Here is a 115,343-nt window from a genome sequence, read left to right as displayed (position 1 = left end):
TTATTTATAAATAGTTACCGTTAACGGTATAAGGTTTGTGCTTTAAACTGGCCATTTTCTTGCGAAACACATGACGAATGAAAATTAGAGAAATAGACAATCTGTTAGGATTTATAAAAATCAAAAGACAGCAATTCGCTGTCCTTTTTGGAGGATTAATATGTCATTTGAGCAATGTCAAAGTATTAATTTGCTAATGGCTGAATTTGATAGAACTTGGTTTTTTGCTGGTGGATGGGCAATTGACCTTTTTGTTGGTCAAGAAACAAGGGAACATCAAGATTTAGAGTTTGCTGTTTTTAGAAAGGATCAAATTTCTTTAAAGGATTATCTCGACGGATGGGAGTTCAAAAAGGTTGTTAAAGGTGAGTTTCATTCCTGGGAAAATGAGTTTTTAGAATTACCGATTCACGAAATACACGCTTCAAATGTTTTGAATGAAGACAACATAGAGATTCTTCTTAATGAAACGAAAGACAATGATTGGACATTCCGTAGGGATTTAAGAATTTCCTGTCCAATCAATTCCGTATGGAGTATCACAAAAACAGGCATTCCATACTTGAAACCGGAAATTGTACTTTTATATAAAGCGAAAAACACAAGAGAAAAAGATCATCAAGACTTTGTTACCGTAAAGGATTATCTCGAATATGATCAAAAAAATTGGCTTCGAGATGCATTAGAAATACATGAACCAGAACATAACTGGCTTCAATTTTTGATCTGAGTATTTGTTGTCCTTTAGGGGGTATTCATGCATAAGGGAAGCACAAGAATAGGGCAAAGATTAAGGAATGCAAAGTTAAGCTAAATTGGAGGGGTATTTGTGGGGGGAAGTATTTTAAATTACGAAGACTTATTGGAAATGTTAGATGATGAACTTCGAGAACCTAAACAATTTTGGGAGGACTTTTATGCAGACAGAACAAAAAATATTCCATTCTTCAAAGTAAAAGGTCCTGATGAGAATTTAGTTGAATATTTTAGTAAGGGGCTTTCGCCTAAACGGGTTCTGGAACTAGGGGCTGGACCTGGGAGAAATTCTATTTATATGGCTAAGCAAGGGAGTAATGTGAGTGCATTAGATCTTTCAAACAAAGCGCTTGAGTGGGCGAAGGAAAGAGCGGATGAAGAAGGAGTCAATCTTGATTTTCATTGCGTTTCCTTATTTGATTTTGAATTTGAGCCGAATTCATACGATTTTATTTACGATTGTGGAATGTTCCATCATTTAGCGCCGCATCGTCGTTTAACTTATTTAGAGATAATAAAAATAGCGCTTAAAAAAGGCGGGTATTTTGGAATTGTTTGCTTCGATACAGATGGCGCTCTAGATACCCCTGATTGGGATGTCTACAAAGATAAAAGTTTAAAAGGCGGTATAGGTTATTCTGAAGAAAGATTAAAGGAGATATTCAATAAAGACTTCGATATTTTGAATTTCAGAAAGATGAAAAAGTCTGCACAATCAGACGATTTATTCGGTGAAGAGTTTTTATGGACAAGTTTAATGCAAATTAAAAGTTAAGGTTCTTATACAAGTAAGGGGGGCTTTAACCGTATAAGATTTGTGCTTCAATCGGGCCAAATTGTGAAAGATTAGCTTATACACGAGACACAAAAATATAGATACTAGGAGCTGTTTTTGTGAATATTTTAAGTAAGACTGTAAAATTAGAAAAATATAATCCGGATTTTTTAAAAGCATTAAAGGAATTCGAGCTACCTACTGAAAAGGCACAATATACTGCTCTTCCAACTGTGATACTTGAGAAGTTAACTGATAATCAGTACCCAGTTGTAATCTTAAGTAATGACGATCCGGTCGGATTTTTCTTGTTACAATCAACTGATAGGGTAAAGGAGTTTACGGATAATCCATGGGCATTATTGTTAACTGCACTATCAATAGATAATTCTAAACAGGGAAAAGGATTTGCTATAGAGGCAATGAAGTTAATAAAACAATTTGTTAATCTAGAACTCCCTGAATACGATGAAATTATATTAGCTGTTAATCATAAAAATATACCAGCGCAAAATTTATATAAAAGGGTTGGATTCAGTGACACGGGGAAAAGAAAAATAGGCAAGATAGGAGAACAGTTTATTTTCAATACATATATTTAATGCAGTTGAACGCGTTTAAATATACTGCAATCGAGGAGCAGTTTTCTATAGGCGCTTTTAATTTGTATAGTTTCCTTGAGGGAATAGTAGAAAGGGTGTAAACAATGACTATTTTACTGAAAGCGTCTAATTGTTTGCTGTTATCTACTGATCAAAAGAAATCGGAGAGTCTCTGGAGGAACGACCCTTGTTATAAATTCTTGTTTTCGCTAAAAGGTTCTATGAATTATCAAAGCAGAAGAAACGATCTTTCATTAACGGAAAATGAGTTTTTGGTATTCAATCCGAACGATGAACATCGACAGCTCGATATAGACGATCACAAATTTTTGATCGAAATGGATTCGACATTCCTCAACGAAGCAACTGCAGCCATATCGATTATTCGAGAAGATTTATTTTTTGCTCAAACAATCCAAAAAAATCCACTCGTTTCGCAATGGGTTCAGTTTGTTCAGCAGTACATGCTATTGGAAGGACCAGAAAGAAATCGATCATCTGAAGTATTTTTAGAACATAGCTTTGCTCAACTCAGTCTATTACTGGTCAAGACAATCATTGGAAATCATAGTTCTGATTTAATAACCGAACCGTTTCGCTCAACGCAGCCTGCATTTTTTCATGTAATGGAGGCGTTGAAAAATGATTATCAACATGCTTGGAGTTTAGAGGAAATGGCAGCGCTCTTGGATATCAGTAAATTTCAGTTTGCTCATCTTTTTAAAGAGAAGATCGGCGTTTCTCCTTATTCTTGGCTTCAGCTCTATCGATTAGTCAGAAGCCAAGATTTACTTTTACATACTGGACGGACGATTACCGATATCGCCATTAGTTGTGGCTTTTCTTCTCTTGGCGTTTATAATCAATTATTTAAACGCCTGTACGGATTTCCTCCGAGTTTTTTCCGACAACGATATTCGAATTAAATAAAAGACGGCGCAAACGACTATCATGCTACCGCAGAACACAAAGATCGCCCCAATCTTGATGAAAGTAGCTAAGGCACCAAACAGTAACAAGGAGAGAACGTTCGATCCATATAGAATGACTGCATTAAAACTAAATGCTCGGCCCAACTTTTGGGTTGGAACCAACGTTTGTATCAAATAAACACGCGTCAGACTGCTAATCGGCAGTCCGACTGCCGCAATCAAAACGCCAAGAAAGTAGAGAGGTAGACTTGTGGCGAAACCCAATACAAAAATCCCGAGTCCCCATACGATTGAGCCCGATAAGTAAATAATAAATGTTAACCTTCTCCAAAAGAACGGAATCATCACATTGACGAGAATGACACCTGCTCCGTACCATCCCAATAAAAGACTATAGAATTCTTCGCCTTGGCTCGGATAATTTTGTAGAAGAATCAAAAGCAAACCGACCTGCCACACCCAGGTGTTGAAAAAGACCATCAAAAATGTTGCTGTAAATACGTTTTTAATCGTACCTTCTCCTCTGATCCACTGAAAGAAAGACACAATTGATTGAAAGACTCCTTGATTGCTCTCGTCGGCTGCATTCTCCTCGTTGATCGGCTCAATCCAATGAATTCTTAAGATGAAAAACGCACTTAAAATGTACGAAAGTGCATCAATCGAATAAAAATGGATGGTGTTTCCGGAGCTCAATAGAACGAAGCTGAAAACAGGAGTGAGTACCTGGACGCCTCTTGTGACGGTGTCTAGCAAGCTATTGACTGTTGTGCGTTCATCTACTGGTGTAACGAGAGGCAAAACAGCCCGATACGTTGGATTATAGAAACAACCCAGACTCTGAATGATGAAACTCACGACCAATAAATGCCAGAAAGCTAAATTCTCCAGTTGGTAGAGGACGACCAGGAAGAGAATGATTGGAACACGAATAAGATCAATCCTTACCAATAACCTTTTTTTATTGATACGGTCCGCAACAGCACCACCAATTAGCCCAAAAAGTAGATAGGGAACGGCTTGTGAAATGGCAATCACTGTGGTAAGACTCGCCGATTGCGTCAGTTCATAGGAGATAAACAGAAAGGCCAGCCCTGCAAGGACATTCCCTAACTGCGAAACGCCAGCGCCAGCCAAATAATAGAGAACACTTCTATTTTTCAATAAATTTCGATACATCGTAATCACCTCATGTATAGGTTACGCTGCATTTATTTGCTCATCTATATGAATCTTGCTGTTTTTCATACCAATATTCAGGGAAATTATTCACTACATGGTTATACTATTTATAATCTTTTAGGTAATAATTAACATATTTTTTGTTATGTTAACTAATGGTGTATATCGGATGAATAGGAAGGTTCGGCCAAATAATCTTGTGGGTTTAACTGTCGTTGTGCCAATATCGCAAACGGGCCAGATTAAAAAGTAAAAGAGAGAAGTGAGTACTTATGGTTGAAAGTAAAATTGAATACTATGAGAATGAGTCACAGCAATTTAAACCTATACAACATTTTATTTCACGTATAAAGGAAATGGAGAATGAATCGAAGTATGGAGCGGAGGTTGCTTCAAAGTGGACTGAAATTGTCAACCTGACCCTTAAAGATGAAATGTATCCAGTAGTCCATCCCATTGGTCAGGAGACATTCTCCTTATATGCGGAATTTCCGACAGGAGTGTTTGAGTACGCTTTAGATATAGATGGTGCCACTTCACTTATAAAAGAAAAGTGTATCAAGCCGATAACTTTTGAACCTTCAATAATTATAGCTTCTGTTGAAGACGTTAATATAAATACAGATACAGGTAACATAAAAACTAATCATAAGAATCCTGTAATGGTACTTCAGAGTAAATTTCTGACGGACGATAAGCCTTATTGTATCAATGGGAACCACAGAATATTTGAAGCTTATCGAAATAATGAAGAACAAATTGAAGTGTTTGTATTCAAAGACCTTGAATTCACTCCATTTGTTTACGATGTTTTGAGTAAAGCAATCTATTTCTTAGAAATGGATTACAACAATGTAATTAAAAATGTGAGGAATTTCCCAAAAGATAATCATACCGCGTATGCATATTTTTTATGATATATGGTGTTAGCTTGCGCCAGAATAGGGGCGTTAACCGAACAAGGTTGTTCAAGAATAGGGCCAAAGAACAGAAGAGGTGAAGTGATTTTGTTAAGAAGATATTTAAGTATTATTTCATTGTTATTATTTTCTTTGTTTATTATTTTTGGTTTTATTACACCAATTGAAGTGAACGGAACCTCGGAAATTGGAGACATTGTAGTCACGTCGTTAATAATTATCTCATTTCTAACTGCACTTTTTAAGCCAAAAAGGGAAGTTAAAAGTTTTAGCTTTAATTGTTACATGAATTCCTGTACTTTTCCTACTGGGCTTGGTTTTACTTCCGATATTCAATTTTTTTATTATCGAAAAAATCGGAGCAACATTGAATAACTCAAAGTTTTTAAAATTACTACAATCGGGGTACTTAACGGAATAAACTATGTCAAAATTGAATTAACTTAAAAGCGAAAAAAGGAGGGTTTATAATATGGGGTTATCATTAGAAATTGCTCGTATTGTACTGCCTATTGCAATCGTAGGGGGGATTGCGATATTTGTAATTCTAAGAATGAAAGATAAGTATAAAAAAGGAACTCTGGGTAAGAAAAAAACAAAAAGTTCTCAAATTTTGTTGGATAGTTTAATACCATTTGGAATGATGAGTGGTATGGCTGTTTCCATACTTCTTAGCTTATTTACTCCCTTTTCCTTTCTATCTGCAATTGCTTGGGGACCTGGAATAGGTATGTTCTTTGGATATTTTGCTTATGAAATTTATAGCAATAACGAAGAAAGTTATTCATAATAACAGCCTTCTAGAATCGGGAGCAATTATTGAAGATCCAGTATGCCTGAATCAGGCTGGAGAAATTAATAAAAAATGACTGAGGTGAAAGGTATGGTGTTTAATAGAGTTTCTCTACGTATGATATGGCCTATCCTGTTTTTACTTGTACTGGCTTCCAACTTTGCTTTATATCGCACTTCAATAGGAATCAGCATATTGCCGGCTAATACTCATCCTGTGGTTCTGGGTTCTCTTATCGACCTAACTATTGTGGCTCCCATACTATTTTTAGCTTGGCAACAAAAATTAAGTTGGAAGTATCTTCTTACATTGATGGCTGGAGGATTAATTGTTGCTCGCTTTATGATCCCAATGCAATATTTAACTCCATTTAAGACACTTACACTAATTGGCTTTGTAGTGGAAGCTGCGTTCGTTTTGCTTGAGATATTATTGTTGTTAACTCTCTTTAAATATTTGCCTGAAATCATCCGAAGTGTTAAGAAGAGTCCTTTACCACATTTATTTTCTTTCTCAAATGCAGTAGACCAAAGAGTAAGAAAACATCCGATTATACAAGCTTTCTGTTCAGAAATGCTGATGTTTTATTATGCTTTTTGCCTTTGGAAAAAAGAGCCTGCACATAAAGGACATACGTTTACGCTTCATCGGAAATCTAGTCTGATTGCATTTCATGTGATGATGATTCATGCAATTGTAGTCGAAACTTTGGGAGTGCATTGGTGGCTACATGATAAGTCGTTGATCTTATCATTGCTATTGTTAGTTGTGAATTTCTATTCAATTGTTTTATTTTTAGGCGATATCCAGGCTATGCGATTTAACCCTCTGCAAATTGATAATGATTGCATGTATGTTTCATTGGGATTAATGAAACGAATGGAAATAAGGTGGAAGGATATTGACGAGATCATAGAAGACCGTTCCACATTAGAAAAAAAGCTCACTAAAAACACCATAGACTTTGTAGCCCGCGATTTTGAGAAAGCTTATCCTGACGTCATAATAAAATTAAAACTTCCGCAAGAAGCTACTTTGCTTATGGGACTGAAGAAAAATTATGAGCAAGTTGCTATTCGAGTAGATGAACCAGAAAAGTTTAAAGAACTACTGAAATCTAAACTTTAATTACAAAATAATCACGTGCTTGTACACAACACAATTCAAAATCTGTAAAGCTTGTTTGTTCAATCAAAGGGGAGGCAATACACGAATAAGATCGATGTTTCTATCAATTTATCCAACTGATAGATGCTTACCAATTTGGTGCTGTTAAAAAGTTGATATTGTTAAACAAGAAGAGGAGACGAGAAGCTTTGCTCAATCATATTTGTGAAACTTGTGGTGCCTTATTAAAGCACAGGTAAAGTCCTGAACAATGTACAATTTGTACGGAAGAAAAACAATATGTCAGTCCAAACGGACAACCTTAAAAAAATCATTAATAATGGCCACTATCAAAATACTAATGTTCCAGAAGAAAAAGGGCTATATTGCTTAGATGCAATTCCAAGTTTTAGAATTGGTCAAACTGCGTATATTATACAAAACAAGGAATTTAATTTATTGAAGGATTGAATAACGATTAATCATGATATCTCCTTATTTGTTATCCAATTTTAATGGCCCCTTGATGTATTTTAAACAGTCCCATTTTGGTTATCAAAATACTTCTTAGGATCAATTTCATCAATTTTTGGTAGTTTACGTAACTGAGGTATGAGTACCCAAGCTAATGATACAAACAACATACCAAGACTCCCTATCGCAAACGCTAAATGACTATTGGTTACGGTACCAATATAGCCTCCAAATAATGAGCCTAGTGGCATTGCGGAAAACGAAATACTAGAAATAAGAGAGAATGTTCTAGCTAAATATTGTTGAGGCATAATTCGTTGTCCAGCAGCAGCCATTGTTACTTCAGCTGCACCTAGAGGGATTAATGCAATCCCGAATATAATGATTGATAATATATTTGATGGGACAAAAACCGAGGAAAGCCAAAATAATGAACTAATAAAGAATGATGTTATTACCATTTTGCCGAAGTTAAATCTTTTTAAATACGGAGATAATAGGACTCCACACAAGTAACCCGCGGAATATGTGCCCATAAAAATTCCGTAAAGCTCAACCCCTCCCCTAGAACTTGAATATGCGGGAAGAACAGCTAGGGCTATTCCGAATGAAAAATTTGCAGCTACTGAGCCGTAAAAAAATTTAGATATTATCGATCCGCGAACAAATTTGTATCCATCAAATAAGTCATTGAAATATCTTTTAGTGTGACTCGTTAAAGTTTTACTTCCGGAGTTCACTTTGAGTTCCGTGGGTTCTGAGTAACTAAAAAGCAAAAAGATAAATATAGTGATTAAAAACAAAAATGCATCAAAAAAGTATATATTAATTGCGCCAACAATTGTAATTAGCACGCCCCCGATACTATTTGCTAAAATATTGACTCCCGAATTAGCAAAACTGAAAAGTGAATTGGCACCAACTAAATCATCAGTTTCCACTATTCTGGGTAATGCAGCGGATTGGGCAGGGAATATAAATTGATTTATACAAGTTAATATTGGCATTATTATTAGTAATAACGTTACATTTAAAACTCCAATGTAATGTAAAAGTGGGATACTTAGAACAAAAATGAATTGAATTAATTGTGTTGCTACCAATAATCTTTTTAAAGAAACCCTGTCTACAATAGGTCCAATTAAAAATTGCAACATATGAGGAGCCATAGTTAAGAATCCCGCCAATCCAGTATAAAAAGTTGACCCTCCTAGTTCATATACCAACCATATTGCGGCAATAGCATATAAACTATCACCGAAATTAGCAATGGTTCTTCCCCAAAAAAGCGTTGCGAAATTACGGTTTTTAAATAACTTAATCATTCACTCAACCTCTTCTCAATTTAAGGCTATATTATTTGTGCTGCAGATTAAAAAAATAAACCGAGTTAAAAAAATAAACCGTTTACATAAAAAAATATTATCCCCAAAAACCATTAGTTATTTCAAATCCAAAGCTACCTAAATAATACATTCTCGTGTTTGAATTCAACTTATTTTCTTGTTCCATTAAAATAAGCTCATCAAACAGTTCATTTATTTTATTAGATATTTTTTCAAATTGATCCTTAGTTAGGTTAACCTCCGCTTGAATCATAGATGTGCTATATTTATCATCTTCAAAAAATGCTGTACTAGGTGCGTTAAATACTCGTTCTTTGACCCGATCTATGGTTTTTATTAGCGCCATTCTATTAGCTTGACTTATTTCATCCGCATAGGGGAACAATTCTGTACCTGGAAGGAAAGATAATGCGACAGCTCTATAAAACTTTTGCACAGTGCCACCTTTTACTTCTTCACGTATAAGTTGTATAAAATTCACCTTTTCTAGGGCCTTTAAGTGATAATGAACCTTCGAACGTGGAATTTCCAAAATTTCAGATAGTTGTTGCCCAGTATATTCCTTCTCAATAAGTAAGATTAATAGCTGGACCCTTAACGGATCGCTTATTGTCTTCAGTTGTTCTCTTGTATGTATAATTTGTATGTTTTCCACTCAATCGCTCCTCTTTTCTTGTTTGAAATGATTAATTTCTTCTCCTTTTTATGATTTAAAGATTGAAAGTTCTCGATTCAAGGTTGTTGAATTATTTGGATAATGTGACGAAATTTTACTATGATTTATTTTCTCGCTATTAAAAATAATTTGCAACTAAATCACATTAAAGCTGGCTTAGCGTACAAAATTTCCGAGATGTTGGTGGTAACATTAAGGCAAGATTTTGGTTTGCTGAGTCCTTCAAATTACAGAAGGGGTTGTTCTTCATCGTAAAAGAGTGAAATTTGATCGGATCTATAATGTATTTCATCTTATTGTTAAAGAAGATGCAAATATGTTTGTTAAGGGATCAGCAAAAAGATATATAGAAGCATTAAGTAGAACATTGTATAATACATGTTTCACAACTTCCTCAAATGGGGGGAACGGGATATAAGTTGTGCAAGAATAGGGCCAAAGAATTGAAATAGATCACAGCGTGTGATCTATAAAACGTTCAGCAACATGAGGAGTATGTATATGGATACTGGAATTTTGTATTATAAAATTTTCGAAAGAGAAGTACTGGCTTCTGATTATATTGGGTGGGCTTTTTATATGTTGCATAATGGAAAATCTACACCCTCTCTGAATGTACTTGTGTCTCTAATAAAACCTCTGAATATTTTTGAAGTAGAAGAATATTTCAACAGGGCTATAAATGAGCTAAACATTGTTAAACCTTCTTACGAAGAAAGTGCGAGAAAATATGTCCGATATTTATTAAGAGAAATTATTGATAATCCTAGTAAAGCAATTGATAATGCATATTATATTTATAAAATTGCTCGTGAACATTTCCTCGATGAAGAACAAGATATATGGTATGAAATAAGTGAAATGATAGATGACCTTTTGTACGGAGATAATATAAAAAACATTACCCGAAATTCCTTGACAAAAGTTATTGTACTTGAATCCGAGCATCAATTGAAAAACAAATTCCTTTAAGCAGAAGGGGCTTAGTTGAAGATCATCGAGTTGCTAATGCAGCTTTTTTTCTTATTGAGCTAACGGGCAGGTTAGTTCAATAAGAGAGAATGTAAACAGTAGAAACTATACTATCTAGATTCTCTAAAATGAAACCATTTTAATGAAATTACGTAAATATAATTTTAAGTCGATATCGGGAAGTGAAAAATGTTTTATACTATGCTAATAATAGGAGCTTTGTCAGTTCTACTGTCAGTACTTATATTTGGTTTTATGTATGTTGAAAAGGACTTTACATTAGCAAATATAGTCAAGACCATTGGAGCCCTTCTATTTGGTGTTTTCCTTTTAGTAATTACTCTACCAAGTCTAAAATTCATACTATTAAAGGAATATGATGTTGTTAGCGGGGAATGCACCATCGAAATAACTTCCTCAGGGCGTTTTAAAGAATCGACCTTCGAAATGCTTGATTCGGGTGATAAATTTACATTTAACCATATTCCTGCACTTGATGCTTATGGAGAGTCAATCCCGTATTATTGTGAGGTGACAGTTACAAAAGACCATCTTTTTGAAATTGATTATAAAATTTATGATGTCAATTCGAGAGAGCTTATATTAACAAGTGAATAGCCTATGTTTACAGTTGATTATAATAAAATATTGAAGTTTGAATTAACTACATGAATAGAAAAAATCGTTGGCTACTTTGTTAAGTTACTAACTGGGTTAGACTCAGAAAACGAACAAAACTTCTTATTTCACTGAGGGGGCGTTGCTTTATAAGTAAGTATGTATATATCGCAATCGGGGATATTTCATGCATAGGGACTACACAACAATAGCGCCAGGTAGTTGAAGAATAATTAAATGATTTCAGGGGAAAATACTCATTAATTAAATCCATATTAAAGGAGTATTTTATGAGGAAAATCCTGAAAATATTATCTTTCGTTCTTCTTAGTATCTATATCACAACCCATGAAATGGTTACGGGCCCCCCGAATGAGGACTTATATAAAGGTGATTTGTTAACAACTTCAGGAAATCTTAATTCCCAAAGTGGGCAACCTGACTATAAAATTATATATGATACATTGCTTACAACACTTTACCCATCCATAGATAAAGAAATTATTAATTATTATGGCTATCCCAAACAATTTGAAGATGAAAAAATACTGAGTATTACAAGAAATCATGAGGGAAGTTTTGATTTTAATGTAAAAGTCCAAGTCACAACATTTGAACATGCACATGACCCTCCTTATGGAAAGGTAACAATGACTTTCAATGTAGACCCATTTGGTGTTAAAACAATTAACTTTCAACATAAGGGAGATAAATTAGAAAAAGATATAGATGAATTTTATAAAGCAACACTTTCAGATATAAAACAGTCTTTTAATTTGAATCTGGAGTCTTACACTGCTTACACATACAATCAATTGCAATACCAAACAGAAATAAACAATGAATTTAATTCCCTTTTTACTATTGTAGATGAGATAGTGACCAACATATTGGCTCCTGAGAGAAAGATACCCAACAAAAATGTCATTGACCCTGTTACTTTTCTGAAAGACAACACAGGTTATATACTCTTCAAAAAGTCCGATGGTACAAATGTAATTTATAAAGTACAAAAGAAAGCTGGAAATTGGATAGTAACAGATAAAAATAGTAAACAAGGAAAGAAAATGGATTATAAATTACCATGGTATATATGGGGAAATAATAAGCCTGATGATTAATTCAGTAGGCTTTCTTAAATATATAAAGTGTGTGTAATAAGTTAGTCTGTTGTTGTATTTAATGCTGGAACTCAAATTGAATTTTTAGTGAAATCGAAAGTTACATGCCCCAATTCGTATTCAACTAACAAGGGCAAATGAGGACTCTAATTTTTCCCCAAGGAGAATATAGACATCGTTGCCTTTGATAGTAATGACGTTTATTCAACTAGTACGGAGCATAACTCGAGGTCATACATACTAAAAGTCGTATTAAAAGTTTCGATCCCCAATTCCATCTCGAAATTGGGCTTATGAAAAAATATGATATAAATGTAGAGTTACCATCAGAACACTATATTTAACTTTCGTATGAAAAATAATCAAGCACATACTCCTAGTTAACTTGTTCTTGTGAAATATTGACAGACAATAGGTTGCATGCTAAATTCATCGTATTTAACTAATGAGGGGGTAAGTGATTAATGTCAGTTAATAAAGTAGAAGAATTTTGGCATAGGTACGCTCGTGAAAATATGTTAAGCATGAGCGCTCCGGAAGCGTGGATGTTTGGAGATGGTTCCAAAGAAATGGGAGATGAATTGGGGAGTTTAGTTGTTAGTGGCATGAAAACTGGAACATGTGCCGCGCATTGTATTTACGAACTTGAAGGCGAAGAAATTCCTAAAGAAGGTCAGTACGATATTGTTTTGGATGGAGACAATAATCCATTAGCAATTATAAAGTATACCAAGATTGATTTTGTGAAAATGAATGAAGTAACAAGAGATTTTGCAAGGTCTGAGGGTGAAGGGGATTTAAGCTATGATTATTGGTATCGTGAGCATGTTAAGTTTTTCACCTGGGAGTTAAGTCAGCATGGACTTACTTTCACTCCAGAGTTATTACTAGTTTGTCAAACGTTTAAAGTCGTGGAAGTTAACAAAGATAGAGTATGAAAATTCATTCTCATATTATCCTCTTCACAACTTTATCGCTCTAAGATTGTTGTAATAAAAGCGTTAAAACGACAGATATTCCATGCGTGATTCTGTTACTAAATTTGCATTTTGACACGGTGAAATGAACGGGTTACACGTTAAAAACATCTTGTTTACAACCACTACCTAAAAGGGAATACACATACTAGTACCTGAAGGAGGTGGCGTTATGAATCATCCAGCATCCCTAGAAGAATTTGTGAAACAGGCGTCTCAAATGCAAGGCGATTTGAAGATGTTGTATGTGAACCAATCTGACTACACACCTGAAGAGGCAATTGTTTCGGATGAAGACACTGCTGGTGGAGTTAACATGCAAATGATCCGCTTACTTGCTTCATCAAATACGAATGCAATTTATTGGGAAGACCCTTTTTACGACAGTGGTGAATTGGAACAGCTCAATATTCAACTCGATTCACTGGAGTCATTTACCCGGGAAGTCATCACCTTGCAAGAGATGGAAAAAACTAAATCCAACTTTGGAATGAAACAAGACTCCATCCAAGATGAAAATGAACCTTCGTAACATGTCTTTTCGCACTCGCAGCATCAGTCGTTTTCGTTTATAATGGATAATTAGATGATTAATAAGAACAGGTTCAGCCATTTACGAATGGCTGACCTTTTTTTACGGACCGAAAGAAGTGAAGGCCATGAACCGACATACCTTTGAAGAGACGGTAAAATGTGAATTGACCATGACAACGAGTGCTCGTAATGGGATTGAAAAAATCACCAACGACGAACATTCTTTTTTTGCTTTGCAAAAATCATTCTATGTACATATTGAAAAAAGACCGGAAAATCAGCAAGGGAGCCAAGCATTTTCCTTTTTCTTTGACCCTGAGGAGAATGTGAAACTGAAAGAATTACTGGATGGTCGTGTTCCAGTGCTTGAATGCATCGTTAAAAACGATGGGTTTCTTGCGACAGGCTTTCATGTGCGTGGCAAAAGGGAACCTGTAGCGACGAATCGACGACTGCGAGCAACAATGAAATTCAAGTTAGGAAAGAGCTCTGGGATTTCGTTGCCCATCGATTTTGCAACACTATTACGTGAGCTTCCGATTGCAGAAGAACGTTCTGAATATGTGAAAAAACGAATTGGTGGTTGGGAAGGTTACTTGCGAATCATGGAAAAGAACGCGGATGTTGAAGATATTCACGCTCGTGTAAAATCAGTTACATTGAGTGAAGATTTCCGACAAGCGTCTATCCGAATCGATGGTCTGCCGGGTAAAGCCTGGAGAACCATTTCTGGATTTTCTGCAAAGTTTGCAGGTGTGGCTTATGACTTGGGGAATGTCGTCAATGCGGATAGAAAAACAAATCGCATTGACGTAGAACTGAAGAATAGCGCGATACAAAGTGCGCGTAAAACCGGTTTTCAAGGAAAAGATTTCGAGTCAATCGTTTTCAGTAACTTTGCAGAACTAAGCCAAGTAAGAAGGCTAAGAAGAGGATTCAAAGATTTGCAAGACGGACTAGCCGCAAATGCAAACCTGGAAAAAATCTTATTTGAAGAACGTCCTGTTGTAAAAATAACGAATCGCAGGGAGCCCCTTGAGTTCGAAACCTCTCTGAATGAGTTCCAACAGGAAGCAGTCAACGGAGCGATGAATGCAAGTGACTTATATGTTATCCAAGGACCTCCTGGAACAGGAAAGACTACAGTCATTTCGGAAATTTGTAATCAGGCGGTAAAAGCAGGTTTGCGCACCCTCGTTGCCTCTCAAGCGAATCTGGCTGTAGATAATGCATTAGGAAGGCTACTCAACAACCAAGACATCCGGATTTTGAGGTACGGTAGGACGGAAAGTATTGAAGAAGAAGGCCGCAAATTCATTGAAGAAAATGTAGCAGAGCATTGGCGGACTCAAACTTTAGCAACGATGGAGTCCCAACTTGAACAACACAGTCAGCTTGAATCGACTCTGCGTTTAGAGGAAGAAACATTAAATCAGAAAAACAAAACGCTGATTGAGCGAAGAGTTGAGTTACTAGAGCAACAGCAGCAATGGAATGACAACAAAGAAAAACTACGGATACTCCAACAGGAAATAAAAGAAATACAGCTTAAAAAACAGGAAGTACAACTTGCAACCGAAAAAAATGAAGCAGCAAAGAAATCATCTGAGGGCAAGTTAGAAGAAGCAAAGCATGAAATTATTCGATTAGAGAAGTTAACGACTGGGGTATCTAAAGGAAACCCTACGCTGAGTGAACTTGAAAGTGAACGTAAACAACTAAAAGAGCGAATCGATTTACTCAAAACGAGTCAATCGTTAACTGAAATGGTTGCTCAAGTAAATGAGTTGCAGACGTCAATTGACGATACAATAGCACGGATTGCATCTTATCAAAAAGCGCTCACTAAAATGACGGCAGTAGGAAAGCTGAACGATTTGAAAGATATTTTGGACGAAGTTGAGTTTGTTCCACCTCCACAACTCGATCACAAAATGACTGAACTGATTCGTCAAATTGATCGAATTCAAGAAGTGGGAGGGGAAGAGAGTTTTACAGCATGGTCTGATACGGTTGCCCGAGTTGATAAAGCAATTACTACCGTAACAAAAATCCTGGAAGAGCATCAATTTCATAATCGTATACGCGTTCCAAAAGGATTCCGGAATCGCCATTCTCTGCAGTCAATCCAAGAAACAGTTAGTCGTGTTGGACGTTATTTAGTTCAGCCGAATGTGAAAAAGATTTTAAGCACAACATCCTTTTCAGTAGAATCCTATGATTGTCTGGAAAACTTAACAAAAGCCGTGGGGTTACTGCATGATCGCAAGAATTTCATTTCTGCGTTTCTTTTAGAAGCACAATCCACGACTTCGTTATTTGAAGACATTAAAAAGAAAGTAACAGAAGTCTTCAATGAGAACCTTTCAACATTTACGGCTAAACATAAACAACTGCAAGGTCGTTATGACCAGTTAAACGGGCAACTGTCAGAGGTTCAGTATCTGAGTGATGAAACTTCGTCGCCTGAAGCGATAGCTACGGTTCTTAATGAGGTTGAAATTTCACATGAAGCTATATCCAAAACTATAAAAGACACTCTCGAAGCAGAGGAATCCCAGAAAGTAATTAAGCAAGACCTAGAAAAAGCCCGTGAACAAAGAGAAACAATTCAAGTTGCCCTCCAATCATTCTCAAACCTAGAAATTGAACAAAATGAGCAACTGAATGGACTAAACGGTACAATTATTGAGAGGCAGACGCAGGAAGGGAAACTTACACAATCATTATTAAATGACCCGGCTCCACTTTTGACAAAGAATGCACAAGCCGAAAAAGAATTGGAACTGCAATTAGAGCTGGTTAACAAGCAATTAGCGAACGTTCCAGCCATCCAATCTGTCCAAAAAACATGGCATCAGATGCTGACAGAAGCAAGCCCTTATGATTTGGACGAAATTAGAAAATTATATGTCAAACACGCAAATGTGATCGGCACTACATGTGTCGCTTCCGCTCGTAAAGAATTTGTAGAAGAATATCCGGTATTCGATTTAGTCATTATCGACGAAGTTTCAAAAGCAACCCCACCTGAATTGTTACTCCCGATGCTAAAAGGGAAAAAAATCGTGCTCGTAGGTGATCATCATCAGCTCCCACCACTAGTTGGACAAGAAACGATGGAAGAGTTCTTAGAAGAAATGCCTGATGATGAACAGAAAAAAGATATGGAGCGTCTTTTGAAAGAATCTCTATTTGAACGGTTGTTCAGAACGTTGCCGAAGCAAAATAAGACGATGTTAGGTATTCAATACAGAATGCACGAACGCATCATGAAGTCGATCACGCCGTTCTACAATGAAAACGGCTATGAGCTCCTTTGTGGCCTCCCTGATTCTGATGCGGCACGAGCACATCATCTTAAAACAGATATAATTGGACCAGAAGATCATCTACTTTGGATTGATCAACCTAATACTCCTGATTTCTATGAAGCGAAGCCAAAAGGTGGGACAAGCCGCTACAATGAAAGTGAACTATCAGCCATTCGTGAAATGATAAAAGACTTGGATCAGGCTACGGCAACAGCGATTGAAGAAGGCAAAATCCCAATAAATACGAAGAAACAAGTGGGCGTAATCAGCTTCTACGGGGAGCAAGTTAAACGTATCAATCAGCTTATTCAAGAGGAACTACAGACAGAGCATTTAACGTTCCGAACGGGTTCTGTGGACAAATTCCAAGGGATGGAAATGGACATCATAATTGTTAGTTTTGTTCGGAATCATGGGGAGGCGAGCGGTGAGATTGGATTTGCGAAGGACTACAGACGTCTCAATGTCGCACTCTCTCGGGCAAAAGAACTGCTGATGATCGTTGGGAGTTCTGATATGTTCATCAACAAACCTAAATCCAAAATGACTCGTGATATGTACCAACATCTATACGACGAAATTAGTAGGCAAGGTGGCATCCGATCCCTTACCGAATCCGTTAGCTAACGACAGGAGGTGGGGCCCAAAGTGGAAGAATTGAAAAAACGACTGCAAAAAGAATTGCAACAATCATTGGATTGCAAAGTTTTAGCGGGCCAATCCTGGGCATTCACAGCACACAAAGTGCTTGTTTCTTACACTACCGTAACGAAAACTAAAATGGATGTTTTGATGAAAATGATGTTGATGTCTGTGCAACAACTTAGCATAGAACGTCCAGACGAACTTGCTCATTTATTAGGTGTTGAATTATTATTTGTTGAAGACCTTCTTTCGATTATGAAAGGTGCAGGACTTTTAGTGAACAAAGGTGTCTGGTCAATTACAGAACTAGGGGTATCTCAATTAACAACTGGTATGCTACTTCATGAAACGGAAACAGAAGAGTCGGTACTGGTAGTGAGCCCCCTTCATAACGAATTCCTAGATGTCGAGAAATCGCTAACACTTCAAGAAGATCTGCACCCCTTCCGATATGAAGAGGATCCAAGTAGATGGGCTACAGATGATATTTCTACTGACTCATTGCAATTGGAGCTTTCTGCATTAGTAGAGCTCGATAATACTTCTGAACGACAGCGAGTCGTGGAACAAGTCCTGAAAGTTGAAAAAATCGAACAGATTCAAATTCCTTGTTTCGAGTTCCACATTTACAATACAAATCAGGATGCCTTATATGCGAGAATTTGGAATACGTTCACTGAGCAGTGGGATGAAACGTTGGAACAACTTGTGCATACCAATGAGCGCTCAAGTTGGCGTGAACGGTACTTAACTAAAGAGGAGGAAAACATACATGAAACGTAATGCAGCGTATTGGACAAAACAGTTAAAATTAGAAACCCATCCGGAAGGTGGCAGCTTTGCTGGCGCTTTTGCAGCTGGAAGCACGATAGAAACACCTGCAGGAACAAGGCCACTCTATACAAGCATTTACTTCATGTTGGCGGACGGGGAAATCTCTCATTTTCATCAGCTCCAGTCAGACGAACTTTGGTATTATCACGATGGAAATGCTTTAACCGTCCATATGATTTCAACTGATGGAGAATATTCTTCAGTGAAACTAGGATTGGACTTAGAAAAAGGAGAACAACCGCAAATTCTCGTTCCTGCGGGGGCAATATTTGGTTCATCTATGATTGAAAGTGGAGACTATGCGCTCGTGGGATGTATGGTATCACCTGGATTTGATTTTGAGGATTTCAAATTGTTCACTGAAGAAGAGTTGGTAGAACAGTTCCCTCAACATACAGAGATTATTAAAAAGATGACACCTTAAAAAAGACGTTCAGCCGTATGTGGCTGAACGTCTTTTTATAAGTACTTACTCACTATCTGTATTGACATCGGTATTTTTATTTGTCGATGTCGAATTATCAGAATCAGAAGACAGAAAATCCTTAAGAGCCTGTGAGTTCTCTTCGAAGTCAATCATTAATACCTGACCGACACCCGGGATCCGTTGCTTTTCGTCGAATGATCCGTCAATTGGCAAACGCATGGATTCTATGCCGGATTCTTTGTTGCTCAACAACCCTTTTCCAATTGAAATCATAGTTTTCTTATCTAAGTTCGTATGCACGTAGCTGTCGGCCATACCAAGTAACTTAGGAAGACTTAGTATACTGTGTAGACTTGAAGCTTCGGTTTTCAACTTAGCAAGGGCTTCTTGCTGTCGCTCTACACGTCCAAAATCACTTTTGCTATCATGCCGGAATCGTACATATCCTAACAATTCATCCCCATTAAGGCGTTGAACGCCAGGTTCTAATGTCATGTTAATGCCATGAGACATTTTATATGGGATATCGACTTCAATTCCATCGGGTGCAATAACATCGACCATCTTAGGGAATCCATCGAAATTGACTTCGGCGAAATAATGGATGTCTATCCCTAAATTCTCTTTGATCGTTTGACGAACAAGCTCTGGGCCCCCCAATGAGTAAGCTGCATTCATTTTATGTTTACCGTGTCCCGGGATATCGACGTAAATATCACGCATGATGGAGACTGTTTTCAGTTCCTTTGTTTTCTGATTATAGTGTCCAATCATTAGTGAATCAGAACGTCCTTCATCATCATTTGGACGCGCATCTGATCCTAATAGTAAAATATTGATCTCCCCATATTGTGGTTCAGGAGCGTTAAATATATCTTCTTCATCTTTATCGGGTTTTTCGCCTGCAAGGGATTGTCCAGCTTTAAACTGATCAAACAAAAAATAGGACACACCACCGATAAGGAGAAATAAAAGGAGTAGGATCACCCAAATTTTTTTCTTTTTTTTACGAGTTCTGCGTTCAGAACGGTTCATAGTGCCACCACCTGTAGTTGGTTCCGCAAGTATGCGGTTTGTTGCTTGATAAGTAGGACGCATCTCTACAAGAAATGTTTTCTCAAATCATTTATTAGTCTCTAACTAATGAAGCATACGACTTAATTCAATTTTTTGCAATAGTTAACTACCTGTCGAAAGTATGGATTGTGATTGCATAGAGAGGGTATGCTAGTTATAATAACATTTGAATAGATGGTTGACTCACCTTTACATTAAAGGTGTGACGGATTGTCCTTGTCTTCTCCGTCGGACAGGACTTTTTTTATTTCTCTAATTCACATTAAAAAATTATGGATGTATATGAAAGGAGATGTATGATGTTTTTTATTGAAGCTAAACGAATTGTTACCGTTATTTTAGGCGCGTTATTATTGGCGGTATCGTTGAACTTATTTCTCATTAACGCAAACGTTTATGCAAGTGGCTTTGCAGGGATTGCCCAACTCCTCTCAAGTGTTCTTTCGGACTTTGCAGGACTGACTGTGTCTACTGGGGTGCTCCTCTTAGCATTGAACGTTCCGGTTTTCATATTGGGATGGTTTAAAGTGGGGAAAGGCTTTACCATTTACAGTATCGTTTCTGTAATTTTTACAACGATTTTTATGGGGATTCTCCCGGTAATGTCATTATCAGATGATATTATCCTAAATGCTGTATTCGGTGGAGTTATTGGCGGAGTTGGCGTTGGGATTTCGCTGAAACTAGGGGCTTCTACAGGTGGAATGGATATCGTTGCGATGGTGTTGTCCCGTTTACAAGATAAGCCAATTGGAACCTATTTCTTATTATTGAATGGGATTATCATTGTAGCAGCAGGATTTTTATATGAACCAGAAAACGCGTTATATACTATGGTTGCGCTTTACGTTTCGACTGCAGTTATTGACGCTATCCACACACGTCACGAGAAAGTGACTGCCATGATTGTAACTCGAAAAGCTGACGAGCTCCAGGAGGCTATTCATAATCAGATGGTACGAGGTATTACAATCTTGCCTGCTAAAGGTGGATATACAAAAGAAGAAAAGAATATGATGTATTTGGTCATAACACGATATGAACTGTACGATTTGGAAAAAATAATTAGTGAAGTCGATCCGAATGCTTTTGCAAATATTGTTCAGACTGTAGGCATTTTTGGTTTCTTCCGTCGCGAAGGGCAATCGATCACATAATGTTGGAACACCCTGCCATGAAACACAGCAGGGTGTTTTTTACTTTTTCTTTTCTTGCTCAGACTTTCTATAAAGTTCTTTTAGTGCTTCACGTTTTTCACCATATGAAGAATAATCAGCAGAAAATTCTTCACGTTCAGGCAATTTAGGGGGGATTGACTTCTTTTCACCATCTATATTGCGCTTCGCCAATTGTAAACCTCCCTCCTTTTTTAAAAAGTATTTGTAGTAATGACTGCTTTTAGTCACCGCTTGTAGACGGGTGCCATACTTATAGAGTGAAAGGGGAGGATGGGGTGGTAACCGTTACTTCAGTACAGATTGAGGGTCATAGTTTTACAGCAGTCTCCGTTTCGCTTCCGAAAACAACATTGCTGACAGTTTCAAACGAGAACGGGTATATTATGTGTGGCGCACTTGACGTTGGATTGTTGAACCGCTTGTTATCAGATCGTCGTATTATAGCGGGGCGTGCAACAGGTGTAAAAACAATTGACGAGTTACTTGCCGCACCGCTGGAATCGGTTACTCTTGAAGCCGAAGAATGGGGTATAACGGCAGGAATGACAGGAGAGCAAGCATTGTTGAAGATGTTATGACGTTCAAACAGAAAGCAAAACAAGAATCTCAGGGTTTTATTGAGATTCTTGTTTTGTTTTTGACACATATCTTTAATAAGTTCGTTTTGAATCATGGATTATTGTTGCGATTCCCTATCTGATGTTTTATGATGAAAATGAGAAACAATCTCAATGACTACATAATCGCCATGCGGTCAACTGCGAAAGGTTTTTGCGCATGGGAAAGGTGAGTGCTATGAAAAAAATCATTTTCGCTGCAATTGTTTGCGGCGTTGCTTTTGCAGCTCTTGCAGCAAGTAATTTCTCCGGAGTTTTCACCGACGGTCTGATCGCGGGGCTTCTGGTAATTACGATTTTAGCAGGCTCATCGGCCATCATCGCAGTCAAAGCACGCAGAAAGCAAGCATGGCATTGAACAAATGATCTGAATGTAGCCGGCAGGTGATTTCTGCCGGCTTTGCTCTTTTTTAATGCAACTTTTCATTCAATCAGATAGGGGACAGCATATGAATATTCATGTAACTTACGGAGATGTTACCGAGTTAAAGGCAATTAAAGAAAGTTTAACAGAAGAGCAACTTGTTTTGATGGAACTTGGAAACGAAGCTGTACTTATCCAAGAAAACGAAGGTTCTGCAGGATTCGCTGAAGCAGATTCTTATACGGTACTCGACGCTTCAGGTGAAATTATCAAAGGAAACTATGCAGTTTTCAATAACATTCCTGTTACTTCAGAAGGTAGAGAACTTTTTGAACAACGATTTATGGGGCGCGCTCGTCAGATAGAAGATACTGAAGGGTTTTCTGCAATTCGAGTACTTCGTCCATTAGAGAGCGATACGTACGTCATTTTGACAAAGTGGCAAGACGAGGCGTCATTCAAAGCGTGGCAAAATTCTCAAGCATACGCGAATGCACACAAAAAGCGTGGGACAGACGAGGGTATCGATAAAAAACCAAATATTTTCTCTCGCCCATCGTTTGTGACAACATATCAAAAAGTAGACTGATTGAGCATTCAGAACCGGTTTCCCATTTAGTAATGGGAGATCGGCTTTTTTATTTTGCTTGGTATAAATGTTTAAAAACGATATGCAAGTGATAGAGAACATTATAGGGTAAACTAAGGAGGGGTTAAATTGAAGAGGAAAGTCACAATTTTGCCATCATTGGCACTTATGATTGGCCTGGCAGCATGTGGAGCTGAAAACGATTCAGAACAGGCGATATCAGGACAAGATGTTGAAAAGAATAATGAAATTACTGAACCTGGAAATGACACGCAATCGGAACCGTTTACAGTTCTAGTGGATTTAAAAGATGCGGATGGTCAAACAACTGGAACTGCGGAATTGGAAGAGACAGACGATGGTGTCAATGTGCATGTAAAGGCGGAAGGACTTCCTGAAGGAAAACATGGACTCCATTTCCATGAGACCAGTGTTTGTGAAGCACCTGACTTTGAATCTGCAGGTGGCCATTATAATCCGGAAGAAACGAATCATGGACTTGAAATGGAAGGAGGACCACATGCAGGTGATCTGCCGAATTTGGAAGTAGGGGTAGATGGGATTGTAGATGATGAATTCACTGCTAAAAATGTGACATTGGAAACTAGTGAACCTAATTCTTTGTTTAAAGATTCTGGTACAGCACTTGTGATTCACTCTGGGGAAGATGACGGTGAAACTCAACCATCCGGAGACTCAGGAGAACGAATTGCATGCGGCGTTATTAAGTGACGAAAAAATGGACAACCTTGAAATCAGGTTGTCCATTTTTAAAAGTTACATGAGAGAGGCGATAATTCCCCGCTCATCATCCAATAGGAATTTAATGCCCGCAGCGTAAGGATCTTGGTGAAGTTGCTCTTCAATCCATAACCTAAGTGCTTGGGTCATGTCGAATGTATTCATGTTGACGGTCATCCCGTTTACAGAAGCTTCTGCATAAAAACCTTCGTCATCATCATAGAACAGTTCAACTTCTACTTGCTCTGGTGTAACGGATTTGTTTTTTGCCTGATGAAGGCAAATAGCATTAATGATGTCTTGTTCCTCAATCATCAGTTCTGCCACCGATGCATGTCATCTTTATCTTGTTTCTTTTTCTTGAAATACAGATAAGCCATCCGGATAACGCCGATAATTGCGATGATCGCAAAGACATTAACGAGTAAGCCTAAAATCGAACCAAGAATACCCATGTTAGCAAACAGACTACCGAATAGGAGCCCTGCTAATCCACCCATCATAAGGCCTTTCATCATCCCACCGGATTTTGGCTTAGCTGTTTGTGAACCATTGTTTTTAGTGAAGGAAGTATTGTCCTTCTTATCGACTGCTGGTTTGTTGAAATTGTTTTGGTTAGGTGAAAATCCTTTTTTGCCTGATTTGTAGCCTTTCGCTTCTGCCGATGGTGAATGATCGTTAAACACAATTGTTCCAATCGGTGAAAGAATGAGCGTGAGTGCTAAAAATGCTGCCGCAATTTTTTTCATGAACTAGTAAAACCTCCGATGAAGTATTGGATTGATTTCAATCCTCTTCATCATTGTACAATAGAATGTTTCAAAGTTGAAATAGTTCACTCTTTACAATTGAGGCACGAACGTTTTACAGTCTGTTTCACTGCTGGACTTTGCGTGGTTGCCTTTCTTGCTGACGACATAAATTTCATCGGCTTCACACTTGTTTCCCTCAGACCAAAACTTGCAATTATTCACTTCACATCGAATCCGCTGTCCCATTCCAAGCACCTCCTTTTTTTGTATAGGATGTGCAAGACATACGTCACTATACAAAGTAAATAAATATTAATTAAATGCCAAACTAAAAACTTGAAGTATATGAAAAAGAGGCGTATAGTGACTTGATGGTAATCTGATTAGGAGATTATGAAATGCGGATTTGTAAAAATTTTACGTAGTATTCAGCACATAGTTTACCTAGCTTCAGAACAAAATACATTAAACTAAAAAAGGGGATTTGCACATGACTACGCCGCTCAATCCTGAAGAAGCAGCAAACGTTGCTACAGAAGGCACACAGCTACCTTCCGATCAAAAACAAGATATTCTAGACCAGTTGCTTAAACCAGAAGTTCAAGAATCTTTGACAACTCTTGTTGAAAAACTTCCACAACTAACGGAACTTGTTGACTTAATGACAAAATCCTATGATGTTGCCAAAGCAGTTGCAACAGACGAAGTATTGGTTAACGACACAACTGAATTCATGAAAGAAATCGTAGGACCTGTAAAAGATTCTGCGAAAAATATGGCAGCGACTGTAATCGAAGCAAAAGATCTTGCTGCAAAAAATACTGAAACAATCGGCTTGTTTGGTCTTATGAAGATGATTAAAGACCCTGAAGCACAACGCATTTTCCGTTTCTTGAGTGCTTACCTAGAAATTTCTGGACAACGCAACCATACAAAATAATATCGACTAATTAGTTAGTAGAAGGGGACTAGACAATGACCAAACACATCGTTATTTTAGGAGCAGGTTATGGCGGTCTTTTGACAGCGCTAAATGCTCGTAACTTCCTGTCAGAAAGTGATGCAACAATCACACTTGTCAACCAAACACCAACTCACCAAATTATTACAGAGCTTCACCGTTTAGCTGGAGGAACAACTAGCGAAGGTGCGGTTGCACTTCCTCTTGAGAAACTACTTGCTGGTAAAGGAGTAGAATTGAAAATCGCGACAGTTGAGAACTTTGACGTGAATACGAAAAAAGTAAACTTGGCTGGCGGAGAGACACTTACTTATGATGCACTAGTTGTTGCACTTGGTAGTAAAACAGCGTACTTCGGAATTCCAGGACTTGAAGAAAATAGTATGGTTCTTAAATCCGCGAGTGAAGCAAATAAAATCTTTAAACACATCGTGGACCGCATTAAAGCGTATGCAACTTCTCATGACGAAGCAGATGCAACAATCATGATTGGCGGCGGCGGTTTGACAGGCGTTGAGCTTGTTGGTGAAATCGTAGACAACATGCCTAAAATTGCACGTGAGCACGGTGTAAACCCTGCTGATTTAAAGATTATGCTTGTTGAAGCGGGTCCGAAAATCCTTCCAGTACTACCTGATCACTTGATCGAGCGTGCTACGGAAAGTCTTGCAAAACGTGGCGTTGAGTTCTTAATTGGACTTCCTGTTACAAACGTTGAAGGTAACGAAATTTCATTGAAAGACGGCCGTGTCATTAAAGCGAATACATTCGTTTGGACAGGTGGCGTTACTGGTAATCCACTCGTTGGAGAATCTGGTATTGAAGTCGACCGTGGTCGTGCAACTGTAAACGAATTCCTTCAATCTAAATCTCATCCTGATGTATTTGTTGTTGGTGACAGTGCTGTTGCTTTCCCTGCAGAAGAGGGAGCACGTCCATACGCACCAACTGCACAAAACGCTTGGCAGATGGGCGAACTTGTTGGATACAACGTGTACGCAATGCTTACAGGCAAGTCTATGGAAGTGTTCAACCCAGTAAATTCTGGAACACTTGCTAGCCTTGGCCGTAAAGATGCAGTTGCATCAATCGGTGGAAACAATACATCCCTTAAGGGAATGCCAGCTTCATTGATGAAAGAAGCAAGTAACATCCGCTACTTGACTCACATCAAAGGACTATTCGGTCTCGCTTACTAAGAAATACTAGAGGACAGTCACAGAACTTCAGTTCATACTGAGTTCTATGACTGTCCTTTTTATTATTTAAGGAACGATTATGTGTGGAGTTGTATATTATATTCTTACTACGTTTGTTTGCTAATAGTCAGAACGATTCGTCATTTGACAGAAGAAAACTAGATTCGCTATAGTTAGCAGTGACGGCAATTTAGTCCGTGCAAAAAGGAGAGTAGTAGGCACGTAAAATATTGGAAAACAATTAAAGCGCCAGCGCCGAGGAAATCGCACAGATTCTCGGCAGACGAGGTGGAGGTTCATCGAACATTCGGCGGATGCCTCCTGATCGCAGATACCCGATCACATGCAGTTCCTAAAACACAGGGGTAACTCAGTGACACAAAAGGGATGTAGCAGGTATCATATAAATTTAATGGCCAGTCCGGGCAGAACTGCCTGAACGACCTATACAGTTATGACTCCGGACTGCCTGATGCGGAGGAACAATTATGTGCGGAATTGTAGGCTATAACGGAAAGAACCAAGCGGCAGAGATTTTATTGAAAGGGCTGGAGAAGCTCGAATACAGAGGATACGACTCTGCTGGGATTGCATTCCAAACTTCTAAAGGTGTGCAAATGTTCAAGGAAAAAGGACGTATTGCAGATTTAAGAGACGCAGTAATGGAAGAAATCGATGCACACGTCGGGATCGGTCATACGCGCTGGGCGACACATGGTGTACCAGATCAGAAAAACTCACATCCACATAAAAGTGCATCTGGACGTTTTACACTTGTCCATAATGGCGTCATTGAAAACTATGAAAAACTGACTCGTGAATACTTGCAAGATGTTCAGTTAGTTTCTGATACGGATACGGAAGTCATTGTCCAGCTGATTGAACACTTTGCAAACTCTGGAATGACAACAGACGAAGCATTTCGTAAATCATTGTCATTGTTACATGGCTCGTATGCAATTGCGATGTTAGATGAACAAGATCCGGATACGATCTTTGTTGCGAAAAATCGCAGTCCATTACTAGTTGGAGTATGCGAAGAGTGCAATGTAGTCGCATCTGACGCCATGGCAATGCTTCAAGTGACCGATCAGTTCATTGAGTTACATGACGGTGAAGTTGTTTTGCTTGGAAAAGATGGCATTGTGATTGAAACCCTTGATGGCGATAAAATCGAGCGGGCTCCTTATACAGCTGAACTTGATATGAGTGATATTGAAAAAGGGACATATCCTCATTATATGTTAAAGGAAATCGATGAGCAGCCAGGTGTGATGCGTAAAATCATCGATGCCTACAGCACGGAAGAGGGCTCTTTGGATATTGATCCGTATATCAAGCAAGCATTTCAACATGCAGACCGTCTTTATATTATTGCAGCAGGAACAAGCTACCATGCGGGCTTAATAGGAAAAGAATACTTTGAAAAACTAGCTGGTTTACCAGTCGAAGTCCACATTTCTAGTGAGTTCGGCTATAATATGCCACTTCTTTCTAAAAAGCCATTGTTCTTGTTTATTACACAATCTGGTGAGACGGCAGATAGTCGACAAGTGCTGGTAAAAGTGAAAGCACTAGGATATCCATCAATCACAATGACCAATGTGCCGGGCTCTACGCTATCGCGTGAAGCGGACCATACGTTATTATTGCACGCAGGACCAGAAATCGCTGTTGCATCAACTAAAGCGTATACTGCTCAACTCGCAGTGCTTGCGATCACTGTTTATTCATTAGGCGGAGGTTCGCGGAAGCTAGACTTGAAAAAAGAGTTAGCAATTGCAGCTAATGCGATTCAAACGTTGACGGATGCTAAAGAAGAGATGGAAAAGATCTCTCTAGAGCTATTAATCGAAAAACGTAACGCCTTTTTCATCGGACGTAACCTCGACTATTACGTGAGCTTAGAAGGTGCACTAAAGCTGAAAGAAATCTCCTACATCCAAGCAGAAGGGTTTGCAGGTGGAGAACTGAAGCACGGAACAATTGCATTGATTGAAGATGGGACTCCGGTTATCGCACTTGCGACTCAAGCAACTGTCAGCCCTAATTTACGAGGTAATGTAAAAGAAGTCACAGCCCGTGGCGCACACGCCTGCATCATTTCGATGGAAGGGGATAGTGAACCAGGAGATCGACTTGTATTGCCTCACGTCCATGAGCTATTATCGCCACTTGTTACAGTTATTCCGCTTCAGTTGCTTAGCTATTATGCATCGTTGCAGAGAGGCTGTGACGTGGATAAACCACGGAACTTGGCGAAGAGTGTTACAGTGGAATAAGAAAATTTAAATAATATAAAGTGGTGTACCTGATAAATTAAGTTCTTCCTTAGCCAAACAAACTATTCCATAAAACGAGTGAAAATCGGAGGATTCCCTCTTATTTTCCTCGTTTTTTTGTGTCCAAAAGCGGAGAAAAAGCAGGAAAAAACCCTTCATTCGGAATCCCTTTACCCTGATTTTCAGTGGCAACTTATTTTCCTGAAAAGACAGGATTCTATCAAAAAATAGGGGGAAAAAGAAGTGATTTAAGGAAGAATCAATTTGCCTACAGAAATTAGGAAAACGGAAGAAAGGCAGGAAGGACAAGAGTTTGTGAGAAGAGGGTATTTACCGTTTATGTTTTGCGACTACAACCTCATTCTAATTTTAGCACGAGGTTATGTTTGCTTGAACTTTTAGAATTAAACAACTTTATTGTGAAGAGATAATTACTGTTTCGTAATAATAAGGTTTTAATAATATGAGCTGATACACCAGATGAATAGTGTAGGCACTTGTCAATTGCGATACAATAAAAGTAAGGACTGATTTTATGGTTGAATGAGGTGTGTATTTTGACAAAAGTAAGTATAAAGCACATTGATGCATTTAGTTCCATACCAGAGAAAGGAAATCCTGCGGGTGTCGTATTGAATGGTGAGGATTATACAGAAAAACAAATGCTCGCTATTGCTGAAGCAGTTGGATTTAATGAAACAGCTTTTGTTGTTCCTTCGCATGTTGCTGATTTTCGAATTCGTTATTTTACACCTGGACATGAAATGAACTTATGTGGCCATGCGACAATGGGAACAGTTTATGCATTAAGAATGAATGGATTATTAGAAAAATCGGCTTTTACGATTGAAACAAATTCAGGTGTACTGCCGATACAGATTCGTGAAGAAAATAATCAATTACTGATAACTATGCAACATGCGAAACCACAGTTTCAATCATTTGGTGGTTCAAAGTCTGATTTAGCAGCTTCCATTGGATTACGTGAAGAAGACTTACATTCTGAATATCCTATCGTTTATGGAAGTACAGGCATTTGGACCTTAATTATCCCAATTAAAGAGTTATCAAGCTTTTCAAAAATGACACCAAACACCGAAGAATTTCCTAAGGTTTTATTAGAGATGCCAAAAGCTTCTGTACACCCTATTTGCTTTGAAGTGCGCGATTATGAAAACGATATGCACGCTCGTCATTTTTCATCACCTACTTCGGGAACTATTGAAGATGCAATTACAGGAACAGCTTCAGGAGTGATGGGAGCTTATTATAAAAAGTATGTAAAAAAAGATATTAGTTTACCTGCAACACTTATTGTTGAACAAGGACATGAAAAAAATAAAGATGGACGAGTATATGTACATGTAAAAGTAGAAAAAGAGCAACTAGACATCTCTATTTCAGGTACGGCTGTTTTTGTAAAGAATATTGAGATTGAAATTGAATAATCCTGCATATGGGGGCGTTCTTTAAAGATTTGCATCCGAATTAAAGTTATAGAATGTCTACCGATATTATTGTCGATATTTCACTATAAAGTTACGTATTAATAAATCGTCTTCGAGGGAATCATTTCTCCTGAAGACGATTGTTTTATTTTAAAGCATTTTAAAATTCAAGTAATAAAGAAAATAATACGTAAATCTCTTTAGAATCTATATAAAGTACTCAAAGTGTTTCATTTCTAAAGCGTTTTACAAATATTTGAATTTGAAATAGAATATAAAATGTAAAACATATTGTGTATTTACGACGCGTTAGGTTGGAGGTTTAGTGAAAACTTGATTAGTGAAGAAGTACAAATGTTTTTTAAAGGACCGGAAAATGAAAAAAATAAGCAATTATGCTTTTGTTCCTAAATCAAAATGAAGTTGCTGTAAATCAAGTAGCTGAATTAATAGGTATTGGACAATCACCAGCTTCTGAACAGCTATCCCAGCCTTCAACAGCAGAAAAGAGATCTCAACCAATCGATCGGTAGTACAAGTAATTGGTATACTCATAGCGAAACGAATCAGGATATATGGGTCGGATCGGCAACCTTTATTATTGTTATGCCGTACATTCTATTGGTGTTTATATAAATTTAATATTTTGTTCATGTAGGTTTTATATATTGTTTATATGGATTTTATATTCCCTGTTTACTATAAGGGTAGACGAAAATTAAAGGAGATGTAAAATCTATGTTTACTAAGCAAAATTTATTTATGTTCATTTTGAGTGGTGCCCTTATTCTTACGGGGTGCAGTGCAAATGATGGTGCTAGTGAAGACGCAGGGCAGGAAACAACAACTCAGGAAGAAACTAGTCAAGGCGAAAATGTATCGAGTGGTGAAGAGCTGTCTAAAGGCGTAGAACTATCCAATATCCTTACTTCTATAAATTGGCAAGGAACCAAAGTATACGATGAAGAAGGAAATGATCTAACGGAAGAAAACGGTAATTTTATTGGATTGGCAAAATACGATCAGGAAACGAATCGCTATGAATTTTTCGATAAAGAAACAGGTGAAACACGCGGGGATGAAGGTGTTTTTTTCATCACGAATGATGGGGAGAAACGGATTTTAATTTCCGAAAGCATGGGGTATCAAGCAGTCGTGGATATTACGGAGATCACTAATGAAATCTTTACCTACAAAAGAATGGGGGTAGATAAAGAGGGGAACGAACTCGAAGTGTATGTTGAACACGTTCCATTTAATGATTCTGACCTCGAATTTACAAATGCTGGTCCGGAGTTAACTAGTGAAACAGGAGAAATTGTTAAAGATATTCCAGGTGTTCGTATTTTAGCGGATACTTTGTGGAATGGTACTATAGTGTTGGATAAAGACGGCAATGATGTGACAGAGTACAATAGTAATTTCATTAGTATTGCTAAATTTGATGCGGATACAAGCAAATATGAATTTTTCGATGTAACGAGTGGGGAAAGTCGTGGAGATTTTGGCTACTTTGACGTCATCAACGATAATAAAATTCGTACACATGTCTCGATCGGTGAAAATAAATATGGTGCTGCTCTTGAAATCACGGAGTTAAACGATGAGCGCTTTACGTATAAACGAATGGGTAAAGATGCTGATGGGAATGACATTGAAATCTATGTGGAGCATGAGCCTTATAAAGGTGAATTTGATCCATCCTTTGGATTTTAATTAAACATAAGCTGTCCAAATAATATAGCTAAGGAGGGGAGGAGGCAGTATGAATATGCGTACACAGTTTTTAGTCGCATTTCTCGGAAGTCTATTTGTTATTATTTGCTCGATGGTCGCTATATTTTGGATGCTGTTGTTTGCAATAAATGGACAAGCCTCCTCACCTGTTCAGCTGTATAAATCCGTAACGCAGCAAAAACAAATTACATATGACGAACAAGAAGCATTGGTTACCTTTCGTAAGATCGCTAAGGAAAATCCGGATGATTTATTGAAGCCTTCCATTCAACATAGTATTGATAACTATGAAATGAAAGGTTTGAATATCGTTATACGGAAACAAGGCGATATCCTCTATCATTCTCCTGACCTTGTTGTAAAATCTTTACTCGTTCACGTCCCGAAATTTGATACTGATAATATTTACACGCAAGGCACGATTGAAAACAAAGGAAGTTTTTTCGCTATCTAAAATTCGACTTTCGTTTTTCTGATAATGATAAAGGCAGTGTGATGATCTTAAAGCAAGAAAATAGCTTTTCGGAATTTTTGCAAAGGTGGGGGATCATTATCATCACCTTAATTCTTGGCGTTGCTATTTTTCTTGTTATTATGTTTAACCGATCGCTTAATAAAGCAGTTATTCTCCCTTTACGTGAACTCAATAAAAAAGTACAACTATTGAAAGAAAGTAAATTGGAAGGGAAAATTGAAATTTCAACTAGCAAAGGGGAAGTAAATGAGCTTGCACAAGAATTTGAGAAGTTGCGTGAGGCGTTAAACAGAGTTAGTAAAGAAAATAGAAAATATGAGGAAAATAGAAAAGAATTACTTTCTAATATCTCACATGACTTAAAAACACCGATCACTTCTATTATTGGATATGTAGAAGGATTAAAAGATGGTGTAGCAGGTACAAAAGCAAAACAAGATAAATACTTGAATATTGTTTATAATAAGGCGAAAAGCATGAACTTTTTAATCGATGACTTATTTGAGTTTTCTAAACTAGATCTGCAAAAATTACCTTTTCATTTTGAGTATATAGATCTTAAAAAATTTCTCGTCCATTTTGTTGAAGAATATCAATTAGACCTTGAGCAGAAAGACATCCAACTCAATTTACAAGATGTTCAGTTAAACAAAGCGTTTGTACGAATCGATGTACAGCAAATTCGTCGAGTGCTTGATAATATGATCCAAAATAGCGTTAAGCATATGAATAAGGAAGAAAAGCGGATAACAATTAATGCCAAACAAGATGCCGATAAAGCGATCATTACTGTGCGAGATAATGGTGCAGGAATGGCTGAAGAAAATGTAGAGATGATTTTTGATCGATTTTATCGTGTGGAAAGTGCAAGAAATAGTGATAAAGGCGGTAGTGGTTTAGGTTTGGCGATTGCTAGGCAAATTATTATAGAGCATGGTGGAATCATAAAAGCGTATAGCCAATTAGGTGCAGGAACAATCATTACATTTACGCTGCCTTTAAAGGAGAATGGAAAGAATGAAGGAAATTCTATTAGTGGAGGATGATCAGGATATAGCGGAATTGCAAAGGGATTATCTTGAGCTAAATGAGATGAATGTCCATATCGTTTCCGATGGAGTAGTCGGTTTAGAAGAAGGGCTCACCGAGAAATATGACTTAATCATACTGGACATCATGATTCCAAATATGACGGGATTTGAAATTTGTAAAAGATTGCGTGAGAAAGTGGATACACCTATTTTAATGGTGTCCGCTAAAAAGGAAGATATCGATAAAATCCGAGCGCTTGGATTTGGTGCGGATGATTATATTACGAAACCCTTTAGTCCGAATGAGTTGGTCGCTCGGGTGAAATCTCATATAAATCGTTTTGAGCGTTTAACAAAGGGATCACAGTCATCGTCGGATGAAATCTTAGAAATTAACGATATTCGTTTGAATACAAAATCACATAAAGTATTTTCCTTTGACCAAGAAGTTAATTTGACGACGAAGGAATTTGAGGTATTGAAGTTTCTCATGAAACATCCAAATCACGTGTTCAGTAAAGAAGATTTATTTGAACGCGTTTGGGGCTTGGATTCGTATGGTGATACATCAACCGTCGTTGTGCATATTAAGCGACTGCGAGAAAAGATAGAATTCGATCCGAAAAATCCAGTGGTCTTAGAAACGATTTGGGGTTCGGGATATCGATTGAATAATACTTGAAATTTGTCAAGGAGTATTAAAACTAGGTAAAGTAATATACTTAGTGTATGACTTAATAAGGTCAAAGTAGGTCGATAACTTGTCAGTCAAGTACGCTCTACACGATTGGTCTCCTTTGTGGAATTGTTTTTATCGCTGACTTTATTTATTCATGGTCTGTTACCATATTCCCTTCTAAGAAGATGAATAAGTAATAGGATAAAACAAATTAAGAAACCCAGTTATTCTTCTTGTATGAAGATAGCTGGGTTTTTAAAGTTGGAGGCACGAGTAATCCTCTACTAGTTTTTATACATCTTGAAACAGCTTAATAAAATTTTGAGCAGCCTTGGATAAGCTATGATCTTTGAGCCATATGAGCCCAACCGATCCAGACAACTCAGTTTTGCTTGCTATCCGATGAGCATTTATCGGATGTCCTCGAAATCGTTGTAGTAAAGTTTCTGGAACGATAGATGCAGCAAAGTTGGCTGCTACTAGGTCCATCAAAAGACTAATATCAGAACATCCCCCAATAATAGTTGGGTGTAATTTGAAACGAGAAAACGCTTCTTGAATTAAGTAATGCACACCTAATCCCTCTGTACTTGGAAAAAGGAGAGGAAACTGCTGAATCTCAGCAAGTGATACGTCTTCATCAAATGCTGGAGCTTCCTTAGATGTAATGAAATAAAATGGCTCATTACATAGATGAAGCACGGAAAAGTCGTCCAAAGGGAGCGGCAAGCGGATAATTGCTAATTCCACAATTCGATCCCTGACTAATTGACAAAGATGGGTAGATTCATTTTGTTGAATTTCATACGTAATCTTTGGAAATTGTGTATGAAACTCTTTAAGAATTTCCGGCATTCCGTTAACGGAAAAGGTGTTGACACCAATCGTGAGCCGTCCATTTACACCTTTACCAACTTCCGTTACTTCTGTTTTCGTATCTTCCATCAATTGAGTGATTGCTAAAGCGTTTTTGTAAAGTGCATTTCCTGCCTCTGTCACTTCTAAAAATTTTCCACTTCGCTCGATTAATTTTGAACCGAGCTCCATCTCCATTGCTTTCAATTGTTGGCTTAATGGGGGTTGGGACATATGAAGTTTTTTAGCAGCAGCAGAAATCTTCCTTTCTTCTACAATTGCAATGAAATAGCGCAGTTGTCTAATATCCATCATTAACATCCTCTCGATTAGGTATATGCAAAACATTAACAAAACGAATTTTATTAATATTTTTCATATAAACATCCTCATGATAACATGTTTATAAAGGAGGTGCAGGTTATATTGAGGCTAAAAGGGATTTTTATAAGTTCTCTTGTAGTTATGCTTACTGCATGTAGCACGGCTCCAAACTCCGAGGAAAGTTCACCTATACAAGAAAAAGAGGAGGGAACTGCTATAGAACAACAGTTAATTTCTGCAGTAGCAGAAGGAGACACAAAAACCGTTTTAGAATTATTAGAAGGCGGAGCAGATATTAATGCGACGAATAATCAAGGAGATACCGCTTTAATGGCTGCGACGAAGAAAAACAATGTTGATACAGTTAAAGTACTTATCGAGCAAGGAGCAGACATAAATATTCAAAATAACAATAAGGATAATGTGCTTTTATATGCTGGAGCAGAAGGTTTGCTGGAAATTGTGAAACTTGCTGTTCAAGCCGGGGCAGATACAACAATTACAAATCGTTTTGGTGGAACTGCGCTCATACCGGCTTCAGATCGAGGACATGTGGATATTGTGGAGGAGCTTTTAACTAACTCTGACACGGACGTGAATCACCTTAATGACTTGCATTGGACGGCACTATTGGAAGCAGTCATTTTAGGAGATGGCAGTGGGGATTATCAACAAATCGTACAATTATTAGTTGACCATGGCGCTGATGTCAATATTAGTGATCGAGATGGAGTTACCCCATTGGAACACGCGGAAAAACGGGGATTTAGAGAAATTGAACGTATTTTGAAAGAAGCCGGTGCGTAATTGTCATATTTGAGCATGAAAAGGGGTGAATAAAATGACAAAACATGAATGGATGCAACAAGCGATCAAACTGGCAAGTGAAAATGAACGTAAACACCATGGACCACCATTTGGAGCAATCGTTGTAAAAGACGGAAAAATGATTGGACGCGGTGTCAATGATGTATTAGCAACGAACGATCCGATTACCCATGCAGAAATTCAATCTGTTCGTGAAGCTTGCAAAACATTGAACACAACGAATCTTGAAGGTTGTGAGATCTATACCAGTACAGAGCCTTGTCCGATGTGTTTGAGTGCCATTTATTATACGGGAATAAACACCGTATATTTTTCTGATCCTAGTAATTCTAGCCAAGACTATGTATACAATCAGCTTTCTTTATCACATGAGGAACGGGATATTCAAATGATTCAACTAAAAGAATAATGGATAGATAATTTTTTAACCTAGGTTAGATAAAAATAATAATGAGGTGAATTGAAATGGATTTTGTAAAACGAACAATTGATTTGGCACGTGAAAATGTAGAAGCGGGCGGACGTCCGTTTGCAACGGTGATCGTACGTGACGGGGAAGTTATTGCTGAAAGTCCAAATTTAGTAGCACAAACGAATGATCCAACTGCCCATGCTGAAATAGTCGCTATTAGGGAAGCGTGTAAAAAGTTGCAAACCGAAAATTTAACCGATTGTGATATTTATATTCTCACAACACCGTGTCCCATGTGTTTAGGTGCGCTTTATTATTGCAGTCCTAGAAAAGTCATTTATATTACAACCCGTGAAGAGTATGCTCCTTATTATAAAGATGATCGTAAGTACTTCGAGTTGGAAACGTTTTATGATGAATATAGCAAACCAATTGAAGAACGTCGATTGCCAATGGTCCAACAGCCGGATGGAGATAGTATTGAGGTGTATCAACGCTGGAGTGAATTAAATTCTAAGGAAAAGCTTAATAATTGATGGAAAGGATCGGATGATATGAGTTCTACTTATTGGTTAACAAATACACGCTTGGAGACAAACTACCAAATCGATGATGGCATGGTCACAGCTACTAATACGGAATATTTTCATCTCTTAATTAAGGATGGGAAAATTGGGGAAATAATATCTGCCACTGAGAAAATAAACGATGATGTGCCAAAAAAAGATGCAAAACAACTACTAGCACTTCCATCTTTTATTGAAAAGCATTGTCATTTGGACAAAACGTTGCTTGGTGATCGATGGCGTTCTGTTAGGCCCGTACGTAATATCTTTGAACGTCTTGACATTGAAAAAGAGGTTCTTCCTTCTTTGGAGACGTCTACACAGGAACGTGCGGAAATGTTACTTGGTATATATGTAGACTCCGGTATTACTCATGTGCGTACACATGTGGATATTTATCCTGAAGTTGGATTAAAGAATTTAGAGGATGTTCAAAAAGCGCTGCATACGTATGAAGGGAAATTAACGCATGAAATTGTTGCTTTTCCTCAACACGGCTTATTACGTACAGATTCAAGGGAATTGGTGAGAAAAGCACTGCAAAATGGCGCGAGCTTTGTGGGTGGTGTTGATCCAGCTACTGTCGATGGAGATATAGAGGCATCGTTAAAAGCGATGGTTGATTTAGCTGTAGAAGAAAATGCTGGAATCGACTTACATTTGCATGATCCGGATCAGTTGGGGATTTTCACAATGAAGAGACTAGCCCAGTTAACAAAAGCAGCTGGCTTGCAAGGAAAAGTAGCAATTAGTCATGCTTTTGGGCTTGGAGATATTCCATTATCCGAAGCGAAAGAGATGGCTGAATTACTTGCTGATGCGGGCATTACGATTATTTCTAGTGTGCCAATTGATCGTAAATTCCCACCGATGGGCTTTTTACGCGAAAGCGGTGTGTCTGTTGCGGTTGGATGTGATAATATTTTTGACGTTTGGTCACCATTTGGTAATGGGGATATTTTAGAACGCGTTGGACGTTTGGCTGAAATTTCTGGTTGGGTGGATGAACGTTCATTGGCACAAGCACTACACTATATTACTGGTGGTAAAACGCCTCTTAATTATGAAGGTGATCAAGTTTGGCCGAAAGTTGGCAATGACGCTAATATTGTTTTAGTCGAAGCTTCTTGTTCAGCAGAAGCTGTTGCACGAAGAGCTAAACGAGTAGCTACAATATTCAAAGGGGAAATAGTTTCAAGCTCCCTCAAATCATATTAAAAGTGAGTAAATTACACGTTTATTCTTCATACAAAATGGGACTAGGGTGCTCACAGAATGCTTGCTACGTTGTTGCGATAGTCATTCTGTGAGCTTCTTTATTGCTATGTGAAGGGGTAACCAGTAGTGTTCAAAGCTTAAAGGAGTTGTAGATGGCACATAATGTTTGACAAACAAAGTCGAGTGAAAGTAGTGCCATTAATGACGGCATTACTAATTTGTGGATTTATGGGCATGTTTAGTGAAACGGCCCTTAATATTGCTTTACATAATTTAATGAAAGAATTTGATGTTTCTCCAGCTACTGTGCAGTGGCTGACGACTAGTTATTTGCTTGTATTAGGTATTCTTATTCCTATTTCAGGTTTGCTAATTAGACGTTTTAAAACGAAAAAAATATTTGTTACCGCTTTATTGTTTTCCATTACTGGTTTAGTGCTTGCAGCCAATTCTTCCAACTTTACGGTGCTGATACTTGGTCGAATCATCCAAGCATGTGGAACAGGATTAGTCACACCAATTTTATTCAACACCATTTTGGTTATTTTTCCACCACACAGGCGTGGGGTCGCGATGGGTACCGTTAGTTTAGTTATGATGTTTGCGCCAGCAACCGGTCCAGCGATTGCCGGATTCATAATGGAATATCTGAGTTGGCATTGGGTGTTTTGGATACCGATTCCTTTTTTATTGTTTTCCTTATGCTTAGGTCTTGTGTACTTAATTGACCTATCTATTGAAAAGAAACCAGCCATTGATTATATCTCTATTGTTTTATCCACATTAGGATTTAGTGGGCTTGTTATGGGATTCAGCCTAGCTGGAGATGAACAAATCGGATGGTACGGTTTACCGGTTATGCTCTCTCTTTTAATCGGAGGAATTTCCTTACTATTGTTTGGACGGCGTCAATTAAAGCTCGAAGAGCCCATTCTTAACGTTCGTGTTTTCAAACATCCGATGTTTATAATTGGGATAGTATTAACAATTTTGAGTAATTTCATCATTTTCTCAAGTAATTTACTATTGCCGATGTATATTCAAGGCGGTTTAGGTTTGTCGTCCTCTGAAGCAGGCTTGTTGTTGCTGCCTGGAGGGATTCTTAATGGGATCTTGGCGCTCGTTACAGGACATTTATTTGATAAATTTGGACCGAGATGGGTAGTCATTCCGGGCTTTGTATTAGATCTCATTTCGGTAGTCGTTTTTTCACAAATATCTACTGCTACCGAAGGATTCACGATTATTATCTTCTATACTTTGTTAATGGTAGGAATGTCTATGATTACGACGCCTTCACAAACGAACGGATTAAATCAGTTAGAACGAAGTAATTATCCTGATGGAACGGCAATCGTGAATACGACCATTCAAACTTCAGGTGCCATTGGCACAGCAATCGCCGTCGGCATACTGAATAAAAGCCAAAACGCTTTTTTAGCTCACGTTCATAACCCGCATGATGCTGCTGTTAAAGCAGAGGGTTTGATCTATGGAGTTCAACATGCATACATCTTTGCTGTCATCATCGCTGTGATTGGTCTGATTTGTTCTCTATTTATTAAACGAGTGTTCGTCAGTTAAGTGACGCTAAAGTGTAAAAGCTTTTGCGTGAGTCCTATTTAAAAGAAAACTATAAAAGGGAGAGATTGTTTTGGCATTGTTATTAAAGAATGTGCGTTTGGAAACAGGGTATTTGTATGATCAATCGTTCGTCACGGCTACAGAGACGAAATTAGTTGATATCTTGATTGAAAATGGCAAGTTTGTTGAAATAGCACCAACGATCGAAGCAAGCGATGCAGCAGTAGTAGATGCTAAAGAGCAACTACTCGTTCCATCGTTCAAAGAAATGCATACACATATCGATAAAACATACTTCGGCGGAGAATGGAAAGCGCCAACTCCAGCTACAGAAGGGATTTTTAGCCGTTTAAAAGAAGAAGCCACTATATTGCCTAAACAATTGAATGTAGCTGAAGAGAGAGCCCACGCTATTGTGCGGCACTATATTAAACACGGACATACCCATATACGTACGCATGTGAATGTTGACCCGCAAATTGAGACGAAGCATATGGAAATAGCGAAGCGTGTATTAGAAAGTTATGAGGATCAAATTACGTATGAAATCGTTGCTTTCCCACAACATGGTTTATTACGTAACGGTCCAGAATTTATAACAATCCTTGAAAAAGCATTACAGATGGGAGCCACTCATATCGGTGGGGTAGATCCTGCTTTAATAGATCGCAATAGCCGAGAAGTGTTAAACATAACTTTTGAATTAGCCAAACAATATAATGTAGCCATTGACCTCCATTTACATGAACAAAACACATTAGGGGAATTTGAAATCCAACAAATTCTGAATGAAATCGAACGAAGATCTTTTACGAAGGAAGTCACACTCAGTCATGCATTCGCATTAGCAGACTTGCCCCAACAAGCATTAGACAAGCTTATAGATCGAGTAGCTGCAAATAATGTTGGAGTGACAACCACGGTTCCAATCGGTGCAGGTCCGATTACAATCCCAGTGAAGTATATGTATGATCGGGGCGTAAAAGTTTCTTTTGGACATGATAGCCTGATTGATCATTGGTCACCTTTTGGAAGCGGGGATACAATTCAAAAGTTAAATCAATTTATCCAACGCTTTGGCTACATCGATGAATGGCATATTGGGCAGTCTTTGAAGTATGCAACAGGCGGATTAACACCATTAAGTGAGGAAGGTGAGCAACAGTGGCCAAAAGTTGGGGATACGGCCAATGCACTACTCGTGGATGCAATTAGCTCCGCACATCTGATTGCTAGACAATGCCCGATTTCGACAGTGATTTCAAAAGGGAATGTCATTCATGAAGAAGAGGTAGACCTGAAGGGGGAATTCCGATGAGTACATGGCTACGAAACGTTCGACTTGAAATTGGTGAAACTACGTATGAAGATGGCAGCATTCAAACCGTAACCGATTTGTTTCATATTCAAGTTGCGAAAGAAGGAATTCAGACGATACTCCTAGCAACTGAAAATATCCCGGTTGAAGATGCCATTGATATGGAAGGGAAATTAGCACTTCCTGCATTCAAAGAAATGCATAATCATTTGGATAAAACGTATCTGTCATTAGGATGGAGAGCTTGTCGCCCCGTAAAGAATTTATCCGAACGATTGGCTCTTGAAGCTGTAGAGTTAGAGGAACTTGCTGAAACAGCGGAACAAAGAGCATCTGCCATGATTGAAATGCATTTAAGTAATGGTGTGAATCATATTCGAACACATGTGAATATTGACCCCTTCATTAAATTGAAAAATTTAGAAGGCGTTAAAAAAGCACTGAAAGCTTATGAAGACTATTTAACATATGAAATTGTCGCGTTTCCTCAACACGGCTTGCTAGCTCATGAAGAAGTTCCTGATTTATTAAGACAAGCATTGGCATCTGGAGCAACCATCTTAGGGGGACTTGACCCGGCTGGTATTGATAAAGACATCGAAAAATCATTGCAGCTTACGATGGATATCGCGAAAGAGTATGACGTAGATGTCGACATGCATTTGCATGATAGAGGACAAGTAGGCTTCTATACAATGGATAAATGGCTGGACATGGTGAAAGAACAAGACTATATGAGATCTACTGCTTTTAGTCATGCATTCGGTTTAAGTAAATTGACGCCTCCTATGCAAAAGCGATTTTCCAAAAAAATGAGAGAACATAACGTGGAAATTATGTCTACCATCCCGATTTCTATAAACTCTCAGCTCATTCCAATTGATATAATGAGAGCGGAAGGCGTTAAAGTTGCTTTGGGCTGTGACGGTTTTTATGATTCTTGGAGCCCTTATGTTCCTGGAGATGTGTTGGAAAAAGTGCATAATTTCTGCGACTATACTGGGAAATCGGACGAACGATCGCTTCGCGAAAGTTTAAGTTTAATTACCCAAGGTGTAATTCCTTTAAATGGTGAAGGTGTACAAGTGTGGCCAATGGTTGGGGATGAGGCGAGCTTTGTATTTGTAGATGCAAGCTGCAGTGCAGAAGCAGTTGCAAGACTACCGAAAGACAGGCAGTTAATGCAAAAAGGGATGTTATACAAATAAAATATTAGAAAACAATGGAATAAATGTTACAAGCTATACAAGGAGAACAAAAAGTTTTCCGAAACGAATTGAATCAATGTATCCGGAGCGATGAATGAACGTTTGGTGAAACGTGTTAGCCAAAATGGTGAATACACTACAATTGCATTAAATAAAGAAACCAACTGTGTCAATATCAGGAAGGCTTCTTTGTGTATTATTTCCAAAATAAATAGTTCGAACAAAAAACTCTAGATCACTTATCTAGAGTTTTTTTGTTCGAACGGGTGTTATGTCTACTATTGTGTATGTAACATCCAAAGTAGATGTATTATAGCGTATTTATAAAACTCACGAATCTAACAGAGTGAAAATATGCTAGAATTTGACACCTTTTAAACGATGTTGTCACTTCAGGAGTTATTTTGCATCGTTATCTTGCACTATAAGTAAATATAAAAAAAGCCCAATTTCTCAGCTTTAAAATGAGAAATTGGGCTTTGATCGTTACTTCGAAAGCGCCCTTTATCAGCACTTCAAAAGATAGCAAAAGTGATTGATGATTTTTGAAAAAATAGATTTAAACTATCGGGTGCTTTAGTTCAATAAGGAGTAAAGCACTTTTTCCTGATGACTAAAGGAGCAGGTTAGTTCAATAAGGAATTTTCAGCTTGTTCAACAGGGAAGAATTGATGATAAAAGTAACGACACCGTCTTTAGTAACAAAAGCTCACTACTACAGTTCAGTCTTGCCGTTTCAGATTAGAAGTCATATAAATCTTCCGTCCAGTATCTGTTTTATTATTATTCGCTTTAAGGGAGTAGAATAACCCAACAAAGATACAAAGAATGCCGAGTAATTGTAACCATTTTAAATGTGTACCCGTCACAGCAATATCTAGTAAGATAGCGACTGCAGGGTCTATAAAAATCATAAAAGAGAAAACAGACGTAGGCAACTGTCGGATACTACTGAAAAATAAAATATACACGATTCCAGTATGAACAATTCCCGTTGTGATGACGTAGCTCCATTGGGAAGTTCCTATTGCTTGGTAACTGAAAAAATGAATAAAAGGCAGTAATACGATTAATCCTATCACCATTTGAAGAAAAGTGGTTGCATATACAGTTGTTTTTGTAATGCTCTTTCCTAGAATCATCGTTGCCGAATAGAAACATGCCGCAATAATGCTGTATATTATTCCCTTCCAGCTTGCAGAAGTTATATGGAATCCATTCGTCCCTACAATGCACATTGTCCCAATAAAGCAAATCAAGATAGCAAGATAGGTGAATTTTGTCATTTGCTCCTTAAAGAAAAGGGTTCCTACGGCAAGAACCATGATAGGAGCCAAATGATATAGGGTAATTGCGATTGTAATAGACGTCATTTCAAATGCTTTGAAAAGAAACACCCAGTTCAATACATTCGCGATTCCACAACAAACAATAAAAAATAATTCTTTCCTATCCCATCGCTCTCTTTTAAAACTCCCTGTTAAAATCCAAGCAATCCATAGGAAGACAGCGGCAAATATACAACGAATCCATACGAGTTCAATTGCCGGAAGCCCAGTGAGATTTGAGAAAAAAACAACGGACCCAAAGATGGACATGGCTACAATTAATTGAAATACAGCAATTTTATTCATATCCATTCTCCTTACTTGAATATATACCCATGTGTTTATCTCTTTTCAGGCATACCATCGCGTTTGAGAATATTATTCCACATTGCATCCGGAATAGAGAGTGTCTGTTGACTATCACGTGGCAAATTAGTTCGAATCTCTTCTTCTCTACCTTCTTTTAATTTTTTAACCCAATCGGGCTCCATTAGAATCTCTCTGCCTAACGCAAATAGGGGTATGCCTTTCTCTAATACGGCCAATGCATCATCCGGTGTATGGATAGAACCAAGTGACATGAAAGTTGTTCTGTCAGCGATTACATTTCGAAAAATCTCTGATCTTGTCTTCGTTTGATCCGAACCACTGCGAGGCATTGACCAAACGTTTTTAACAGAGAGATGTAAATAGGAAAGATCTAAATTAGCTAGCCGATCTACTAATGCGATGCTCTCCTCCATTATTATCCCTCCTACTTCTGGTTCTTCTGGTGAGAATCGATACCCAATTATAAAGTTGTTGTCCGCATATTGATCCCGTACCCGTTTTACTTCTTCTATCACAGCAAGTGGAAAACACATCCGTTTTTCCAGAGTTCCACCCCACATATCTGTTCGGTGATTTGAATATCCAGAGAAAAATTGTTGGATAAGGTATCCGTTAGCCCCATGAATTTCTACGCCATCAAAACCTGCACAAATGGCCATCATCGTTGCCTGTCCGAAATCTTGAATAGTGGATAGTATTTCTTCATGTGTCAGTGTACGCGGAATGTATGCATCTTCTTTGTCCTTATAGATACTTGCAACAACGCCGCTAGGGCTTACCATTTGCTTATCGCCAATTTCCCCAATAAGGCTCTCGCTTCCTCCGTGATGGAGTTGGAGGATTGCTTTTGCTCCTTTTTCTTGAATTGTAGCCGCCAAATTGGTGAGACCTGAAATATTCTGCTCCCCATAAGCTTTCATTTGCCGGGGAAAGCTAGTGGCAAGGGGTGATATTGTTGCAGCTGCTGTAATGAACATACCAGGGCCATTTGATCTTCTCTTATAGTAAGCAAGTTCTTCGTAAGATACGCTTCCATCTATATTTCCGGAATAGGTCGTCATCGGAGCCACGACTACTCGATTAGTAAGGCTTACCCCATTTGAAAGTGCGTACGGTGATAGAATCTTTTCATATTGCTGTTTTGTCATAACATATTTGCTCCCATTTCTGTGTTTTTATTTGATTTGCTTTACAATGAATATTGTATTTTAAAAAGTAATATAAGTAAAATGAATGTTTCTTATTTAAAGTATTTGAATTTCTCATGTATAATATAGAAAAGGATGTGAAGCGATTTGAATTTCTTCCAACTTGAAGTGCTACTGAAAGTAGTGGAGAGCGGGAATTTTACAAAGGCTGGTCAGGAAATTGGGTTGACCCAATCAGGTGTGAGCCACAACATTACTACGCTTGAATCGGAACTTGGTGTGACACTATTAAAACGTGGAAGGGGCGGTACATCACTGACAACTGCAGGTGAGTATATCATTCCACATATACGAAGTATTGTAGCTCATATGGCTCATATGGAGCAGAAAGTTGCCTCCATAAAAGGACTGGAATTAGGAAAGATTTCTATCGGGAGTTTTCCTAGTTTTACAGCCTCATTTATACCTGCTTTGTTTTCTATATGTAAAGAACGCTTTCCGAATATCGAAATCGTATTATATGAAGGTGGGTATGAAGATATTGTAAAGTGGGTTGAAGAGGGAACTGTGGACCTTGGCTTTACAGCATTACCAGTTAAAGGTGTAGAATGTATACATCTATTGGAAGACCCTTTGTCTGCAGTCATATATGATGAGCATCCTTTTGTAGAAAAGAATGTTGTCACGATGGAAAATTTCGTTGAGGAATCTTTTATCATGTTACGCTCTGGATGTGAAGCGCTTATAGAAGATGAATTTCGTAAAGCGCATCTTCCCTTACATGTTTCTTATAATAGTAAAGATAATGAAACGGTAATCTCTATGGTAAAGGGAAAACTAGGTGTTACTATTATGCCAAACCTTGCAATTCCTGAAAATACAGAGAAGATTCGTATATTGCCTTTGTACCCGCAGCTAGTCCGAAATATTGGTTTGATCATGAAGTCTTCGGAAAACCTAACACCGATCGCACAAGAGTTCTTTAAAATTGTAACAAGTTACTTTAAAGAGTATGGGGAGTAAAGATTAAAAAGCGATTCTGTACAGAGAGAAGACTTTTATAGAGGCACTTTTTATTTGTTGAATGAATTGTAGTTTGTGAATGATTGCACTTAAACTAACGGGGCAGATTGCCAGCAGAAGAAGTTAAAAAGAAATTATTCGATTGAACTAATTGGAATTGGTTAAATCGAAGTAGAGACCCGAAGTAGCGATAAATGGAAATGCAGTAAAGAAATTTTATGTCGTGAAAACCTCTGAATTATGACAATTGTTAAAATAAGTAAAGAACTTTTCATCTTATTAATAAATATATATATCGACGTATTCATTGGTTTTTGAGGTGCGTTCAGTAAAGAACTTTTTTGTTACACAACAATTGCTTAAATTAACCTCTTTGGATAGAATTGTCTAAAGAGGTTTTTTCTATACAAATTAAGAATGATACATATTGAAAAATGAAATGAGTTTTTGAGGGGAACTGTGAATAAGTGGAAAACATTGAAATCTGAGTATATACATGAAAGTCCATCCGGAAATATTAGAATAGATAGTTGTGGACTTCCAAACGGTATAGTGATTAATAATTATTATGTGAATGAGTATTCTGATTGGGTAAATGCAATTGTAATTACTAAAGAAAACCAAATTGTACTGGTTGAACAATATTGCCATGCAGGCGAAGATTTCTTCTTAGAAGTACCTGCTGGGAAAAAATAAAGTTATGAAACGCATGAGGAAGGCTTAATAAGAGAGGTGAAAGAAGAAACAGGTTACACTTCTTTTAGAAAACCTATTTTCTTAGGTGAATTTATGGTGAATCCAGCAATACAGAACAATAAAGTGAAGACCTATCTAATTCTTGGCGCCTATAAAGCGTATGGGCAAGATGTGGATGATACCGAAGAACTAACAGTTAGGTTATGTGACTTCGATAATTTTGAAAATCAAATACTATCAAACAAAATTAAAACGCAGTTATTCACGGTGACAGCCTATTTGATGGCTAAAAACTTTATCCTTGAAAACCCATATGAAAAGTCTTAATACTGCAAATACGTTATTCAAGAAAAGGGGCCGGAATGCAGGGCGGAAGGGAGTGCTTTTATGGATTTTGGAAATGAGTACTTGAAGATTGTGAAAGAAAGATTTGAAAGTGTTAAAGATTTAGGCGATAAAACAATAAGTCAATTATCAGAGGAAGATATACACTGGAGTTTAAATGAGTCTTCAAATAGCATTGCAATTATTGTAAAACATTTAAGTGGAAATATGATTTCCAGATGGACAGACTTTTTAACAACGGATGGAGAAAAGCCTTCTAGAAAACGTGATCAGGAATTTGAAGATGACATTTCCTCAAGACAAGAGATGGTAACTGTTTGGGAAAAAGGCTGGATTACACTTCTTGGTACAATGAATGGGTTAAAAAACCAAGACTTATTAAAAAATATAACAATTCGTGGTGAGCAGCACACTGTGCTAGAAGCGATCGAAAGGCAGATGGCTCATTATTCTTATCACGTTGGTCAGATTGTTTACATTGGCAAGCAATTAAAAGATGAAAGCTGGGAAACCCTTAGCATCCCAAAAGGAAATTCAGTTGCTTACTTACAAAAGATGTTAAAAAAACATCAGTCTAAGTAATAGTAGACACTTGTTCTGAACTTGAGGGATTTGCAGGTCCTAACCATACTGAAAACACAGGGATGACTTTGTGAAAAGATGGATATCATGCATCACTTTGCTGTTCGTTTTGATTGGAGTCCTCAGTGCTTGCAACGATCAGAGTGTTGTTAACCTGAAGGGGGAAAGTGATTATTGGCAGGGGACGTTCGTGATGACTCAACCTTTCAAAAAGAGAAGTACAGAGTCCCTTTCCTATAAGGACTATGAGTTGAGGGTGATATTCAAAGGGAAGGCTAAGGAATTGGAAGGTGTGAACATTTTGGAATATGGCTATGCAACAGATTTAATAGGCGCGAGCACAGAGTTGCGTTTTCCTGAATTTCCCGAAGATAAGACATTTTCGCTAAAAGGGCAAGAAACCGGTGAGACCACTATCGAGAAAGATGACAAGATTCTTATTACCATCAGGTGGGATGGACAGGAAGAATCGTTCACTGTGGACTGACGAATTGAAGCAGTTCAAGGGTTGAAGCAACACTAACAGCAGCAAGAGGTAATGTAACCGGAAGCTATAAACAGCATATGGAACCTAGGGGACATATTCTTTACCGTCTTGTTCTACATCGTTATCATGCTCTTCTTTTGGATCACGTAAACAAAAGGTCAAAATCGATCGGATCTGACCATTGGCCGGTGGAAGACAGGTATGCATTTATAGCAGAAAAGTAATATATTTGTGAATTCAAATAGGCTGACGATTTCTTATCCTTGGATCAGAATAAAGAAGTTGTAGAGATAGAGAGAGAGTTTATAGAAAATGAGTAATCCTTTCAAAAATCTATTTCTATTATCGGGTACAGTTGTAGAAGAATCATCGTTGCCTGAAACCAGCCGTTATGTTTAGAATGTCTTGTTTTTTTCTAGGGATATTAAAAGTTTAATAATGAAAAAGTATGCTATTCAAGCACGAAGAAATATTATTGAACAGTCGGGGTGATTCTATGGAAATTTATCAATATAAAAAAGAAACAGGCAAAAAGGTTACACAATTCAGTTCGGATTTTATATTGACACGTATTGCCCTTACTCAGAAAGCAAATATCGGATGTATGCACTTAGATAAGAACGGAGTAATTGGTTTCCATCAAGCTGTAGTACCGCAGCTTCTTTTAATTGTAAATGGAGAAGGTTTTGTTAGAGGAGAATCAAATGAATTTGTGAGAGTGCAAAGTGGTGAAGCGATTTTTTGGGAGAAGGATGAATGGCACGAAACCAAAACCGATACTGGCTTAACGGCAATTGTAATACAAAGCGAAGAGTTAGATATTTCATCATTAATGTCTTTACAAAAATAGGGTTTCTTCACCAATCGGGGGGATTCTGGAATAGGGATTATACCGTTAAAGGGACATTATGAAGTATACAAACTGTTGCTTTCCGCTCCAGACGGCACGCTTTCCAAGGGCGTGGCCTGAGCCTCCTCGGTCGCAAAAAAACGCTCCCTGCGGGGTCTCAAGGCGCACTCTGATCCCTACGGAGTCGGCCGTCTTCCACTCCAAGCAACGGCGAGTTTTTAATATAAAGCGTCCCTTCACCAATCGAGCCAGTTTTAGTTGAACAAAGACAAGTTTACAGAGAGAATAAGTAAATAGAAATAATGTAAAGTGGGGTTCGGAAATGGAGAAAGTTCTTGAAAAACTAAAGGAATTAGAGTCAGGAGAAGTTGGAATTATTATTTATTCTAATGTAAAACAGGATATACTTTCATCATTAAATAAGGGTTTATTAGTGCCTCTGGCTTCCGCGGCAAAAGTTGCAATTGCATTTGGTATAACAAAACTGGTTGAAGAAAGACACTATAAATGGACTGACATTGTTGAAGATATAATTTTAAATCCAGAAGAGGATAGTAAAGAGGTGTATCCTCACTTTCAAAGTAGAGACAACTTGGCACTCCAAGATGCGGTGGAAGTGATGATAGCCTGTCACGATAGTTTTGTTGCAGATAGAATTGTTCAATTTTGTGGTGGATGGGAAATGATTAACAATAAAATAAAATCATATTTTAAAAATATAAATATTACTCAGAATCCAAGGGACGTGGATAACCACGGAGAATTGAGTGAGATATTAGAACTCTTACAATTAATATATCAAGGATACAAAACTAATCCTGATTTATGGATTCCAGTTATTAATGGCTTAGTTAGGCAACGAGGTGATATAGAAGGTATACCAAGCCATTTCTTAAATCATATGACTGGTGGATTAGATAATGTAGTAGTTTATATTGGGATAATGGGTGAGTTTTCTAAAAATCCATTATTATTTGTTTTGGGTGCAAAGGAGTTACCAAATCGATATAAAGAGAAATTAGCAGATGAAATAATTATTGATGCTATGAAGTTAATTTATGATGAGTATTGCAATCAGGAAGTTTAATTGGAAAATAAAAATCTATCTAATTCATATAGTGCTTATTAAACTAACGGTGGCTTTAGTTGAAATAGTATTTAATTTATATATCTTAAATTAACTTTGAAAATGAAAGAACTAAAAATATGTATGAATGTGGAAGGATAGAAAGATGAAGAAAATTGTATCTAAGAATTTTGTGAATTATGTATATAATCAGGGACAATCAAGTAGAGACAAAACGATTATTGTCTTTCATGGATGGGGTTCAAGTGTTAATAATTATGATGAACTTGCTCAGTATTTTTCTTCAATCGGTTTTAAAGTCATTGTTCCTGAAATCATCTTTCATGATAGTAGACATAAATTAGAAAATCATTTTCTGAAAGAAGTTACTCAAGAATACTTCTGGAAGACCATTTTCAGAAGTATTGATGATGCTACATTATTATTTCAAGAATTAGGTGTTTCAGAAAAAGATGTGATTCTTATGGGTATTTCTATGGGTGGGTTTATCGCAAATGGAATATATGCTAAAGGTAATAATTTTGCTGGACTAATAAATATTAATGGTTCTGGTTCGTTTCTTTTATCCGAAAAAATTTTTAGGGCAAATGATCAACGTCCAGAATTGTCCGATGAAGAAATAGAAAAAATAAATATTTATAATCCAATAGGGAAAAATATAAGTAACTCTTCTATATTATTAATGCATGGTGAATTGGATAGAGTTATATCAATTGATGGACAGAAGGACTATTTTAAGTTTTTGAAAGGTTCTGGAATGTCATGTGATGTGGTCTTTAATGTATATGAAAATGTTAACCACTCTTTTACAGAAGAAATGCTTGACAACCTAAAACAATGGTTAGATGAGAAATACTAAGTTATTAAGGGGCTCTAAAAAACTGTTCTGCAACTGGCGGCATTTGATTGTTAAAGTAGAACACCTTAGATCATTGGAGTAGACGCCCACCGTAAATCGTCCTACTGGACAGCAAATCAACGGGTTTAACGTAATTACAGATTCGAGGTAAGTTGCGCAACTTGCACGTACCTGAAATGAGCCTGATTTGGTTGATGATTCTTCTTATAATAGTGAACAGGAACTTCAGTGAACTAATGATTTTACAGATAAAAAACTAAAAAAAATTCAGGTGGTAGAATATGGACAAAAATATAGATAGGTATTTTTTAAAGTTGGCTCTAGAAGAAGCAGAAAAATCATTGTATGAGAATACATACCCAGTTGGGGCAATTATAGTTGACGAAGATAAAAACATAATTGCAAGCGGGCGTAATAAAGTACACTCTCACCAAGATGCTACTGCCCACGCTGAAATTGTTGCTATCCGTAATGCTGGAAAATCTATATTTAAGGCTAAAGTTAACCGTGAAAAATTTACAATGTACACTACACTAGAACCATGTCCAATGTGCACTGGTGGAATCCTTTTTGCGAAAATAACAAAAGTTGTGTGGTTATTAAATGACGACATGGGATTTGGGAGTTTTAAAAAATTTAAAGATGCGGAAATCTTTGATATGAAGTTCAGTGAAATTGAATCTATCGAAGAACCTTATGACGATTTAAAAAAGAAACAAATGGAATTAATGAATAAATGGTCCGCCAATCCTAACTATATTACTAACTTACGAAAAGCTATTGTTACAGAATAGGGGCGTTTATTTAGTATGATTTGGGTTACAATCTGGTCAATTTAAAACAAGCGCCTGGATGATCTTTTGTCTTTAAATAAATGAAAATGCTGTGGGGTGTATATTATGAAGGTTGCATTTTTTGATAGAGATGGAACAATCATTAATGATTATCCTGACCATGAGTGGACGGAAGTTAAGCGTCCAGAATTTATGGATGGAGCAATTCAGACACTAAAAGAAGTAATAAATAAAGGTTATAAAATTATTATTGTAACCAATCAGTATGTTATAAATGAAGGTTATATTACATTGGAACAATATCTTGATATCACTGATCAAATGCTTATGGAGCTTAAATGGAATGATATTGAAATTCATGACATTTATTTTTGTCCTCATGCAAAAGCAGAAGGCTGTTGCTGTATTAAACCGGGAACTGGAATGATACGACAATCTCTAAAAGACTATCCTAACATTAGTTTATCAGAATCTTTCGTGATTGGAGATTCAACTGTTGATATTGAACTAGCAATTAATATGGAAATGAGAGGTTTTGGTATCGCTTGTGGCAATGATTGTCATGACCCTCGAATTACAATTATAGATAGCATTGAAAACTTAATTAGCCATATTTAGAACTTTATAAAACTTATCTGGCTTGGTCAACTAATGGTCACACATGGAATGTAATTCCATGACGTGAACCGCTTATTTGAAGAAAATGTAATAATTTTACAGGGATTGTGGATAGGCTTAGAGTATTGTGCATTTATTACCTTTAAGGAATGGGAAAGCCAAAACTTATTACTTTAATGTGAAGCAAATAGGGCAATTCTTGTATATCGGCAAAGCAACATTACGACCACTTTAGTGCAGTAATCGATTGTTAAATTATTTCGATTGTTTCAGATTGGAGCAATATATGATTATTTTAATAAGTGCTGTAAGTAGTACTGGTAAAACCTTGATGGCTCAAAAATTGTTAGAAAGGTACCATATTCCTTATCTCTCAATAGATCATTTAAAGATGGGCATCTATAGGGGATATAAGAATTGTGGATTCACACCGCTAGATAATACTGAAGTCATTGGAGATAATTTGTGGCCAATATTAAAAGGGATTATTATGGCAAATGTCGAGAATGAACAACATATAATTATTGAAGGAAGCTATATTTCACCTCATTATCTAAAGGAAATTGACATCAATTATTCAAAGAAAATTATTTCAGTGTTTCTAGGTTTTTCGACGAATTATATTCAAAAAAACTTTGAAAGAATTGTAAAATACAGGAACGCTGTTGAACTCCGTAATTATCCAGAAGAAAGAACGATAAAAGATCTGAATAAAGAACATAAGGAATTTAAAGCACAATGCTTACAAACAGGTTTTAAGTATTTTGAAATTGAAAGCGACTATGACAAAGAAATAGTGACTGTTTATGACTATATAGAGACTGAAAAACGGAGAATCGATTCTATATAAATTTTTCTCATAAATAAAGTTATTGAAGTAATGGGAGCAGTTGTTGACAAAATCTGCCCTATAAATGGGTCGCAAAGTGATGCATTTTAATCGAGCCATAGCGAAACAACGCATATTACCATACCAGCAGATTTGTTTGAGAAAATGGCTAAAAGTATGAACCAAAATTAAGTTGAAGTTATCTTCAGTTAACAGGGGCGATTCTAGGATAAAGAATCTGTCCCTTTTCAGCAATCGGACCATTTTATTGCATAATAAATATTAAATATTAACTTTCATAAGTTTTGAATGTGGGGGGAACTATGGAATCTAAGCTAATTATCATACGAGGAAACTCTGGGAGTGGAAAAACAACGACTGCGAAAAGGCTTCAAAATTATTTGGGGCGTGGAACATTATTGGTTTCTCAAGATGTTGTTCGGCGTGAAATGTTGAGAGTTCAAGACAGAGAAGGGAATCTTTCAATTGATTTGATTCGTCAAATCGCGGCATACGGTAAAGACAAATGTGAATTTATTATCGTTGAAGGGATTTTATATAAAAAACGTTATGGCGAAATGATGAATTACTTGATCCAGTTCTATGACCATAAGGCATATACATATTACTTTGATTTATCTTTTGAGGAAACAGTCGCACGTCATAACTCTAGAGGAAAAAAGATGGAATTCGGAGAGGATTCTTTACGTGCCTGGTGGAATTCAAATGATTATCTTAATGTGGATGGAGAAATGATATTGACCAATGATATGTCACAAGACGATGTGTTGAAACTGATTTTAAATCAACTGCAAGCGTAAATTGAGTTTGAAATTTTAATTTGTTTGTTCCGGAATCGGGGGCATTTCTTGAAGAAGAATCGCATCCATTTAAGTAATAGGGTCAGTTGGGTGATTAAGATGATAGTAAACAAAGCAAGGAGTGGGGAAATGGGGAAAACAATAGGAAGGCATTTATGGAATGCTATTTCAGGGGTATTTGTATTATTATTATCGCTGTGGATGAGTGGTCCAGGAATTGCGGAGACTGAGACACCAACTTACAGATGGTACTTTATGTTGCTATTTGTTTTATGGGTTATAGGCTTTTCATTACAATTTAAGAAGCGTATGAGGATTGTAGGGATTGTAATAACGCTTGTTCCGGTTATATACTACCTATTCCTATTTTCAAGAATATTGTTTTTGTAGTCTTCAAACGGGGGTGTTATCCGTAAAAGGTTGTTCATGAATAGGGCATTTTGTGAGAAGTACGAGGTACATTTTTGGGGGGGATGAAAGTGTTTTTGCTATACTTTGTATTTGGTTATATAGCATTATATTTAGCAATTTGGTTACATGAGGTCGGTCATGCAGTTATGTTTGCAAAATATAACTGCAAAGATAATCCTTTTGATGTTTATGTACCACCGTATTTGTTTTTTTCAACACCGAACCCAGTTCATCAAGAAAAAGTAGAAAAGTTAAATTTAAAACAAATTTTTCACGTAGGAATTTCTGGAATAACAACAAATATAGTCTTTGGCCTTCCAATTTTTATTCTGCTATTATGGTTGGGTTTCCCAAACGGTTTAGGGTTTTTCTTCTTGTTTTCTTTTGCTTTATTTCACTTAGTGGAGGCTGCTACTTATTTAATTATTAGTAACATTTTCCTTTCAAGTGATATGGTCTTAGTCCAACAATACAATCCTAAGTTAAGAGTGCCTTTATTTTTATTAGGGATGCTAATTGTAGGTGTAATATTTTATATGATTATTAATGCCACTGAAAGCTGGAGAACAGGACTAATTTTCGCCGTAACTATCATGACCATGAGTATGGGTTTAGGAAGAATTATTTTCACTAAATTAAACACTGCTAAGTCGGCTTGATCTCCCGCTAACGGGGGCTATTCTAGAACAGGAAATGCGTCCGAGTTACATAATGGCTAGAAAGGAGAAATTGATGAATTACATTCAATCACTCAGAACTATTGTTGGAACAAAACCGATTATTGCCCCTGGTTCAGCAATAATTGTCATGGATGAAGAGGATAAAATATTGTTACAATTACGATCCGACACCTTAGATTGGGGAATACCTGGAGGTGGGATGGAGTTAGGAGATAGTTTTGAAGAGACAGCTATAAAAGAACTATATGAAGAAACAGGTCTTGTTACAGAGTGTTTGGAAGTATTAGGGTTGGCTTCTGGTAGAGAGTTTTATTATAAATTTCCTCATGGTGACGAGATATTTAATGCTACAGTTATATTCAAAGCTGAAAATGTTATGGGAGAATTGAAAAAGGATGATGAAAGTTTAGAATTAACTTACTTCGCCTTAGATTCTTTACCTAATTTAAATTATACCACCCGAAAAATACTTGAAAAGATTGAGTACATAAGTAAAGTGGATTGAGTTTTCAACATCTTAGTTTTAACTAGTATCTAAGCTTTAATATTACAATTGATTCGCGATTTAAATAAATGCTTTGATATCTTGAATGGGCAATACTTTCACAATGGGGGCGATTCTTGAAAAATTGTACCTTTTTCAGTGATACAACATTTTTAGTTGAAGATTTTTTGAAACACCCAAAATCCGAATCGGGATGTGATTTGTTGGAAAGGAAATATAATTTATGGTCATTCATTTTATGTTTCTTTGTGTTATTGCTTGCATTACAAGCTTTATATGCGTCATTTAATGGAACTTGGCAAGTGGCACCACCTGCTTTGACTTTATGGTTACTAACCGTTATTACTTTCGTTACGGCTATTATTGGATTTAAAGACAAAAGTAGTAGGTGGGCGAGATGGAGAAGTTGGCTGACAGTGCTGATTGTATTCCCTCTTTCGGCAATCTTTCTGTTAGGGGTAGCCGTAAATACAATTGCGAGAGAACCCCTTGAAACAGCACAATCACCTGACTCTCAAATCATCATCGACTTTTACACATTAAACGGTGGAGCAGCTACCTCGATTAGTGTATCGGGAGTTGTAAATGGTCCCCTTTGGTTTATAAAAAGGATTTATTACCAAGACCCTATGGACAGAGTTGATGTGAAATGGACAAACAACCATATCGTCACGATTAACAATCATACTTTGAACTTGAAAAAAGGGGAAACATTTTCGAATTAATAACTCTTTGTACAAATGGGTGTCATAATTCGTGAAGAAGAGTTGTGCCTTTTTCAGTAATAGATCCATTTTGAAGAACAATACGAGGGAGGATTTAGCATGCTTTTACTCAAGTACGCTTCATTTTTGGTATCAATTATGACAATGGTATTCGGGACTTCACGGCGTTCTTGGTTTTATTTGTTAATCAGCGCGATTACTTTTTTACCTATTTCATACTATTTTTAGGGATAAATATTGCTTTGAAATACGTAGGTCTTACTCCACTAATCCTGCTGACATTAGCAGTGTTTTTTTGAATTCAGAAAAAAAGTCCAAGACTATATAATTCAGTAATCGGTGGCAATTCTGGCATTAGTTATGTGTTTCAATAGGGTCATATAATTGAACACTCTCTTCAAAGAAGACAATATTTATAGTGAAGAAATTTACTTATGAAATTTAAAGAAAAATTTAATTTACTAATAATTCACCAAAAACTATATTATTGGTAACGCTTATCTGTTAAAATTATATAAAATCATAAATGGGAATTTGTTCAAAAATATTCAGCATTAGAAAATCGGGTTAAGCGGATGTGTCTATGGTCCGCAGCAAGATAACGATTATATCAAGGTTAGTATCCACTACCACATCGACAAAGAAGAAAATGAAGGAATAAATGACTATTAAACTTGAGAAACTGATTTATGTTTTAAACCAACGATTCAAGACGCAAATCATCTCTACTGACTACCAAACTATGCCGTTACAGGGCGGAACTGTGGGAGATGTTTACCTGGTAAAGGGGTTCGCCAAAACCGAGGATGGTGAAAAATTACCTTACCGTTTAGTTCTCAAAATCCAAAACAAATGGGACCGTTACGGCGATCCAGGTTCATGGCGTCGAGAATTTGATCTCTATACGTCTGACTTGGGAGCGACTTTCTCGCAAGCCCTTCGTTGGCCAATATGTTATCACGCCGAGTTCAATCCGGAAGTTAATGAATACCATCTGTGGCTGGAATATATCGATGGTGTAACCGGTTTAGACTTGACAGGTGACATGTATGAAGAGGCTGCGCTGGAGTTAGGGCGGTTTCAGGGCAGACTGTATGCGGAACAACCCGCCGTGCTGCAGAGCCTGACCAATTTGAGTAATCCAAATCTCATGAAGAAAACGTATTTGCATTACCGGTCATGGCCGGTCGTCTACGATTATATACGTTCGGAAGGCTGCGAATTGCCCATGCACGTGCGGCAAATGCTCATCGACATCGATGAGCAAGCAGACGAGATATTCGCCCGCATTGAAAAATTGCCCCTTGTGCTATGTCACCGGGACTTCTGGATAACCAATCTTATCTATGCCGACGGAAATTTCGCGCTTATCGATTGGGATACCAGCGGATGGGGTTACCTAGGCGAGGATCTTGCAAGCCTGATCGCAGATGAACCGGATATTGATAACATGGTCGAACACTACCAGCGATGCATCCCTGCGTATTACAAAGGCTTTTCGGAGTATGCGGATGTATCCCGAATTGCGGATCATTGTGTCTACGAGATAATCCTTCTCGTATTCGGGTACAGGCTTGTCGAGGGGTATCTCCACACAGATGTTGACGACGAGAAGACGAAGCATGTCCATGTTCTCCAAAAAATCTATGAAATGAAAACCATATCCTTGATGGTTAAATAAAATTAACAGGCTGTCACGTCAGCTCGTTTTGAACAGCACCGTATGAGAGAGCATTTCCTGCGGTGCTGTTTTGTATTTATCCCTAAGGCTCAATTTGGGCAGTTATGCACATTCCCCTAAAAAAGGGAATGCTTATTCCTGATTAGGGAGTGATTAACGTATAGGAGCTAATCTAGAATCGGATCAGATTTTAGCAGCCTAAAGGAAGGAGGAATGTATTTGGATTTTGTGAACATTGAGGGTTTCCCTGATTCCGAGTTGCTGGAACAGATTTTAATGTTGCATGAAGATATTTTTAAAGACTCTCATTCACTAGTTAGCAAAGCTAAAAGTAAACCGAAAATATTATTTACAATAGGATTAGAGAGAGGAGAAGTTGTAGGGTATAAAATTGGTTACGAGCTCAACTGTCTCTGCTTTTACAGCTGGCTTGGCGGCGTGAATGAAAATCACAGAAATAAGGGGATTGCTTCTAAGCTCATGTATCAACAACATCTGTACTTAAAAGGAAAAGGTTATAAGAGTGTTCAAACTAAGACAAAAAACAATTGGCGAAATATGCTCATTTTAAACATTAGGAATGGGTTTGATATAATTGGGACATATACAGATACCAGCGATGATCTGAAAATAATTCTTGAAAAAAGTTTGTGAAGATATACTAAAAAAGGAGACAGTTGTTGGAAAGCAACTGCTCATCAAACGTGTCATTTTGCTGTATTGAAAACAGACTATTTATTCTGTAATGCATATAAAATGTAATATACATATTTACGATCCCAGCTCTCAATTATGTGAAAATAGCTGGGTTCTTGTATTAGGTGTGTAAAAAAAAGTGCAGATTGATGATAGGCTATCATATAAAAAGTATTTTCAATGAAGTAAAAAACTAGAATTAGGAATGAGACAAATAATCATTCCCTTAAAAAGAAATCAGAAATAATGAAAAAGGTGAAATAATGCTCAATGTAAAGGATGCTGTTCTAAATCAGAAGAAAATATTATTGGTTGATGACGAACAAGATATTCTAGACCTTTTGGAAATGGTTTTAACAAAAGAAGGTCTCAGAAATATTTATAAAGCAAATAACGGAAATGCAGGAATTAAGCTATGCAAGGAGATAAATCCCGATATCATTGTGTTGGATGTCATGCTTCCTGACATAGACGGTCTTGAAGTTTGTCGAAGGATCAGAGAATTTTCTTTTTGTCCTATTATTTTTCTTTCGGCAAAATCAGACGACGTGGATAAGCTCATAGGTTTAGGGGTTGGTGGTGATGATTATGTAACTAAACCCTTTAGTCCAAAAGAAGTTGCCTATAGAATTAAGGCTCAATTTAGGAGACTTGAACAAATACAACATGTAAATCGTAGTAACTCAATTGAGGAGTTAAAAGAGATTTTTATTTATGCTGATCTTGAAATAGATGAAGACAAGGCAGAGGTTAAGAAATCAGGACAACGGATAGATTTAACAGCGAAAGAGTATCAACTATTGTTGTATTTAGTGAAAAATTCAAACAGAATTCTAAGTAAAGACTTAATTTTGGAAAGAATATGGGGCAGTAATTATGAAGGCTATGACAATACGTTAATGGTTCATATTAGAAATTTGAGAAAGAAAATTGAGGACAATCCTTCTTCGCCAAAGTATATTATCACTTTTAAAGGTTTAGGATATAAGTTTGTAAAAGGGGATTAAAATGAGAAGAAAAATCACAATTAGCTTTCTAACAGTTATTGTTGTATCTTCTTTGCTGATTCTGCTATTAACATTAACTTCCATTTACTTTATTATCTTCTCTAAAAATAAAGTGATGACAGATTCACCTAATTTCACATTATCCTTCGGTTTGCATATTGACTCAAAAGGTAATGAAATTTCGATCAGTAAAAAAGGACAACAACTCTTAAAAGATAGAAATGCTTTTATACAAATTCTAGATAACGATGGGTATGAGGTTTTTGAATTATACAAACCTGATGACGCTCCTATGCACTATTCACCGGCACAGATTGTTCATTCACACATGTATTCAGATACAATAAAAGGCTATACAATTTTCGTTGCATCACCTTCTAGTAATAGCAACCTAAGCTACATTATTGGATTTCCCAGTACTGAAATAAGTAAGCATACTTTCGATTATGAATACAATTTATTCGCTTTACTAATTAAATTTACGTTGCTAGTTTTATTTATATCTATCATTGTATTTGTCATTACCGGTTCCATTTTTGGTAAAAAGCTAACGAATCCAATTGTTCAAATTATTGAGGGGGTTGAACTTCTATCCCTGAAGATATATGGGATTCAATATAAAGAAGTAGGTATTTATAGTAGAGTTTTTGGAAGTCTAAATGTACTTGCTGAAAATTTAAAGTTGAGTGAACAAGAAAGACAGAAAAATGAAATAATGAGGGAAGAATGGATTTCAAATATCTCTCATGATTTAAAAACTCCGCTCTCTACCATTAAAGGATATTCGGAAGTTCTATCTGATTCAGATTACGATGTTTCCAAAGAGGAAATTATTCGGTATTCAAACATCATGTCAGAAAAGGCTATCTATATGGAGGAAATGATAGAAGAACTTCGATTAAATGAAAAATTAAAGCATAACGTATTGACGATGCATAAAACAAAAAATAATCTAACCAAATTTTTAAGAAGCATCGTCGTTGGCATATTAAACGATCCGAATCATTCGGGGAGGCAAATAATTTTTAATGCACCAGACGAAGCCGTTGAATATTATTTTGATCAGAACTTGATGAAGAGAGCTATTGAGAATCTGTTATTCAATGCTTTAATTCATAACAACGAAGATGTAGATGTGATTGTTAATTTATACAAACAAGAGAAAATCACCATTGAAATTACAGACAACGGTAGGGGAATTCGTGAAGAAGATGTAGAAAAACTATTTAACCGATACTATAGGGGAACGAACACGAAAGATCATAAAGGTTCAGGTCTTGGAATGTCTATAGCAAAAGAGGTAATAGAAGCCCATCAAGGTGAAATAACGGTGAAAAGCCAATTAAACATTGGTACGACAATCAGAATAACTTTATAAACATGATTGAAGATAGCATGAATACTATGTTATCTTTTTTCTATTTGTTTACCATTAGAATTAAGGAGGATTTAAGGCTGGGTAAATTTGAGTTTAAGGAGGCCCATTTATACTCTAATCATAAACGATTAAGAAATGAGGGTGGAAAATTTGAAACATCTTATCTCAAGTGAATTTAAAAAAGCACTATCGTTGCGATTTTTTCTTTTAAGTATGGCACTAATCTTTTTACCTCTTATCGTGGTGATTCCGATGATAAATGGCTCGTATCAATTTTTTAGACCACTAGAGGTTCATTCACAACTTTTTAGCAGTTCTGCTATTGCGTTGTTATTTCCGATATTACTAGTTCCTTTATTTTCAGGATCGTATGCCAATGAGAAGAATGACAACTTTCTTCTCTATGTTAAACCAAGGGTTAATCTTACGGATTATCTTTTTGCAAAAGGACTTGTGAATGGCCTTGTGACATTAATTGTGGCATTTTTGATGATATTTACACCTTTTATGTTTATTGAATATTTAGATCCATTCCTTCATGTGATTCAGTATGAAACAAATTATTATGAACCTGTCTCGGTGGGAACCTTCGAGTTTTTGAATGAAAAGTCCGTATTTCTTTACGGGGTGTTCTATTCCTTGTGGGTCGCAATCAATGGTGCTCTTTATGTAACGGTAGCTTATTTGTTATCAATTCTTATTAAGAATAGATTTGTGGCATTATCGGTTCCGTTTTTATGGTGGTTTATTATGAATTTCGTAGCTGGTGTGTTAGGATTTGAATCATTTTCACCTGTCTATTCTGTCTTTCCGTTTTTGATTACTTCTCAACCGATTTGGGTAGTTTTTATTCCATTTATTACGCTGATTGCAGCAATAGTAGGCTTGCTCATTTTCATTAAATTGAAGAAAAAAGTTTGGATTGAGTAATATGAAAATGACAAAAGACAATGTTGTTTCATGGAAATGGATTATTGCTGCTTTACCGATCATCTTATTTTCTTTTAGCAACAGACATTTTATTCGATTCATGGAAAAAAAACATCAAATAACTGCTAACGTATGGGATTTTGCCTTAAATCCTTTGAATGACCCTTATTTAATGGTTTATTATGTATTCCCTTTAATGGTGTTCCTATCATCGATTTACATTAATCGAACGTTTGACTACACAAAGCTAATACGGCTGGGGTCATATAAAAATTGGATTGTCACAAAAGCAAAGCAGTTAATTTTATTGGATCTCTATTTTATTGGTTTGTTTTTAGGGGCAATAATTATTACTGCGATTAATACGCCATTTTCTATGGCCTGGAGTGACATCGGGAGGATAAATGAATCCGGCAATGTAATTCTTTATACTCTGCAATCACATTTTTCGACTCCATTTGTGGCCCTGTCCATACAAATCGGATTATTTCTGATCACTTTGATAACCGTACAATTAATCATGTGTGTTCTTTATGCAATAGATAAGAAACAATCTGTATTACATGGTTTGAATATTTTATTGTTTGTTTTCGGGATAGCTGGTTTCAAAATCATTCCGGATTCGCTAGCTCTTTTAAAGGCACCAAATTATTTGCTCTCATTTCATGGAGTGAAGAGTTTTAATAGTATCGCTCCGTCATTTATCATCATGATTATGATGTTGACGATTACTCTAATTATCGTAAATAACATAGACAGAAACCGAAGCAGTATGAAACAATTTTTCACTGCAAATTCTCCTCTTATTGCCTATATGCTGCTGTGTTTATTGGGAATATGTTTCAATATTAAAAAATATGTAAACGAAGATTTGCCAATTTGGAACTTGTTAATCGTAACCTTTACTGGTACTACAAACGAAATCTATTCGTTGCTTGCGTTTGCGTATTACGTTGTCGTTTATATAGGTTTCATCTACTTTGTCCAGCTGTCATTACAAAGATGCCTGTCCGAAATGAGCTATTTCACAATCATTAGGTATCGATCAATGAATCGATGGTTTTTAAGTTGGTTTCCTAAAATAATAAAGTCTATTATTGTCCTATTATTTTCCTTAATGGCTGTTACCCTTTTAATAGCTGGAATTAAGGGATATACGTTTGACTTAAAGCAAAACTGGATTCAAATAATTTATCATTTTATGATGAATGGATTTTTGCAACTTTTATTTTATGTGCTTTTTGTTATCATCGTCTCTATATTTACGAAAGATGTTTTGAAAAGCTTTATCTCTTTACTCATACTTACCATTTTTATGTTGCCTGGCTTTAGGTTAAATAATTTGGTTCCGATTGGATTAAATAGCATGGGATATCTATTGGAAAACACGGAAATATTTTTTATCACTTTCAAGCTAATTGCATATATTGTGATCGAAGCAATTGTTTTAATATATCTACTTAACAAGAAAGACTATACATTTTAGAAGGATAGGTGAATATGATGGCGTTGATTGAATTGAAAAATGTAAGTAAATCATATAAAGGATTGTCCTTGTTTGAAAATACCACAGTATCATTTGAAGAAGGGAAAATATATGGGATAGTAGGACATAACGGTTCGGGGAAATCTGTTTTATTTAAAATGATATGCGGGTTCGTTTTTCCTGATCAAGGAAATGTTATTGTTGATGGACATGAGCTTGGTAAAAGCAAAAGGTTTCCAGAAAACTTAGGCATTATTATTGAAAGGCCAGGTTATTTAGGCGATAAAACGGGATTTGAAAACCTGAGATACTTAGCAGACATCCAAAATAAAATATCAGATGAAAAAATCAAGGAAACGTTAGATAAGGTAGGTATACCGCATACAATAAAACAAAAAGTAAAAAATTACTCCCTTGGAATGAAACAAAAATTAGCAATTGCGCAGGCAATAATGGAAAATCAGGAAATATTATTGCTTGATGAGCCATTTAATGGGTTAGACATTGATAGTGTAGAAAATATTAGAAAGATGTTAAAAGATTTAAATGCCCAAGGAAAAACAATTATTCTAACGAGCCATAACAATGAAGATATAGAAATTTTGTGCGAGCATGTGTTTAGGATTAGGAATTTCACGTTGGAACAACTAAAATAAAATGACATTAAAGAAAGGGTAACTTTTCTTATTAAGAAGGAGTTATACTTGTTGTATTAGCATTCCACAATCAGGGGAGCCACTAGAGTTTAGAATCTTCTCCTACTCTATAACAGAAATAGTCTACAAGAAAATGATGGAAATTAAATTTTTGATGAAAGGGAGTTTTTTTATTGAAACAAGCTTTACTAGTGATTGATGCACAACAAGAACTAATTGATGGGAATGAAGAAGAAAAGAGTGTCTTTAATAAGGCTTCATTGTTGGAAAATATCAATTTAGTGGTAAAAAAAGCAGTAGAATCAGATAGTTTTGTTGTTTTCATAAGAGATAAAGATGTTGCACAAGGCAGTGGTAAGGGATTCGAGATTCATTCTGATATTCATATACCCAAAGAGTTTAAGATATTTGATAAAGAGGCAACAAATTCGTTTTATGGAACTCCGTTATTGGGTTTTTTACAAGATAACATGATTGAGCATCTTGTTATTATGGGCTGCAAGACCGAGCATTGTATAGATACGGCAGTTAGAATGGCAACGGTAAGTGGCTTCGATGTCACTTTAGTAGGAGATGGCCATTCAACAACGGATTCCCAATCTCTTACTGCTGAGCAAATAATTGCCCATCATAATGAAGCCCTTCATGGACATTACAACGTTGATAATTTTTCAATGGTTAGAAATGCAAGCGAAAATTTGTTTAGTCCAAATCACAATGATTACCGATAAATGATATTTATAATCTCGTCATCAATTGGGCGTGAGTGATGCATAAGAGCTTCCGTAGAATTGGATAATTTGATGAAATAAGGATAATAATAACCGGAATCCTGTATCTCTGATTACTTTTTGATCTAAGATACAGGCTTTTAAATTCAACGATAATATCTCTAGTTATAAATTCTAGGAGCGCTTTATAATACAAATTTTTCAGGTATTAATAACTTCTACAATGTGGAGAGATAGTCTTTTGAACTCATGTGGTCATGCGATAATGGGAACAGTTTATGCATTAAGAATGAATGGATTATTAGAAAATCGGCTTTTACAATTGAAACAGATGCAGGTGTACTGCCGATAAAAAATCGTGAAGAATAATCCCACTTATGGGGACATTATGTAAGAATTTCCATCTCAAATTAAAGTTAGAAAATGTCTACCGGTATTATTCTTGGTTATTTCACTATAAAGTTACGTACCAATAAATCGTCTTCATGGGATTCATTTCTCCTGAAGACGATTGTTTTTTTAAAAGAATTATTAAATTCAAGTAATAAAGGAAATAATACGTAAATCTCTTTAGAATTTACATAAAGTACTCAAAGCGTTTCATATCTAAGGCGTTTGACAAATATTTGAATTTGAAATAGAATATAAAACGTAAAACATATCGTGCATTTGCGATACGTAAGGTTGGAGGTATAGTAAAAACTTGATTAGTGAAGAAGTGCAAATGTTTTTTAAAGGACTGGCAAATGAAAAAAGACAAGCAATTATGCTACTGTTCCTAGATCAGAATGAAGTTACTGTAAATCAAGTATCTGAATTAATAGGAATTGGGCAATCAACAGCTTCTGAACAGCTATCCATGTTGAAAAGGGCGGGTCTCTTAAATTCAAAGAGAGAGGGAAAAGAAGTAATTTACTCGACTAACAAAAATAATATCCTAAGGATTTTACAAGAAATAAACCTAATACTAATGAAATGTTGTAACTGAACATATGGAAGTATTCTATATGTTCTATTTTCTATAATACATATCGTTGAAACGCGATATTAAAAAGGGGTTTTTGTATTGACAAGTATATTTGATTCGATAGTTATCGGTGCGGGGCAATCAGGATTAGCAACTGCATATTATTTAAAGAAGAAAGGTTTGAAATATATTGTTTTAGAAAAAAGCAACCAAACTGCAGGTTCGTGGCCACTTTATTATGACAGTCTTAAGCTGTTTTCACCTGTGAAGTATTCTTCGCTGCCTGGTTTGAGTTTTCAAGGTGAAATTAATCATTATCCGACGAAGACAGAGGTTATGTCGTATTTAAATACATATGCACAAAAGTTCGAATTAAACATTGCTACAGGAAAAACAATAACGGAAGTCCTAAAAGAACAAGAATTATTTTTGGTTAAGACTGAAGAAGGGGATTTGTTCAAGGCAAAAACAATAATTTCAGCAACAGGTTCGTTTGACTCTCCCAATCTTCCTGAAATAATGGGTATCGAATCTTTTGCCGGTGAAATGATACATTCGAGCCAATACAATAATCCGGAACGATACGTAAATAAAAGAGTTATTGTCGTTGGTGCCGGAAACTCTGCAGTTCAAATAGCTTATGAATTACGAGAAACATCTAAAGTTACACTCGCGACACGTAATCAAATAAAATTTATCCCGCAAACTATTTTGAAGAAAGATATACATTATTGGTTTCACCTAATAGGTTTAGATTATTTTCCATATGGCAAGAAACTCTCTATGGATAGTTCAGTTTTAGATAGGAATCTATATAAACAGGCAATTAAAAATAATAATCCTGATAGAAGAGATATGTTTGTATCCTTGAACAAAGATGGAGTTATTTGGAGTTCTGGTGAAGAAGAAAAAGTGGATACAATTATTTTGCAACGGGTTACATTCCAAATGTGAATTACCTCCATGCTCTTCCGGAAGCCCTTGACGAAAAACGTGTGCCGGTACAAAAAGAAGGGGTGTGCACTTCGCATAAAGGATTGTTTTATGTGGGTTTACCAGGACAGCGTTCGTTTTCTTCTGCAACGTTACGAGGTGTTGGTAAGGATGCGAAATATATTGTTAATAAGGTTAAAGACTTAATATAGTTATAAAGCCAAGGTATGGGGGTTTGAGAAAACTGTATTAGCCCCTTGTAAATAATTAACCCAATTAAAATCATTAAGAAAAAAGTGATTGAGGTAGAGAATTAGGAAATCTTCAAGGTATTGGAGTGGTTATACAGTCTATCATTCATAACATAATTTTTGCATAGGCTAGGTTTTTTTGTTGACACTTTTCACGATTCCGCATAATATAAAATACATCAAAAATAATTGATTTGAGAGGTGGAAAGTCATGATTAAACAGTCGGATGTTTGTGATTCAACTTTACTCGACTATGAAAAGAAATTTAAAGCACTGTCGGATCACAAGAGACTGTATATATTGCGTATTTTGGCTACAGAAGGAAAAACCTGTGTTTGTGATTTGAGTGAACTACTAGAATTGCCACAGTCTAAACTATCTTATCATCTTAAAATTTTATTAGATGTGAATTTTATTTCTGTTGAGAAAGAGGGGAAATGGAATTATTATTCAGCCAATCCTAATGAAATAAAGAAGATTTTATCTTCGGATCTTTGTTGTATTTTTTATCCTGAGTCAATATTTTTGAACATCACATCAAAATAAGTTGATGTTTGTAAGAAAGATTTGGGATTTGAGATCATTCACACCGGACTAGAAGATAAAAATGACGGAAAACCTGGAAGTACATTATCTGTCGCTTACTTCACAAGTTATTTAGAACTCATAATGTAAGCGAGAAATTCTCCCTTAGAAGAAGCTGCTTTCTATATGAGAGATCATTTTTTAAAGGTTTAGCTCATTTTTATGGAGAACTAACAGCTAAACATTTTGAGCAAGCAATTCAACTATTAGAAAAGAGGGTATTATTAATGAAAGAAATTAAATTATTTACTACAAAAGAGACATCATGCTGCAGTGAGGAACTTACAACGACTTCTTGTTGTACACCAGAAACAATAAATGAATCCACTTGCTGTTCATCTCCAGAAGTGACGGTAGAAAAACCGGAACAAAAGCAATTCAACTTAGAATTACCTGTAGCCATTATTGGAGCTGGTCCAGTCGGACTTGCGGCGGCAGCACATTTAACAATACAAAAAGTTCCTTACATCGTCTTTGAATCAGGTGAGAATGTAGGACACAATATTCTTAAGTGGCAACACGTTCATTTATTCAGCCCTTGGCAATACGATATTGATAAAGCAGCACGTCAACTACTTGAAGAAACCGATTGGAAAGTACCGCAGGATGATGTTTTACCGACAGGAAAAGAGTTGATGGACCAATATTTAGTACCTTTAAGCAATTTACCTGTCTTAAAAGAAGCCATTCGATACAACTCAAAAGTTGTTTCAATCTCACGTAAACAAAACGATAAAATGAAATCATTAAATCGAGACAAGCAACCTTTTGAAATTTATTTAGAAAAAAATCATGATATAGAAATAGTGGAAGCACGTGCAATTATTGATGCAACGGGTACATGGGGGAACCCAAATCCCTCTACTTCAAATGGTGTTTGGTTAAATTCTGAAAAACTGTTCGAAAACCAAATTGAATACGGTATTCCAGATGTTACAAAAAGTGTTAAACGATATGCAGATAAAACAGTTGCAGTGATTGGTGGTGGGCACTCTGCCATTAATACTTTGTTAGAATTGGCCGATTTACAAAGAGAATTTCCGGAAACTAAATTAATATGGATTCTACGTAAAAAAAATGTTGAAGATGCTTACGGTGGCGAAGAAAAAGATGCGCTTGAAGCACGCGGGGCGCTTGGTTCGAAAATACATTCATTGGTCGATTCAGGTAAAGTGCAAGTATATACGCCGTTCTACACGATGCAAGTCAAATCAATGAATGAACAAATGGAGTTAGTAGGACGTTATGAAGGAGAAATGACAATCATAAAAGGGATTGACGAGTTGATTGTCAATGCAGGAAATCGTCCGGACTTTTCAATTGAACGAGAACTTCGATTGTCCATTGACCCAGCAACAGAAAGTATCGCAGCCCTAGCTCCACTCATCGATCCAAACGAACACAGCTGTGGTACAGTTCGTCCCCATGGTGAAGCAATTCTACGCCAGCCAGAACAAGGACTTTACATTGTAGGTATGAAGAGTTACGGCCGTGCTCCTACATTCTTAATGGCAACAGGATATGAACAAGTACGTTCAATAGCAGCTTATCTTGCAGGAGACATAGAAGCCTCTGAGAGAGTTGAACTTGATTTACCTGAAACAGGGGTTTGTAGTATAAATTTGCAAAATACTAGAGAAGTATCAAGCTGCACCCCCACAACCGGCTGCTGTTAAAGGAGTGAACTATCGATGACGGTAAACCATGGAGGTAACTTGTCGGAAGAATATTTTCGCGCATATTTATCGTTGGTTATGAATTCAAGAAACTATAACCTAGAAAAAGCAAAGGAATTTATGTTAGAAACATTTTTTAAAGGTAACCTATCATCATTTGGACCAGTTAGTTATGCAAGTTATATAAATACCGTAAATTCTATGAGTGGAAATTGAAGCTAGTAACCGTGTTAGTGAAGATTGGCACATAACAGTAAAGATACAATCGAATGTTTTGGGATAAGAGGTCTCCTTTTTAGGTGGCCTCTTCTGTTCGTTATTTTATTTTTTTCAAAACGACTTACACACTTGCACACATAAGAATATAATTATATGATGGTGAATAAAAGGAGGGATTATCTATGAATAAAACTGTGACAACCGATATGAAAAGAGCATCACAACTGTTGAAATTGCTCGGAGATCAAACACGTTTGACGATGATGAAATTGCTTCAGTCGCATGATTGCTGTGTTTGTGAGTTTGTTGAGATTTTCAAAATGAGTCAACCGGCGATCAGCCAGCACTTACGTAAATTGAGGGATATCGATCTGGTGAAAGAAACGCGAAGAGGAAAATGGATTTTCTACTCCATCAACGAAGAGCATAAAGATTATCCGTTTATACAAGGTATCCTAGAGCATCTTCCCGAACAAGACGAATTAGTAACTGAATTGGAAGCGCAAGGATTGCGCATTTGTTGTGAGTAGGGAGGAGAACGAGCGTTGACTTCACTTATTATGGCATCATTGATTTTCATAATCACACTTATTTTTGTTATTTGGCAACCTAGAAACTTATCGATTGGGTGGTCTGCCTGTATTGGTGCAGCAATAGCTTTGTTAGGGGGCGTAGTTAATTTTCAAGATATAATAGATGTTACAGGAATTGTCTGGAATGCGACGCTCGCTTTCATCGCGATTATCATCATCTCACTAATCTTAGATGAAATTGGTTTCTTTGAGTGGTCTGCACTCCATATGGCGAGATTAGCTAAGGGCAGCGGAATTCGAATGTTTGTTTACGTCAGCATTCTAGGAGCTGTAGTCGCTGCATTGTTCGCAAACGACGGGGCTGCCCTCATACTAACGCCAATTGTGCTTGCCATGGTACGAAATTTAAATTTTAATGAAAAGATGATTTTCCCATTCATTATTGCCAGTGGTTTTATTGCGGATACAACTTCACTGCCGTTAGTTGTGAGTAACTTAGTCAATATTGTTTCCGCAGACTTTTTCGATATCGGCTTTGTCGAATATGCATCCAGAATGATTGTCCCGAATCTATTTTCATTAGTTGCGAGTATTTTAGTGCTGTTGTTATTCTTCCGTAAAAGCATTCCAAAAGATTACGAAGTTGCAGATTTAAAAGAACCGAAGGCCGCTATCAAAGATATGAGGTTGTTTCGACTAGCTTGGGTAATCTTAAGCGTATTGCTCGTAGGATATTTCTCTAGTGGCTTTACAGGATTGCCTGTCTCTATCATTGCTGGGCTAACGGTCATATTCTTTATGCTCATGGCACAAAGAAGTCCCGCTGTTCAAACTAAGCAAGTGCTTAAAGGAGCTCCTTGGGCAATCGTCTTCTTTTCAATTGGGATGTATGTGGTCGTCTACGGATTACGTAATGTCGGGCTGACGAGCGTCTTGGCAGATGTCATTCAAATGGCAGCCAATCAAGGACTGTTCGTCGCAACGATTTCGATGGGCTTTATCGCAGCAATTTTATCGTCAGTTATGAATAACATGCCAACCGTTATGATTAACGCGTTAGCTATATCAGAAACGACTACAACAGGCCCTATTCGTGAGGCTCTTATATATTCAAATGTCATTGGATCGGATTTAGGTCCAAAAATCACCCCAATCGGTTCCTTAGCCACTTTATTGTGGTTACATGTCCTATCTCAAAAAGGTGTGAAAATATCTTGGGGAAGATATTTTAAAATCGGTATACTCTTAACAGTCCCTACACTCCTGATGACACTCATCGGATTATATTTATGGCTGTCAATTATACAATAAAACACAAAAAGGAGATAATCCATATGTCCAAAAAAACACTCTATTTCTTATGTACAGGTAACTCATGCCGTAGCCAAATGGCTGAAGGATGGGGTAAAAAATATCTTGGTAATGAATGGCAAGTTCTTAGTGCAGGAATTGAATCGCACGGAGTACATCCGAATGCTGTTAAAGCTATGAATGAGGTTGGCATTGATATTTCGAAACAAACTTCAGATATTATTGATCTGGAAATATTAAATAGTGCAGATTATGTCGTTACGCTTTGTGGGGATGCTGCAGATAAGTGTCCGATGACACCTCTTCATGTCAAACGTGATCATTGGGGGTTTGATGATCCTGCTAAAGCAGAAGGAACAGATGAAGAAAAGTGGGCATTCTTCCAACGTGTACGCGATGAAATTGGTGCAAGAATTGAACACTATGCTAAAACTGGAGAATAAGAAAACAAGCTGTGGATTTACATCACGGCTTTTTTTGAATAAATAGTTAAAGATATGATAATAGATGGTTAAGGTGATGTTTGTTGATGAAAAAGGCTTTCAGTTCCTAACTACTAAAAAGGAGTGTTTACTTTTTAACGGTGTGAATTTGTTTTTTTAATCAATTTTGAACTAAAAAACATTCTGAGATTTTCTTCAAATGTTTTACTTACTTTACTGGTTTTCGTTACAAGAAGTATAGTAGGTTTTTTCATTTTGTCCTCCTTATCCATGATTTAGTTTAGATGTAGTACTTTTACTAGATTGCTGGAATAGGTGCTGTTTAGTACTTTGCATTTTTAACTAATTTTAAACACATATTGCGGACCTGCCTTTGTTTCATCCGTTTCCAAATAATAAAATACCCATGGCAAAGAAGTATTTCCGGACAAGAAAGCTAAAAATAATATTGGCTAGTTATTTACTTATAGAGAGTTTTCGTCGTGTAGTCGCCTCGTTCAATATAATTCTGCACCAATAATAACTGGGGATTTGATGAGTCAGCGATAATGTGTTCGATTGAACACCGATATCTATCCCTACATAAATCATCCCATTTCAACATCTCGTTACTCTCTCGATATATTAATAATAGCATAATATTTTGTAATCAAATGACCCTAATCGCATGATCTTCATTATCTGAATCGTAATTTCCTTCCACATATAAAATTCTTGTAACAAGACCTGGCCGATATATCGATTCATCTGCGTACCAAAAAGGAAATGAGCAACATGCACGCACGCTTGGAATTAATTCCAGAGATGAAGGAACTTCGTGATGAGATTGTACGAGATACATTTTGTATTTGGACTAACAGAGCCACATTCAAAAAATGGGTTTCTTCTGAACTTTTTATGGTTAAGCTGTCTCAATAAGTGAACTGGAACTAAATTAGTAAAAAGTTCATTCATCACTTTTCTGAAAGCATAGGTTGAGGAGGAATTTTGTTGAAAAAGGATAAAACCAAGAAGTATCAAAAAGAGTTGAAGCGGGAGACGCTTACTACGCGCCAAGGGCATCCTGTGAAAGATAATCAGAACATCCGGACCATTGGAGACCGTGGTCCTGCAACACTTGAGAATTATCATTTCATAGAAAAAATCTCTCACTTTGATCGTGAAGAAATTCCTGAACGTGTCGTTCATGCAAGGGGCTCTGGTGCATTTGGATATTTTGAAACTTATGGCAAGGCGGGAGTTGAGCCAGTGGAAAAGTATACCCGTGCCAAAGTGTTTTCAGGTGAAGGGAAACGAACACCACTTTTGGTTCGGTTTTCTACTGTCGCAGGGGCAAAGGACTCTCCTGAAACTGCACGGGATCCGAGGGGGTTTGCCGTGAAGATGTATACCGAAGATGGAAACTGGGATTTGGTCGGCAATAATTTAAAAATCTTTTTTATACGTGATGCCATGAAGTTTCCAGATATGATTCATGCATTCAAAGCTGACCCTGTTTCTAATGTCCCTCATCCGCAACGGATGTTTGACTTCGTGTCCCGTTCCCCGGAATCTATCCATATGATCACGTTCCTGTTCTCGCCGTGGGGCATCCCGGCGACTTATCGTCACATGCAGGGCTCTGGTGTAAATACGTATAAGTGGGTGAACGAAAAAGGGGAAGCGGTGCTGGTAAAATATCATTGGGAACCGAAACAAGGCATCCGTAATCTAACACAGGATGATGCAGATGCCATTCAAGGGAAGAATGTAGGACATGCTACACAGGATTTGTATGAAGCGATAGAGCGTGGAGACTATCCGGAATGGGAATTATTTGTGCAGATCATGGAAGACGGATACCATCCGGAGCTGGATTTCGATCCACTTGACGATACGAAGCTCTGGCCGGAAGAGCAGTTTCATTGGTTGGCGGTCGGGCGTATGGTACTGGATCGCAACCCGGAGGATTTCCATATGGACATTGAGCAAGCTGCATTCGGTACAGGAGTGCTCGTGGATGGTATGGACTTCTCGGATGACAAAATGCTACAAGGTCGCACGTTCTCCTATTCGGATACGCAGCGTCATAGAGTAGGCACCAATTATTTGCAGCTTCCTGTCAATGCACCTAAAGCGGCTGTCCGCACCAATCAGCAACGGGGGCAGATGGATATTCGGGATTCCCGTGAGTCAGGTGAAAATCCACATATCAATTATGAACCATCCATGCTTGGAGGATATGAGGAAGCCCAAGAGGAAGCCCGACCTCCACATCGACCTATGTATAATGCAGCTGCTATGAGTGCACCGATTGATCGTCCCAATAATTATGGCCAAGCAGGTGCAACATTCCGTCAGTTCGATGATTGGGAGCGGGAAGAATTGATAAACAATCTTTCAGCGGCACTCTCGGTATGTGATTCCCGTATTCAAGAAGCTATGATTAAACACTTCACCGAAGCAGATGAAGAATATGGCCGTCTCGTCCAAGAAGGAATAGAAAATAAGGTAAGAGAAATGAAAGAAACAATGGCTGGAGCCGAGATTCCGGGTCGGGATTCAGGGAAGACAAAATTTGGACAAGGAACTCCTGAGTCAAAAGAGGCGGTTGAGGATGCAGTAGAAAAAGGCAATGAAGCAGATCCATATTAAATACCGAAACTAAGCAACCTCACACATTCGATGAATGTGTGAGGTTTATTTATTATAGAGTGGTTGTGCGTGAACTATTATTGATTGATCAAAAGGAAGAGAAATTTTCTGTTATGGAGCGCAGTGGTTAGATAACAGCTGTGCTTGAATCGGCAAAATAAAATTGCTAAGATGGAAACTTTAGTGGTTTTCAATGACTTTTACTGGTAAAATAAACTGAATATATAGTCTGTTTTATTGTAATGGTACAGAGGAGGGATTAGAATTAATGGAATTCGAGTTAGCAAACGGTTTTTCTATTGTTCTACCATCCTTACATATTACAATTATCGGAATTGTAGTTATTACCCTTTTAGTAAGGTGGAGTAAGCAGTTAGAAACACGACGTTTTACGGTTTTCTTGTATTTTCTAGTTAGCACTTTCATTGCCCCGATCTATTCTCAAAGTACAATAAATGGTGTTTTTGAGCTGTGGATTCCTCTGGGGTTTATAGTTGTTTTAGTATATTTGAATGGTAGTAAAAGGTACCATCCATCTAAAGTGAAGGCGAGTATATTAGGACTGTGCATAGCATTGTATCAATTAGTCCTTCAATATGTCGGGTAGTTTTACTATTTCAAAAAAGATACGGTCCTGTATACTAGTTGCGATTTAATCGGTCCAATTCATCAATTTAATAATTGATTAAATATGAGGTTGAAACAGGTCACTACAATTTAGAAAAGATCATCTAAAAGCTTAGAATCATGGGTGTCCAAAAATAGATTAAACAAAGTTAGGAGAAGAAAATGTGATTTGGGTTCTTTTGTTGTTATATGCTATTTTTATTTATTACTTCATAGTAAAGAGTGATTCTCAAACCTCTGCGAAAATATTTTCTGTATTATCAGGGGGGATTTTGATATTGATACTGACACCATTGTGGAGTGATCGCCTTTTTACGATTTTTATAAATATAAGCTTATTTTTTCCATTTGTTTTTGGTATTCTAGGAATCATTTTTGGGTGGTTTGGGATTAAAGGAGGAGTTAGAGGGGTCTTATTATTTACTAACATCTTAGCGACGGTCTTTTATCTTATCGTATTTCTTATAGGGACAGTAGGGTTTCAACAACCATAACTAAGTAGTTTTTATTTTATTCCTAAACTTTGGTACGGTTTTTGCGTAACTGCTTCACTTCAATCTAGCTATTTTATTGTAGAAATGTTTATTGGTGAAAACAGTATTATAATAATTTCTAAATTAGGGGAGTGATTTTGTGTTTTATAGAAGAAAATTCTACATTGTAAAAAATGATTTTGTCGAAAATTTTAATGCGCATTTTAACAAAACTAACTTACCTACCCAACAGAAATACGGTTCACGTTTATTAGGTCGTTGGATGAAGAACCATGACAACGACACTGTCGAGATTTTTGCTATATGGGAGTATGACAGTTACGAGGATTATTTAGAAATTGAAGATAAGGTGAGAAGCGACATGGCTCACGTTGAGCGTGTTAAAGACTGGTATGAAATGAATGGTGGAAAGAAGCACGTCTTAAAGGAGTACATTTTGCAGGTGAAAAATGAATCTATACAATCGACTTTAGAAAATGATGTGTAACATAGTCATACAGTTAAACAACTGGGTGCGATTTTGGAAGGAGCGCAATGCTTCATTAGGCTCTTGTTTCGAGTAATTACTTTAACCATTTTGAGGTGATATTGTTGTTTGTTAAGGGGTTAAACCATTTTTTATTTTCCGTCTCTGATTTAGATAACTCCATAAAGTTCTATCAAGATATATTCGGTGCTAAATTACTTGTTAAAGGGAGAAATACTGCTTATTTTGATTTGAATGGAATGTGGCTTGCTCTGAATTTGGAAGTGAACATTCCACGAAATGAAATAAGTCAATCATACACACATGTTGCTTTTTCAGTTGAAAAGAAAGAGTTTGATAGCCTATATAACAAGTTAGAGAAATTAGAGGTGAATATTTTAACGGGGCGTTCCAGAGATGAAAGGGACAAAAAATCTATTTATTTCACTGATCCTGACGGGCATAAATTTGAATTTCATACTGGCACTTTGCAGGATAGAATAGATTATTATAAGAAGGATAAACCACATATGGAGTTTTATTGTTAAACAGCTACTTCTTATTAGGGTGCAATTCCATGATCAGGAATTGCAATTGATAATAATAAGGGACATTCACCCAATGATAAATGTTTTAATTTCAAAATAGACTGGGGGAGAAATATGAATATAAAACAATCTTTTTTTACTATATTTATTTTCTCTATGCTGTTTATTATAGGATGTTCTTCTTCAAGTGCAGACTGGAATACAACTTTTGTTGTTTGGGATAGCTATATGTATGAGACAACTGAAGAGTATGTTAGTGAAATAAAGAAAGAGATTGGTCATGTTACTAAGGATTCGAATATGGAAGGATCTTACTCTGGGAACTTTTCAAATAAGTACAAAAAGGGAACTGAGTACTACTCAATAAAGGGTATTCATACTGATGAAGCGATAGCTATTAAAGAAGGCGATGGAAGATATAGAAAGGCAATTAGAACTGGGAAATATGGTGGGAAATAATTTTAATTATTAGATTATAGGACGCTGTTAATGAACAAATTGTACGTTTACGTTTTTGGCTGTTATCACGGATGAGTGAGTAGATTTTATTGGCTATCTAGTTGCTATCAAGGAGTTTCCGTCTCTTCTATTTAGGGAGTGGAAGCTTTTTTGTTATATATGAAAATTGGTACACTGTGTAAACAATAGAATTATTGGATTACGTAGATAGGGATGTGAAAAAGGGAGTGTATAAGTAGGGGCAAACATTTCTACTGTTAATTAATAATATTAATTTGGTTGTTAAATAAATCAATAAAGATTGTTCTATAAGTTGAATATGTGTGATATCATGTTAATAAAGTTAGGGGATGAATATATGGGTTACCAAATTATCACGAATTGCCCTGTTTGCAACGAAGTGTTAAAGATTACAAAGTTACAGTGTACGCATTGCCATACAACAATTGAAAACGAATTTGAATTATCCAAGTTTGCAACACTTAGTCAAGAACAGCTATATTTTATCGAAGTTTTCCTTAAAAGCCGCGGGAATATAAAAGAAGTGGAAAAAGAATTAGGAGTTTCTTATCCAACTGTAAGAGGAAAGTTAAACGAAGTTGTTTCTGCTCTTGGGTTTGCTGACAAGAAAAGCGATCTAGATGATAAGAACGTAATCGATATGCTTGATAAAGGTGAAATCTCTCTTGATGAAGCATTAAAGACAATAAAGAAAAATTAAAGGGAGGTAATGGATGATGAATGAAGAAATTGCAAAGGTACTAAATATGGTTCAAGAGGGAAAGCTTAATACCGAGGATGCGAGTGAACTCATTCAAGCATTAAAGGAAAAAGATTCGACAACAGATACGGTTAAAGGATCAAACTACTTGGATAAAATGTTGAAAGTTCGCGTCACATCAGAAGAAGGCGATAAGGTGACTGTAAACCTACCATTGCGACTCATCAAAGTTGCGTTAAAAACAGGACTTAACATTGCTTCTGCAATACCTGAATCCGCAAAGTACGTAAAAGATATCGATGTTCTTGATGTGGACATGATTTTAAAAGCGATTGAAGAAGAATTGTCAGGTCAAATTGTCGATGTCGAAAGTCAAAATGGCGACAAAGTCTCCATTGTTATTGAGTGATTCCATGTTTAAAGTCAAAGTGAAAAATAAAGGGAACGTTAAATTCACTATTCCTTTGCCGTATCTCTTTTTACATGCGGGTGGTTGGGTTGCATCTTCGCCTTTACTTTGGAAATTTGTAAACAGTAATTTTATCCAAAAGAATGTAGATGAACATGCAAAGTCGTTTATTCCCCTATCAATTGATCGAAAAGAGGTTAAAGCATTATTGAGAGAAATCAAAAAGTATCGTGGATTAACTATCGTTGAAGTAATAGATAAGGACGGAACGGAAGTTGTTGTAAAGTTGTAAAGGCAGTGTTGTATTTAGAGGAATTGTTGAGATTCAAGGGTTATTGACTCTTTTATAAAAGTTCTGAGCAATTTTTAAAAATAGAATCCGTCATCTTTAGTTCATGCCCGATTTTTGCAATGTCGATGTGGCATAATGGGCTAGCCAAAATTTTGTGATAGCTAAGGAATTGATTGGCGGATAGGGATGCAGGCAATTCATGGACTGAAAAAGGAGATTGGAACCTTCTACCGAATTCTATAGTTGGTGAAGAACTTTTCCTAAAGGAGATGGATGTTAAATGAATCGTATAAATCTTATAGCATTAGGGGTAAGAGACATTCGAAAATCTTTGGATTTTTATAAGAAGATTGGGTTTGAAGCATCTGTGGTGGGCGAAGAAGAAAAGCCGGTCATTGTTTTCTTTAAAAATGAAGGATCTAGACTCGAGCTGTTTCCATTGGAAGAATTAGCAAAAGATATTAACGTGGAGAATCCACCTGCCCTTTCTACTGGAGGATTTCCAGGGTTTACGCTAGCCTATAATGGAAAATCTGCAGCTGAAGTAGATGACATATTTAAAAAGGTAAAGGACGTAGGAGCGCGAGTTGTTAAACAACCCCAAACTCTTTCATGGGGCGGTTATGGAGGGTACTTTGTGGACCCAGATGGCTATTATTGGGAAGTTGCCTATGGAGCTGATTGGGAGTTCGATGAGAATAATATGTTGATGATTTAAATATAGTGTTGAAAATACGGATATTTCATTGATATCAATAGTGAGTTTTATAAAAGATTTCAGCTAAGAATAAAACTACTGGGAATGTTTAGATGAAATGTATTTCATTCACTGACTTAAATATGGTAAATTGGGATTAAGTGATAATTCCGAGGGAGGAGTAGTGGTGAAGGAAAACTTAAAGTTAGCTCTAATCGTTTCACTGTTTAGTTTAATTGGGGTGCCTATATTTTTTCTTATCCTTTCAATAACTACGGAAAATTGGAAATTCTTCTTGTTCAGCTTAGCACCCGCACTCACTGCTGGATTGACAGGGCTTCTTTTGACGCTTCAGCGAATGAGGCAAACCAAGCAGGTAAACATGCGCTGAAAATAGAAAATGTGAATTTAGAAGGTTGGTTTTAAGAATGAATCGTAAGTTGAAAATTAAAGGATGAACATAAATGGATAGTTTTGTAGTTAAACTGATAATAGCTGTTGTTCTATGTATGGGTATGTTTTATTTGCTAGACAGCCTATTACGTCGCTATTTAAAACTAGAAAAAGTAAATTTCTTTAAGAATAACTATGTGAATGATAAACACCAAAAAATGGATTGGACACTGAGATTTATTTTAGTTTTCGGTTATCTAGTGATGGCTATCATCATGTCATCAGGTGAAAAGACGACCACAACTGTCTTTATCATTTTTGTTTCTTATTCATTGCTCAATGCAATCGTGTTGGAGTTAGTAAGAGCCTATATGCAGAAAAAGTACGCTGAGCACAAAAATGAGTATATCCCAACCCTTGTTCAATTGAGCCTACTTATTATAGTGGTCCCTACACTCCTTTATACAAAATTTTTTGGATGGTTTGACTAAGGTTGTGTCAGGCATTAAATTTTATGTAAAACTTGCTAAATGACCATAGTCCAGAAAAGTTAACAAAAGAACTTCCTGAGGTATTCCGGGAAGTTCTTTTTCTATGCTCAAAATTTGACTAGTATGCGGACTTTCAGTGCCTTGCAACATAAGTGCCGCCTACAAAATCGTGGATCCCTCTCTTGTCTTCGCGAAACATTATCATTCCAGCACTGACAAGTATCGAAATACCAAATGTGAGCGTGCCAATCAAATAATAACCGACGATTTCTCTCTTGAACATATTGGATAACGTGACATTAGCTTCGTCCACTCGTTTCACTTGGATGTGGCACAGGCGTTTTCCAATTACATATCCACTCCAGATAATAGGGATAACCATCAAATAGAGAGTATAGATTGACTGCCAGACAATTCCGTTTGCAAAACTTAAAGAAAATGAGCCTGTGATGAAATAAATAAGGGAAGCTATAACTGTTGCCAGTATCACAAAGTCTAGAAAACTAGCTGCCACTCTGATTCCCAGTCCTGCACGATTTGTATAAACCATTTCATCCTCCCCTTCACAAGAGTTGTTCTCAAAATTACCAAATATCCAATTGTGCTATCCAAATAATCTGATAGAATTGAAATTAGGATAATTTTGGCTGAATTTTCAAGTTGTTAGAATTATACCATGACTGTTTATGTGATTTGTTTTTAAATGAAACTGGATAAAGGATTATACGTATATGTGTTTAAATTGGAATTTGATAGAAAAGTTCATGTAGCTATTCAAAGGAGAGAACGGTTTTGCGAACTACAATTATTTTTATACGACATGCTCATTCAACCTATACCCCCGATGAATTAGGTCGGCCACTGTCTAGTAAAGGTTTTTCTGATGCAGCCAAAATGAGCGATGTGCTTAAGAACGAATCCATTGATGTTGTCATTTCTAGTCCATACAAAAGGGCTGTTCAAACAGTTGAGGTAATTGCCAAGCTTATTGATCAAAAAGTTATTATAGACAATGGTTTTGTGGAACGAAAATTGTCTGATCATCCTGTTGAAGATTTTGATTTTGCAATTAGTAAAGTGTGGCAGCATCCTACCTTTTCCTGGAATGGGGGAGAGTCCAATGAGATTGCACAGCTACGAGGAATCGAGGCAACTCTAAAGGTACTCGATCTGAATGAAGGTAAAAACATCGTAATCGGGACTCATGGCAATCTCATGGTACTAATTATGAATTATTTTGACGAACAGTATGACTTCAGTTTTTGGAAAAACCTCGAGATGCCAGATGCTTATAAAATGGTTTTTGAAAATAAGCAGTTGGTAGCCGTGAAGCGACTTTGGATGACAAAGTGATGGAGGACTCCTCGATAAAAAACAAGTTCATTATTGGATGTTGAATATCCTCTTAAGTACGACCGGATTTTTATCATCGTTTATGAATGACTAGCACCTGAATTATAGAATTCTTGAGAGATACAACTTGTGGTTACTTATATAAATCTGGAATTCCCTGGAGGTGAGTTTGTGAAAATTATCATTCAAGCAATCGTTATCTCTCTCGTTATACATGTCATCTATTTAGTAGGAATGCTGTCATCTGGTTTTATCAAGACACTTATCTATCGACCAGATATTGAAACGGCTTGGAAGAAGATTGATATCTTAAAAAGTGAAGTTGCATTTGGAGTGACTTTTTCTCCTTACATAATCGTGTTGTCATTTGTTAGTGGAACATTGGTTTGTTGGTGTTTCCTTTTATTCATCCAGAAAAAACGCAAGAGTTTTACAGGGGATGTAAAGTTTTAAGAGTGTATGACTTTATTGCCTGTAAGGTCAGATGAATGATCATTAACAAATCCACCAAATGAAGGACATAATTCCCCTAATAACAGTCTGAAAAGACAATCGGTAATTTAAGAAGGGGCTAGATAGATGTGGATTATTCAAGTTATATGCTATTGACTTTAATGATAGGTTTTACCTTAGTTCAGATATTGACTGAATATGTTACGAGAAAATTGCTGAAAACTGAAAAGAAAAGTATTTTGTTCAACCAATACGTAAGTGACAAACATTTCAAAATCGAATGGATTCTAAGAGGAGTTTCGTTGGCAGGGTTAGTTGTAATGAGCTATCTCTATCTGTCAAATAACGCACCAATAGATACTTGGTTTACACTCCTCCTCTCTTATATATTGTTTATGAATATTGTGAATGAGTCGGTTACTGCATATATGGAAAAAAGTACGCAAAAAGTAAAAATCAATATATTGCGACACTCATTGAAATGATGCTATTCTCTGGTTTTTTACTCTCTATAATAGTCGCGAATCTGTTAGGAGTGCTTCCTTAATCTGGTCCTGACTAGTATAGAAACATACAAAGAAAAGAGGAATAGAATATGAGTAAACTTCATGTGGAATTAGAACGCTTTCGAGTCATCGTGGGTAAAGAAGAAAAAGCACGGGAATGGATGGAATTCTTGACGACGCATTTAGAAGAGGTGAAGAAAACACTTCCTACAGAAAAAATGTATGTTGAATCCATTTTTGAAGAAACGATAGAAGGCGTTATGTATTTGTATTGGGTTTCCTATCAGGGCATGCAACCCGGGGATGTCGTGTTTTCGGATAGTTTAGTCGACAAGAAGCATTTAGAATTTTGGAATGATTGTATCGATCCTGTCTATCCAGAGAGTATTTTGAAAACAAATGTCATCATGATACAAGACAAAATTAGAGAGAAGATGAACTAATTCATAGGATACATTGCGGTGTGTGGAGTTCCATAAAAAACCACTTTCACAAAATAAATAACTGAGGTTTAGAATGGTCATTACTATTAAATTGAGTTAAGGGAGTAGATTATATGATTTTTGTTCCAATCGGGATTGGTCTCATTCTTGGATTTTTGCTATTTTCTTTCATCTATATTCTTACAAAACGAAGTGAAAAGCGTTATATTGCATCAGTAGTGACAGCATTTTCTGGGATTGTTATTATTGTCGCTAGTATTCTATTGCTTGGCGGATTCGAAGGAATGGGCTTTGGCATCATAGGAATAGGATTTGTGGTCATTGCAATTGCAGGACTATTTGTTTTTCTTTTCAAGCCTGTAGATCAGCATCATACACATCAATTGTCAGTTAAAGATAAACGTAATCTAATGGGAATACCAGCTGTTTTTGTTTTAGTTGTGCTCTTTACGTTTTTCATTAGTTAAAGATGGAATCAGTCAACTTTGCTTCGAAGTGTAAGGAGCTAAATCTATGAATTATGATCAAGAACTTAAGAAAATCATCTCAAATGACGAAGTGTTCCTATCCGTATTGCAAGCGGTAGAGGAATTACATCTACCAGATGCCTGGGTTTGCGCAGGATATCTCCGAAACAAAATCTGGGATGTGTTAGATGATATTTCAACGCCTGTTAATGATATTGATGTGATTTACTTTGATGAAGAAGATACTAGTATTGTCATAGAGAAGCGATTAGAAGCAAAACTAAAAGCGGTTTTGTCAGCACTGCCATGGTCTGTTAAGAACCAAGCGAGGATGCACGAGAAAAATGGTTTACCTCCCTATTATTCGTCTTTTGACGGAGTCGCAAACTTCCCTGAAACACCAACAGCAGTTGCGATTCGGTTATTAAATAATGAGCTAGAAGTTATGGCTCCATATGGATTAAACGATTTGTTCTGCAAATATGTTAGACCTACTCCTAATTTTGATGAAACGAGTGACCTCAATTCTGTCTATCTTGAGAGAGTAAGTCAAAAAAGCTGGGATAAAATATGGAGTGATGTCATTGTGAAAAGGTAAATTAATAAGTGCGGAGTGGTAGACGTGAATGATAGGTTACAGGAGAAAAGTAGCTCCGACATCGTTAAAGATTCCAAAATTCAAACGTCTATTTATATGTCTGAGGTGAATGGAGTACGATGGGTACATGGTTGAATGTGGGGATGTGGTAGGAAGAATATCTGGGAGTTAGACAAATTGCTTCAACTACAAATGAAGGAAGCAGTCTATTCTGGAATTTAAATATTGATAAGGAGCCCGATTCGACATGTCCATATCCACTGCAAGTAAAAAAACATAGATGTATTCCGTTGATAAGCACTTTTTTTCTTATCACAGTTGACTTCTTAAAACATGTAAAAGTCAAGATATGCAACATGCTGACTGGAATTCTGGAATTTATGACTGAAGTTTTAAGAAGTTATTCATTTGTATTGTGACACTCCATCTCTTCGGCTTGTCCTATCTAAATAGCACAGGAGGAAAGAGGATGCACCCCATTTCCATTATTGAATTACTCATCTCAAGTGGTGGCTTACTCACTATTTTTATGATTGCTGTTATTTTAAAAGGAAAATGGAGAAAACGTTTTTTTGGAGTTGCGGCAATGTATCTTGTAATAGTTAGTGTGTTTTTCCTTGCCCGTCCCTATTGGATCGACTTTCAACAAGATAAGAAAGTTGAGTATCTTGAAATGTATTTAAAAGAGAAGTATCCCAAGGAGACTTGGGAGATGAAAAAAGTTCCTCACCGGGAAGCGGGATTTGCACATTTGAACCCGTATGTGATTAGTGTATATTTCGATACAGAACCTGGTGTGATATACGAATATTATATCGAAAATGGAAATGAGATTTCTCAGTCTGGGTATGGTGTGGAAGAGGGTTCAATCCCTGAGATGATTCATTTGGAAAGGTAATAACATGTAGGAGAGACGCTATGAAGGAAAATAATCTAATCAGGTTACATGAGGACAAAATTGATAAATTATCAAATTATTTTTTGGAGAACTATAATGATGTTACCTATATCGATGTGGAAGAAGATAATCAGTTAAAAAACCTTGTAGAGAAGATGGAAGGCTCATTTTTCGGTATTGGAGTTGAATGTACAGAGGACTTCCACAAATATTTGCTGGAGGCAATGAAGTCAATTCAACCAACTTCTGTTATTAAGAGAAAGCGCTTAATTTATTCATATTTTCTCGTGAGACGGCAAGATTTACTAGTAGAAGATGATCTGTTTCATTTGTTCCGGCTGCTTGCAGAGATGAATGACTTTGTTTTTCTCACAGTCGAACCATGTTTGAATGGTACATTCTATCATATTGATGAGAGGATCTTGCAAGTCAATACTAAATTCGCAAAGGCATTTATTACATTTGATTATGATGGTGATGGACTTATCGTTATCGAATAAATGAATGGACAGTACCTTACATAAAATTGATATATATATAGCTGGAATTGTGGGACGGATGTGTTCAAGAGTCATTTTACCTTTCTATTTACAGATTGGTTTTCGGAAAAGATAGGGTTAACGTGGCAATAGGTTGCGTGGCTGGAAGTTCGATTAATGTATGTATTTTTCGAATTCAAAAGGGTATTTGGGAGAGTTGGAAAATATTATTTTCGTTTACGCTGATGCATTATTCAAGGAGGAGATTAGAGTGTTTCCTATACTAGAAACCGAAAGAATTCGATTGAGAGAAATTAAGAATGAGGATGCAAATCGTATCTTCTCGTATTTTTCTTCTGATGAGGTAACTCGTTATTATGGACAAGATTCCTTTCAGAAAATAGAAGACGCCGAAAACTTAATCGAGCTTTTTAGTAAAAATTATTGTGAAAAAAGAGGAATACGCTGGGGGATTGAATGTAAAAAGACGAATGAACTTATAGGTACGATTGGATTTCATCTTTGGTCACCAAGACATAAACGAGCAGAAATAGGATACGACCTCCACCCTGATAACTGGGGATATGGATATGCTCAAGAAGCGGTAGCTGAGATTCTTTCATATGGCTTTAATGTCATGGAACTGACTCGAATAGGGGCAGTTGTATTTCTAGAAAATGATGCATCAAACAAATTGTTGATGAAACTGGGCTTTGAGAGAGAAGGGACTTTAAAAAGTTATATGTATCAAGACGGTGTTGCTCATGATACTTATATTTATTCTTTATTAAAAAATAAGTCACTATAAGATTGAAGGTGATAAATAATGCAGATTCGAAAACTGAATTCAGATGAAAAACCGCCAATGGACTTATTATTGTTGGCAGATCCATCAATAAAAATGATTGAAGAATATGTGGAAAAAGGTGATTGTTTTGTAGCAGAGAGCAATCAACGGATTATTGGTGCCTATGTATTGTTGCAAACGAGTTCTGGACATGTTGAGCTAATGAATGTGGCGGTAGCAGAAGATTTGCAAGGGAGAGGAATCGGTAAGAAATTAGTGTTGGATGCTATTCAAGTGGCTGGAAGCCATGGATATACTACTCTTCATGTCGCGACAGGTAATTCAAGCATTGGGCAGTTAGCGCTTTATCAAAAGTGTGGATTCCGAATAGTTGGTGTAGAACCAGATCATTTTGTTGTTCATTATCCGGAAGCGATTTTTGAGAATGGCATCCAGTGTAGGGATCGTATTCTGTTGACGCGAAGTTTATAAAATTATTTAAAGATGATTGATAATTTTGTGTTGTTATAGGTTGTAGATAGCTGGAAAAGGTGGGGTTAGGTGGTTGTATCCATATTATTAATCTTGTTATTTTCAGGATTGGGGACGCTCTTTATCAAAGGAAAAGGGGCGGACCTTATTGCTGGGTATAACACGATGACAGAGGATGAGAAAGCAACTTACGATACAATTGGATTATGTAAGTTTATGGGGAAGATGATGTTTGCTTTATCTTTTAGTATGGTGTTTTGGATCATGAGTGACATTCTTAATATTCCTTGGCTACTGTATCTTGGTCTGGCGTTATTCCTCGGCATAATAATTTTCATGATTATCTTTACGAATACAGGTGAACGATTTAGAAATAATGGTACTTCATAGAGTAGCAACTTAAGCAAGTATACTTAAGATTATCATGAAGCGAAAAGAGTTACAGAAACAGGGTTGAATAGAAAGGGGACTTCGCGTGAACAAATCTCCAGGAGACTTGAGAACTTGTGACAAAGGGCATCGGTATTACAAGAAAAGTGATTGTCCAACTTGTCCAAAGTGTGAAAAGGAACGAAAACCTGAAAGCGGCTTTCTCTCACAACTATCAGCACCTGCAAGACGTGCATTAGAGATTAACGGGATTCATTCACTTGAGATTCTCGCTTCGTTTTCTGAGAAAAAACTCTTAAAGTTGCACGGAGTAGGGCCAGCTTCAATTCCTAAACTAAAGGCGGCACTGAAAGAACAAGGGATGAGTTTAAAGCAATAATGATTCAATGATTTAGTGTATATTGAGGAGGTAATTGCTATCATTTTAGGATTAGTTCGAGGTGAAATCCAGCTTGTGGAACCCCAAGTTGGGTGGAAACAGGAATTTCTAAAGACACAGCAACAAATCCACGAGGCAACTGGAATGGCTTTCAACCGGATTGAACATATCGGAAGCACTTCAATTAACGGGATCAAAGCAAAGCCAATGATCGATATCGCGCTCGGGGTGGATGACATCCATCACGTATCTGTTGAATTGTTAAAGAGTTTGAAGTCCATTCAGTTTTATCGTCTCCAAGTCGTTTTAGAAAATGAAGTCGTTCTCGCGAAGTTCTTGGATAATGGAAAATTGGATACGAAAACGCATATTATTCATCTCGTAGAATACGACGGTCAGAAGTGGAATGATTTTCTATCATTTAGGGATCAGCTAAATAATTCGGAATCGTTAGCGAAGGAATACGAAGCGCTGAAGCTGAGTTATTTGTTGACAGGTAACGGGGATATGAATGACTATACATTGTATAAAGAGGAATTTGTCAAACGTATAGTGGGGAGAACGAATATTACTGATTCCTAAAACTGGATGTACTCAGAAGGAGAAAGACAATGGATTATGAACTCGATCATATCGGAATTGCTGTCAGAAGTATTGAAGAAGCGCTTCCTTTTTATTTAGATGTACTGCAGGGATCTTTGATAGATCAGTACACGAGTGATGTGCCAGGGGTTGAAGTGCATGTTGCGGTTGTGCAAACCAACGGACAAACCATTGAACTGCTTGAACCGACAAATCGAGACTCACCGATTGCGAGGTTTATTAGGCAAAAGGGGAAAGGTGTTCATCATATTGCGTATCGTGTTGACGATTTAGACAAAGCAATTCTGGATGCAAAAGAAAAAGGCATCCGTTTTCTTGAGGACACTTTACGCACGAACGTACGAGGAAGACGGCTCATTTATATAAATCCAGCCTCTACAGAGGGAACATTATTTGAGTTATGCAGCTATACTTAAGATTAATGACTTATTATTTCGAAGCAAAAAAACAGAGACATGTTATCTCTGTTTTTTTGTTCTATGTTACTCCTAGTAAATTAACTTATTGGACGGTAATTCGTCCATTATCTGATTTTAGGTGGATTTTATGCTCACCTGCTCCAAATTCTGTACGTGAGTTGTTTTCACCGAACACGTCTACTCGACCATGAGCGGTTTTCGTTTGAATGATTACATTTGTCGGCTTAACTTCAGATTGAATCAGTATACTACCGTTATCTGTTTGCATATCAATGTTACGATCCAGACTATTTGTGAGCAGTGTAATACGACCATTGTCGGTTTCACCGACGATATTTCCATTTACATGACTCAGTTCAATACGTCCGTTATCTGTTTCTACCCCGATAGTATCTGCTTCAACATGACGCATTTCGATCCGACCATTATCAGTTTTTGCGATGATGCGGTCCGACTGTGTATTCGTGACTTCAATACGACCGTTATCCGTTTTTGACTCGAGTAATCGAGTTGCAACCTCTCGCAATTGAATACGCCCATTGTCTGAATTAACTCGAAGTGATTGACTTAGCAACTTTTCAGCGCAGATTCTGCCATTGTCTGTTTTCAAAGAAATGGCATCATACAGTTTCTTAGGTATTGAAACTTTCAAAACTACACTTTTCATTGAAAAGCTGAACATCATAAATCTGGGTCGAAGACTTTTCAGTTTAACAACAAGAGCATTCCCATTCACTTCAGCGGACAATTTTAACTTTTCGTTGCTCCCTGTCAGTTCTACTGTTGTGACCAGATCTTCAGAAGGGGACAGGAGGAGTACGCCGTGTTGAACGTCAATGGATATGTCCTTGAAACTATCATCTTGGATGCGGATGACTTCACTAGTAGCATCTGTCTGAATTACTTTACTTGGCTCAGGATAAGATGCGAGTAGTTCATTGGCAATTGAGATAGGAGATCCTAAAGACCCTGTGATTTCATCATCCGATTTACCGTCTTCGCGACCGTCAACGAAGTATTCCCGAATGTCCTGTACGATGTCCTGGCGCTCCTCTAAAGGAAGCCGGCTCAACAATCCTTCAAGTTCCGTAATGTATTGTTTTTCAGTCATTTTTGATACCCTCCTTAATAAGTGTGTTTACACCTTGAGAAAAATGCTTCCATTCTTCTAGTTGTTCGTTCAGATATTCACGTCCTGTATCCGTCAGTGTGTAGTATTTACGTGGCGGACCTTCCGTGGATTCTTTTAGGTATGTCGTGAAATACCCTTCTTTAGTTAAACGACGTAAGAGGGGGTAGACGGATCCTTCTGAGATCGCGATTTGATCTGAAATCTTTTGAACCAATTCATAGCCATAGCGATCCTGTTTGTCAAGAAGGACTAGCACGCAAAGGTTCAAGACACCTTTCTTAAACTGGATGTTCACAAATGTTTCCCACCTTTCACTACTGTTTAATGAACAGTACCAATTTAAATGAAGTACCGTTACTAATAGGATACCATTCAGTAGTGTTCATTGCAAGGTACTGTTAAGAGAAATCATTGAGCTTTTTCTCCCTAGTACAATTTTACTGAGTACACGGGGCATTATGTAGGTTATCTCCTAAATGAAGGATTCGTTAATAATAATTTTTTGCCTCAGATAGAGAAACATGAGAAATCTTATCAAATATTTCTGAAAATAGTTGAACAAGCTGAGCCCCATTGTCACATCTACCAATGAGGCTCAGCCAGTTATTCTATTAGCAATCGTTTTTGTGATGATGGTCATTATGAGAAGCAAAAGAAGCACCGATAATGATGAGTAGAATGAATAGTACTACTAGTAGCGCAAAACCGCTTCCTTTACCTCGACTTCCGTAATTTCCACCTTGAGGACCGTAACCGCCGTATCCGCCATAGCCGCAAGGATCACATCCATATCCCATAGTTTTCACCTCCTCGAAGGTTCAGCTCTAAAAGAGTAGTCATAAGCAGTTCGAGTAAATGGTTATCAGATCCGCTCATACCACCTCCACGTTGCCTATGTTGATAGAGTATGCCAGTAGCAAATCAGTGACCGGGACTTTCACACAATTCAGTACTATTTGGGTGTTGTCCCTTTCGAAGGGTCATGTGCGGTCATATACTGCTAGAGGGTGACTTAGATAGGAGGGTGAAAAATGGCAAAGGAAAACATGTATCAGATGTGTAACCGTCATAGAGGGAAAGCAGTTGTGATCCGTACTAAAGATGGTAAGGAACATCGCGGGATAATCCAACATGTCGATAATCGACAAGTCTATTTGCAACCAATGAATGGCGGTAGGAATTTGGGCGGATTCGGATATGGATATGGCGGTTATGGATATCGTGGAAGAGGTTTTGGATTAGGAATCGCGTTAGGTGCAATTGCAACGCTAGCGTTAGTACCATTCTTTTTTTGGTGATTTATTGATGCTTGACTAGGAAGGCGGTACTTAGCATTAGGTGTTGCTGCCTTCCTAGTTTTTCTTGCAAAAAGTTATTTCGATGGATGGAGGTTTGCAATGACTTCTGCGTTTATTCTTAATAGATCGACTGTACACAATTGGTTTGAAGTTAAATAGTCTTCTACTAAATAATAGCCAACGCAATACCCCGCCATTTTAGGAACACCATTCCATCCGAATAGGAGTTGGTTGTGTAAAGGGTGGGATTTCTTTAGTTTAATTTTAGGTAAAATGGTTTTTTTCCAAATCTTTTCGACCTTAATTTTAGAATGAAGTTCAGTCCATGATGCAGTATATGCCCTACCTAGTCGTTCACGTACAGCATGCTCTGCCAGTCCTTCTAGAATAATAGAATCCAGTAATGTGAATGATTTCTCTGGTTTTTTCGTGTGACATAGCCGACAGACATGATTGTATTCGTGGATGAAAAGGGCTTTTAATTCAAGTTCTGATATTGTTTCAGGTACAAATAAGAAGAGTTTATCTGAAAATGCTATTCCCGCTTTTCCATTCGTTGTACGCATTAACTTCTTATTAGCAGTATTCGAAGGCAAAATGACAATGGGAACATCAGGACCTTTCCATTTTTTTCGAAGTGCTTGATGCTCTCTTTCCACAATCGTCCATACGTTATTGACTTTCATGGTATCGACCAGTGCAGTACCACTTTTATCGAGTTTCTGATACATCCCGTGCATACGAAAATAATCAAGAATTTCTGAAGCAGAAACTCCAGGGAATAATGGTGTCATCTTTTTACATAACGCTACAGGATCATGATAAAAGTCTATCAGCCACTCATTTGTTCTCATAACAGGCATCGCAGCACTCCTCTTTAACCTATTGTATGCATTTGTTCACTGGAGGACTCTAGAAACAGGGGGTATGGATTATAATCATTGTTCTTCTTTCACGTATTTGCATATCTATAGCAGGAGAGGAAGTGAAGGTGTTTTGGAGAAAACATACTTAGATTGTCTAGCGGCATTTGGGATAGGAGGAGCTCATCCAGGAGGTCTTCAACTCACTAAAAAAATGTTAGCTAATGAAATGTTCGATGAAAACATGGTTGTGTTGGACGCAGGATGCGGGACGGGGCAAACAGCTGCATATCTTGCAAACGAATTTAATTGTCAGGTTCTAGCAGTAGATTTAAATCCATTGATGGTCGAAAAAGCTACGGAACGTTTAGTGAATTTGCAGAAAGACATAAGTGTCGAAGTTGCAGATGTACAAAGTTTGTCCTATGAAGATGGTTCAATTGACGTGATCCTCTCTGAGTCGGTAATTTCTTTTACAAACCCTACAATTTGTATTCCTGAGATGACAAGAGTCTTAAAAAACAAAGGAAGGCTTATCGCAATCGAAATGGTTCTAGAACAAGCGTTGAGCGTTGAGGAGAGGAAAGAAATCACAGATTTTTACGGGATGGATCAAATTTGGTCTGTGAATGAATGGATGATGGCTTTTCTTACGGCAGGTTTAACAATTCAGTCAATCGAAGTTCCTGAACTGAAAAACGATAATGAAGATACTGAAACTTCTACTGATTTTTCACTGTCAGAAACGATAGATGAAACATTTCACGATATTTTAAGCAGACACTTGGTACTGACGGAAAACTATAAGGATCAATTAGGTGTACGAATTTTTAAATGCATTAAGTAAAAGGTGGGAGGGGAATAATGGAGATTCGATTGGCTCATGAAAAGGAACTGTTAGAGATTTTAGCTCATTGGAAAGTTGTCATGTCAGAATCTACGGCTGGTTACTTAGATAAGAATCAGGAAGGTGAACTCTCCCCTCTAGCTCCATTTTTTTATGATGACTTCGATTATCTGGTTTTTGTGGAAGAGGGAACGGTTCAAGGTTGGATTGGAATAGGGGAAATCCGTGATGCCCATATTCATGAATCGAAAGGGTTCATATCCGAGCTTTATGTACTTCCTGCGTTCCGGAAACAGGGGGTAGGTCGAAAACTTTGTGAGGAAGCAATTAAAAAGTTCAAAGAAGCTAACTATGATTCGGTTCAGTTAAATTTGTTCAAAGGAAATAATGCAAAGTACCTTTACGAGAACTTAGGATTTTCAGAAGTGAGTTGTCTGATGGAACTAAGTTTGGACTCGTAAATCGTGCATTTTAATCCTATAACTCTATTAGAACCTCATCATACACGTATTTAGAGTTTGCAAAGGTGCCAAGGGAATGTGAGGTAATCCATTGGCACCTCCACTAAAATAAAGGACTATCAAGAGTTGGCAACGAATGAATTAAGAATTCCACTAGTTATTGAAGTCATTGACATAATGGAAGCGACAAACATCTGAAGGAGGCGGAATTATGATTCAAAAAATTGGTCAAGTTATGGTGTATGTTTCTGATCAAGATGCAGTAAAAAAGTTTTGGGTAGAGGATTTAGGTTTCAGTGTCATTTCAGAGGAAGACAACGGCGCAGGGATGCGTTGGTTTGAAATTGCACCAACGGATGATTCAGAAACAAGTATCATACTTCACGATAAAGAGCTTATATCGAAGATGCAACCTGAATTGAATCTAGGAACACCTTCCATAATGTTTGTGACGGACAAGCTAGACGAACTATATAAGAAATTCGTCAACAAGCAAGTGACTGTTGGGGAAATAGTGAGCCTACCATATGGACGCGTTTTTAACTTTGCAGATCCAGAAGGGAATTACTTTGCGGTGATGGAAAAGGTGAATAATGGCCGTGTAAAATAAGGTTAAAATATATTAAAAGGAGTGGTGACAGATGGGAAAAGTAACACCTTTCCTAATGTTTCAACATGGTAACGCAGAGGTGGCCATGACTTTTTATACGTCACTTATAGCGGAATCCGAAATCATCAACATCTCTCGATATGGAAATGGCCAGTCTGGCGATGAAGGCAGCGTCATGAAAGCGACGTTCTCATTGAAGGGACAAGAATTCATGTGCATAGACAGTAATGTTGCCCATCAGTTTACCTTTACCCCTTCTTTTTCGATATACATCAAATGTGATACTGAAGAGGAAATACGCCATTTGTACGAAAATCTTGTGAAGGATGGACAACCACTTATGCCACTAGACAATTATGGATTCAGTCAACAATTTGGATGGGTGAATGATCGTTTTGGCGTTTCTTGGCAATTGGATTTTCCTAATTTATAAATGAATTTGAGGGAGTAGAACGTACAGCATTTAAAAGATAGGTAATCAATATTGAAAGCACTTCTAGTTATCAACGTGTAATCAAAGTTTTCTTGCAAGTCTATCAATATTGTGTTAAAATAATATCAACTATTCTGAACGGAGGTGGAAAGAATGAACAAGACAGTCGCGCTGACAGGTGTACAAGTAGATACTGCTATGTATTTTGCACGTGTCATTACTTTCGATTTTTTGGATAACGGGATACGTATGTCCATTTTTACAAAACCAAAAAATTATAGCGCAACTGATTAACTTCATTCTTTTCACGAAAAGACTGCTTGTTAACGGGCGGTCTTTTTTGTTTGCCCGAATTCAGTGCGCTCCTGGAGGCACTCACTATGCATATTAAAGCGGAAAACCTAACAAAATCTTTTGGCGGTACAGTTATATTGGAACAACTAACCATGGAAGTGAAGTCCGGAGAGCATGTTGCACTTGTTGGACGAAACGGTTGTGGAAAAACGACACTTTTAAGCTTGCTTGCGCGTGTTGAATCACCTGACGAGGGTCGTATTATTCAAGCAAAGGACAGCAAAATCGGGTATTTGCATCAGATTCCATCCTATCCAGATCATCTTGTTAAAGATGTTTTGTTAGAGGCGTTTTGTGATCTGTTAGCAATCGAACGTCGCATGAAAGAACTGGAATTACAAATGGCTACTGACGTTTCAGAACGAATTCTTAGTCAATACGGAGAACTACAAGAGACGTTTATGGAACTTGGCGGCTATGAAATGGAATCCAAGTTATCTAGCATCTCGAATGGATTAGGGATTACTCATTTCTTCCAGCAGAAGTTTGATGCGTTAAGCGGTGGAGAGAAAACAAAAGTGATGTTAGGTCAAATCTTGCTGAAAAACCCAGATATCCTTCTTCTGGATGAACCGACAAATCATTTGGATCTATCTGCGATTGAATGGCTGGAGCAACACATTCAACAATTCCCAGGAACAGTCGTACTCGTTTCCCATGACCGCCAATTCATGAACCGTGTCGTCGGTAAAGTCATTGAGTTAGAAGACGGACAATGTTGGGTGAGTCATGGGAATTATGACGCATTCCTAGTGAATCGGGAAGCTAAATTGGAACAACAGTTTTCTGAGTATAAAGAGCAGCAAAAGAAAATCAAGAAAATCAAGGAAGCAATCCGTAGACTTCGTCAATGGGCAAATGAAGCTTCGCCCCCAAATCCCGACCTATTCCGCAAGGCGAAGTCCATGGAGAAAATGCTTGCAAGAATTGAAGTTGTAAAAAAGCCGAAAACGGAGAAAGCGATGCGACTGCGTTTAGAAGCAAGTGACCGTAGCGGAAAAGAAGTCGTGCGGATCGAACAGTTAACTCATCGTTTTTCCTTAGAACAGCCACCGATTTTTGATGGGATTTCAATGTCTGTATATTGGCAAAATCGTTTAGCGATAGTTGGAAATAACGGAACCGGGAAGTCCACGCTATTGAAAATGATATTGAACCAGTTAGTTCCTTCTGAAGGGCGAATTCATATAGGCAGCAATGTCACAATCGGATACTTAGCTCAGCAATTTGAAACTCTAAACGATGAATTGCGTTTGATAGATGCCTTTCGTGAAGAAATAGCGATGACGGAACCCGATGCTCGACACGTTCTCGCGCAGTTTCTGTTTTATGGTCATGACGTTTTTAAGAAAGTGAAAGATTTAAGTGGAGGAGAGAAGATGCGACTTCGCCTCGCACAGCTCATGCAACAAAATATTAACTTGCTTATTTTAGATGAACCGACGAACCATCTGGATATTGAGAGTCGGGAAGTCCTGGAAGATACGCTTGAGAATTTTGAAGGCACAATGATTGCAGTGAGTCACGATCGTTATTTTCTACAAAAGCTATTTACGAAGATCGCGTGGATTGATCAAAAAAAGATGACGGTACATGATGGAGATTTTGAATTTGCAAAGCGAAAGCAAGTTGGAGTTTGAATGAGGGAGGTTGTTATGAATCGAATTCTAGTGATGGGAGTTTCTGCGGGAACGGGGAAATCGACATTTGCTCGTACCTTAGGAGAAAAGCTTAATTATCCAGTTACTTATTTGGATAGTTTATATTTTGAACCTGGTTGGAAAGAGGTTAGTGATGAGGTTTTTCAACGGCGTCAAGTGGATGCAACAGTGGGTTCTAACTGGATTATAGAAGGAAACTATTCTAAAACACTGTCAGTGCGAGAGAACTATGCTGACACGGTCGTTTATTTGGAACTACCTCTTTACCTGTGCTTGTTTCGCGTGCTAAAACGGCGGATTAAATATCATCATCAAACGAGGCCGGAACTAGGCAAAGAGTGTCCTGAAAAATTGGACTGGGAATTCCTTAAGTATATCGTGACTACGTATAGACGGCGAAAACTAGATATGCAGAGTAGGATGCATCGATACACAGAAGACGGAAAAAAGGTGTTCCATCTTCAATCACGAAGACAAATACAAGATTTTCTCCAGAAATGTGAACAAGCAAAATTAGACGAGCTGCCTTAGCAGTTCGTTTTATTTGTGTTTCAAAATAATTGTGTTATTTTATGGAATTAATAGTAATTTTGAGAGATAAGAGGTGGACTTATTAATGGAACTATGGGGTTTATGATCACAAACTAGAGTTTATGAGCGGAAATTGGGGTTTATGATCACAAACCGGAGTTTATGAGCAGAATGTGAAATTTATGATCACAAATCAAAGTTTATGAGCGGAAAGCGAGATTTATGAGCACAAATCAAAGTTTATGAGCGGAATGTGAGATTTATGATCACAAACCAGAGTTTATGAGCAGAATGTGAGGTTTATGATCACAAATCAGAGTTTATGAGCAGAATCCACGATTTATGATCGCAAACCAAAGTTTATGAGCAGAATGTGTGGTTTATTATCACAAACCGGAGTTTATGAGCGGAATGTGGGGTTTATGATCACAAACCAAAGTTTATGAGCGGAATGTGTGGGTTATGATCACAAACCGGAGTTTATGAGCAGAATCCACGATTTATGATCACAAACCAGAACTTATGATCAAAATCCACGATTTATAATCAGCACACCGACGCTAGCGATCGCCAAACGAAAAAGAGCAGCCGCAGCTGCTCTTTTTTAGGTGGTCTCTTTTAAAATTTCATCTACAGTTGCATTTACTTCGTCGCGTTTCATCTTCTCTTCGCCTTTTTCGAGCGCAGACAATGTCTTTTTCGCGAGTGCTAGGGGGATTTTGCAGAACAACGTGATGTTTTTCGTTTCGATCTGCTTCATATAAGCATCCGCCATGTCCAGATTTACTCTGGCGTAGTCAAACAAATCATCACGTGTCCATCCTTCAGGTAAGAAACGGACTCCTCTTTCTGCGTCTTCGTCTTGGTTACGTAGCATATTGACTGCTTGCAAGCCTCGACCATATCCGATTGCTAACTCTCGATCGGTGATTGTTCCATCGTATTGTTCCCAAATATCTGAGAGCATGACACCGACAAGTCCTGCCACGTAGTACGTATACTCATCCAAGTCTTCCTTAGTTTCAATTTGGAAGTCTTTTTCTACCCATTTTGCCATGCCGTCGGCCATAATTGCAGTGACATTGCGGACATTTTCGTACAACTCCGGCGGACATACAGCAAGCCAATCGGCTAAACGTAGTGTTACTTCAGGTAACTTGCCTTGTACAGATTTTAAGAGTTCAGCATAGTCTGCCTCGTTGAATCCGTCTCGAAGAAGTTCTGCTGTTGCTCGTAGCAAAGCAGTCTTTTTCGCAGAATCCAGTTCTTCATGATCTTCGATTTCATCAATCGCACGGAGGCATAGATAAGCAGAGCCGACCGTTTTACGAAGTGTCGGGTTCAATAATTTAATCGGTATGTAGAATGTACGGCTCGTTGCTTTTAAAACGCGCATCGCATCTTTTTGTAGGGCAGTTTCATTCATGTCAAAATCCTTCTTTCCATAATACGATGTAGTAGACTCTAGTGTTTATATCATACCGCTTACTCACGGTCATTTCCATTGAAAGCCTCTTTAATGCTTGACGCAGATCTGATGGGAACTTATACTAATAAATACTTCAACTGTTAAAGCATTTAGTAAGTGAAGTAGTTTTATAAGAAGGAGGATTTTGGGGCAGTGGGAAATTCTAAGGATTTTATAAGGTTTGAGGAATTATTCTGGAATGTGACTCGAGAAATGGGGAAGATGTGGAAGCAAGTTTTTGAATCACATTTACCAGGATCTCAGTCGCACTTAGTATTTACACTATCGCGTAAAGGTCCTTTGAAAATGTCGGAGCTCGCACAAATTCTTGGTTTGACAGCTGGAGCTGTGACCGCTGCTTCAGACAAACTCATCGATCATGGATATGTGACTCGAGTACGCGATGAAAAAGATCGCCGAATTATCTATTTGGGAATCACTGACGAAGGAAGAGAAATGCTGCAGCAGTTGCGCGAGGTTGGTAGAACGAAGATGACTGAAGCATTTAGTCATCTAAATGAAAACCAACTGCCAATGATTATCGAGATTTTTGAACAGGCAGCTGAAAATATATCGATTATGAAAGGAAATGAAAAATGAACCACTTAACAGCGAAGCAAAAAGTGACTATCATGATTGCAATTATGACGGCTATGTTTTTCTCGGCCATTAACCAAACGATAATCGGTGTCGCCATGCCACGAATCATTTCACGACTTGGCGGCATGGATTATTACACTTGGGTCATCACGATTTACTTGTTGACTATGGCGGTAGCGACGATTCTTGTTGGGAAATTGTCTGATATTTACGGTAGGAAACCGTTTCTACTAGCGGGTATCGGAATTTTCATGGTCGGTGCATTCCTGTCAGGATTTTCGTCGTCGATTTTCCAACTGATCATTTTCAGAGGGATTACAGGAATCGGTGCAGGTGTTATTATGTCTACCGCATTTACTGCAGTTGGTGATTTATATTTACCAAGAGAACGAGCGAAATGGACGGGGGCAATGAGTGGAATCTTTGGGGTTTCCAGTGTTCTTGGACCTTTGATGGGGGGATACATTGTCGATCACCTCGATTGGCATTGGGTCTTCTGGATTTTCTTGCCCCTTGGTCTCGTAGCATTTGTGTTGATTGCAAAATTGTTCCCGAAAGTTCCGAGAAGAGAAGGCGAGTCCATCGATTACTTCGGATCTCTATTTTTAACAGTAACGATCGTTTCTCTCTTACTCGCATTCAGCTTCGCAGGTGAAGGAGTAGGCAAATACCCATGGTCTTCTTGGCAAATCATCGGACTCTTTGCATTGACCATTCTTGCGTTGATAGCGTTTTTTATTACTGAAAGCAAAGTGAAGACACCCGTCTTACCACTTTCGCTATTTAAAAACGACATTGTTACCATGTCCAACAGCGCTGGGTTTTTATTGGGCGCGGGTATGATGGGAATTATGATTTATACACCGTTCTTCATTCAAGGTGTAAAAGGAATTTCTCCAAGTGGATCAGGATACATTATGATGCCAATGTCGATTACAATGGTGTTTGCAACGACGTTCGCCGGAGCTTTCATGACGAAAACGGGGAAATATAAAGGGCTGGCCATCTTAGGATTATCTATTGGAGCCATTGGCATCTTTTTGATGAGTTTCATTTCTATTAGTACTCCTGTAGCATTGATAATCTTGTATTTATGTGTTGTTGGGATTGGTCTTGGACTTAGCATGCCTGTATTTTCACTCACTGTACAAAATGCAGTTAGCTTGCGACAACTTGGTGTTGCCTCAGCCTCCTCACAGTTATTCCGTTCCCTTGGAAACACTATCGGAATCGGAATTTTCGGAGCTATCATGAGTTCAGTTATGTCAAAAAAGTTGACGTCAGAGTTCACAGGTGAAGGCGGTGGAGCAATATCCAATTTGCCTCGGGAAGAAGCTGGAAAAGTCGGTCAGCTCATGAATCCAGAGATATTATTGGATGTACCAAGACTTGAAAAACTAAAAGCAAGTCTACCAGCGGATGTTCAGCCGATTGCTGAACAGTTGGTTGGCACGGTTAAAGGGATATTCAGTGAAGCCATTACGACAACTTTCTTTGTGGCCGCTTGTATCATGGTTGTGGGCGTGATTGTTGCAGTATTTTTACGTGCGATTCCACTTGTCTCTGCAAATGACCCTTCACCTGCAAAACAACAAACTAAGAAGTAATAGGATAATCAGGTGTAGCCTTACGGAGTTGTTCCGGTAAGGCTACTTTTTTTGACCATATCGACATGATTTCGGACAGAATGAGCACGCAATCTGCCAAGGTACGCAGGAGGTATTGAATAACGAACATTCTAGACGTAAAATAACTTTAGTATTCAGAAAGTTTAAAAGATTGACCTGCCAATGGTTACTAAAAGGAGGAGTTACACATGGGTGAATTACGCCAAGTAAACAAAGAGGATTTTAATAATGAAGTATTGAACAGTGAGGTGCCAGTTGTAATCGACTTTACAACAGACGGATGTGGACCTTGTGAATTGCTTGTACCAATTCTGAAGGACATTGATGAAAAGTTTGGTGAGCAAGTAAAAATTATTCAGCACAATGTCGACTTTGATGATTTGATGAATGAAGCAAACGAGCATATCAAAACATATGACGTCATGGGCTTCCCGACAATTGTCATCGTAAAAGACGGAAAGTCTGTTGATAGTATTCTAGGAATTTACGATCCTGAGGAAATTGAACGTAGAGTCCAACAAGTACTGTAACGGAAAATGTACTTCCAAGCGAAAGGGCGTGAACCATCTTGGTGACGGCAACGCAAAAAAGTGTAAAGCGAGATATCCGACGTCAACAGGAGAGTGGCATGTGGAAATCCTATGTCCGTCTCCTGTTTAAAACCAAGCTACCATGGTTCTGGTTAGGATTTCTCACGTTTCTCAATATAGCGGATATTACCTTAGGTCTTCTACTACCAGCCTATACTTCGCAAGTTGCTTCGGGGGTTATTACTTCCACGGTGATTACAGGTGTAGTCGTAGTTATTGTTGTACGTGTAGTATTTTCAGGGATTATCCGTTACATCGCAAAAATTACTTCGTATAAGATTGATATCCGGTATCGGAAGCTGATCTGGAATCGCCTGATGCGGTCACCAATCAAATTGTATGACGATGTTAAACCTAGTGAGATGGTAAGTCGTACAGTGAATGATACTTCTCAAATCAGTGCAGTCATATCCGGATTACTCCCAGCACTGGTGGGTATGGTGTATGGAACAATTTACATCGCCAAAGTTCTTTATGGCTACGATTGGCGCCTAAGTGCCGGTTTGGTGTTATACACGCCGGTTTATGTATTATCCATCATATATTACGGAAAATGGAACTATCGGACACACAAATACACACAAAATCGTCTTGCCGGATTGACACAATTTCTTTCGGAATTACTTGTGAGTATCCCGTTGATCAAATCATTCGCGAATGAGCGAAAAGAAACGGAACGCGGAAAAGATAACATCCAACTTTACTATAAAGCAAACATGAAGCGTTCGTTGATTGCCTGGGTGAATACACCACTTACAAGCATCCTGAACCTAGTGATGGAATTGTTCGTGATTGTGTTTGGGATTTACTTGGTTACTCAAGGGACTATCACAATTCAGATCTGGATTGCCTTCTTTATGTACGTAGGGATGTATTTCGGAATGTTAGAAACGTTCGGCTTGATGTATACGCAAATTAAACAAAGTCAAGGAGCGACATCACGGATTGCCCATCTGGTTGAAAATGATCTGGAACAATACCACCGTGAACAGGAAGTACACAGCAACCAACTCGATCTTGAATTCGAGAAAGTGACGTTTGCATATGGAGACAAACTTGTTCTTGATGAAGTCTCATTTACGGTCCCTTACGGAAAGGTAACTGCCATTGTTGGTCCGAGTGGTGGAGGAAAGTCAACAATCTTGGCGCTCCTTCAACAGTTGTACCATCCAAATGGGGGACAGATTAGTTTCGGTGGAACCCCGATTGAGAAATTCCATTTAGATAGTTGGCGTAATCTATTCAGCTATGTAGCACAAGATAGTCCGCTCTTTGCTGGGACGATCCGGGAAAACATCATATACGGACTTGAACGTGAAGTATCTGAGTCAGAACTCGTCAATGCTGCAGAAAATGCCAATATCTTAACCTTCATTAACGAACAGCCGGATAAGTTTGATGCGTCTGTAGGTGAAGGTGGGTCTAGTCTCTCTGGTGGTCAACGTCAGCGCATCGCAATCGCAAGGGCGTTCTTAAGGAACTCTGACTTCTTGCTACTTGATGAGGCAATGGCAAGTCTTGATGTTCAATCTGAAAAAGCGGTTCAGGCAGCTATGAGCGTCTTGATGGAAGGTAGAACAGCGATTGTTGTTGCCCACGATTTGTCAATCATCCGCAATGCAGACCAAATCATTCTATTGAATGAGGGGAAAGTGGAAACAACAGGAACTCATGATGAAGTTCTGAAAGAAAGCGAACTATATAGACAGTTTGTCGAGTTTTTGAATAACACTACTGAGGGCTGATGACTGCTTGTAGAAGGAACGGGGGAATCAGCAATGAATGATCAGAAACGCAGAAGCTCTTGGGGGGAATTCTTCCATCTTATAAAGACATCAAAACTGCCTTGGCATCTATACTTTTTCCAAATAGTGTCTTCCCTTGCGACGACAACGATATTGCTCAGTATGCCACTTGTCATCCAGCAAATTATGGAAGGAAACATTTTTGATAAAGAGATTGTTATGAAATACGTATACATGAATATTGGTAGCGTAGCACTTTTGACAATCTCATCTTTCTTTGTTTACATGACGAGCCCGATTACCAAAAGGAATATCCAGCGAGTCATATGGCCAAAACTGATTCGTTTGCCTATGAAAGAGTACAGAGACAACAAATCTTTAAATATGATCAGTAGGGTAACTCTTGATCCATCCTATATTGACAGCTCGATTTCTGATTTTACGAGTCTTTTCAATACGACTTATAGCTTGGTCGGTTCATTTGTCATCATGTATGGGATGAATGTCAAATTGACATTGGCTCTCTTACCTGTAATACCTTATATCGTCATTGTATCGATTGTTGTAGGGCATTTCACACAAAGAACACAGCATGGAGTTCAAAATCAATTGTCCAATATGACTGCGTTTTTTGCAGAGCGACTTCCTAAAATTAGGCTTATCAAAACATTCAGCAAAGAGGATTTTGAGTTTGAAAAATCGAGCCGAGTTATTGAAAACCAATATACAGCAGATAAAAAACGTGCATTTGTTGACCTCTTTGCAGAACCGCTCATGCAAAGTGTTCAGGCGATTGTAGTTGGTACGGTTCTTGTCTATGGCGGGTATTTGGTTTCTAAAGGGGATATGAAAGTAAGCCAAGTCATTTCGTTCTACTTGTATGTACAGTTCATCCACAACAACGTATTACGGTATGGACTTTTCTGGCAGACGCTGAAACAGGCAAAAGGAGCGTCAGCAGAAATCGCCAAAATTCAAGAAGCAGGTGAAGAAAAGTTAGAGCGGACGTATACGTTTAGAGAAAAGGCGACCCAGCCAAATGCGGATTTAACGTTAGAGAATGTTTCGTTCAGTTATGACCAGCGCCTCGCATTGAACAATGTTAACTTGACGATCCCTAAAGGGAAACTAACAGCCATTGTTGGGCCAAGTGGTGGAGGTAAATCTACTATTTTTGCAATGCTCGAAAGGTTGTATGAACCAAATGTTGGTCGAGTACTAATTGGGACCACACCAGCTGAAAAGGTTCACTTAGATGAATGGCGATCTGGTATTGCCTATGTATCTCAAAATGCACCGTTACTTTCAGGTACGATTCGGGAAAATATTTTATACGGGATTCATGAAGATGTAAGTGATGACATTGTGTGGCTTGCTGCACGACACGCTTCCGCAGAAGAGTTCATCCGTGAATTTCCTGAAGGGTTGGATAAAGACGTCGGTGAGTTCGGGACAAAACTTTCAGGCGGTCAACGTCAGCGAATTGCGATCGCCCGAGCATTTGTAATGGATCCAGAGTATTTACTTTTGGATGAAGCCATGGCAAGTTTGGATGCCCAAAGTGAACACGAGATCAATCGCGCTCTTCGTTTACTAATGCATGGCAGAACAACTGCACTGATTAGCCATAATTTACGGACGATGAAACAGATGGATCACATCATTGTTGTTAACAATGGACACGTCGAAGCATCAGGCACACATGAGGAATTGAAAAGAACGAACGAATTATATGGGGATTTGATCGAGATTCAAAATGAGAAAAACGAGCTGCTATCATTTACTTAAATGATTTGCAGAAAAAACTAAAGGGGTGCTTTACATGGAAGCGATAAAAAAAGCTTTTCTAGTCTTAATGATGATGATAGTGGCGGGAGCATTAGCAGCTTGTGGAGGAGATGCGACTAAGGACGAATCAGCAAAACCTGATACAGAGGCGACGGACTCTGATACGACGGATTCTGGAGCAGAAGCAAGCGCAGAGGACGTAGAACCAACAGATCCAAATTTCGATCGAATTCTAGACTTGCTCAAAGATGCAGGAGTAGAAGTTGGCGAGAAAACAACTGGATATGCTGATATCGCTGGGGCTACACAGGTTATGAACGTTGTTATAAATGGGGAAGATATGCTTCCTTTCCAAGTTTACATGATGGATCCGGACAGTGAAAACTTGAAATCAGCAAAAGAAAAAGGCGAAGTGACAATGGAATTCGAAGGTCAAGAGGGACAAATCCCAATGGAAGTAAAAGATGATTTTCTTTACTTTATCGCTGATGGACATCCCGATCGTGACAAAATATATGATGTGATGGTAAACGACTTCAGTCAAAAATAATAAGGTTTTTCGCCGGCATAGCCCCTGCAATTATGCTATGTCGGCTCTTTTATTAGCAACGATAGAAATGGAGGAACGATAATGAGCATACCTAAATCGGCAGATGCTATTAAGAATAATTTACACGTGCATGTACTTGAAAGCAAAAACTTTAAAACAATTACTGTTGAACTGAAATTCCAAACCTTATTAGATCGTGCGACAATTACCGAGAGAACTCTATTACCTGGAGTTTTACGAGCAGGTAGTAAGCTGTATCCAACGGCTGGCGCGATGCAGAACGAGCTGGATGATTTATATGGGGCATCGCTTCAACTCTATCAAAGTGTTACAGGGAACAGTCACATTCTAACGGTTCAAATGGAATTCGCCAACGAACGATTTATTGAAAACGAAAATAACCTCGCTGAGAATGTGATCGGATTTATCAACGAATTCTTGTTCAATCCGAAGACCAGTCAAAACGGTTTTGATAAAACTACCGTTGGTCAAGAAAAAGAAAAGTTAAGAAAAAATCTTGAAGCGAGTAAAGATGACAAAACCTCTTATGCGGATGAGCGTTTGATGGATGAGATGGCTCTTGGTGAAAGGTATGCTGTACACCCGAACGGCTATTTGGAAGATATCGATACAATTACAGAACAACGACTTCTGTCCTCTTACAAAACACTTTTGTCGACTGCGAGAATTGACGTTTTCGTAGCAGGGGATGTAAATCCAGAAATAACTAAAGAATTAATTGAGACGGTGTTGACTGGAGTGCCTGCCGGAAGTGATTTGCGTTTGGAAGAAGGAGCTGCGTTACCAAGTGAAGTAAAGTCAGTTGAATCTTCAAAAATCATTCGTGAAATAGATGAGATCCAACAAGCTAAATTACACATCGGGTATCGTACTCAAACCCTCTTTACAGATACTGATTTTGAGGCGCTAATGGTTGGAAGCATGATTCTCGGAGGACATGCAAGCTCATTGCTATTTAAGACAGTTCGGGAACAGCATAGTTTAGCCTATTATGTGGGAGCGGATTTAGATCTATATAGTGACAAACTAATAATTTTCTGTGGAATTGCTCCAAAAGATTATGAAAAAACTGTAGAAATTATCGACGAGCAAGTGGCGATCTTGCAGGCAGGGACCTTCCCGGAGGACGTTCTTGAAGATACGAAAGCAATGATAGTGGGTAGTTATCAACAGGCATTGGACAGTATCGGTGGAATTATTGCAACAGAATACCAAAAGATACTAACGGGGACATCGAAAACACCTCAAGATATGATCGAAAAGTTCCAATCAATAACTCGGCAAGATATTCAAAAAGCGACTAGTAAACTAGAACGTGACACAACGTTCATTTTAACAAGTGAGGAGGGATATTAATGGAGAAGTTGGATTTTGCAACAATTGATGAATTGGTCTATACAGAACAATTACCGAACGGACTGAATGTTATCCTGATCCCTAAAAGGACGGTCAGCAAAACGTTTGGTATTTTTACAACAGATTTCGGGGCTGCAGATTTAGAATTTATTCCGTTTAATGAAACAGAGTCTGTAAAAATTCCGGCGGGGACTGCCCATTATTTAGAGCATAAGCTTTTTGATAAGGGTGACCATGACGTTTACGCGGACTTTGGTAAACTTGGTACTGATGCTAATGCGTATACTAATGACTCCGAGACCTCTTATTATTTCACAACAGTTGGGAACGAGGTCGAAAATGTAGAATTGCTTTTGAATTTTGTTCAAGATCCTTATCTGACAGATGAGACGGTGAACAAAGAAAAAGGGATTATTAGTCAAGAATTTCAAATGTATGCAGACATGCCTGATCAGCGCATCTACTTAGCTGTACAGGAAGCCTTGTTTGAGAAACATCCTGTTCGCAATGAGGTCCTTGGAACGCTCGATTCGATTAATAACATGACCAAAGAACAACTATTAACTGCGTATGAGACATTCTATCATCCAACGAATATGACATTAGCTGTTGCAGGCAACTTTGATAGTGAGGAAATGATGTCTGCAATCCGCGCCAATCAGGAACAGAAACAATTCCCTAAAATAGGACCATTTACTCGAGTGTATGCTGAAGAGCGAAACGAAGCGCTTGCATCAGAGCTTATTCTTCGTATGAATGTAAGTGTTCCAAGATTGATGGTTGGGATTAAGGATTATGGCGGTGAAATCGAGGCTGAAGAACTTGGGCTACGCAAACTTTTGACGAATATGACGCTGGACTATTTTTATAGCCGCAGCGGTCAATTTTATCAGGAATTAGTAGGGGAGGAGTTAATAGATTCATCTTTTCTATACACGTCTGTGATCGATAAGACTTTTGGTTTCTCGATGATCGGCAGTAACTCGGATCACCCTGAACAGCTTGCTGCAAAAATTAAGAAGCAGTTGCATTCCTTATCAATATTCGAACTAGAAGATCAGCAGTTCGAACGGTTGAAAAAACGGACAATTGGAAAGACATTAAGACGGATGAACTCTATAGAAAACAATGCACAAGGCATGATCTGGAATCGCAATCGAGGGTTGTCCTACTTTGAAACAATCCCGGCCATCCAGCAGCTGACACTCAACGATTGGAAATCATTCCTCTTTTCATGGATCGACGAAGAGCGCTTGACAGTTTGCACCATCATGCCAGAATAACCGAAACTTTTCTTCCGTAAAGGGAGAAGAGTTTTTTTACTTGCATGATTTCGCCGATTCCTTGAATTATGGTATAATTCGAACAACATTAGTTGACAAGGTGATGAATACATGGGTATTCTTTCGGGAATTTTTTTAACCATTACAATTTTTACAGGGCTCTTTCTAGCGCAATCAGCAGTAGGCATTCACCCGTTCAAATCGATAGTGAAAGTAATCCTCTCTGTAATCGCCGTAGTTATTGTTTTCGAAGCGCTTCAATTTTTTACAGGGTCGGACCTTGACCCGGGCATCGTCTCGATCCTTTTACTACCTTCTTTCGTATGGTTCGTGCGCATGCCGATCCTCCAAGCGTGTTTTACGATTCTACTTGGATGGACTTATCAGATAGCAGTTGTCTGTGTGATTCAACGAAATCTTTTTGAACTAGCAATTACACAGGCTAAATTAGAATCGGATTCCTTCATCCTGTTCATGATAGAACTGTTTATATTCATGAATAATTTACTAATTATTTTATGGGTTGTGCGTTTGAAGCCGATTTTGCTTCCAACTGAGGTGTTTAGAAAAACTGAATCAAATGATAAACCCAAATATATGCATCGGACCACTTTATTAATTAGTGCAATTTTGCTTATTGTATTGGGGATCTTTTTCCAATATACGTATAATGACCGTCAATTTTTCACTCCGGCTTACCGACTTTTCATCACAAGCTGGTCGCTGTTACTTCTAGCAATTATATTGGTTTATTTAAAAACTTCACTTCGGCAAAAGCTGGCACAAGAAAAATTCTACCTAGACCAACAATACCAGCAAGATATGCTTTCATTCTTTACGGTAATTCGCTCTCAACGCCATGATTTTAACTTTCACTTAACGTCGATATACGGGCTATTAAAAAAGAGAGAGTATGATGAAGCGACCACGTATATTGGTCAAGTCGTTCAGCAAGTTCAGGATGTCAATGAATTGCTTCCTCTAGAACACCCTGCAATGAGCGCACTGCTAAACACGCAAGGTGAACTGGCTAAGCAAAAAGGAATAAAAATCCACTATTCGATATTTGATGATTTACGTGGAATTCCGGTTTCAGTGTATGATGTCAATAAAATTCTTGGGAATCTCATTCAAAATGCAATGGAAGAACTTGAATTACTACCAGTTATAGAGCGTAAACTACATGTTGAAATCACAAAAGAAAAAAGGCATTACGTGATTCGTATTAGTAATCGAACAACAGCTGACAACCAACGTATCATGAACATGTTCCAATCCGGATTTTCAACAAAAAGTTCACACGAAGGAATTGGACTTGCAAGCGTTGAAAAAATCGTGACTGCGAACTTTGGGGTGATTTACCCTGAATTGAATGAAGAATGGTTGACCATTCACGTAAGAATACCCGAAGACACAGAAAATTATTAAAGCGATTCAGGGGGGATAGTATGCAAATCCGAACAGTGATTGTGGATGATGACCAGCAAGCGATTGATTTACTAACTGCTGATCTCAAATCTTTTCCTTTCATTTCACTGATTAATACTGTAAATAGCGGGAAATCAGCATTGGAATTTTTACGATCCGAGAAAGTGGACTTATTATTTTTAGACATTGAAATTGGGGATATAACTGGTTTGGAATTAGCTGGACATATTCAGTCGGTATATCCTCACATTGAAATTATTTTTGTCACGGGTCATGCGGGATTTGCGCTCGATGGCTATGACTACCGACCCCTCGATTTTCTTATCAAACCCATCAACTTTTTTAGGTTAGAGAAAACAATGGCTGCTGTTCAAAAGTCTTTTCAAGAACCACAGAAATTCGGTATCCCGAATCATAAGATCGGTATGAAAGTTTCAGGTGGAATTCGTATTGTAAATGTAGGGGATATTTTATATATCGAAAAAGGTGGACGAAAGATATCAATTGTCACTTCGCATGATTCGTTTATATCTGGAGATTCCATGAAAGAAATCGAAACGATGTTCGAGCAATATGGTTTTTATCGAGCACACCAGTCTTTCATAGTACCGTTACATCATATTATTTCGGTTCAGTCGGATTCCACAGCTCGTTCTTATACAATTGAGCTTACGAATGGACAGCAAATTCCATTGAGTCGAAACAAATATAGTGAACTTCAAACTTTGCTGGAAGCAGAGGGAATCCAAATTGTTTAAAGAGGAGCAGATTGCTATTAAAAGCATCTGCTCCTCTTGTTTTAGTTAGTTATCTGAATTATTATTAAAATTGAATCTCAAATTGAGGAGGATGTTGATGACTAGTCAATTCAATGTTGAAAGTCTTATCGATCATGTGCAGTCAGTGCGAAGAAATACATTAGGTGATTTACTACTTCGAACGAGTGAACGATTTCCTACAAAGCTTGCACTTGCTTTTAAAAGCCAACGCCTCACTTATAAAGAGTTGGATTCATTAGTGAATCGAACAGCACATGGACTATTGTCGAATGGCATAAAGAAAGGTGACTTTGTCACTGTTATGTCTAGAAACAGTTTAGATTTTGTAGTCCTAAACTTTGCTTTGGCTCGCATCGGATCGATAATGGTACCCATCAATTATATGCTAACCAAAGACGAGATTAGTTACATTGTTGAACATGCCCGAATTCATGCAGTGTTTGCTTCAAATGAATTCACAGCAATTATGGACCAATCATTGGTACGTCACGAAGTTGAGAAAAAAGTAATCATTGGACAGTCAGATGAATACGCACCTGACGAATGGGTTTCTATCAACAGCATTCGCAAGGAACAATCCTCCGCTCTCCCGGAGATTCAAATCGAAGATGATGATGTTGCACAAGTGTTGTATACAAGTGGTACTGAGTCGCGTCCTAAAGGTGTGATGCTCAGCCATAAAAGTTTAATTAGTGAATATGTTAGTAGCATTATCGACGGAAAAATGAGCGCAGAAGATATCGTCATACATGCGCTACCCCTGTACCACAGTGCGCAATTGCACGTCTTCCTTGGACCGAGTGTTTACTTGGGTTCAACTGGAGTTATTTTGGAATTTCCATCACCCGAGACAATCTTACAAACAATCGAAGAGGAACGCGCTTCGTTGTTGTTCTGTCCTCCTACTGTGTGGATTGCTCTTCTTCGTCATGCGGATTTCGATAGAAGGGATTTGTCTTCTCTGAAGAAGTGTTACTATGGCGCTGCCATTATGCCGATGGAAATCCTAAAAGAATTAAAAGAACGTTTACCAGGTGCATCACTTTGGAATTTTTATGGTCAAACGGAAGTCGCGCCTCTCGCGACTGCACTGCAGCCTGAAGACCAACTAAGAAAACTCGGATCAGCAGGATTGCCGAGTTTGAATGTGCAAACAAGGATTGTAAATGATCAGGATGAGGAAGTTCCACGGGGACAACTTGGTGAAATCGTCCACAGATCCCCTCATGCGATGAAAGGTTATTTGCATGATGCAGAAAAAACAGCTGAAGCTTTTCGTGGAGGTTGGTTTCATACTGGTGATTTGGGAATCATGGATGAAGAAGGCTATTTAACTATCGTGGACCGGAAAAAAGATATGATCAATACGGGTGGAGTCAACGTTTCCAGTAGGGAAGTCGAGGAAGTCATTTATGAAATGGAAGGCGTGTCTGAAGTGGCGGTCATTAGTATTCCAGATTCTTATTGGATTGAAGCAGTTACTGCAATAATCGTTCCAAAAGCAGGTACAAAAATTCAGGAAGACGACGTCATTGAGTTCTGCAAAAAACGATTGTCATCATTTAAAATACCGAAGTATGTAGAATTCGTAAATGAGCTACCAAAGAATCCAAGTGGAAAAGTTTTGAAACGCACGTTACGAACAGACTATACGAAAAAAAAGGGTAAATAAATCTGTCCGTTGTTAGGAGTCTTTTTCTGTTTCAAAGTACAAATGCGCATGTAGATTGCACCCTGGATTGAAGTTGAGATGACAGTTAGGACAGTTGGATTGGCAGTGTAAATACTGTTCGATGGTTAGTTCATGTCCGCAGCCGCCACACAAAACGGCTATTTCGTAAAAAGTATTTTTGGGCCACGGCTTTGGTTGACCACATCCACATTGTGCATGACATTCATAACAGGGGAAATACTGATTGCAGCAATAAAATTTAATGGCGATACGATCGATTTCTTTATGATAATGCGCACATCTCGTTTCAGAATCGACTTGGATTCCAAGAACATTTTGTCCATGAATATACACTAAACTTTCAACTCCTTTCTCTTTATTGTAAGCTAAAATATGAATGTGAACAAAAAGCGCGAATTTAAGTGGATTCAAGACATTATGATGCATACTACAACACATTTTGTGGTATACACAAGTAGGAAGGAGGGATTGCTGAATGACATTTGTCCATATTGGCGTGTTTTTACTCGCCGTATCGTTCGCGATCTTCGCAATTTATTTATGTATTGTACTATCACGAATTTCCGGACTGCTGACGACTGTCGGGAGTACTGCGAACCGAATGGCAGACCAAGCCGAGGTCTCCATTAAAGAATTAGAGCTGACAATTGTCGAGGCGAGAACTTCGGCAACTGATGTACAAATGAAATTAGATGCTTTAAACAGCGTTGCAGAAACTGCGAAAAACCTTGGAGATACTGCGTACACAGCTTCACAAAGTGTACATGGGATGGTTAAGACCTATGCTAAGCAACCGGATTTACCGGGTACTAAGCCTTTTGTTGGGCTTATTCAGTTAGCAGAGTTTGGTTCAAGCCTTTTCTCTACATGGAAGAAAGCTGAAAATGTAACGAAATGATGGAGGGATGAAGATGAGTTTAACCGGAATTGGAGTACTTCTAATAGGAGTCGCCTTTCTCATTCTTGCGATTTACATAGCGCGAGTGTTGAATGGTGTTGCAGGCACACTCGGGGGAGTGAACAAAACGCTCGAACAAGTGCCAGACCAACTGGAAGGAATATTGGGTGAAACAGGACAGCTGATACGTCATTCAAATGATACTTTGTCTGATGTGAATGAGAAATTGGGCAACTTGACTCCGATGTTTGAAGTAGTTGGTGATGTTGGAAATACGACTCGCAATTTAACTGCTTCACTTCATAACGTGACAGATGCTGGTAAGCGTAAAGTGGACGGTTTGGACGAGAGCACTCGTAACAAATCGATTGGTGGCCTTTATGGAACAGTAGCTCTAGGTTATTTTGCAGTACGTAAGAGCGTAGCGATTAAAAAATCGTCAAGCTATCCACGACCAGGAACTTTACTCGGTGATGGGGAGCAACGTGCAAATGACATACATCGGATGAAAGCAGAAGCAGCAGCTGCTGCAAAATCTGGTAAGTATGTGAAAGAGGATTTATAAGAGTTTGGGGAAACGCTGGCAGTTGCCGGCGTTTTTGTTTGGAGAAATTTGATAAAGGCGAGCATCCCAAACTCATATCAAAGCAGAAATAAAAAGCCGGTGCATCTCTGCACCGGCTTCAACTTATTTTTTAAGAAGTTCCACTTCTGTCTTCATCTCTTTTTTGTTTTGTTGAAGATAGAACAGAAATGATAGGAAACCATACAACCCTTGATACCTTTTACGTCGAGTTAAGTTTGCTGCATCTCCGGTATTCTCTTTCAACGTTTTCGATTTACTTAACGCACTTTGTGTAAGAGAACGAGCAGCCTCTCCAGTATCTCCAACAATCTTGAAAAGAGGAGTAATTTCATTTACTTGCTGGTTCACGTTACCAATTGTTTCGTTACTCGTATTCAATACGATCTGAGCTTGTCCCGTCACATCATCCATTACATTGGGCAACTTTTCAGTTGTCTGTTTCAAGTTCTCCATAACGTCTCCAAGGTTCTTGAGAGGCTTGATCAGAATCACGACTAAAACTGCAAAGGCGATTCCGATGACCAATACACCGATACCCATCCAATCCATCTACATCACCTCTAAGTTAGTTTTTCTGTTTCGGTTCAGGCAATCTCTTTTGGGGAGAGGGGAGTAAGTCCAGTCTCTCTTTTTTACGTTTGTTCTGTTTTGGGAAATCAGAAGCGTTTGTTTGTTTTGCTTTTTCTCGCTTAGCTCGGAAATAGATACTGGCAGCGATTCCTGTAATGGTATTCGCTTTCTGCATCAGATCTTTGTACTTTGGATCAGGATTACTGATCTGTTCAGACAGTGATTGAAATGACTTATTCATATGTACCGTTGAATCGTCCAATTTTTCAGCTGTCTTTGAAACGCTGTTCAATGATTGCAGTTTACGTTCTACATCTTCTGTTATGCGGTTCGTATTCGCAAGTAGTTCGTTTGCTTGATTGGTAATCCCGTTTAACTTGCCTTGCATTGTTGTTAGTGTTTCTGATACTTCATTCATCGTCGCTTTAGCGCTTTTTAATGTAATGATAACGAATATTGCGATGAGAAGAAGTGATAGTGCGGCAATCGCTGCACTTACATACAAAAGAATTTCCATTCCACAACCCACTCCATTCTGACTGTCGTCTGCTACTTAACCCACATACCTAGTTGTACCACTATTCCATTGTGCATAAACACTCCAGGACATGCAAGTTCAACTATAGTAGAAAGCCATTGCGATCAACATCATAATAAAAATCGGGATTCCAGTTAGGAAAAGGACTCTTGGGCTCTTGGAAAACACTTCTGAAGGAGAGCGCAAGGACTCCAAGTCTTCATTTCTTTGCTTGAAAGAAAATACTTTCCTCATACTACTATTAAAAAAATCAAATGATCCTGTTCGGAAGATGTAGATAATTCCTCCTACAAACAGCAATAGCCCCCCAACATAGAATGAGGAATTGATGTATGCCAACAACGACATCCCTTCTTTTGAAAGAAAAGATAGAATGAAAATAACAAATTGACCGAATAAAAACAACAGCGTGATTTTTTTCAAATTTCTAACCTCTTTTTCTGAATCTTGTACGTAATCACTATGTATAATACAATACTATTACAACTTTTACAAAGAGAAAACATAGGAGAAACCGCTTACCGGCACAATTTATAGGCAATTCACATTCATCGATTGGTTGTGTCTAGTAAAATTTCTTTCAAAAACACTTTGACTTCAGAGAATTTAATTGTATAATGAAATAGTGTTAATTCTTCAGACAATTATAAAAAAGGGGGGCTATACCTTGAAGAACACAAAATGGTTGTTACTAATGGCAATGACATTAGTACTAAGTATCTTCCTTGCTGCTTGTGGCGGTGCGGAAGAAAAAGAAGAAGACGCTTCAAAAGATGGTGGTAAAGATGAAAGTGCAACTGAAACACCTAAAAAAGAAGACGGTGAGCCAGACGCTGAGCAGATTTTGAACTTAGCTGAATCTGCTGCAATCCCTTCTGTTGACTCTGCAATCGTTGAAGATGCAGTAGGATTCAACGTATTGAATAACGTAAACGAAGGTCTTTACCGTTTAGACCAGGAGAACAAGGCTATTCCAGCAATGGCTTCTGAAGAAGCAACTGAAAGTGAAGATGGACTTACTTATACGTTCAAACTTCGCGATGCAAAATGGTCAGATGGAACACCAGTAACTGCTGACGATTTC

At 37.7% G+C, this 115,343-nt stretch carries 134 protein-coding genes and 2 pseudogenes (1 of these 136 running past the window's edge); 115 read left to right on the top strand and 21 right to left on the bottom strand.

Annotated elements, in window-relative coordinates:
• Positions 1 to 160 precede the first annotated feature (160 nt).
• The 4 genes from N693_RS0110065 (at position 161) to N693_RS20620 (ending at position 3,059) form a co-directional block, all read left to right on the top strand.
• On the top strand, positions 161 to 730 hold the full coding sequence (locus tag N693_RS0110065) for a nucleotidyltransferase domain-containing protein (RefSeq protein WP_025784654.1): 570 nt from the start codon (positions 161 to 163) through the stop codon (positions 728 to 730).
• Positions 731 to 829: 99 nt separating this feature from the next.
• The gene (locus N693_RS0110060) at positions 830 to 1,531 is read left to right on the top strand and encodes a class I SAM-dependent methyltransferase (protein ID WP_025784653.1); all 702 of its coding nucleotides are present in this window, start codon (positions 830 to 832) and stop codon (positions 1,529 to 1,531) included.
• A gap of 119 nt (positions 1,532 to 1,650) precedes the next feature.
• Positions 1,651 to 2,133, top strand: coding sequence for a GNAT family N-acetyltransferase (locus tag N693_RS0110055; RefSeq protein WP_253271180.1), 483 nt, complete (start codon positions 1,651 to 1,653; stop codon positions 2,131 to 2,133).
• A 104-nt stretch (positions 2,134 to 2,237) separates the two neighbouring features.
• Positions 2,238 to 3,059, top strand: coding sequence for a helix-turn-helix transcriptional regulator (locus N693_RS20620; protein WP_253271179.1), 822 nt, complete (start codon positions 2,238 to 2,240; stop codon positions 3,057 to 3,059).
• Here N693_RS20620 and N693_RS0110040 read toward each other — a convergent pair.
• Positions 3,000 to 4,244, bottom strand: coding sequence for an MFS transporter (locus N693_RS0110040; RefSeq protein ID WP_025784650.1), 1,245 nt, complete (start codon positions 4,242 to 4,244; stop codon positions 3,000 to 3,002). The genes N693_RS20620 and N693_RS0110040 overlap by 60 nt on opposite strands.
• Positions 4,245 to 4,519: 275 nt before the next feature.
• Here N693_RS0110040 and N693_RS0110035 point away from each other — a divergent pair, with 275 nt between their 5' ends.
• The 4 genes from N693_RS0110035 to N693_RS20220 all read left to right on the top strand — a co-directional run bounded on the left by N693_RS0110035 (position 4,520) and on the right by N693_RS20220 (position 7,538).
• Positions 4,520 to 5,164: a hypothetical protein gene (locus N693_RS0110035; protein ID WP_025784649.1), complete on the top strand. Its 645-nt coding sequence runs from the start codon at positions 4,520 to 4,522 to the stop codon at positions 5,162 to 5,164.
• Between the two features lie 475 nt (positions 5,165 to 5,639).
• Entirely contained in the window at positions 5,640 to 5,957 is a 318-nt protein-coding gene (locus N693_RS0110030) for a hypothetical protein (RefSeq protein ID WP_025784648.1), read from the top strand.
• Between the two features lie 75 nt (positions 5,958 to 6,032).
• A complete protein-coding gene (locus tag N693_RS19155) occupies positions 6,033 to 7,088 on the top strand; it encodes a beta-carotene 15,15'-monooxygenase (RefSeq protein WP_081760198.1) in 1,056 nt (351 codons plus the stop codon).
• Between the two features lie 279 nt (positions 7,089 to 7,367).
• A complete protein-coding gene (locus tag N693_RS20220; protein WP_156028904.1) occupies positions 7,368 to 7,538 on the top strand; it encodes a hypothetical protein in 171 nt (56 codons plus the stop codon).
• Positions 7,539 to 7,600: 62 nt separating this feature from the next.
• On the opposite strand, the gene N693_RS0110015 is transcribed toward N693_RS20220, so the two are convergent.
• Together N693_RS0110015 and N693_RS19145 are read right to left on the bottom strand one after the other, a co-directional pair.
• Complete coding sequence (locus N693_RS0110015; protein WP_051508719.1) at positions 7,601 to 8,866, bottom strand: MFS transporter; 1,266 nt, start codon at positions 8,864 to 8,866, stop codon at positions 7,601 to 7,603.
• 97 nt (positions 8,867 to 8,963) lie between these two features.
• Positions 8,964 to 9,542 (bottom strand): winged helix-turn-helix domain-containing protein, encoded by a 579-nt coding sequence (locus tag N693_RS19145; protein WP_025784646.1) that lies wholly within the window; start codon positions 9,540 to 9,542, stop codon positions 8,964 to 8,966.
• Positions 9,543 to 10,064: 522 nt separating this feature from the next.
• On the opposite strand from N693_RS19145, the gene N693_RS0110005 reads away from it, so the two are divergent.
• From N693_RS0110005 to N693_RS0109970, 8 genes are all read left to right on the top strand, one after another.
• Entirely contained in the window at positions 10,065 to 10,535 is a 471-nt protein-coding gene (locus N693_RS0110005; RefSeq protein ID WP_025784645.1) for a hypothetical protein, read from the top strand.
• Between the two features lie 189 nt (positions 10,536 to 10,724).
• Complete coding sequence (locus N693_RS0110000; protein WP_025784644.1) at positions 10,725 to 11,153, top strand: hypothetical protein; 429 nt, start codon at positions 10,725 to 10,727, stop codon at positions 11,151 to 11,153.
• A 290-nt stretch (positions 11,154 to 11,443) separates the two neighbouring features.
• Positions 11,444 to 12,274 (top strand): DUF3888 domain-containing protein, encoded by an 831-nt coding sequence (locus N693_RS0109995; protein WP_025784643.1) that lies wholly within the window; start codon positions 11,444 to 11,446, stop codon positions 12,272 to 12,274.
• Between the two features lie 464 nt (positions 12,275 to 12,738).
• Positions 12,739 to 13,212, top strand: coding sequence for an ASCH domain-containing protein (locus N693_RS0109990; RefSeq protein ID WP_025784642.1), 474 nt, complete (start codon positions 12,739 to 12,741; stop codon positions 13,210 to 13,212).
• Between the two features lie 211 nt (positions 13,213 to 13,423).
• Positions 13,424 to 13,783: a hypothetical protein gene (locus N693_RS0109985; protein WP_025784641.1), complete on the top strand. Its 360-nt coding sequence runs from the start codon at positions 13,424 to 13,426 to the stop codon at positions 13,781 to 13,783.
• Positions 13,784 to 13,910: 127 nt separating this feature from the next.
• Positions 13,911 to 17,726, top strand: coding sequence for an AAA domain-containing protein (locus tag N693_RS0109980; protein WP_025784640.1), 3,816 nt, complete (start codon positions 13,911 to 13,913; stop codon positions 17,724 to 17,726).
• Positions 17,727 to 17,747: 21 nt separating this feature from the next.
• Positions 17,748 to 18,527, top strand: coding sequence for a hypothetical protein (locus N693_RS0109975; RefSeq protein WP_025784639.1), 780 nt, complete (start codon positions 17,748 to 17,750; stop codon positions 18,525 to 18,527).
• Positions 18,517 to 19,002 carry a cupin domain-containing protein gene (locus N693_RS0109970; protein ID WP_025784638.1) on the top strand — a complete coding sequence of 162 codons (486 nt, stop codon included), beginning with the start codon at positions 18,517 to 18,519 and terminating at the stop codon, positions 19,000 to 19,002. Before N693_RS0109975 ends, N693_RS0109970 begins: the two co-directional genes overlap by 11 nt.
• Before the next feature lie 45 nt (positions 19,003 to 19,047).
• On the opposite strand, the gene N693_RS0109965 is transcribed toward N693_RS0109970, so the two are convergent.
• A complete protein-coding gene (locus tag N693_RS0109965) occupies positions 19,048 to 20,040 on the bottom strand; it encodes an LCP family protein (RefSeq protein WP_025784637.1) in 993 nt (330 codons plus the stop codon).
• 341 nt (positions 20,041 to 20,381) lie between these two features.
• Between N693_RS0109965 and N693_RS0109960 the strand changes: the two genes are divergently transcribed.
• A complete protein-coding gene (locus N693_RS0109960; RefSeq protein WP_025784636.1) occupies positions 20,382 to 21,239 on the top strand; it encodes a YitT family protein in 858 nt (285 codons plus the stop codon).
• A 39-nt stretch (positions 21,240 to 21,278) separates the two neighbouring features.
• Here the strand turns inward: N693_RS0109960 and N693_RS20215 are convergent, their stop codons facing one another.
• On the bottom strand, positions 21,279 to 21,431 hold the full coding sequence (locus N693_RS20215; protein ID WP_156028903.1) for a hypothetical protein: 153 nt from the start codon (positions 21,429 to 21,431) through the stop codon (positions 21,279 to 21,281).
• Positions 21,432 to 21,535: 104 nt separating this feature from the next.
• Between N693_RS20215 and N693_RS0109950 the strand changes: the two genes are divergently transcribed.
• The 4 genes from N693_RS0109950 (at position 21,536) to N693_RS0109930 (ending at position 23,562) form a co-directional block, all read left to right on the top strand.
• Positions 21,536 to 21,838 (top strand): YunC family protein, encoded by a 303-nt coding sequence (locus N693_RS0109950; protein ID WP_025784635.1) that lies wholly within the window; start codon positions 21,536 to 21,538, stop codon positions 21,836 to 21,838.
• Positions 21,839 to 22,055: 217 nt separating this feature from the next.
• On the top strand, positions 22,056 to 22,235 hold the full coding sequence (locus N693_RS0109940; RefSeq protein WP_025784634.1) for a hypothetical protein: 180 nt from the start codon (positions 22,056 to 22,058) through the stop codon (positions 22,233 to 22,235).
• 91 nt (positions 22,236 to 22,326) lie between these two features.
• Positions 22,327 to 22,830: an antibiotic biosynthesis monooxygenase gene (locus tag N693_RS0109935; RefSeq protein WP_025784633.1), complete on the top strand. Its 504-nt coding sequence runs from the start codon at positions 22,327 to 22,329 to the stop codon at positions 22,828 to 22,830.
• Positions 22,831 to 22,959: 129 nt separating this feature from the next.
• Positions 22,960 to 23,562: a superoxide dismutase family protein gene (locus tag N693_RS0109930; RefSeq protein ID WP_025784632.1), complete on the top strand. Its 603-nt coding sequence runs from the start codon at positions 22,960 to 22,962 to the stop codon at positions 23,560 to 23,562.
• 45 nt (positions 23,563 to 23,607) lie between these two features.
• Here the strand turns inward: N693_RS0109930 and N693_RS0109925 are convergent, their stop codons facing one another.
• From N693_RS0109925 to N693_RS19975, 3 genes are all read right to left on the bottom strand, one after another.
• Complete coding sequence (locus N693_RS0109925; protein WP_371257554.1) at positions 23,608 to 23,886, bottom strand: DUF2653 family protein; 279 nt, start codon at positions 23,884 to 23,886, stop codon at positions 23,608 to 23,610.
• Positions 23,886 to 24,320: a hypothetical protein gene (locus N693_RS0109920; protein WP_025784630.1), complete on the bottom strand. Its 435-nt coding sequence runs from the start codon at positions 24,318 to 24,320 to the stop codon at positions 23,886 to 23,888. The genes N693_RS0109925 and N693_RS0109920 overlap by 1 nt, the downstream gene beginning before the upstream one ends.
• Positions 24,321 to 24,413: 93 nt before the next feature.
• Positions 24,414 to 24,569, bottom strand: coding sequence for a DUF1540 domain-containing protein (locus N693_RS19975; RefSeq protein WP_081760197.1), 156 nt, complete (start codon positions 24,567 to 24,569; stop codon positions 24,414 to 24,416).
• 244 nt (positions 24,570 to 24,813) lie between these two features.
• Here N693_RS19975 and N693_RS0109910 point away from each other — a divergent pair, with 244 nt between their 5' ends.
• The 8 genes from N693_RS0109910 (at position 24,814) to N693_RS0109880 (ending at position 34,138) form a co-directional block, all read left to right on the top strand.
• A complete protein-coding gene (locus tag N693_RS0109910) occupies positions 24,814 to 25,263 on the top strand; it encodes a DUF1641 domain-containing protein (RefSeq protein WP_025784629.1) in 450 nt (149 codons plus the stop codon).
• A gap of 35 nt (positions 25,264 to 25,298) precedes the next feature.
• Positions 25,299 to 26,483: an NAD(P)/FAD-dependent oxidoreductase gene (locus N693_RS0109905; protein ID WP_025784628.1), complete on the top strand. Its 1,185-nt coding sequence runs from the start codon at positions 25,299 to 25,301 to the stop codon at positions 26,481 to 26,483.
• 488 nt (positions 26,484 to 26,971) lie between these two features.
• The gene (gene glmS, locus N693_RS0109900; RefSeq protein WP_025784627.1) at positions 26,972 to 28,765 is read left to right on the top strand and encodes a glutamine--fructose-6-phosphate transaminase (isomerizing); all 1,794 of its coding nucleotides are present in this window, start codon (positions 26,972 to 26,974) and stop codon (positions 28,763 to 28,765) included.
• A 557-nt stretch (positions 28,766 to 29,322) separates the two neighbouring features.
• Complete coding sequence (locus N693_RS0109895) at positions 29,323 to 30,213, top strand: PhzF family phenazine biosynthesis protein (protein ID WP_025784626.1); 891 nt, start codon at positions 29,323 to 29,325, stop codon at positions 30,211 to 30,213.
• Between the two features lie 738 nt (positions 30,214 to 30,951).
• Positions 30,952 to 31,929 carry a DUF4822 domain-containing protein gene (locus N693_RS0109890; protein ID WP_025784625.1) on the top strand — a complete coding sequence of 326 codons (978 nt, stop codon included), beginning with the start codon at positions 30,952 to 30,954 and terminating at the stop codon, positions 31,927 to 31,929.
• Positions 31,930 to 31,978: 49 nt separating this feature from the next.
• Positions 31,979 to 32,404 carry a hypothetical protein gene (locus N693_RS20615; protein ID WP_253271178.1) on the top strand — a complete coding sequence of 142 codons (426 nt, stop codon included), beginning with the start codon at positions 31,979 to 31,981 and terminating at the stop codon, positions 32,402 to 32,404.
• Between the two features lie 41 nt (positions 32,405 to 32,445).
• Positions 32,446 to 33,471: a cell wall metabolism sensor histidine kinase WalK gene (locus N693_RS19140; protein ID WP_253271177.1), complete on the top strand. Its 1,026-nt coding sequence runs from the start codon at positions 32,446 to 32,448 to the stop codon at positions 33,469 to 33,471.
• Complete coding sequence (locus tag N693_RS0109880) at positions 33,443 to 34,138, top strand: response regulator transcription factor (RefSeq protein ID WP_037593027.1); 696 nt, start codon at positions 33,443 to 33,445, stop codon at positions 34,136 to 34,138. The genes N693_RS19140 and N693_RS0109880 overlap by 29 nt, the downstream gene beginning before the upstream one ends.
• A gap of 288 nt (positions 34,139 to 34,426) precedes the next feature.
• On the opposite strand, the gene N693_RS0109875 is transcribed toward N693_RS0109880, so the two are convergent.
• Complete coding sequence (locus tag N693_RS0109875; protein WP_025784623.1) at positions 34,427 to 35,302, bottom strand: LysR family transcriptional regulator; 876 nt, start codon at positions 35,300 to 35,302, stop codon at positions 34,427 to 34,429.
• A 228-nt stretch (positions 35,303 to 35,530) separates the two neighbouring features.
• Between N693_RS0109875 and N693_RS0109870 the strand changes: the two genes are divergently transcribed.
• The 7 genes from N693_RS0109870 to N693_RS0109840 all read left to right on the top strand — a co-directional run bounded on the left by N693_RS0109870 (position 35,531) and on the right by N693_RS0109840 (position 42,448).
• The gene (locus N693_RS0109870; protein ID WP_025784622.1) at positions 35,531 to 36,121 is read left to right on the top strand and encodes an ankyrin repeat domain-containing protein; all 591 of its coding nucleotides are present in this window, start codon (positions 35,531 to 35,533) and stop codon (positions 36,119 to 36,121) included.
• Positions 36,122 to 36,155: 34 nt separating this feature from the next.
• Positions 36,156 to 36,551 (top strand): nucleoside deaminase, encoded by a 396-nt coding sequence (locus tag N693_RS0109865; RefSeq protein WP_025784621.1) that lies wholly within the window; start codon positions 36,156 to 36,158, stop codon positions 36,549 to 36,551.
• 56 nt (positions 36,552 to 36,607) lie between these two features.
• Complete coding sequence (locus tag N693_RS0109860; protein ID WP_025784620.1) at positions 36,608 to 37,090, top strand: nucleoside deaminase; 483 nt, start codon at positions 36,608 to 36,610, stop codon at positions 37,088 to 37,090.
• Positions 37,091 to 37,108: 18 nt separating this feature from the next.
• Positions 37,109 to 38,338, top strand: a complete 1,230-nt coding sequence (locus tag N693_RS0109855) for an amidohydrolase (RefSeq protein WP_025784619.1) — start codon at positions 37,109 to 37,111, stop codon at positions 38,336 to 38,338.
• Between the two features lie 162 nt (positions 38,339 to 38,500).
• A complete protein-coding gene (locus N693_RS0109850) occupies positions 38,501 to 39,922 on the top strand; it encodes a DHA2 family efflux MFS transporter permease subunit (protein ID WP_025784618.1) in 1,422 nt (473 codons plus the stop codon).
• A 70-nt stretch (positions 39,923 to 39,992) separates the two neighbouring features.
• The gene (locus N693_RS0109845) at positions 39,993 to 41,240 is read left to right on the top strand and encodes an amidohydrolase (protein WP_025784617.1); all 1,248 of its coding nucleotides are present in this window, start codon (positions 39,993 to 39,995) and stop codon (positions 41,238 to 41,240) included.
• A complete protein-coding gene (locus N693_RS0109840) occupies positions 41,237 to 42,448 on the top strand; it encodes an amidohydrolase (RefSeq protein WP_025784616.1) in 1,212 nt (403 codons plus the stop codon). The genes N693_RS0109845 and N693_RS0109840 overlap by 4 nt, the downstream gene beginning before the upstream one ends.
• A gap of 722 nt (positions 42,449 to 43,170) precedes the next feature.
• Here N693_RS0109840 and N693_RS0109835 read toward each other — a convergent pair.
• Together N693_RS0109835 and N693_RS0109830 are read right to left on the bottom strand one after the other, a co-directional pair.
• Positions 43,171 to 44,082 carry a DMT family transporter gene (locus tag N693_RS0109835; RefSeq protein ID WP_025784615.1) on the bottom strand — a complete coding sequence of 304 codons (912 nt, stop codon included), beginning with the start codon at positions 44,080 to 44,082 and terminating at the stop codon, positions 43,171 to 43,173.
• A 35-nt stretch (positions 44,083 to 44,117) separates the two neighbouring features.
• Positions 44,118 to 45,254: an NADH-dependent flavin oxidoreductase gene (locus tag N693_RS0109830; RefSeq protein WP_025784614.1), complete on the bottom strand. Its 1,137-nt coding sequence runs from the start codon at positions 45,252 to 45,254 to the stop codon at positions 44,118 to 44,120.
• A gap of 147 nt (positions 45,255 to 45,401) precedes the next feature.
• Here N693_RS0109830 and N693_RS0109825 point away from each other — a divergent pair, with 147 nt between their 5' ends.
• The 43 genes and pseudogenes from N693_RS0109825 to N693_RS0109600 all read left to right on the top strand — a co-directional run bounded on the left by N693_RS0109825 (position 45,402) and on the right by N693_RS0109600 (position 80,281).
• Positions 45,402 to 46,277 (top strand): LysR family transcriptional regulator, encoded by an 876-nt coding sequence (locus N693_RS0109825; RefSeq protein ID WP_025784613.1) that lies wholly within the window; start codon positions 45,402 to 45,404, stop codon positions 46,275 to 46,277.
• 459 nt (positions 46,278 to 46,736) lie between these two features.
• On the top strand, positions 46,737 to 46,973 hold the full coding sequence (locus tag N693_RS20610) for a hypothetical protein (RefSeq protein WP_253271176.1): 237 nt from the start codon (positions 46,737 to 46,739) through the stop codon (positions 46,971 to 46,973).
• 18 nt (positions 46,974 to 46,991) lie between these two features.
• Positions 46,992 to 47,300, top strand: a pseudogene (locus tag N693_RS20605) (NUDIX hydrolase); the annotation flags it as partial.
• Positions 47,301 to 47,360: 60 nt separating this feature from the next.
• Entirely contained in the window at positions 47,361 to 47,900 is a 540-nt protein-coding gene (locus N693_RS0109815) for a DUF1572 domain-containing protein (RefSeq protein ID WP_025784612.1), read from the top strand.
• Between the two features lie 193 nt (positions 47,901 to 48,093).
• The gene (locus tag N693_RS0109810; protein ID WP_025784611.1) at positions 48,094 to 48,387 is read left to right on the top strand and encodes a hypothetical protein; all 294 of its coding nucleotides are present in this window, start codon (positions 48,094 to 48,096) and stop codon (positions 48,385 to 48,387) included.
• 496 nt (positions 48,388 to 48,883) lie between these two features.
• Positions 48,884 to 49,237, top strand: coding sequence for a hypothetical protein (locus N693_RS0109805; RefSeq protein ID WP_025784610.1), 354 nt, complete (start codon positions 48,884 to 48,886; stop codon positions 49,235 to 49,237).
• 322 nt (positions 49,238 to 49,559) lie between these two features.
• A complete protein-coding gene (locus tag N693_RS0109800; protein ID WP_025784609.1) occupies positions 49,560 to 50,324 on the top strand; it encodes a serine hydrolase in 765 nt (254 codons plus the stop codon).
• 145 nt (positions 50,325 to 50,469) lie between these two features.
• Positions 50,470 to 51,183, top strand: a complete 714-nt coding sequence (locus N693_RS0109795; RefSeq protein ID WP_025784608.1) for an alpha/beta hydrolase — start codon at positions 50,470 to 50,472, stop codon at positions 51,181 to 51,183.
• A gap of 281 nt (positions 51,184 to 51,464) precedes the next feature.
• Entirely contained in the window at positions 51,465 to 51,977 is a 513-nt protein-coding gene (locus tag N693_RS0109790; protein WP_025784607.1) for a nucleoside deaminase, read from the top strand.
• A gap of 105 nt (positions 51,978 to 52,082) precedes the next feature.
• Positions 52,083 to 52,595, top strand: a complete 513-nt coding sequence (locus N693_RS0109785) for an HAD-IIIA family hydrolase (RefSeq protein ID WP_025784606.1) — start codon at positions 52,083 to 52,085, stop codon at positions 52,593 to 52,595.
• Positions 52,596 to 52,881: 286 nt separating this feature from the next.
• A complete protein-coding gene (locus N693_RS0109780; RefSeq protein WP_025784605.1) occupies positions 52,882 to 53,445 on the top strand; it encodes a hypothetical protein in 564 nt (187 codons plus the stop codon).
• A 302-nt stretch (positions 53,446 to 53,747) separates the two neighbouring features.
• The gene (locus tag N693_RS0109775) at positions 53,748 to 54,245 is read left to right on the top strand and encodes a kinase (RefSeq protein WP_025784604.1); all 498 of its coding nucleotides are present in this window, start codon (positions 53,748 to 53,750) and stop codon (positions 54,243 to 54,245) included.
• A gap of 464 nt (positions 54,246 to 54,709) precedes the next feature.
• Positions 54,710 to 55,315 carry a hypothetical protein gene (locus tag N693_RS0109765; protein ID WP_156028902.1) on the top strand — a complete coding sequence of 202 codons (606 nt, stop codon included), beginning with the start codon at positions 54,710 to 54,712 and terminating at the stop codon, positions 55,313 to 55,315.
• A 73-nt stretch (positions 55,316 to 55,388) separates the two neighbouring features.
• The gene (locus tag N693_RS0109760; RefSeq protein WP_025784601.1) at positions 55,389 to 55,841 is read left to right on the top strand and encodes an NUDIX hydrolase; all 453 of its coding nucleotides are present in this window, start codon (positions 55,389 to 55,391) and stop codon (positions 55,839 to 55,841) included.
• A gap of 116 nt (positions 55,842 to 55,957) precedes the next feature.
• The gene (locus N693_RS20600; RefSeq protein ID WP_253271174.1) at positions 55,958 to 56,566 is read left to right on the top strand and encodes a DUF5412 family protein; all 609 of its coding nucleotides are present in this window, start codon (positions 55,958 to 55,960) and stop codon (positions 56,564 to 56,566) included.
• Positions 56,567 to 57,227: 661 nt separating this feature from the next.
• A complete protein-coding gene (locus N693_RS0109750) occupies positions 57,228 to 58,247 on the top strand; it encodes a phosphotransferase family protein (RefSeq protein ID WP_025784599.1) in 1,020 nt (339 codons plus the stop codon).
• 213 nt (positions 58,248 to 58,460) lie between these two features.
• Positions 58,461 to 58,901 (top strand): GNAT family N-acetyltransferase, encoded by a 441-nt coding sequence (locus tag N693_RS0109745; protein ID WP_025784598.1) that lies wholly within the window; start codon positions 58,461 to 58,463, stop codon positions 58,899 to 58,901.
• A gap of 302 nt (positions 58,902 to 59,203) precedes the next feature.
• Positions 59,204 to 59,950, top strand: coding sequence for a response regulator transcription factor (locus N693_RS0109740; RefSeq protein ID WP_371257557.1), 747 nt, complete (start codon positions 59,204 to 59,206; stop codon positions 59,948 to 59,950).
• Position 59,951: 1 nt separating this feature from the next.
• On the top strand, positions 59,952 to 61,328 hold the full coding sequence (locus N693_RS0109735; protein WP_025784596.1) for a sensor histidine kinase KdpD: 1,377 nt from the start codon (positions 59,952 to 59,954) through the stop codon (positions 61,326 to 61,328).
• A 150-nt stretch (positions 61,329 to 61,478) separates the two neighbouring features.
• Positions 61,479 to 62,258, top strand: a complete 780-nt coding sequence (locus tag N693_RS0109730) for a hypothetical protein (protein WP_025784595.1) — start codon at positions 61,479 to 61,481, stop codon at positions 62,256 to 62,258.
• A gap of 1 nt (position 62,259) precedes the next feature.
• Positions 62,260 to 63,744: a hypothetical protein gene (locus N693_RS0109725; protein WP_025784594.1), complete on the top strand. Its 1,485-nt coding sequence runs from the start codon at positions 62,260 to 62,262 to the stop codon at positions 63,742 to 63,744.
• A gap of 17 nt (positions 63,745 to 63,761) precedes the next feature.
• The gene (locus N693_RS0109720) at positions 63,762 to 64,400 is read left to right on the top strand and encodes an ABC transporter ATP-binding protein (protein WP_025784593.1); all 639 of its coding nucleotides are present in this window, start codon (positions 63,762 to 63,764) and stop codon (positions 64,398 to 64,400) included.
• Positions 64,401 to 64,573: 173 nt separating this feature from the next.
• On the top strand, positions 64,574 to 65,131 hold the full coding sequence (locus tag N693_RS0109715; protein ID WP_025784592.1) for an isochorismatase family protein: 558 nt from the start codon (positions 64,574 to 64,576) through the stop codon (positions 65,129 to 65,131).
• Positions 65,132 to 65,834: 703 nt separating this feature from the next.
• Entirely contained in the window at positions 65,835 to 66,119 is a 285-nt protein-coding gene (locus N693_RS0109710; RefSeq protein ID WP_025784591.1) for a helix-turn-helix transcriptional regulator, read from the top strand.
• Between the two features lie 78 nt (positions 66,120 to 66,197).
• Positions 66,198 to 67,052, top strand: a complete 855-nt coding sequence (locus tag N693_RS19130; protein WP_371257553.1) for a flavin-containing monooxygenase — start codon at positions 66,198 to 66,200, stop codon at positions 67,050 to 67,052.
• A gap of 441 nt (positions 67,053 to 67,493) precedes the next feature.
• A complete protein-coding gene (locus N693_RS0109700) occupies positions 67,494 to 67,829 on the top strand; it encodes a helix-turn-helix transcriptional regulator (RefSeq protein ID WP_051508717.1) in 336 nt (111 codons plus the stop codon).
• Positions 67,830 to 68,095: 266 nt separating this feature from the next.
• Entirely contained in the window at positions 68,096 to 69,544 is a 1,449-nt protein-coding gene (locus tag N693_RS0109695) for an NAD(P)-binding domain-containing protein (RefSeq protein ID WP_025784589.1), read from the top strand.
• Positions 69,545 to 69,559: 15 nt separating this feature from the next.
• On the top strand, positions 69,560 to 69,760 hold the full coding sequence (locus tag N693_RS0109690) for a hypothetical protein (RefSeq protein WP_025784588.1): 201 nt from the start codon (positions 69,560 to 69,562) through the stop codon (positions 69,758 to 69,760).
• Positions 69,761 to 69,945: 185 nt separating this feature from the next.
• Complete coding sequence (locus N693_RS0109685; protein WP_025784587.1) at positions 69,946 to 70,293, top strand: metalloregulator ArsR/SmtB family transcription factor; 348 nt, start codon at positions 69,946 to 69,948, stop codon at positions 70,291 to 70,293.
• A gap of 15 nt (positions 70,294 to 70,308) precedes the next feature.
• Positions 70,309 to 71,607, top strand: coding sequence for an arsenic transporter (locus N693_RS0109680; RefSeq protein WP_025784586.1), 1,299 nt, complete (start codon positions 70,309 to 70,311; stop codon positions 71,605 to 71,607).
• Positions 71,608 to 71,630: 23 nt separating this feature from the next.
• A complete protein-coding gene (arsC, locus tag N693_RS0109675) occupies positions 71,631 to 72,050 on the top strand; it encodes an arsenate reductase (thioredoxin) (RefSeq protein ID WP_025784585.1) in 420 nt (139 codons plus the stop codon).
• A 720-nt stretch (positions 72,051 to 72,770) separates the two neighbouring features.
• Positions 72,771 to 72,890: pseudogene (locus N693_RS20595) on the top strand (tRNA-dihydrouridine synthase); the annotation flags it as partial.
• 144 nt (positions 72,891 to 73,034) lie between these two features.
• Positions 73,035 to 74,684, top strand: a complete 1,650-nt coding sequence (locus tag N693_RS0109660) for a catalase (RefSeq protein WP_051508716.1) — start codon at positions 73,035 to 73,037, stop codon at positions 74,682 to 74,684.
• Positions 74,685 to 74,952: 268 nt separating this feature from the next.
• On the top strand, positions 74,953 to 75,291 hold the full coding sequence (locus N693_RS0109655; protein WP_025784583.1) for a hypothetical protein: 339 nt from the start codon (positions 74,953 to 74,955) through the stop codon (positions 75,289 to 75,291).
• 184 nt (positions 75,292 to 75,475) lie between these two features.
• Positions 75,476 to 75,805 carry a hypothetical protein gene (locus N693_RS0109650; protein ID WP_025784582.1) on the top strand — a complete coding sequence of 110 codons (330 nt, stop codon included), beginning with the start codon at positions 75,476 to 75,478 and terminating at the stop codon, positions 75,803 to 75,805.
• 139 nt (positions 75,806 to 75,944) lie between these two features.
• Entirely contained in the window at positions 75,945 to 76,292 is a 348-nt protein-coding gene (locus N693_RS0109645) for an NIPSNAP family protein (protein WP_025784581.1), read from the top strand.
• Positions 76,293 to 76,396: 104 nt separating this feature from the next.
• Positions 76,397 to 76,819, top strand: a complete 423-nt coding sequence (gene fosM, locus N693_RS0109640) for a FosM family fosfomycin resistance protein (RefSeq protein ID WP_025784580.1) — start codon at positions 76,397 to 76,399, stop codon at positions 76,817 to 76,819.
• A gap of 114 nt (positions 76,820 to 76,933) precedes the next feature.
• Positions 76,934 to 77,278, top strand: coding sequence for a hypothetical protein (locus N693_RS19125; RefSeq protein ID WP_025784579.1), 345 nt, complete (start codon positions 76,934 to 76,936; stop codon positions 77,276 to 77,278).
• Between the two features lie 358 nt (positions 77,279 to 77,636).
• Positions 77,637 to 77,999 carry a DUF2089 domain-containing protein gene (locus N693_RS0109630; protein ID WP_025784578.1) on the top strand — a complete coding sequence of 121 codons (363 nt, stop codon included), beginning with the start codon at positions 77,637 to 77,639 and terminating at the stop codon, positions 77,997 to 77,999.
• A gap of 16 nt (positions 78,000 to 78,015) precedes the next feature.
• A complete protein-coding gene (locus N693_RS0109625; RefSeq protein ID WP_025784577.1) occupies positions 78,016 to 78,408 on the top strand; it encodes a hypothetical protein in 393 nt (130 codons plus the stop codon).
• 4 nt (positions 78,409 to 78,412) lie between these two features.
• Positions 78,413 to 78,700 carry a hypothetical protein gene (locus N693_RS0109620; RefSeq protein WP_156028900.1) on the top strand — a complete coding sequence of 96 codons (288 nt, stop codon included), beginning with the start codon at positions 78,413 to 78,415 and terminating at the stop codon, positions 78,698 to 78,700.
• Positions 78,701 to 78,980: 280 nt separating this feature from the next.
• Complete coding sequence (locus N693_RS0109610; RefSeq protein ID WP_025784575.1) at positions 78,981 to 79,418, top strand: VOC family protein; 438 nt, start codon at positions 78,981 to 78,983, stop codon at positions 79,416 to 79,418.
• A 443-nt stretch (positions 79,419 to 79,861) separates the two neighbouring features.
• Entirely contained in the window at positions 79,862 to 80,281 is a 420-nt protein-coding gene (locus tag N693_RS0109600) for a DUF4181 domain-containing protein (RefSeq protein WP_025784573.1), read from the top strand.
• A 133-nt stretch (positions 80,282 to 80,414) separates the two neighbouring features.
• Here the strand turns inward: N693_RS0109600 and N693_RS0109595 are convergent, their stop codons facing one another.
• A complete protein-coding gene (locus N693_RS0109595) occupies positions 80,415 to 80,831 on the bottom strand; it encodes an RDD family protein (protein ID WP_025784572.1) in 417 nt (138 codons plus the stop codon).
• A 242-nt stretch (positions 80,832 to 81,073) separates the two neighbouring features.
• On the opposite strand from N693_RS0109595, the gene N693_RS0109590 reads away from it, so the two are divergent.
• The 14 genes from N693_RS0109590 (at position 81,074) to N693_RS0109525 (ending at position 88,545) form a co-directional block, all read left to right on the top strand.
• Complete coding sequence (locus tag N693_RS0109590) at positions 81,074 to 81,634, top strand: histidine phosphatase family protein (RefSeq protein ID WP_025784571.1); 561 nt, start codon at positions 81,074 to 81,076, stop codon at positions 81,632 to 81,634.
• A gap of 171 nt (positions 81,635 to 81,805) precedes the next feature.
• On the top strand, positions 81,806 to 82,087 hold the full coding sequence (locus tag N693_RS0109585) for a hypothetical protein (protein ID WP_025784570.1): 282 nt from the start codon (positions 81,806 to 81,808) through the stop codon (positions 82,085 to 82,087).
• 146 nt (positions 82,088 to 82,233) lie between these two features.
• The gene (locus tag N693_RS20805) at positions 82,234 to 82,572 is read left to right on the top strand and encodes a DUF4181 domain-containing protein (RefSeq protein ID WP_371257556.1); all 339 of its coding nucleotides are present in this window, start codon (positions 82,234 to 82,236) and stop codon (positions 82,570 to 82,572) included.
• A 110-nt stretch (positions 82,573 to 82,682) separates the two neighbouring features.
• Positions 82,683 to 83,036 (top strand): DUF6176 family protein, encoded by a 354-nt coding sequence (locus N693_RS0109575; protein WP_025784568.1) that lies wholly within the window; start codon positions 82,683 to 82,685, stop codon positions 83,034 to 83,036.
• 113 nt (positions 83,037 to 83,149) lie between these two features.
• Positions 83,150 to 83,503: a YesK family protein gene (locus N693_RS0109570; RefSeq protein ID WP_025784567.1), complete on the top strand. Its 354-nt coding sequence runs from the start codon at positions 83,150 to 83,152 to the stop codon at positions 83,501 to 83,503.
• Between the two features lie 46 nt (positions 83,504 to 83,549).
• Positions 83,550 to 84,101, top strand: coding sequence for a nucleotidyltransferase family protein (locus N693_RS0109565; protein ID WP_025784566.1), 552 nt, complete (start codon positions 83,550 to 83,552; stop codon positions 84,099 to 84,101).
• Positions 84,102 to 84,570: 469 nt separating this feature from the next.
• A complete protein-coding gene (locus tag N693_RS0109560; protein ID WP_025784565.1) occupies positions 84,571 to 84,999 on the top strand; it encodes a hypothetical protein in 429 nt (142 codons plus the stop codon).
• A gap of 20 nt (positions 85,000 to 85,019) precedes the next feature.
• A complete protein-coding gene (locus N693_RS0109555) occupies positions 85,020 to 85,499 on the top strand; it encodes a hypothetical protein (RefSeq protein ID WP_025784564.1) in 480 nt (159 codons plus the stop codon).
• Between the two features lie 250 nt (positions 85,500 to 85,749).
• Positions 85,750 to 86,286 (top strand): GNAT family N-acetyltransferase, encoded by a 537-nt coding sequence (locus N693_RS0109550; protein ID WP_025784563.1) that lies wholly within the window; start codon positions 85,750 to 85,752, stop codon positions 86,284 to 86,286.
• Between the two features lie 18 nt (positions 86,287 to 86,304).
• Positions 86,305 to 86,757 (top strand): GNAT family N-acetyltransferase, encoded by a 453-nt coding sequence (locus N693_RS0109545; RefSeq protein WP_025784562.1) that lies wholly within the window; start codon positions 86,305 to 86,307, stop codon positions 86,755 to 86,757.
• A 69-nt stretch (positions 86,758 to 86,826) separates the two neighbouring features.
• Positions 86,827 to 87,147: a DUF3784 domain-containing protein gene (locus N693_RS0109540; protein ID WP_025784561.1), complete on the top strand. Its 321-nt coding sequence runs from the start codon at positions 86,827 to 86,829 to the stop codon at positions 87,145 to 87,147.
• An 85-nt stretch (positions 87,148 to 87,232) separates the two neighbouring features.
• The gene (locus N693_RS0109535; protein WP_025784560.1) at positions 87,233 to 87,526 is read left to right on the top strand and encodes an RNA polymerase alpha subunit C-terminal domain-containing protein; all 294 of its coding nucleotides are present in this window, start codon (positions 87,233 to 87,235) and stop codon (positions 87,524 to 87,526) included.
• Positions 87,527 to 87,601: 75 nt separating this feature from the next.
• Entirely contained in the window at positions 87,602 to 88,108 is a 507-nt protein-coding gene (locus N693_RS0109530; protein WP_172643582.1) for a GrpB family protein, read from the top strand.
• Positions 88,109 to 88,137: 29 nt separating this feature from the next.
• Positions 88,138 to 88,545 carry a VOC family protein gene (locus N693_RS0109525; protein WP_025784558.1) on the top strand — a complete coding sequence of 136 codons (408 nt, stop codon included), beginning with the start codon at positions 88,138 to 88,140 and terminating at the stop codon, positions 88,543 to 88,545.
• A gap of 85 nt (positions 88,546 to 88,630) precedes the next feature.
• Here the strand turns inward: N693_RS0109525 and N693_RS19665 are convergent, their stop codons facing one another.
• The 3 genes from N693_RS19665 to N693_RS0109510 form a co-directional block, all read right to left on the bottom strand.
• Positions 88,631 to 89,659 (bottom strand): DUF4097 family beta strand repeat-containing protein, encoded by a 1,029-nt coding sequence (locus N693_RS19665; protein ID WP_025784557.1) that lies wholly within the window; start codon positions 89,657 to 89,659, stop codon positions 88,631 to 88,633.
• Positions 89,652 to 89,975 carry a PadR family transcriptional regulator gene (locus N693_RS0109515; RefSeq protein ID WP_025784556.1) on the bottom strand — a complete coding sequence of 108 codons (324 nt, stop codon included), beginning with the start codon at positions 89,973 to 89,975 and terminating at the stop codon, positions 89,652 to 89,654. Before N693_RS0109515 ends, N693_RS19665 begins: the two co-directional genes overlap by 8 nt.
• A gap of 316 nt (positions 89,976 to 90,291) precedes the next feature.
• Positions 90,292 to 90,477: a YjcZ family sporulation protein gene (locus tag N693_RS0109510; RefSeq protein ID WP_025784555.1), complete on the bottom strand. Its 186-nt coding sequence runs from the start codon at positions 90,475 to 90,477 to the stop codon at positions 90,292 to 90,294.
• A 234-nt stretch (positions 90,478 to 90,711) separates the two neighbouring features.
• Here N693_RS0109510 and N693_RS0109505 point away from each other — a divergent pair, with 234 nt between their 5' ends.
• On the top strand, positions 90,712 to 90,978 hold the full coding sequence (locus tag N693_RS0109505) for a hypothetical protein (protein WP_025784554.1): 267 nt from the start codon (positions 90,712 to 90,714) through the stop codon (positions 90,976 to 90,978).
• Between the two features lie 74 nt (positions 90,979 to 91,052).
• Here N693_RS0109505 and N693_RS0109500 read toward each other — a convergent pair whose 3' ends face one another.
• Positions 91,053 to 91,841: a DUF2268 domain-containing protein gene (locus N693_RS0109500; RefSeq protein WP_025784553.1), complete on the bottom strand. Its 789-nt coding sequence runs from the start codon at positions 91,839 to 91,841 to the stop codon at positions 91,053 to 91,055.
• Between the two features lie 133 nt (positions 91,842 to 91,974).
• On the opposite strand from N693_RS0109500, the gene N693_RS0109495 reads away from it, so the two are divergent.
• The 7 genes from N693_RS0109495 (at position 91,975) to N693_RS19110 (ending at position 96,738) form a co-directional block, all read left to right on the top strand.
• On the top strand, positions 91,975 to 92,688 hold the full coding sequence (locus N693_RS0109495) for a class I SAM-dependent methyltransferase (RefSeq protein WP_025784552.1): 714 nt from the start codon (positions 91,975 to 91,977) through the stop codon (positions 92,686 to 92,688).
• Positions 92,689 to 92,705: 17 nt separating this feature from the next.
• Entirely contained in the window at positions 92,706 to 93,149 is a 444-nt protein-coding gene (locus N693_RS0109490) for a GNAT family N-acetyltransferase (RefSeq protein WP_025784551.1), read from the top strand.
• Positions 93,150 to 93,360: 211 nt separating this feature from the next.
• Positions 93,361 to 93,759 (top strand): VOC family protein, encoded by a 399-nt coding sequence (locus N693_RS0109485; RefSeq protein WP_025784550.1) that lies wholly within the window; start codon positions 93,361 to 93,363, stop codon positions 93,757 to 93,759.
• 31 nt (positions 93,760 to 93,790) lie between these two features.
• A complete protein-coding gene (locus N693_RS0109480; protein ID WP_025784549.1) occupies positions 93,791 to 94,192 on the top strand; it encodes a VOC family protein in 402 nt (133 codons plus the stop codon).
• 153 nt (positions 94,193 to 94,345) lie between these two features.
• Positions 94,346 to 94,486 (top strand): RAxF-45 family protein, encoded by a 141-nt coding sequence (locus tag N693_RS20385; RefSeq protein WP_172643581.1) that lies wholly within the window; start codon positions 94,346 to 94,348, stop codon positions 94,484 to 94,486.
• An 86-nt stretch (positions 94,487 to 94,572) separates the two neighbouring features.
• Entirely contained in the window at positions 94,573 to 96,186 is a 1,614-nt protein-coding gene (gene abc-f / locus N693_RS19115; protein ID WP_037593026.1) for a ribosomal protection-like ABC-F family protein, read from the top strand.
• Between the two features lie 15 nt (positions 96,187 to 96,201).
• On the top strand, positions 96,202 to 96,738 hold the full coding sequence (locus N693_RS19110) for a hypothetical protein (protein ID WP_037593079.1): 537 nt from the start codon (positions 96,202 to 96,204) through the stop codon (positions 96,736 to 96,738).
• A gap of 604 nt (positions 96,739 to 97,342) precedes the next feature.
• On the opposite strand, the gene N693_RS0109460 is transcribed toward N693_RS19110, so the two are convergent.
• Positions 97,343 to 98,164, bottom strand: coding sequence for a squalene/phytoene synthase family protein (locus tag N693_RS0109460; RefSeq protein ID WP_025784548.1), 822 nt, complete (start codon positions 98,162 to 98,164; stop codon positions 97,343 to 97,345).
• A 195-nt stretch (positions 98,165 to 98,359) separates the two neighbouring features.
• Here N693_RS0109460 and N693_RS19105 point away from each other — a divergent pair, with 195 nt between their 5' ends.
• From N693_RS19105 to N693_RS0109405, 11 genes are all read left to right on the top strand, one after another.
• Entirely contained in the window at positions 98,360 to 98,806 is a 447-nt protein-coding gene (locus N693_RS19105; RefSeq protein ID WP_025784547.1) for a MarR family winged helix-turn-helix transcriptional regulator, read from the top strand.
• Positions 98,803 to 100,413, top strand: coding sequence for an MDR family MFS transporter (locus tag N693_RS0109450; protein ID WP_025784546.1), 1,611 nt, complete (start codon positions 98,803 to 98,805; stop codon positions 100,411 to 100,413). The genes N693_RS19105 and N693_RS0109450 overlap by 4 nt, the downstream gene beginning before the upstream one ends.
• A gap of 209 nt (positions 100,414 to 100,622) precedes the next feature.
• Entirely contained in the window at positions 100,623 to 100,964 is a 342-nt protein-coding gene (locus tag N693_RS0109445) for a co-chaperone YbbN (protein ID WP_025784545.1), read from the top strand.
• A 98-nt stretch (positions 100,965 to 101,062) separates the two neighbouring features.
• The gene (locus N693_RS0109440; protein ID WP_025784544.1) at positions 101,063 to 102,769 is read left to right on the top strand and encodes an ABC transporter ATP-binding protein; all 1,707 of its coding nucleotides are present in this window, start codon (positions 101,063 to 101,065) and stop codon (positions 102,767 to 102,769) included.
• 33 nt (positions 102,770 to 102,802) lie between these two features.
• Positions 102,803 to 104,557 carry an ABC transporter ATP-binding protein gene (locus N693_RS0109435; RefSeq protein ID WP_025784543.1) on the top strand — a complete coding sequence of 585 codons (1,755 nt, stop codon included), beginning with the start codon at positions 102,803 to 102,805 and terminating at the stop codon, positions 104,555 to 104,557.
• A 34-nt stretch (positions 104,558 to 104,591) separates the two neighbouring features.
• Positions 104,592 to 105,107 (top strand): hypothetical protein, encoded by a 516-nt coding sequence (locus tag N693_RS0109430; protein ID WP_025784542.1) that lies wholly within the window; start codon positions 104,592 to 104,594, stop codon positions 105,105 to 105,107.
• Positions 105,108 to 105,188: 81 nt separating this feature from the next.
• Positions 105,189 to 106,484 carry an EF-P 5-aminopentanol modification-associated protein YfmF gene (yfmF, locus tag N693_RS0109425; protein WP_025784541.1) on the top strand — a complete coding sequence of 432 codons (1,296 nt, stop codon included), beginning with the start codon at positions 105,189 to 105,191 and terminating at the stop codon, positions 106,482 to 106,484.
• A complete protein-coding gene (gene yfmH / locus N693_RS0109420; RefSeq protein WP_025784540.1) occupies positions 106,484 to 107,767 on the top strand; it encodes an EF-P 5-aminopentanol modification-associated protein YfmH in 1,284 nt (427 codons plus the stop codon). The genes yfmF and yfmH overlap by 1 nt, the downstream gene beginning before the upstream one ends.
• A gap of 111 nt (positions 107,768 to 107,878) precedes the next feature.
• Positions 107,879 to 109,195, top strand: coding sequence for a sensor histidine kinase (locus N693_RS0109415; RefSeq protein ID WP_025784539.1), 1,317 nt, complete (start codon positions 107,879 to 107,881; stop codon positions 109,193 to 109,195).
• A 20-nt stretch (positions 109,196 to 109,215) separates the two neighbouring features.
• The gene (locus tag N693_RS0109410) at positions 109,216 to 109,953 is read left to right on the top strand and encodes a LytTR family DNA-binding domain-containing protein (protein ID WP_025784538.1); all 738 of its coding nucleotides are present in this window, start codon (positions 109,216 to 109,218) and stop codon (positions 109,951 to 109,953) included.
• A 97-nt stretch (positions 109,954 to 110,050) separates the two neighbouring features.
• Entirely contained in the window at positions 110,051 to 111,646 is a 1,596-nt protein-coding gene (locus N693_RS0109405) for an acyl-CoA synthetase (RefSeq protein WP_025784537.1), read from the top strand.
• Positions 111,647 to 111,658: 12 nt separating this feature from the next.
• Here N693_RS0109405 and N693_RS20590 read toward each other — a convergent pair whose 3' ends face one another.
• Positions 111,659 to 112,000, bottom strand: coding sequence for a CHY zinc finger protein (locus N693_RS20590; protein WP_081760194.1), 342 nt, complete (start codon positions 111,998 to 112,000; stop codon positions 111,659 to 111,661).
• A 142-nt stretch (positions 112,001 to 112,142) separates the two neighbouring features.
• Here N693_RS20590 and N693_RS0109395 point away from each other — a divergent pair, with 142 nt between their 5' ends.
• The gene (locus tag N693_RS0109395) at positions 112,143 to 112,565 is read left to right on the top strand and encodes a DUF948 domain-containing protein (RefSeq protein WP_025784535.1); all 423 of its coding nucleotides are present in this window, start codon (positions 112,143 to 112,145) and stop codon (positions 112,563 to 112,565) included.
• A gap of 13 nt (positions 112,566 to 112,578) precedes the next feature.
• The gene (locus N693_RS19100; RefSeq protein ID WP_025784534.1) at positions 112,579 to 113,130 is read left to right on the top strand and encodes a DUF948 domain-containing protein; all 552 of its coding nucleotides are present in this window, start codon (positions 112,579 to 112,581) and stop codon (positions 113,128 to 113,130) included.
• Positions 113,131 to 113,253: 123 nt separating this feature from the next.
• On the opposite strand, the gene N693_RS0109385 is transcribed toward N693_RS19100, so the two are convergent.
• The 3 genes from N693_RS0109385 to N693_RS0109375 all read right to left on the bottom strand — a co-directional run bounded on the left by N693_RS0109385 (position 113,254) and on the right by N693_RS0109375 (position 114,682).
• Positions 113,254 to 113,700 (bottom strand): DUF948 domain-containing protein, encoded by a 447-nt coding sequence (locus tag N693_RS0109385; protein ID WP_025784533.1) that lies wholly within the window; start codon positions 113,698 to 113,700, stop codon positions 113,254 to 113,256.
• 16 nt (positions 113,701 to 113,716) lie between these two features.
• On the bottom strand, positions 113,717 to 114,238 hold the full coding sequence (locus tag N693_RS19660) for a DUF948 domain-containing protein (RefSeq protein WP_025784532.1): 522 nt from the start codon (positions 114,236 to 114,238) through the stop codon (positions 113,717 to 113,719).
• A 99-nt stretch (positions 114,239 to 114,337) separates the two neighbouring features.
• A complete protein-coding gene (locus N693_RS0109375; protein WP_025784531.1) occupies positions 114,338 to 114,682 on the bottom strand; it encodes a DUF3899 domain-containing protein in 345 nt (114 codons plus the stop codon).
• 244 nt (positions 114,683 to 114,926) lie between these two features.
• On the opposite strand from N693_RS0109375, the gene N693_RS0109370 reads away from it, so the two are divergent.
• Positions 114,927 to 115,343 carry the start of a peptide ABC transporter substrate-binding protein gene (locus N693_RS0109370; protein WP_025784530.1) on the top strand. It continues 1,308 nt past the right edge of the window, so the window shows 417 of its 1,725 coding nt (coding positions 1-417); its start codon is at positions 114,927 to 114,929; its stop codon lies beyond the right edge, outside the window.

The organism is Sporosarcina sp. D27 (genome assembly GCF_000586555.1).
Classification (GTDB): domain Bacteria; phylum Bacillota; class Bacilli; order Bacillales_A; family Planococcaceae; genus Sporosarcina.
The sequence above is the reverse complement of the archived record's forward strand: the minus strand, read 5'-3'. Positions and strand labels throughout refer to the sequence as shown.

What these genes read in the sequence shown, in the direction of transcription:
- N693_RS0109595 (WP_025784572.1), bottom strand. Translation starts at nt 80,831, where the DNA reads ATGGTTTATACAAATCGTGCAGGACTGGGAATCAGAGTGGCAGCTAGT.
- N693_RS0109445 (WP_025784545.1), top strand. Translation starts at nt 100,623, where the DNA reads ATGGGTGAATTACGCCAAGTAAACAAAGAGGATTTTAATAATGAAGTA.
- N693_RS20805 (WP_371257556.1), top strand. Translation starts at nt 82,234, where the DNA reads ATGCTATTGACTTTAATGATAGGTTTTACCTTAGTTCAGATATTGACT.
- N693_RS0109430 (WP_025784542.1), top strand. Translation starts at nt 104,592, where the DNA reads ATGGAAGCGATAAAAAAAGCTTTTCTAGTCTTAATGATGATGATAGTG.
- N693_RS0109565 (WP_025784566.1), top strand. Translation starts at nt 83,550, where the DNA reads ATGAATTATGATCAAGAACTTAAGAAAATCATCTCAAATGACGAAGTG.
- N693_RS0110065 (WP_025784654.1), top strand. Translation starts at nt 161, where the DNA reads ATGTCATTTGAGCAATGTCAAAGTATTAATTTGCTAATGGCTGAATTT.
- N693_RS0110005 (WP_025784645.1), top strand. Translation starts at nt 10,065, where the DNA reads ATGGATACTGGAATTTTGTATTATAAAATTTTCGAAAGAGAAGTACTG.
- N693_RS0109415 (WP_025784539.1), top strand. Translation starts at nt 107,879, where the DNA reads ATGGGTATTCTTTCGGGAATTTTTTTAACCATTACAATTTTTACAGGG.
- N693_RS0109940 (WP_025784634.1), top strand. Translation starts at nt 22,056, where the DNA reads ATGAAAAAAATCATTTTCGCTGCAATTGTTTGCGGCGTTGCTTTTGCA.
- N693_RS0109545 (WP_025784562.1), top strand. Translation starts at nt 86,305, where the DNA reads ATGCAGATTCGAAAACTGAATTCAGATGAAAAACCGCCAATGGACTTA.
- N693_RS0109810 (WP_025784611.1), top strand. Translation starts at nt 48,094, where the DNA reads ATGACTCAACCTTTCAAAAAGAGAAGTACAGAGTCCCTTTCCTATAAG.
- N693_RS0109610 (WP_025784575.1), top strand. Translation starts at nt 78,981, where the DNA reads ATGAATCGTATAAATCTTATAGCATTAGGGGTAAGAGACATTCGAAAA.
- N693_RS0109875 (WP_025784623.1), bottom strand. Translation starts at nt 35,302, where the DNA reads ATGGATATTAGACAACTGCGCTATTTCATTGCAATTGTAGAAGAAAGG.
- N693_RS0109970 (WP_025784638.1), top strand. Translation starts at nt 18,517, where the DNA reads ATGAAACGTAATGCAGCGTATTGGACAAAACAGTTAAAATTAGAAACC.
- N693_RS19140 (WP_253271177.1), top strand. Translation starts at nt 32,446, where the DNA reads ATGATCTTAAAGCAAGAAAATAGCTTTTCGGAATTTTTGCAAAGGTGG.
- N693_RS0109910 (WP_025784629.1), top strand. Translation starts at nt 24,814, where the DNA reads ATGACTACGCCGCTCAATCCTGAAGAAGCAGCAAACGTTGCTACAGAA.
- N693_RS0109925 (WP_371257554.1), bottom strand. Translation starts at nt 23,886, where the DNA reads ATGATTGAGGAACAAGACATCATTAATGCTATTTGCCTTCATCAGGCA.
- N693_RS19975 (WP_081760197.1), bottom strand. Translation starts at nt 24,569, where the DNA reads ATGGGACAGCGGATTCGATGTGAAGTGAATAATTGCAAGTTTTGGTCT.
- N693_RS0109865 (WP_025784621.1), top strand. Translation starts at nt 36,156, where the DNA reads ATGACAAAACATGAATGGATGCAACAAGCGATCAAACTGGCAAGTGAA.
- N693_RS0109575 (WP_025784568.1), top strand. Translation starts at nt 82,683, where the DNA reads ATGAGTAAACTTCATGTGGAATTAGAACGCTTTCGAGTCATCGTGGGT.
- N693_RS0109555 (WP_025784564.1), top strand. Translation starts at nt 85,020, where the DNA reads ATGAAGGAAAATAATCTAATCAGGTTACATGAGGACAAAATTGATAAA.
- N693_RS0109785 (WP_025784606.1), top strand. Translation starts at nt 52,083, where the DNA reads ATGAAGGTTGCATTTTTTGATAGAGATGGAACAATCATTAATGATTAT.
- N693_RS0109410 (WP_025784538.1), top strand. Translation starts at nt 109,216, where the DNA reads ATGCAAATCCGAACAGTGATTGTGGATGATGACCAGCAAGCGATTGAT.
- N693_RS0109655 (WP_025784583.1), top strand. Translation starts at nt 74,953, where the DNA reads ATGGAATTCGAGTTAGCAAACGGTTTTTCTATTGTTCTACCATCCTTA.
- N693_RS0109800 (WP_025784609.1), top strand. Translation starts at nt 49,560, where the DNA reads ATGGAGAAAGTTCTTGAAAAACTAAAGGAATTAGAGTCAGGAGAAGTT.
- N693_RS0109880 (WP_037593027.1), top strand. Translation starts at nt 33,443, where the DNA reads ATGAAGGAAATTCTATTAGTGGAGGATGATCAGGATATAGCGGAATTG.
- N693_RS0109835 (WP_025784615.1), bottom strand. Translation starts at nt 44,082, where the DNA reads ATGAATAAAATTGCTGTATTTCAATTAATTGTAGCCATGTCCATCTTT.
- N693_RS0109525 (WP_025784558.1), top strand. Translation starts at nt 88,138, where the DNA reads ATGGATTATGAACTCGATCATATCGGAATTGCTGTCAGAAGTATTGAA.
- yfmF (WP_025784541.1), top strand. Translation starts at nt 105,189, where the DNA reads ATGAGCATACCTAAATCGGCAGATGCTATTAAGAATAATTTACACGTG.
- N693_RS0109570 (WP_025784567.1), top strand. Translation starts at nt 83,150, where the DNA reads ATGATTTTTGTTCCAATCGGGATTGGTCTCATTCTTGGATTTTTGCTA.
- N693_RS0109450 (WP_025784546.1), top strand. Translation starts at nt 98,803, where the DNA reads ATGAACCACTTAACAGCGAAGCAAAAAGTGACTATCATGATTGCAATT.
- N693_RS0109560 (WP_025784565.1), top strand. Translation starts at nt 84,571, where the DNA reads ATGCACCCCATTTCCATTATTGAATTACTCATCTCAAGTGGTGGCTTA.
- N693_RS0109435 (WP_025784543.1), top strand. Translation starts at nt 102,803, where the DNA reads ATGAATGATCAGAAACGCAGAAGCTCTTGGGGGGAATTCTTCCATCTT.
- N693_RS0109780 (WP_025784605.1), top strand. Translation starts at nt 52,882, where the DNA reads ATGATTATTTTAATAAGTGCTGTAAGTAGTACTGGTAAAACCTTGATG.
- N693_RS0109620 (WP_156028900.1), top strand. Translation starts at nt 78,413, where the DNA reads ATGTTTAAAGTCAAAGTGAAAAATAAAGGGAACGTTAAATTCACTATT.
- N693_RS19100 (WP_025784534.1), top strand. Translation starts at nt 112,579, where the DNA reads ATGAGTTTAACCGGAATTGGAGTACTTCTAATAGGAGTCGCCTTTCTC.
- N693_RS0109790 (WP_025784607.1), top strand. Translation starts at nt 51,465, where the DNA reads ATGGACAAAAATATAGATAGGTATTTTTTAAAGTTGGCTCTAGAAGAA.
- N693_RS0109725 (WP_025784594.1), top strand. Translation starts at nt 62,260, where the DNA reads ATGAAAATGACAAAAGACAATGTTGTTTCATGGAAATGGATTATTGCT.
- N693_RS0109485 (WP_025784550.1), top strand. Translation starts at nt 93,361, where the DNA reads ATGATTCAAAAAATTGGTCAAGTTATGGTGTATGTTTCTGATCAAGAT.
- N693_RS0109510 (WP_025784555.1), bottom strand. Translation starts at nt 90,477, where the DNA reads ATGGGATATGGATGTGATCCTTGCGGCTATGGCGGATACGGCGGTTAC.
- N693_RS0109700 (WP_051508717.1), top strand. Translation starts at nt 67,494, where the DNA reads ATGATTAAACAGTCGGATGTTTGTGATTCAACTTTACTCGACTATGAA.
- N693_RS0109690 (WP_025784588.1), top strand. Translation starts at nt 69,560, where the DNA reads ATGACGGTAAACCATGGAGGTAACTTGTCGGAAGAATATTTTCGCGCA.
- N693_RS0109965 (WP_025784637.1), bottom strand. Translation starts at nt 20,040, where the DNA reads ATGAACCGTTCTGAACGCAGAACTCGTAAAAAAAAGAAAAAAATTTGG.
- N693_RS0109500 (WP_025784553.1), bottom strand. Translation starts at nt 91,841, where the DNA reads ATGCCTGTTATGAGAACAAATGAGTGGCTGATAGACTTTTATCATGAT.
- glmS (WP_025784627.1), top strand. Translation starts at nt 26,972, where the DNA reads ATGTGCGGAATTGTAGGCTATAACGGAAAGAACCAAGCGGCAGAGATT.
- N693_RS0109630 (WP_025784578.1), top strand. Translation starts at nt 77,637, where the DNA reads ATGGGTTACCAAATTATCACGAATTGCCCTGTTTGCAACGAAGTGTTA.
- N693_RS0109720 (WP_025784593.1), top strand. Translation starts at nt 63,762, where the DNA reads ATGGCGTTGATTGAATTGAAAAATGTAAGTAAATCATATAAAGGATTG.
- N693_RS19125 (WP_025784579.1), top strand. Translation starts at nt 76,934, where the DNA reads ATGAATATAAAACAATCTTTTTTTACTATATTTATTTTCTCTATGCTG.
- N693_RS0109840 (WP_025784616.1), top strand. Translation starts at nt 41,237, where the DNA reads ATGAGTACATGGCTACGAAACGTTCGACTTGAAATTGGTGAAACTACG.
- N693_RS0109750 (WP_025784599.1), top strand. Translation starts at nt 57,228, where the DNA reads ATGACTATTAAACTTGAGAAACTGATTTATGTTTTAAACCAACGATTC.
- N693_RS0109745 (WP_025784598.1), top strand. Translation starts at nt 58,461, where the DNA reads ATGTATTTGGATTTTGTGAACATTGAGGGTTTCCCTGATTCCGAGTTG.
- N693_RS0109815 (WP_025784612.1), top strand. Translation starts at nt 47,361, where the DNA reads ATGGATTTTGGAAATGAGTACTTGAAGATTGTGAAAGAAAGATTTGAA.
- N693_RS0110015 (WP_051508719.1), bottom strand. Translation starts at nt 8,866, where the DNA reads ATGATTAAGTTATTTAAAAACCGTAATTTCGCAACGCTTTTTTGGGGA.
- N693_RS0110040 (WP_025784650.1), bottom strand. Translation starts at nt 4,244, where the DNA reads ATGTATCGAAATTTATTGAAAAATAGAAGTGTTCTCTATTATTTGGCT.
- N693_RS0109985 (WP_025784641.1), top strand. Translation starts at nt 13,424, where the DNA reads ATGAATCATCCAGCATCCCTAGAAGAATTTGTGAAACAGGCGTCTCAA.
- N693_RS0109905 (WP_025784628.1), top strand. Translation starts at nt 25,299, where the DNA reads ATGACCAAACACATCGTTATTTTAGGAGCAGGTTATGGCGGTCTTTTG.
- N693_RS0109480 (WP_025784549.1), top strand. Translation starts at nt 93,791, where the DNA reads ATGGGAAAAGTAACACCTTTCCTAATGTTTCAACATGGTAACGCAGAG.
- N693_RS0109980 (WP_025784640.1), top strand. Translation starts at nt 13,911, where the DNA reads ATGAACCGACATACCTTTGAAGAGACGGTAAAATGTGAATTGACCATG.
- N693_RS0109920 (WP_025784630.1), bottom strand. Translation starts at nt 24,320, where the DNA reads ATGAAAAAAATTGCGGCAGCATTTTTAGCACTCACGCTCATTCTTTCA.
- N693_RS0109830 (WP_025784614.1), bottom strand. Translation starts at nt 45,254, where the DNA reads ATGACAAAACAGCAATATGAAAAGATTCTATCACCGTACGCACTTTCA.
- N693_RS0109505 (WP_025784554.1), top strand. Translation starts at nt 90,712, where the DNA reads ATGGCAAAGGAAAACATGTATCAGATGTGTAACCGTCATAGAGGGAAA.
- N693_RS0109735 (WP_025784596.1), top strand. Translation starts at nt 59,952, where the DNA reads ATGAGAAGAAAAATCACAATTAGCTTTCTAACAGTTATTGTTGTATCT.
- N693_RS0110000 (WP_025784644.1), top strand. Translation starts at nt 10,725, where the DNA reads ATGTTTTATACTATGCTAATAATAGGAGCTTTGTCAGTTCTACTGTCA.
- N693_RS0109850 (WP_025784618.1), top strand. Translation starts at nt 38,501, where the DNA reads ATGTTTGACAAACAAAGTCGAGTGAAAGTAGTGCCATTAATGACGGCA.
- N693_RS0109395 (WP_025784535.1), top strand. Translation starts at nt 112,143, where the DNA reads ATGACATTTGTCCATATTGGCGTGTTTTTACTCGCCGTATCGTTCGCG.
- N693_RS0109960 (WP_025784636.1), top strand. Translation starts at nt 20,382, where the DNA reads ATGTTTTTTATTGAAGCTAAACGAATTGTTACCGTTATTTTAGGCGCG.
- N693_RS0109625 (WP_025784577.1), top strand. Translation starts at nt 78,016, where the DNA reads ATGAATGAAGAAATTGCAAAGGTACTAAATATGGTTCAAGAGGGAAAG.
- abc-f (WP_037593026.1), top strand. Translation starts at nt 94,573, where the DNA reads ATGCATATTAAAGCGGAAAACCTAACAAAATCTTTTGGCGGTACAGTT.
- arsC (WP_025784585.1), top strand. Translation starts at nt 71,631, where the DNA reads ATGTCCAAAAAAACACTCTATTTCTTATGTACAGGTAACTCATGCCGT.
- N693_RS0109405 (WP_025784537.1), top strand. Translation starts at nt 110,051, where the DNA reads ATGACTAGTCAATTCAATGTTGAAAGTCTTATCGATCATGTGCAGTCA.
- N693_RS0109695 (WP_025784589.1), top strand. Translation starts at nt 68,096, where the DNA reads ATGAAAGAAATTAAATTATTTACTACAAAAGAGACATCATGCTGCAGT.
- N693_RS0110030 (WP_025784648.1), top strand. Translation starts at nt 5,640, where the DNA reads ATGGGGTTATCATTAGAAATTGCTCGTATTGTACTGCCTATTGCAATC.
- N693_RS0109385 (WP_025784533.1), bottom strand. Translation starts at nt 113,700, where the DNA reads ATGGATTGGATGGGTATCGGTGTATTGGTCATCGGAATCGCCTTTGCA.
- N693_RS0109460 (WP_025784548.1), bottom strand. Translation starts at nt 98,164, where the DNA reads ATGAATGAAACTGCCCTACAAAAAGATGCGATGCGCGTTTTAAAAGCA.
- N693_RS0109890 (WP_025784625.1), top strand. Translation starts at nt 30,952, where the DNA reads ATGTTTACTAAGCAAAATTTATTTATGTTCATTTTGAGTGGTGCCCTT.
- N693_RS0109795 (WP_025784608.1), top strand. Translation starts at nt 50,470, where the DNA reads ATGAAGAAAATTGTATCTAAGAATTTTGTGAATTATGTATATAATCAG.
- N693_RS0109760 (WP_025784601.1), top strand. Translation starts at nt 55,389, where the DNA reads ATGAATTACATTCAATCACTCAGAACTATTGTTGGAACAAAACCGATT.
- N693_RS20220 (WP_156028904.1), top strand. Translation starts at nt 7,368, where the DNA reads ATGTCAGTCCAAACGGACAACCTTAAAAAAATCATTAATAATGGCCAC.
- N693_RS20615 (WP_253271178.1), top strand. Translation starts at nt 31,979, where the DNA reads ATGAATATGCGTACACAGTTTTTAGTCGCATTTCTCGGAAGTCTATTT.
- N693_RS20385 (WP_172643581.1), top strand. Translation starts at nt 94,346, where the DNA reads ATGAACAAGACAGTCGCGCTGACAGGTGTACAAGTAGATACTGCTATG.
- N693_RS19155 (WP_081760198.1), top strand. Translation starts at nt 6,033, where the DNA reads ATGACTGAGGTGAAAGGTATGGTGTTTAATAGAGTTTCTCTACGTATG.
- N693_RS0109490 (WP_025784551.1), top strand. Translation starts at nt 92,706, where the DNA reads ATGGAGATTCGATTGGCTCATGAAAAGGAACTGTTAGAGATTTTAGCT.
- N693_RS0109685 (WP_025784587.1), top strand. Translation starts at nt 69,946, where the DNA reads ATGAATAAAACTGTGACAACCGATATGAAAAGAGCATCACAACTGTTG.
- N693_RS0109990 (WP_025784642.1), top strand. Translation starts at nt 12,739, where the DNA reads ATGTCAGTTAATAAAGTAGAAGAATTTTGGCATAGGTACGCTCGTGAA.
- N693_RS20620 (WP_253271179.1), top strand. Translation starts at nt 2,238, where the DNA reads ATGACTATTTTACTGAAAGCGTCTAATTGTTTGCTGTTATCTACTGAT.
- N693_RS0109600 (WP_025784573.1), top strand. Translation starts at nt 79,862, where the DNA reads ATGGATAGTTTTGTAGTTAAACTGATAATAGCTGTTGTTCTATGTATG.
- N693_RS19665 (WP_025784557.1), bottom strand. Translation starts at nt 89,659, where the DNA reads ATGACTGAAAAACAATACATTACGGAACTTGAAGGATTGTTGAGCCGG.
- N693_RS19660 (WP_025784532.1), bottom strand. Translation starts at nt 114,238, where the DNA reads ATGGAAATTCTTTTGTATGTAAGTGCAGCGATTGCCGCACTATCACTT.
- N693_RS19110 (WP_037593079.1), top strand. Translation starts at nt 96,202, where the DNA reads ATGAATCGAATTCTAGTGATGGGAGTTTCTGCGGGAACGGGGAAATCG.
- N693_RS0109935 (WP_025784633.1), top strand. Translation starts at nt 22,327, where the DNA reads ATGAATATTCATGTAACTTACGGAGATGTTACCGAGTTAAAGGCAATT.
- N693_RS0109855 (WP_025784619.1), top strand. Translation starts at nt 37,109, where the DNA reads ATGAGTTCTACTTATTGGTTAACAAATACACGCTTGGAGACAAACTAC.
- N693_RS0109860 (WP_025784620.1), top strand. Translation starts at nt 36,608, where the DNA reads ATGGATTTTGTAAAACGAACAATTGATTTGGCACGTGAAAATGTAGAA.
- N693_RS0109995 (WP_025784643.1), top strand. Translation starts at nt 11,444, where the DNA reads ATGAGGAAAATCCTGAAAATATTATCTTTCGTTCTTCTTAGTATCTAT.
- yfmH (WP_025784540.1), top strand. Translation starts at nt 106,484, where the DNA reads ATGGAGAAGTTGGATTTTGCAACAATTGATGAATTGGTCTATACAGAA.
- N693_RS0110035 (WP_025784649.1), top strand. Translation starts at nt 4,520, where the DNA reads ATGGTTGAAAGTAAAATTGAATACTATGAGAATGAGTCACAGCAATTT.
- N693_RS0109805 (WP_025784610.1), top strand. Translation starts at nt 48,884, where the DNA reads ATGGAAATTTATCAATATAAAAAAGAAACAGGCAAAAAGGTTACACAA.
- N693_RS0109775 (WP_025784604.1), top strand. Translation starts at nt 53,748, where the DNA reads ATGGAATCTAAGCTAATTATCATACGAGGAAACTCTGGGAGTGGAAAA.
- N693_RS0109440 (WP_025784544.1), top strand. Translation starts at nt 101,063, where the DNA reads ATGTGGAAATCCTATGTCCGTCTCCTGTTTAAAACCAAGCTACCATGG.